At 71.7% G+C, this 113,486-nt stretch carries 104 protein-coding genes, 1 tRNA gene and 2 pseudogenes (2 of these 107 cut by a window edge); 44 read left to right on the forward strand and 63 right to left on the reverse strand.

Translation table 11 applies throughout. The features are described 5' to 3' along the window. Window positions 1-49 carry the 3' end of an ABC transporter permease gene (locus IOD16_RS27525; RefSeq protein ID WP_123746281.1) on the forward strand. Its footprint begins 878 nt before the window's first position, so the window shows 49 of its 927 coding nt (coding positions 879-927); its start codon lies beyond the left edge, outside the window; it ends in the stop codon at window positions 47-49. A 55-nt stretch (window positions 50-104) separates the two neighbouring features. Here the strand turns inward: IOD16_RS27525 and IOD16_RS27530 are convergent, their stop codons facing one another. Together IOD16_RS27530 and IOD16_RS27535 are read right to left on the reverse strand one after the other, a co-directional pair. Next, the gene (locus tag IOD16_RS27530; protein ID WP_201436689.1) at window positions 105-374 is read right to left on the reverse strand and encodes a hypothetical protein; all 270 of its coding nucleotides are present in this window, start codon (window positions 372-374) and stop codon (window positions 105-107) included. An 80-nt stretch (window positions 375-454) separates the two neighbouring features. Then, window positions 455-808 carry an MmcQ/YjbR family DNA-binding protein gene (locus tag IOD16_RS27535; protein WP_201436690.1) on the reverse strand — a complete coding sequence of 118 codons (354 nt, stop codon included), beginning with the start codon at window positions 806-808 and terminating at the stop codon, window positions 455-457. A 34-nt stretch (window positions 809-842) separates the two neighbouring features. Between IOD16_RS27535 and IOD16_RS27540 the strand changes: the two genes are divergently transcribed. Further along, window positions 843-1,232: a hypothetical protein gene (locus IOD16_RS27540; protein ID WP_201436691.1), complete on the forward strand. Its 390-nt coding sequence runs from the start codon at window positions 843-845 to the stop codon at window positions 1,230-1,232. A gap of 1,045 nt (window positions 1,233-2,277) precedes the next feature. On the opposite strand, the gene uvrB is transcribed toward IOD16_RS27540, so the two are convergent. Continuing rightward, window positions 2,278-4,437 carry an excinuclease ABC subunit UvrB gene (uvrB, locus tag IOD16_RS27545; RefSeq protein ID WP_170185267.1) on the reverse strand — a complete coding sequence of 720 codons (2,160 nt, stop codon included), beginning with the start codon at window positions 4,435-4,437 and terminating at the stop codon, window positions 2,278-2,280. Window positions 4,438-4,499: 62 nt separating this feature from the next. Beyond that, the gene (locus tag IOD16_RS27550; RefSeq protein ID WP_201436692.1) at window positions 4,500-5,789 is read right to left on the reverse strand and encodes a DUF5685 family protein; all 1,290 of its coding nucleotides are present in this window, start codon (window positions 5,787-5,789) and stop codon (window positions 4,500-4,502) included. A gap of 108 nt (window positions 5,790-5,897) precedes the next feature. Between IOD16_RS27550 and IOD16_RS27555 the strand changes: the two genes are divergently transcribed. Together IOD16_RS27555 and IOD16_RS27560 are read left to right on the forward strand one after the other, a co-directional pair. Continuing rightward, entirely contained in the window at window positions 5,898-6,410 is a 513-nt protein-coding gene (locus tag IOD16_RS27555; protein WP_123746276.1) for a DUF402 domain-containing protein, read from the forward strand. A 135-nt stretch (window positions 6,411-6,545) separates the two neighbouring features. Further along, entirely contained in the window at window positions 6,546-7,064 is a 519-nt protein-coding gene (locus IOD16_RS27560; RefSeq protein WP_123746275.1) for a DUF402 domain-containing protein, read from the forward strand. Here the strand turns inward: IOD16_RS27560 and coaE are convergent. The 3 genes from coaE to rpsA all read right to left on the reverse strand — a co-directional run bounded on the left by coaE (window position 7,040) and on the right by rpsA (window position 10,490). Beyond that, on the reverse strand, window positions 7,040-8,215 hold the full coding sequence (gene coaE / locus IOD16_RS27565; protein ID WP_201436693.1) for a dephospho-CoA kinase: 1,176 nt from the start codon (window positions 8,213-8,215) through the stop codon (window positions 7,040-7,042). The two genes, IOD16_RS27560 and coaE, sit on opposite strands and share 25 nt — an antisense overlap. 28 nt (window positions 8,216-8,243) lie before the next feature. Continuing rightward, window positions 8,244-8,852, reverse strand: coding sequence for a hypothetical protein (locus IOD16_RS27570; RefSeq protein ID WP_236594421.1), 609 nt, complete (start codon window positions 8,850-8,852; stop codon window positions 8,244-8,246). Between the two features lie 141 nt (window positions 8,853-8,993). After that, window positions 8,994-10,490, reverse strand: coding sequence for a 30S ribosomal protein S1 (rpsA, locus tag IOD16_RS27575; RefSeq protein ID WP_033442914.1), 1,497 nt, complete (start codon window positions 10,488-10,490; stop codon window positions 8,994-8,996). Between the two features lie 190 nt (window positions 10,491-10,680). Here rpsA and IOD16_RS27580 point away from each other — a divergent pair, with 190 nt between their 5' ends. From IOD16_RS27580 to IOD16_RS27600, 5 genes are all read left to right on the forward strand, one after another. Beyond that, window positions 10,681-11,511, forward strand: a complete 831-nt coding sequence (locus tag IOD16_RS27580) for a class I SAM-dependent methyltransferase (protein ID WP_123746272.1) — start codon at window positions 10,681-10,683, stop codon at window positions 11,509-11,511. Between the two features lie 10 nt (window positions 11,512-11,521). Beyond that, window positions 11,522-12,445 (forward strand): GNAT family N-acetyltransferase, encoded by a 924-nt coding sequence (locus IOD16_RS27585; RefSeq protein WP_123746271.1) that lies wholly within the window; start codon window positions 11,522-11,524, stop codon window positions 12,443-12,445. A gap of 84 nt (window positions 12,446-12,529) precedes the next feature. Continuing rightward, a complete protein-coding gene (locus IOD16_RS27590) occupies window positions 12,530-13,168 on the forward strand; it encodes a hypothetical protein (protein WP_201436694.1) in 639 nt (212 codons plus the stop codon). Continuing rightward, window positions 13,165-15,060, forward strand: a complete 1,896-nt coding sequence (locus IOD16_RS27595; protein ID WP_201436695.1) for a YhgE/Pip domain-containing protein — start codon at window positions 13,165-13,167, stop codon at window positions 15,058-15,060. The genes IOD16_RS27590 and IOD16_RS27595 overlap by 4 nt, the downstream gene beginning before the upstream one ends. Then, entirely contained in the window at window positions 15,057-15,650 is a 594-nt protein-coding gene (locus tag IOD16_RS27600) for a TetR/AcrR family transcriptional regulator (RefSeq protein ID WP_123746268.1), read from the forward strand. The genes IOD16_RS27595 and IOD16_RS27600 overlap by 4 nt, the downstream gene beginning before the upstream one ends. Here the strand turns inward: IOD16_RS27600 and IOD16_RS27605 are convergent. The 4 genes from IOD16_RS27605 to IOD16_RS27620 all read right to left on the reverse strand — a co-directional run bounded on the left by IOD16_RS27605 (window position 15,647) and on the right by IOD16_RS27620 (window position 18,790). Next, window positions 15,647-16,231, reverse strand: coding sequence for a hypothetical protein (locus IOD16_RS27605; protein ID WP_201436697.1), 585 nt, complete (start codon window positions 16,229-16,231; stop codon window positions 15,647-15,649). The genes IOD16_RS27600 and IOD16_RS27605 overlap by 4 nt on opposite strands. After that, a complete protein-coding gene (locus tag IOD16_RS27610; protein WP_201436698.1) occupies window positions 16,228-16,824 on the reverse strand; it encodes an AAA family ATPase in 597 nt (198 codons plus the stop codon). Before IOD16_RS27610 ends, IOD16_RS27605 begins: the two co-directional genes overlap by 4 nt. Before the next feature lie 9 nt (window positions 16,825-16,833). Beyond that, the gene (locus tag IOD16_RS27615) at window positions 16,834-18,126 is read right to left on the reverse strand and encodes a Gfo/Idh/MocA family protein (RefSeq protein ID WP_201436700.1); all 1,293 of its coding nucleotides are present in this window, start codon (window positions 18,124-18,126) and stop codon (window positions 16,834-16,836) included. 70 nt (window positions 18,127-18,196) lie between these two features. Further along, entirely contained in the window at window positions 18,197-18,790 is a 594-nt protein-coding gene (locus IOD16_RS27620) for a TetR/AcrR family transcriptional regulator (RefSeq protein WP_201436701.1), read from the reverse strand. Window positions 18,791-18,857: 67 nt separating this feature from the next. On the opposite strand from IOD16_RS27620, the gene IOD16_RS27625 reads away from it, so the two are divergent. Continuing rightward, the gene (locus IOD16_RS27625; RefSeq protein WP_201436703.1) at window positions 18,858-19,295 is read left to right on the forward strand and encodes a DUF1453 domain-containing protein; all 438 of its coding nucleotides are present in this window, start codon (window positions 18,858-18,860) and stop codon (window positions 19,293-19,295) included. Here IOD16_RS27625 and IOD16_RS27630 read toward each other — a convergent pair. Next, complete coding sequence (locus IOD16_RS27630) at window positions 19,292-20,593, reverse strand: hypothetical protein (protein WP_236594422.1); 1,302 nt, start codon at window positions 20,591-20,593, stop codon at window positions 19,292-19,294. The genes IOD16_RS27625 and IOD16_RS27630 overlap by 4 nt on opposite strands. Before the next feature lie 14 nt (window positions 20,594-20,607). Then, the gene (locus IOD16_RS27635; protein ID WP_201436705.1) at window positions 20,608-21,111 is read right to left on the reverse strand and encodes a GNAT family N-acetyltransferase; all 504 of its coding nucleotides are present in this window, start codon (window positions 21,109-21,111) and stop codon (window positions 20,608-20,610) included. Between the two features lie 77 nt (window positions 21,112-21,188). Here IOD16_RS27635 and IOD16_RS27640 point away from each other — a divergent pair, with 77 nt between their 5' ends. Continuing rightward, complete coding sequence (locus tag IOD16_RS27640) at window positions 21,189-21,644, forward strand: winged helix-turn-helix transcriptional regulator (RefSeq protein ID WP_123748439.1); 456 nt, start codon at window positions 21,189-21,191, stop codon at window positions 21,642-21,644. Here the strand turns inward: IOD16_RS27640 and IOD16_RS27645 are convergent. Then, window positions 21,633-22,082: a hypothetical protein gene (locus tag IOD16_RS27645; protein ID WP_201436706.1), complete on the reverse strand. Its 450-nt coding sequence runs from the start codon at window positions 22,080-22,082 to the stop codon at window positions 21,633-21,635. The two genes, IOD16_RS27640 and IOD16_RS27645, sit on opposite strands and share 12 nt — an antisense overlap. Window positions 22,083-22,197: 115 nt before the next feature. Continuing rightward, entirely contained in the window at window positions 22,198-24,873 is a 2,676-nt protein-coding gene (gene polA / locus IOD16_RS27650) for a DNA polymerase I (protein WP_201436707.1), read from the reverse strand. 51 nt (window positions 24,874-24,924) lie between these two features. Between polA and IOD16_RS27655 the strand changes: the two genes are divergently transcribed. Continuing rightward, on the forward strand, window positions 24,925-25,362 hold the full coding sequence (locus IOD16_RS27655; RefSeq protein WP_201436708.1) for a hotdog fold thioesterase: 438 nt from the start codon (window positions 24,925-24,927) through the stop codon (window positions 25,360-25,362). Window positions 25,363-25,423: 61 nt separating this feature from the next. Next, window positions 25,424-25,978, forward strand: coding sequence for a DUF4352 domain-containing protein (locus tag IOD16_RS27660; protein ID WP_236594423.1), 555 nt, complete (start codon window positions 25,424-25,426; stop codon window positions 25,976-25,978). 26 nt (window positions 25,979-26,004) lie between these two features. Here the strand turns inward: IOD16_RS27660 and IOD16_RS27665 are convergent, their stop codons facing one another. The 7 genes from IOD16_RS27665 to IOD16_RS27695 form a co-directional block, all read right to left on the reverse strand. Beyond that, the gene (locus IOD16_RS27665; RefSeq protein ID WP_123746259.1) at window positions 26,005-26,709 is read right to left on the reverse strand and encodes an ABC transporter ATP-binding protein; all 705 of its coding nucleotides are present in this window, start codon (window positions 26,707-26,709) and stop codon (window positions 26,005-26,007) included. Beyond that, window positions 26,699-27,439, reverse strand: coding sequence for an ABC transporter ATP-binding protein (locus IOD16_RS27670; protein WP_123748436.1), 741 nt, complete (start codon window positions 27,437-27,439; stop codon window positions 26,699-26,701). The genes IOD16_RS27665 and IOD16_RS27670 overlap by 11 nt, the downstream gene beginning before the upstream one ends. 32 nt (window positions 27,440-27,471) lie before the next feature. Beyond that, window positions 27,472-28,635, reverse strand: a complete 1,164-nt coding sequence (locus tag IOD16_RS27675; RefSeq protein ID WP_201436709.1) for a branched-chain amino acid ABC transporter permease — start codon at window positions 28,633-28,635, stop codon at window positions 27,472-27,474. Next, window positions 28,632-29,594, reverse strand: coding sequence for a branched-chain amino acid ABC transporter permease (locus tag IOD16_RS27680; protein WP_123746257.1), 963 nt, complete (start codon window positions 29,592-29,594; stop codon window positions 28,632-28,634). The genes IOD16_RS27675 and IOD16_RS27680 overlap by 4 nt, the downstream gene beginning before the upstream one ends. Window positions 29,595-29,718: 124 nt before the next feature. Then, complete coding sequence (locus tag IOD16_RS27685) at window positions 29,719-30,894, reverse strand: branched-chain amino acid ABC transporter substrate-binding protein (RefSeq protein ID WP_236594425.1); 1,176 nt, start codon at window positions 30,892-30,894, stop codon at window positions 29,719-29,721. Between the two features lie 276 nt (window positions 30,895-31,170). Further along, the gene (locus tag IOD16_RS27690; RefSeq protein ID WP_201436711.1) at window positions 31,171-31,776 is read right to left on the reverse strand and encodes an ANTAR domain-containing response regulator; all 606 of its coding nucleotides are present in this window, start codon (window positions 31,774-31,776) and stop codon (window positions 31,171-31,173) included. A 241-nt stretch (window positions 31,777-32,017) separates the two neighbouring features. Beyond that, window positions 32,018-32,980 carry a hypothetical protein gene (locus IOD16_RS27695; RefSeq protein ID WP_123746255.1) on the reverse strand — a complete coding sequence of 321 codons (963 nt, stop codon included), beginning with the start codon at window positions 32,978-32,980 and terminating at the stop codon, window positions 32,018-32,020. 221 nt (window positions 32,981-33,201) lie between these two features. Here IOD16_RS27695 and IOD16_RS27700 point away from each other — a divergent pair, with 221 nt between their 5' ends. From IOD16_RS27700 to IOD16_RS27715, 4 genes are all read left to right on the forward strand, one after another. Continuing rightward, a complete protein-coding gene (locus IOD16_RS27700; protein ID WP_123746254.1) occupies window positions 33,202-34,785 on the forward strand; it encodes a thiamine pyrophosphate-binding protein in 1,584 nt (527 codons plus the stop codon). A gap of 10 nt (window positions 34,786-34,795) precedes the next feature. Beyond that, window positions 34,796-35,305: a DinB family protein gene (locus IOD16_RS27705; RefSeq protein WP_201436712.1), complete on the forward strand. Its 510-nt coding sequence runs from the start codon at window positions 34,796-34,798 to the stop codon at window positions 35,303-35,305. Window positions 35,306-35,369: 64 nt separating this feature from the next. Further along, the gene (locus tag IOD16_RS27710; RefSeq protein ID WP_170185264.1) at window positions 35,370-35,543 is read left to right on the forward strand and encodes a hypothetical protein; all 174 of its coding nucleotides are present in this window, start codon (window positions 35,370-35,372) and stop codon (window positions 35,541-35,543) included. A gap of 6 nt (window positions 35,544-35,549) precedes the next feature. Next, on the forward strand, window positions 35,550-36,740 hold the full coding sequence (locus tag IOD16_RS27715) for a CaiB/BaiF CoA transferase family protein (RefSeq protein WP_201436713.1): 1,191 nt from the start codon (window positions 35,550-35,552) through the stop codon (window positions 36,738-36,740). Here IOD16_RS27715 and IOD16_RS27720 read toward each other — a convergent pair. Both IOD16_RS27720 and IOD16_RS27725 read right to left on the reverse strand, forming a co-directional pair. Further along, on the reverse strand, window positions 36,659-37,453 hold the full coding sequence (locus tag IOD16_RS27720; protein ID WP_201436714.1) for an SDR family NAD(P)-dependent oxidoreductase: 795 nt from the start codon (window positions 37,451-37,453) through the stop codon (window positions 36,659-36,661). The two genes, IOD16_RS27715 and IOD16_RS27720, sit on opposite strands and share 82 nt — an antisense overlap. A 129-nt stretch (window positions 37,454-37,582) precedes the next feature. Further along, the gene (locus IOD16_RS27725; protein ID WP_201436715.1) at window positions 37,583-38,773 is read right to left on the reverse strand and encodes a cytochrome P450; all 1,191 of its coding nucleotides are present in this window, start codon (window positions 38,771-38,773) and stop codon (window positions 37,583-37,585) included. Window positions 38,774-38,993: 220 nt separating this feature from the next. On the opposite strand from IOD16_RS27725, the gene IOD16_RS27730 reads away from it, so the two are divergent. After that, on the forward strand, window positions 38,994-39,815 hold the full coding sequence (locus IOD16_RS27730) for a S1 family peptidase (protein ID WP_201436716.1): 822 nt from the start codon (window positions 38,994-38,996) through the stop codon (window positions 39,813-39,815). Here the strand turns inward: IOD16_RS27730 and IOD16_RS27735 are convergent. Continuing rightward, window positions 39,812-41,092: a PI-PLC domain-containing protein gene (locus tag IOD16_RS27735; protein WP_201436717.1), complete on the reverse strand. Its 1,281-nt coding sequence runs from the start codon at window positions 41,090-41,092 to the stop codon at window positions 39,812-39,814. The two genes, IOD16_RS27730 and IOD16_RS27735, sit on opposite strands and share 4 nt — an antisense overlap. A gap of 90 nt (window positions 41,093-41,182) precedes the next feature. Between IOD16_RS27735 and IOD16_RS27740 the strand changes: the two genes are divergently transcribed. Beyond that, on the forward strand, window positions 41,183-41,602 hold the full coding sequence (locus tag IOD16_RS27740; RefSeq protein WP_123746248.1) for a CoA-binding protein: 420 nt from the start codon (window positions 41,183-41,185) through the stop codon (window positions 41,600-41,602). On the opposite strand, the gene IOD16_RS27745 is transcribed toward IOD16_RS27740, so the two are convergent. Next, window positions 41,603-42,835 (reverse strand): MFS transporter, encoded by a 1,233-nt coding sequence (locus tag IOD16_RS27745; protein WP_201436718.1) that lies wholly within the window; start codon window positions 42,833-42,835, stop codon window positions 41,603-41,605. It lies immediately after the preceding gene. A gap of 198 nt (window positions 42,836-43,033) precedes the next feature. Here IOD16_RS27745 and IOD16_RS27750 point away from each other — a divergent pair, with 198 nt between their 5' ends. Next, a complete protein-coding gene (locus IOD16_RS27750; protein WP_201436719.1) occupies window positions 43,034-44,032 on the forward strand; it encodes an IS481 family transposase in 999 nt (332 codons plus the stop codon). Here IOD16_RS27750 and IOD16_RS27755 read toward each other — a convergent pair. Then, the gene (locus IOD16_RS27755) at window positions 44,029-44,412 is read right to left on the reverse strand and encodes a RidA family protein (RefSeq protein ID WP_201436720.1); all 384 of its coding nucleotides are present in this window, start codon (window positions 44,410-44,412) and stop codon (window positions 44,029-44,031) included. The two genes, IOD16_RS27750 and IOD16_RS27755, sit on opposite strands and share 4 nt — an antisense overlap. Window positions 44,413-44,503: 91 nt before the next feature. Here IOD16_RS27755 and IOD16_RS27760 point away from each other — a divergent pair, with 91 nt between their 5' ends. Continuing rightward, entirely contained in the window at window positions 44,504-45,304 is an 801-nt protein-coding gene (locus tag IOD16_RS27760) for an alpha/beta fold hydrolase (RefSeq protein ID WP_201436721.1), read from the forward strand. 124 nt (window positions 45,305-45,428) lie between these two features. Next, the gene (locus IOD16_RS41110; RefSeq protein ID WP_201436722.1) at window positions 45,429-47,429 is read left to right on the forward strand and encodes an NACHT domain-containing protein; all 2,001 of its coding nucleotides are present in this window, start codon (window positions 45,429-45,431) and stop codon (window positions 47,427-47,429) included. Here IOD16_RS41110 and IOD16_RS27770 read toward each other — a convergent pair. Genes IOD16_RS27770 through IOD16_RS27785 form a run of 4 tightly spaced genes read right to left on the reverse strand, consistent with a single transcriptional unit; the run spans window position 47,398 to window position 52,196 of the window. Continuing rightward, complete coding sequence (locus IOD16_RS27770; protein WP_201436723.1) at window positions 47,398-47,877, reverse strand: hypothetical protein; 480 nt, start codon at window positions 47,875-47,877, stop codon at window positions 47,398-47,400. The genes IOD16_RS41110 and IOD16_RS27770 overlap by 32 nt on opposite strands. Window positions 47,878-47,937: 60 nt before the next feature. Next, a complete protein-coding gene (locus IOD16_RS27775) occupies window positions 47,938-48,735 on the reverse strand; it encodes a pentapeptide repeat-containing protein (protein ID WP_201436724.1) in 798 nt (265 codons plus the stop codon). Then, window positions 48,732-50,540: a DNA helicase RecQ gene (gene recQ / locus IOD16_RS27780; RefSeq protein ID WP_201436725.1), complete on the reverse strand. Its 1,809-nt coding sequence runs from the start codon at window positions 50,538-50,540 to the stop codon at window positions 48,732-48,734. Before recQ ends, IOD16_RS27775 begins: the two co-directional genes overlap by 4 nt. 9 nt (window positions 50,541-50,549) lie before the next feature. Beyond that, on the reverse strand, window positions 50,550-52,196 hold the full coding sequence (locus IOD16_RS27785; protein ID WP_201436726.1) for a hypothetical protein: 1,647 nt from the start codon (window positions 52,194-52,196) through the stop codon (window positions 50,550-50,552). Window positions 52,197-52,292: 96 nt separating this feature from the next. Here IOD16_RS27785 and IOD16_RS27790 point away from each other — a divergent pair, with 96 nt between their 5' ends. The 3 genes from IOD16_RS27790 (at window position 52,293) to IOD16_RS27800 (ending at window position 55,841) form a co-directional block, all read left to right on the forward strand. Next, entirely contained in the window at window positions 52,293-53,831 is a 1,539-nt protein-coding gene (locus IOD16_RS27790) for an ATP-binding protein (protein ID WP_328809363.1), read from the forward strand. Window positions 53,832-53,894: 63 nt separating this feature from the next. After that, window positions 53,895-54,836 carry an AraC family transcriptional regulator gene (locus tag IOD16_RS27795; protein WP_236594427.1) on the forward strand — a complete coding sequence of 314 codons (942 nt, stop codon included), beginning with the start codon at window positions 53,895-53,897 and terminating at the stop codon, window positions 54,834-54,836. Window positions 54,837-54,974: 138 nt separating this feature from the next. Continuing rightward, entirely contained in the window at window positions 54,975-55,841 is an 867-nt protein-coding gene (locus IOD16_RS27800) for a dioxygenase family protein (protein WP_201436727.1), read from the forward strand. Window positions 55,842-55,982: 141 nt separating this feature from the next. Here the strand turns inward: IOD16_RS27800 and IOD16_RS27805 are convergent, their stop codons facing one another. Beyond that, the gene (locus IOD16_RS27805; protein ID WP_170185263.1) at window positions 55,983-56,135 is read right to left on the reverse strand and encodes a hypothetical protein; all 153 of its coding nucleotides are present in this window, start codon (window positions 56,133-56,135) and stop codon (window positions 55,983-55,985) included. 540 nt (window positions 56,136-56,675) lie between these two features. On the opposite strand from IOD16_RS27805, the gene IOD16_RS27810 reads away from it, so the two are divergent. Next, on the forward strand, window positions 56,676-56,852 hold the full coding sequence (locus IOD16_RS27810; RefSeq protein ID WP_236594428.1) for an RGCVC family protein: 177 nt from the start codon (window positions 56,676-56,678) through the stop codon (window positions 56,850-56,852). 1 nt (window position 56,853) lies between these two features. Here IOD16_RS27810 and IOD16_RS27815 read toward each other — a convergent pair whose 3' ends face one another. From IOD16_RS27815 to IOD16_RS27835, 5 genes are all read right to left on the reverse strand, one after another. Next, complete coding sequence (locus tag IOD16_RS27815; protein ID WP_236594429.1) at window positions 56,854-57,333, reverse strand: YbaB/EbfC family nucleoid-associated protein; 480 nt, start codon at window positions 57,331-57,333, stop codon at window positions 56,854-56,856. Next, complete coding sequence (locus tag IOD16_RS27820) at window positions 57,330-57,815, reverse strand: hypothetical protein (protein ID WP_201436728.1); 486 nt, start codon at window positions 57,813-57,815, stop codon at window positions 57,330-57,332. The genes IOD16_RS27815 and IOD16_RS27820 overlap by 4 nt, the downstream gene beginning before the upstream one ends. Window positions 57,816-57,838: 23 nt before the next feature. Then, complete coding sequence (locus IOD16_RS27825; RefSeq protein WP_201436729.1) at window positions 57,839-59,200, reverse strand: putative T7SS-secreted protein; 1,362 nt, start codon at window positions 59,198-59,200, stop codon at window positions 57,839-57,841. Then, a complete protein-coding gene (locus tag IOD16_RS27830) occupies window positions 59,200-59,499 on the reverse strand; it encodes a WXG100 family type VII secretion target (protein WP_123746232.1) in 300 nt (99 codons plus the stop codon). The genes IOD16_RS27825 and IOD16_RS27830 overlap by 1 nt, the downstream gene beginning before the upstream one ends. A gap of 120 nt (window positions 59,500-59,619) precedes the next feature. Next, a complete protein-coding gene (locus tag IOD16_RS27835; RefSeq protein WP_201436730.1) occupies window positions 59,620-60,114 on the reverse strand; it encodes an RrF2 family transcriptional regulator in 495 nt (164 codons plus the stop codon). Between the two features lie 81 nt (window positions 60,115-60,195). Between IOD16_RS27835 and IOD16_RS27840 the strand changes: the two genes are divergently transcribed. Continuing rightward, a complete protein-coding gene (locus tag IOD16_RS27840; protein WP_201436731.1) occupies window positions 60,196-60,939 on the forward strand; it encodes an SDR family oxidoreductase in 744 nt (247 codons plus the stop codon). 46 nt (window positions 60,940-60,985) lie between these two features. Here the strand turns inward: IOD16_RS27840 and IOD16_RS27845 are convergent, their stop codons facing one another. After that, complete coding sequence (locus IOD16_RS27845; protein ID WP_201436732.1) at window positions 60,986-63,148, reverse strand: MMPL family transporter; 2,163 nt, start codon at window positions 63,146-63,148, stop codon at window positions 60,986-60,988. A gap of 5 nt (window positions 63,149-63,153) precedes the next feature. After that, window positions 63,154-63,726 carry a TetR/AcrR family transcriptional regulator gene (locus IOD16_RS27850; RefSeq protein WP_123746228.1) on the reverse strand — a complete coding sequence of 191 codons (573 nt, stop codon included), beginning with the start codon at window positions 63,724-63,726 and terminating at the stop codon, window positions 63,154-63,156. A 240-nt stretch (window positions 63,727-63,966) separates the two neighbouring features. Here IOD16_RS27850 and IOD16_RS27855 point away from each other — a divergent pair, with 240 nt between their 5' ends. After that, entirely contained in the window at window positions 63,967-64,284 is a 318-nt protein-coding gene (locus IOD16_RS27855) for an SHOCT domain-containing protein (RefSeq protein ID WP_236595230.1), read from the forward strand. Window positions 64,285-64,291: 7 nt separating this feature from the next. Here the strand turns inward: IOD16_RS27855 and IOD16_RS27860 are convergent, their stop codons facing one another. The 5 genes from IOD16_RS27860 to IOD16_RS27880 form a co-directional block, all read right to left on the reverse strand. Beyond that, complete coding sequence (locus tag IOD16_RS27860; RefSeq protein ID WP_236594430.1) at window positions 64,292-64,849, reverse strand: hypothetical protein; 558 nt, start codon at window positions 64,847-64,849, stop codon at window positions 64,292-64,294. A gap of 93 nt (window positions 64,850-64,942) precedes the next feature. Further along, the gene (locus IOD16_RS27865; RefSeq protein WP_201436734.1) at window positions 64,943-66,166 is read right to left on the reverse strand and encodes a vWA domain-containing protein; all 1,224 of its coding nucleotides are present in this window, start codon (window positions 66,164-66,166) and stop codon (window positions 64,943-64,945) included. Then, window positions 66,163-67,395: an AAA family ATPase gene (locus IOD16_RS41115; RefSeq protein ID WP_201436735.1), complete on the reverse strand. Its 1,233-nt coding sequence runs from the start codon at window positions 67,393-67,395 to the stop codon at window positions 66,163-66,165. The genes IOD16_RS27865 and IOD16_RS41115 overlap by 4 nt, the downstream gene beginning before the upstream one ends. Window positions 67,396-67,474: 79 nt before the next feature. Further along, window positions 67,475-68,854: a hypothetical protein gene (locus IOD16_RS27875; protein WP_201436736.1), complete on the reverse strand. Its 1,380-nt coding sequence runs from the start codon at window positions 68,852-68,854 to the stop codon at window positions 67,475-67,477. Between the two features lie 462 nt (window positions 68,855-69,316). Then, window positions 69,317-70,765 (reverse strand): RICIN domain-containing protein, encoded by a 1,449-nt coding sequence (locus IOD16_RS27880; protein WP_236594431.1) that lies wholly within the window; start codon window positions 70,763-70,765, stop codon window positions 69,317-69,319. 635 nt (window positions 70,766-71,400) lie between these two features. Between IOD16_RS27880 and IOD16_RS27885 the strand changes: the two are divergent. After that, window positions 71,401-71,902, forward strand: a pseudogene (locus IOD16_RS27885) (helix-turn-helix domain-containing protein); the annotation flags it as partial. Between the two features lie 1,919 nt (window positions 71,903-73,821). Here IOD16_RS27885 and IOD16_RS27890 read toward each other — a convergent pair. The 4 genes from IOD16_RS27890 to IOD16_RS27905 all read right to left on the reverse strand — a co-directional run bounded on the left by IOD16_RS27890 (window position 73,822) and on the right by IOD16_RS27905 (window position 77,769). Beyond that, entirely contained in the window at window positions 73,822-75,639 is a 1,818-nt protein-coding gene (locus IOD16_RS27890) for a DEAD/DEAH box helicase (protein WP_201436738.1), read from the reverse strand. 941 nt (window positions 75,640-76,580) lie between these two features. Beyond that, window positions 76,581-76,784, reverse strand: a complete 204-nt coding sequence (locus IOD16_RS27895; protein WP_201436739.1) for a hypothetical protein — start codon at window positions 76,782-76,784, stop codon at window positions 76,581-76,583. Then, the gene (locus tag IOD16_RS41575) at window positions 76,781-77,044 is read right to left on the reverse strand and encodes a WhiB family transcriptional regulator (protein ID WP_201436740.1); all 264 of its coding nucleotides are present in this window, start codon (window positions 77,042-77,044) and stop codon (window positions 76,781-76,783) included. Before IOD16_RS41575 ends, IOD16_RS27895 begins: the two co-directional genes overlap by 4 nt. Continuing rightward, window positions 77,041-77,769 carry a hypothetical protein gene (locus IOD16_RS27905; protein WP_201436741.1) on the reverse strand — a complete coding sequence of 243 codons (729 nt, stop codon included), beginning with the start codon at window positions 77,767-77,769 and terminating at the stop codon, window positions 77,041-77,043. Before IOD16_RS27905 ends, IOD16_RS41575 begins: the two co-directional genes overlap by 4 nt. Window positions 77,770-77,910: 141 nt before the next feature. On the opposite strand from IOD16_RS27905, the gene IOD16_RS27910 reads away from it, so the two are divergent. The 5 genes and pseudogenes from IOD16_RS27910 to IOD16_RS27935 all read left to right on the forward strand — a co-directional run bounded on the left by IOD16_RS27910 (window position 77,911) and on the right by IOD16_RS27935 (window position 87,680). Further along, window positions 77,911-79,443 (forward strand): DUF2397 domain-containing protein, encoded by a 1,533-nt coding sequence (locus IOD16_RS27910; protein WP_201436742.1) that lies wholly within the window; start codon window positions 77,911-77,913, stop codon window positions 79,441-79,443. Then, window positions 79,440-80,585, forward strand: coding sequence for a TIGR02678 family protein (locus IOD16_RS27915; protein WP_201436743.1), 1,146 nt, complete (start codon window positions 79,440-79,442; stop codon window positions 80,583-80,585). Before IOD16_RS27910 ends, IOD16_RS27915 begins: the two co-directional genes overlap by 4 nt. A 41-nt stretch (window positions 80,586-80,626) precedes the next feature. Continuing rightward, the gene (locus tag IOD16_RS27920) at window positions 80,627-84,790 is read left to right on the forward strand and encodes a TIGR02680 family protein (protein WP_268957745.1); all 4,164 of its coding nucleotides are present in this window, start codon (window positions 80,627-80,629) and stop codon (window positions 84,788-84,790) included. Continuing rightward, window positions 84,787-86,034 (forward strand): DUF2399 domain-containing protein, encoded by a 1,248-nt coding sequence (locus IOD16_RS27925; RefSeq protein ID WP_201436745.1) that lies wholly within the window; start codon window positions 84,787-84,789, stop codon window positions 86,032-86,034. The genes IOD16_RS27920 and IOD16_RS27925 overlap by 4 nt, the downstream gene beginning before the upstream one ends. A gap of 207 nt (window positions 86,035-86,241) precedes the next feature. Next, window positions 86,242-87,680: pseudogene (locus tag IOD16_RS27935) on the forward strand (IS3 family transposase). 28 nt (window positions 87,681-87,708) lie between these two features. Here IOD16_RS27935 and IOD16_RS27940 read toward each other — a convergent pair. Beyond that, a complete protein-coding gene (locus tag IOD16_RS27940; protein WP_201436748.1) occupies window positions 87,709-88,602 on the reverse strand; it encodes an IS630 family transposase in 894 nt (297 codons plus the stop codon). Between the two features lie 104 nt (window positions 88,603-88,706). Further along, window positions 88,707-89,471, reverse strand: coding sequence for a hypothetical protein (locus IOD16_RS27945; RefSeq protein ID WP_201436749.1), 765 nt, complete (start codon window positions 89,469-89,471; stop codon window positions 88,707-88,709). A 213-nt stretch (window positions 89,472-89,684) separates the two neighbouring features. Between IOD16_RS27945 and IOD16_RS27950 the strand changes: the two genes are divergently transcribed. Then, window positions 89,685-90,521: a hypothetical protein gene (locus IOD16_RS27950; RefSeq protein ID WP_201436750.1), complete on the forward strand. Its 837-nt coding sequence runs from the start codon at window positions 89,685-89,687 to the stop codon at window positions 90,519-90,521. Here the strand turns inward: IOD16_RS27950 and IOD16_RS27955 are convergent. The 6 genes from IOD16_RS27955 to IOD16_RS27980 all read right to left on the reverse strand — a co-directional run bounded on the left by IOD16_RS27955 (window position 90,448) and on the right by IOD16_RS27980 (window position 96,414). Continuing rightward, window positions 90,448-91,677 carry a hypothetical protein gene (locus tag IOD16_RS27955; RefSeq protein WP_201436751.1) on the reverse strand — a complete coding sequence of 410 codons (1,230 nt, stop codon included), beginning with the start codon at window positions 91,675-91,677 and terminating at the stop codon, window positions 90,448-90,450. The two genes, IOD16_RS27950 and IOD16_RS27955, sit on opposite strands and share 74 nt — an antisense overlap. A gap of 156 nt (window positions 91,678-91,833) precedes the next feature. Beyond that, window positions 91,834-92,657, reverse strand: a protein-coding gene (locus IOD16_RS27960) for an IS5 family transposase (RefSeq protein WP_201441605.1) whose coding sequence is annotated in 2 segments (ribosomal slippage) — window positions 91,834-92,303 and window positions 92,303-92,657 — 825 coding nt in all. Because the reading frame shifts where the segments join, the coding sequence is not laid out codon by codon here. A gap of 304 nt (window positions 92,658-92,961) precedes the next feature. Next, complete coding sequence (locus tag IOD16_RS27965; RefSeq protein WP_201436752.1) at window positions 92,962-93,441, reverse strand: ASCH domain-containing protein; 480 nt, start codon at window positions 93,439-93,441, stop codon at window positions 92,962-92,964. A 68-nt stretch (window positions 93,442-93,509) separates the two neighbouring features. Beyond that, complete coding sequence (locus tag IOD16_RS27970) at window positions 93,510-95,570, reverse strand: GNAT family N-acetyltransferase (protein WP_201436753.1); 2,061 nt, start codon at window positions 95,568-95,570, stop codon at window positions 93,510-93,512. A gap of 415 nt (window positions 95,571-95,985) precedes the next feature. Further along, a tRNA-Leu gene (locus IOD16_RS27975) sits at window positions 95,986-96,062 on the reverse strand. 70 nt (window positions 96,063-96,132) lie between these two features. Then, window positions 96,133-96,414 carry a metal-sensitive transcriptional regulator gene (locus IOD16_RS27980; RefSeq protein ID WP_123746224.1) on the reverse strand — a complete coding sequence of 94 codons (282 nt, stop codon included), beginning with the start codon at window positions 96,412-96,414 and terminating at the stop codon, window positions 96,133-96,135. Between the two features lie 274 nt (window positions 96,415-96,688). Here IOD16_RS27980 and IOD16_RS27985 point away from each other — a divergent pair, with 274 nt between their 5' ends. After that, a complete protein-coding gene (locus IOD16_RS27985) occupies window positions 96,689-97,030 on the forward strand; it encodes a histone-like nucleoid-structuring protein Lsr2 (RefSeq protein WP_015104119.1) in 342 nt (113 codons plus the stop codon). Window positions 97,031-97,085: 55 nt separating this feature from the next. Here the strand turns inward: IOD16_RS27985 and pabB are convergent, their stop codons facing one another. From pabB to IOD16_RS28000, 3 genes are all read right to left on the reverse strand, one after another. Next, complete coding sequence (gene pabB, locus IOD16_RS27990) at window positions 97,086-99,164, reverse strand: aminodeoxychorismate synthase component I (RefSeq protein WP_201436754.1); 2,079 nt, start codon at window positions 99,162-99,164, stop codon at window positions 97,086-97,088. A gap of 125 nt (window positions 99,165-99,289) precedes the next feature. Further along, on the reverse strand, window positions 99,290-100,255 hold the full coding sequence (locus IOD16_RS27995; RefSeq protein WP_201436755.1) for a hypothetical protein: 966 nt from the start codon (window positions 100,253-100,255) through the stop codon (window positions 99,290-99,292). Beyond that, window positions 100,252-100,755, reverse strand: a complete 504-nt coding sequence (locus IOD16_RS28000) for a SigE family RNA polymerase sigma factor (protein WP_201436756.1) — start codon at window positions 100,753-100,755, stop codon at window positions 100,252-100,254. The genes IOD16_RS27995 and IOD16_RS28000 overlap by 4 nt, the downstream gene beginning before the upstream one ends. A 114-nt stretch (window positions 100,756-100,869) precedes the next feature. Between IOD16_RS28000 and IOD16_RS28005 the strand changes: the two genes are divergently transcribed. The 4 genes from IOD16_RS28005 (at window position 100,870) to IOD16_RS28020 (ending at window position 104,677) form a co-directional block, all read left to right on the forward strand. Beyond that, complete coding sequence (locus IOD16_RS28005; protein ID WP_236594432.1) at window positions 100,870-102,087, forward strand: metallophosphoesterase; 1,218 nt, start codon at window positions 100,870-100,872, stop codon at window positions 102,085-102,087. Window positions 102,088-102,185: 98 nt separating this feature from the next. Next, window positions 102,186-103,370: a type III PLP-dependent enzyme gene (locus tag IOD16_RS28010; protein WP_201436757.1), complete on the forward strand. Its 1,185-nt coding sequence runs from the start codon at window positions 102,186-102,188 to the stop codon at window positions 103,368-103,370. Window positions 103,371-103,424: 54 nt separating this feature from the next. Continuing rightward, window positions 103,425-103,838 carry an adenosylmethionine decarboxylase gene (gene speD / locus IOD16_RS28015; RefSeq protein ID WP_123746219.1) on the forward strand — a complete coding sequence of 138 codons (414 nt, stop codon included), beginning with the start codon at window positions 103,425-103,427 and terminating at the stop codon, window positions 103,836-103,838. Then, window positions 103,835-104,677 (forward strand): spermidine synthase, encoded by an 843-nt coding sequence (locus tag IOD16_RS28020; RefSeq protein WP_201436758.1) that lies wholly within the window; start codon window positions 103,835-103,837, stop codon window positions 104,675-104,677. Before speD ends, IOD16_RS28020 begins: the two co-directional genes overlap by 4 nt. Window positions 104,678-104,852: 175 nt before the next feature. Here the strand turns inward: IOD16_RS28020 and IOD16_RS28025 are convergent, their stop codons facing one another. Next, window positions 104,853-106,913, reverse strand: a complete 2,061-nt coding sequence (locus IOD16_RS28025) for a S9 family peptidase (protein ID WP_201436759.1) — start codon at window positions 106,911-106,913, stop codon at window positions 104,853-104,855. A 157-nt stretch (window positions 106,914-107,070) separates the two neighbouring features. On the opposite strand from IOD16_RS28025, the gene IOD16_RS28030 reads away from it, so the two are divergent. The 4 genes from IOD16_RS28030 (at window position 107,071) to IOD16_RS28045 (ending at window position 111,081) form a co-directional block, all read left to right on the forward strand. Next, a complete protein-coding gene (locus IOD16_RS28030; protein WP_201436760.1) occupies window positions 107,071-108,543 on the forward strand; it encodes an RICIN domain-containing protein in 1,473 nt (490 codons plus the stop codon). Between the two features lie 92 nt (window positions 108,544-108,635). Next, entirely contained in the window at window positions 108,636-109,286 is a 651-nt protein-coding gene (locus tag IOD16_RS28035) for a hypothetical protein (RefSeq protein WP_123746216.1), read from the forward strand. Window positions 109,287-109,519: 233 nt separating this feature from the next. Next, window positions 109,520-109,927, forward strand: a complete 408-nt coding sequence (locus tag IOD16_RS28040) for a YciI family protein (protein ID WP_201436761.1) — start codon at window positions 109,520-109,522, stop codon at window positions 109,925-109,927. A gap of 8 nt (window positions 109,928-109,935) precedes the next feature. After that, window positions 109,936-111,081: an RNA polymerase sigma factor gene (locus IOD16_RS28045; RefSeq protein WP_201436762.1), complete on the forward strand. Its 1,146-nt coding sequence runs from the start codon at window positions 109,936-109,938 to the stop codon at window positions 111,079-111,081. 12 nt (window positions 111,082-111,093) lie between these two features. Here the strand turns inward: IOD16_RS28045 and IOD16_RS28050 are convergent, their stop codons facing one another. The 3 genes from IOD16_RS28050 to gcvT all read right to left on the reverse strand — a co-directional run. Further along, window positions 111,094-111,699, reverse strand: a complete 606-nt coding sequence (locus IOD16_RS28050) for a malonic semialdehyde reductase (RefSeq protein ID WP_201436763.1) — start codon at window positions 111,697-111,699, stop codon at window positions 111,094-111,096. 79 nt (window positions 111,700-111,778) lie between these two features. Next, window positions 111,779-113,044, reverse strand: a complete 1,266-nt coding sequence (gene glyA / locus IOD16_RS28055) for a serine hydroxymethyltransferase (protein ID WP_123746212.1) — start codon at window positions 113,042-113,044, stop codon at window positions 111,779-111,781. A 14-nt stretch (window positions 113,045-113,058) separates the two neighbouring features. Then, on the reverse strand, window positions 113,059-113,486 hold the 3' end of the coding sequence (gcvT, locus tag IOD16_RS28060) for a glycine cleavage system aminomethyltransferase GcvT (protein WP_201441607.1). 715 nt of this gene lie beyond the right edge of the window; the window shows 428 of its 1,143 coding nt (coding positions 716-1,143); its start codon lies off the right edge, out of view; the stop codon is at window positions 113,059-113,061.

A 113,486-nucleotide genomic window follows, 5' to 3' on the forward strand; every position in this document is an offset into this window, starting at 1 on the left:
CACCCTCCTGGCGGCGCGGAAGTTCGCGCGCAAGGACATCACCAGCTGAGGTCGGGGTCGTGGTTGACGGCGCACCGGGGACTTCCCCGGTGCGCCGTCGCTCGTCACGGCAGGGAAGCCAGGCGGCAGGCCTCGTCGACGACCGCCTGCGGTGTCACGTTCGCCCACACCAGGATCGACTCGCACGTCTCCACGTTGCCGTCCTCGCCGAACCCGCACGCGCTGTCGACGATCACCCCGCCGTGACCTTGCAGGAGCAGGTAGAAGTGGCAGTCCGCGGCGTCGGCGGACGCCGCCGGCGCGCCGGTGACCGCGGCGGCCGCGCCGAGGCCGAGGACGAGGGCCGCGCACCGGAGGACCCGACGAAGTCGCATGGTCCCAGTCTCGGGGTGCTGGAGGTCCACCGCACGGGACCGCTCGGAGTCCTCGGCCCCGCCGTCCGGCGGACCCGCGCCTAGGAGGGCGCCGGTCGCTTCGACTTGGGCAGCTTGGCCACGATGACGTCGTAGGACTGGTCGAGCAGGTCCCGCAGCTCGTCCTCGGGCACCGCCCCGTCGATCCGGACGCGGTTCCACCCGTGGCGCCCGATGTAGGCGCTGGTCGTGATGTCGTCGGGGTAGCGCTCCCGCCACTGCCCCGCTTCCTCCGCCGTGGCGCCCGACTTCACGCCGACCGTGCCGCCGTCGAGCCCGATGAACGCGAAGATCTTGCCGCCGACCTTGCAGCACAGCTCGCCGTCGCCGAACGGGTAGGTCTCCTCGGCTCCGGGCTTGGCCAGGCAGTGCTCGATCACGTCGTCCAACGTCATGACGTCACGTTAACCCGGCATTTAAGGTGGTCACGTGACTGTCTACACGGACGAGGAGAGCCGGACCCTGCGCACGGCCGTCTTCGGCGCGATGGTGCTGGTGTCCACGGCCGAGCCCGGCGCGCTGGACGAGGAGAGCCACGCGGGCATCCGCGCGATGTCCACCTTCCCGCCGCTGCTGCGCCAGGTGCTGGGCGCGGCGCCGCCGGAGCTGCCCGACGGCTCCACGGCCGACGTGGAAGCCGGCGTGCTGGCGGCGTTGCGGCGCTCGGTCGGGATCGTGGCGGCGCGGACACCGGAAGCGGCAAGTACCTTCCCGGCCGCGGTGCTCGCGGTGTGCGAAGAGGTCGCTTCCGCGGACGGCCGGGTGGGAGCGGCCGAGAGCGCCGTGGTCGGCAAGGTGCGGGCCGCGCTGGCAGGTTGACGATCTGTCCACCCCGGGCCGGGTGTGCCCCCGGCGGATGGGCAGGCCGGGAACGGCCAGAAATGCGGTTGGCCAAGGCACCCGATAAGCGGGGAGAACGGTCGAGGGCACGACGGTCGAGGCAAGCGCAAAGCCGCGCTGAAAGATCGGCGACCCCAAGGCCGCGCCCACGGGCCTGCGGAGCGGACACCGAGCTCGGGCGGGCTCACCGGACAGGCTCAGACGGCCGTGGACGCGCGGTCGGCAAAGCCGACGCGTGATGACAGGCCGTGAAGCCAAGGCCGCGCCCACTGGACGGCAGAGTGACACCGGGCTCGGGCGCGCCCCGGCGGACAGGCACAGGCGGCCGACCGCCAGGGGCCGAAAGAATCCCGCAAGCAGGCAGAACGGTTGAGAGCGCGGCGGGTGGAAGGGCCGGGCCGCTGACCGGCCGATGAAGCCAAGGCCGCGCGCACAGGGCGCACGGCGAACACCGGGCTCGGGCGCGCCCCGACAGAAAGGCGCAGAGGGCCGAGGACGCGGCAGGGAGGTTCCGGCCGCCGTCACGGCCGACCGCTGGAGGCCAGAGGCGCGCCGATAAGCAGGGGGAACGGTCGAGGACGCGGTGGGCGGAAGGGCCGGGCCGCGCTGACCGGTCGGTGAAGCTGAGGCCGTGCAGGCGCAGGGCGGACACCGGAGTCGGGCGCGCCCCGGCGGACAGGTGCAGACGGCTGAGGATGCGGCAGGGGGGTTCCGCAGCGGTCACGGGCGACCGCTGGAGGCCGGAGGCGTGCCGATGAGCAGGCAGAACGGGTGGGGGCGCGGCGGGCGGCGAGGGCCGATGCGCGACGGCAGGTCGGTGAAGTCCAAGGCCGTGTGCGCAGGGGCGCAGGACGGATGCCGGGTCCGGGTGTGACCTGGAGGGCAGGTGCAGGCGGCCGGGAGAGTGGCGAGGGCAGGGGCGGACGTTCGGGTGGTGGTCGGGAAGGTCCGGGGCGGCCGGGGTGGGGCGGGGTGCTCGGGATGACGGGGACCGCCGGGGTGGGTGGCCCCGGCGGCCGGTTGGTCACTTGACGCCGGCGGCGTCCATGCCGCGCAGTTCCTTCTTCAGGTCCTGGATCTCGTCACGCAGGCGGGCGGCCAGTTCGAACTGCAGCTCGCGGGCCGCGTTCATCATCTGGTCGGTCAGCTGCTGCACCAGGTCGGCCAGTTCCGAGCGGGCCATGGTGCCGGTGTCGCGGTCGGTCAGGACGCCGGAGCCGGCGCGGCCGTTGGCGCCCGGGTCGCCGGTCGGCTTCTTGCCGCGCGAAGTGTTGCGGCCGGAGCCGCCGGGAGCGATGGCGTCCTCCGCCTCGGCGTACACCTGCTCCAGGATGTCGGTGATCTTCTTCCGCAGCGGCTGCGGGTCGAGGCCGCGTTCCTCGTTGTAGGCGACCTGCTTGGCCCGCCTGCGGTTGGTCTCCTCGATCGCGTGCCGCATCGAGTCGGTGATCCGGTCCGCGTACATGTGGACCTCGCCGGACACGTTGCGGGCCGCGCGGCCGATGGTCTGGATCAGGCTGGTGCCCGAGCGGAGGAAGCCTTCCTTGTCCGCGTCGAGGATCGCGACCAGCGACACCTCGGGCAGGTCGAGGCCCTCGCGCAGCAGGTTGATGCCGATCAGCACGTCGTACTCGCCCAGGCGCAGCTGCCGCAGCAGCTCGACCCGGCGCAGCGTGTCGACCTCCGAGTGCAGGTACCGCACGCGGATGCCCAGCTCCAGCAGGTAGTCGGTCAGGTCCTCGGCCATCTTCTTGGTCAGCGTGGTGACCAGGACCCGCTCGTCGCGCTCGGCCCGCACCCGGATCTCGTGCACCAGGTCGTCGATCTGGCCCTCGGTCGGCTTGACCACGACCTCCGGGTCGACCAGGCCGGTCGGGCGGATGACCTGCTCGACGAACTCGCCGCCGGTCTGGCCCATCTCGTACGGGCCGGGCGTGGCCGACAGGTACACCGTCTGACCGATCCGGTCGGCGAACTCCTCCCAGGTCAACGGGCGGTTGTCCATCGCGCTCGGCAGGCGGAAACCGTGCTCGACCAGGTTGCGCTTGCGCGAGGCGTCGCCCTCGTACATGCCGCCGATCTGCGGCACGGTCACGTGCGACTCGTCGATGACCAGCAGGAAGTCGTCCGGGAAGTAGTCGATGAGGGTCGCGGGCGCGGTGCCGGGGCCGCGGTCGTCGATGTGGCGCGAGTAGTTCTCGATGCCGTTGCAGAAGCCGACCTGGCGCATCATCTCGATGTCGTAGGCGGTGCGCATGCGCAGCCGCTGCGCCTCCAGCAGCTTGCCCTGCCGCTCCAGCGTGGCCAGCCGCTCGGCCAGCTCCAGCTCGATGTTGCGGATCGCCTTCTCCATGCGCTCCGGGCCCGCCACGTAGTGGGTGGCCGGGAAGATGCGCAGCTCCTCGACCTCCTTGACCACGTCGCCGGTCAGGGGGTGCAGGTAGTACAGCTTGTCGATCTCGTCGCCGAAGAACTCGACCCGCAGCGCCAGCTCCTCGTACGCCGGGATGATCTCCACCGTGTCGCCGCGCACGCGGAACGTGCCGCGGTTGAACGCGATGTCGTTGCGCGTGTACTGGATGTCGACCAGGGCGCGCAGCAGCAGGTCGCGCTCGACCTCCGCGCCGACCTCCAGCTTGATCGACCGGTCCAGGTACGACTGGGGCGTGCCGAGGCCGTAGATGCACGACACGGACGCGACCACGATCACGTCCCGCCGGGTGAGCAGGCTCATCGTGGCCGAGTGGCGCAGCCGTTCGACGTCCTCGTTGACCGACGAGTCCTTCTCGATGTAGGTGTCGGTCTGCGGGATGTACGCCTCGGGCTGGTAGTAGTCGTAGTAGCTGACGAAGTACTCCACCGCGTTGTCCGGGAAGTACCCCTTCAGCTCGTTCGCCAGCTGCGCGGCCAGCGTCTTGTTCGGCGCCATCACCAGCGTGGGCCGCTGCACCTTCTCCACCAGCCACGCCGTGGTGGCCGACTTGCCCGTGCCGGTCGCGCCGAGCAGGACGACGTCCTTCTCACCGGCCCGCACCCGCCGCTCGAGGTCCGCGATCGCCGCGGGCTGGTCGCCCGCGGGCTGGTAGTCGCTGACCACGCGGAACTGCCCGTCGGTGCGGGGGATGTCCCCGACGGGGCGGTGCGACGAGTGCGCCTTGACCGGGATCTCGGTTGGGAAAGCCACGGGTACGACGGTACGCCGGGGGTACGACAATTTCCGATCCGGCCCAGGTCAGCGGCCCTTGATCAGCAGTTGCAGTCGCACCCGCCGCAGTCGCAGCCCGGACCGCAGTCGCAGTTGCACCAGCCCTCGCGGGGCTTGCCGCTGAACGGCCCGGGGTACGGGTCGCGGCAGCAGTACTGGCACGTGCCGCACTGGTACAGCACGGCGAGGCACCCCAGGAGCACCCCGCGGGTCACCGGCGGCGTCTTCAGCTTGGGCCAGCACCACAGCCCGCTGCCGGGGCGCGGGGGCTCGCCGCCGCGCTTGCCCTTCTTGCCGCCGCGCGGCGGCTCCGGCGGACCGCCGCGGCCGGGGGCGGAGGGCGGCGGCACGTGACCCGGCGGTGGCGCGCTGCCGTGGTGCGGGCCGGGCTGCCCCTGGGGACGACCGGCCTGCGCGGGCGGCGGGTACATGCCCGGCGCGGGCTGCCGACCGGGCGGCGGTGACGGGGTGTGCCCGTGCGAGTGGGGGTCGCCGAACGCCCGCCGGATCGACTCCCGCACCTCGTGCACCAGCAGCACGTGCACCAGCCGGTCGTCGGCGAACTCGACCTCCTTCATCGCGAGCTCGATGCCCAGCGCCGCGTCGTCGCACAGCCGCCGCGCCTCCTCCGGGGTCGTGCCGGTGGCGACCAGCGGGTTCCAGGCGCCGGACGCCCGGTCCTCCCCCAGGTCCTCCACCGCGTCCAGCAGGTGCGCCAACCTGCCGAACAGCCGCCCGACCTCCCGCAACGCCGCCGCGTTGCCCGGCCGCCCGGCCAGCACCGCGGTCTGCGCCACGGCCTCGCCCGCCGCCGTCTCGGTCGGCTCCGTCACGGTCAGCACCGACGACCCCGGCGCCGCCGAGGCCTCCACCGAGGACTGCCGCCGCACGGCGTCCACCAGGACCGCCGTGTCGAACCCCAGGTCCAGGCCCGTCTCCGAGGCCTGCGCCGCCCACCGCCGCGCCACCTGCCTGCCGACACCGCGCATCGGGGCCCGCGCGAACACGCCGTCGCGGTCGTCCACGTGGTCGCCGACCTTCGCCGAGGCCAGCACCAGGGACACCGAGGCGGCCAGGCGCGCGCCCGTGCCCACGGCGACGTCAGCCGACTGCATGCCCCTCAGGGCGCACGGCCCGGCGGAGCGCCGCGACCGCCCGGCCTGCGCCTCCACCAGGGCGGAGATGACCAGGCCGTCGTAGTTGGTGACCACGCGGGCGAGGTGGCCGTGGTCGTCGCGCAGCGCCAGGCACAGCCCGCACAGGTGCGCCAGCCACGACTCGCGCAGCTCGGGGCCCAGGCGGTTGCGACAGGGGCGGATGATGCCGAACATGGCGGGAAGAGTAAGGGATCATCATACTTTTGGGTGACAGAAAGGAGCGTTCCGCCGGTATCGGTGCTTAAGGTCGGCGCCGTGACGTCCAGTGCCGCCGGGACCCGCATGCACATCCACCCGCCGAAGATCGAGTACTTCGACCTCGACGCCAAGAGCAACACCGACCCCAAGGGCCACCTGCGCGGCGTCGAGGAGTACCGGCTGACCGGGCACGGCCTCTACATGTCCCGCCCGGTCCCCGGCCACCCCCACCTGTCGCACTTCGAGTCGTGGCTGCTGCCCGCGCACGGCCTGCGCGTGACCCGGCAGTCCTGGCACCCCGGCCACGAGCGCGACTACGACCTCTACGTGGACGTGGTCGAGATCAGCTCCAGCGGCTCGGTGTGGAAGACCGTCGACCTGTACCTCGACCTGGTCGTGCGCACGGGCCGCAGCGTGACCGTGCTGGACACCGACGAGCTGCTCACGGCGCTGGACCACGGGCTCATCCAGGCCGACCGGGCGCAGTGGGCGCTGGAGACGACCTACCGCGCGGTGGCCGGCATCGCCGCGCACGACCACGACGCGGTGCGGTGGCTGGCGGCTCAGGGAACGATCACCACCTGGCGTCGGCGGTAATACAGACCGTCACACTCGCTGGTCAACCGCCATCCGTGTCCGTCACCCGATAGAGACCGCTTCCACCACAGACCGTGATATAACGAATCAAACCCGATAGTTACCAAGGACACATCTGCGTCTACGTTGGGTCGCGTGGGAGCGGTCATCACACCTCAGCTCGTCGACGTGGTCGACACCGTCAGCGCAGTTCGCAGCTACTCCAGCGGCATGTCGCGGCACCTGTCCACGTGTCGGGTGGAGCCGTGGGGCCTGCGGCTGGAGTGCCCGACACCGGAGGACCCGTTCTCCGATTCGGAGGTCACCTGGTTGATGCCCGCGCTCGGGCTGCGGCTGACGCACCACCGGCCCCGGTCCCGACACGCGCGCAGCGGCCCGAGCGTGCTCAGCGCGGTCCGCGTGCAGCGCGACGGCCGGGCGTGGCGCACCACCGACCTGCTCCTCGGCCTGGCCGTGCCCGGCGGCACGACCGCGCGGATCGTGCACTGCGAGGAGTTCGCCGCCGCCGTCGCCGGCCGCGTCCTCGGCCCCCTCGACGCCGACCAGGCGCTGCGCACCGTGCACCGCACCCTGGAGGAAGTCAGCCTCCACCGGCACGACCTCGGCTCGTGGCTGACCCACCGGGGCATCTACGACGTCTGGCCGTCCCTGTAGAACGCGTCCACCCGCGCGGTCGCGGCGGCCATCCACGGCTCCTTCGACTCGCCGTAGGCGAAACCGTCCGCGTCACCCCGGTGCTTCTCCGCCAGCTCCAGCTTCAACGCCGCGTACTCGTCCCGCGCCGCCGCGTCGGCCCGCAGCCAGTCGCGGAACCGCAGCGCCCAGTTCCACGCCGGGCCGCCCTCCACCCGCACGTGCAGGTTGACCCGCCGTCCCGGGTCCGCGCCCGCGTGCAGCCGCTTGTGCCAGTCCTCCGGCGCGTCGCCCTCGTACTTCACGCTGTCCTCGCTTGCGCCGAGGCTCGGGAAGCCCGCCTGCGCCAGCGCCTCCTCCAGCTCCGCGGCCTCCGCCAACGACGTCACGCCGAGCTGGAAGTCCAGCACGTCCTTCGCCGCGAGACCGGGCACGGACGTGGAGCCGATGTGCTCGACCACGCGGCCACCCGCGGCGAGCCGGATGCGCGCCGCGATCCGCGCCGCCTGCACCGGCCAGGTCTCGTCGTAGGGCACCACGATCGGCGCGCCCGAGGCGTAGCGGCGCAGCCGGATGTTCGACTCGTACCGCACCAGCCGGTCCGCCCACAGCGCGTCGACCCGCGCCAGCACCAGGTCGGGTGTGCCGGAGTTGTCCAGCCACACGTCCGCCACGGCCCGGCGGCGCTCGTCGTCGGCCTGCGCGGCGATGCGCCGCCGCGCGTCCTCCTCGGCCATGCCCCGGTCGCGCAGCCGGACGAGCCGCTGGTCCAGGTCCGCGTGCACGATCACCACCAGGTGGTAGAGCGGCGCCATGTCCTTCTCCACCAGCAGCGGGACGTCGTGCACGACGATCGCGTCCGCGGGCGCGGCGGCGATCAGCTCGCCCGTGCGGGCCGCGATCCTCGGGTGCGTGATGCCGTTGAGCGTGGTCAGGGCCTGCTCGTCGCCGAACACCTTCGCCGCGAGGGCGGGCCGGTCCAGCGCGCCGTCCGCGCCGAGCACGTCCGCGCCGAACGCCTCGACGACCTCGCGCAGCCCGTCGGTGCCGGGTTCGAGGACCTCGCGGGCCAGCCGGTCGGCGTCGATCACCACCGCGCCGTGCTCGGCGAGCCTGCCCGCCACCGTCGACTTGCCCGACCCGATGCCCCCGGAGAGCCCCACGCGCAACATGCCGTCCAGCCTGCCACGTGAAGGATCTTCAGGCCCCTTCGACGGGGGTCATCGACTGCTGCGCCAGGGCGGCGAGGACGCCCGCGACCGCGTCGTCGGGCAGCACGCCGAGCTTCACCCGGGCCACGTACGTGGTCTTGCCCAGCGAACCCAGGACCAACCGCTCGTCCTTGCTGCTGATGAACTGGCCCTTCTTCTTGCCCACATCGACCTCGCGGACGGTCGCGCCGTCCTCGCGCTCGGCGGCCACGCTCTCGGCGACCCGGGTGCCGGCCGCCGCCTCGTCGGCGTACGTGGCCAGGCCGATGATCACGGGCGCGGCGGCGATCGGCTGCTTCTCCGGCACGCCGTAGTAGCAGTCGATCTTCCCGGTGCGGGCGAGCGACGGCTCCGGGATGCCGATGATCGTCTTCAGCTCGCCGGGCAGCTCCCGGCCGAGCTTCTGGTTGAACAGCTCGACCGGGATGACCAGCTCGCAGTCGTCCGGCAGGGGCCGGTCGGTCATCTGCGGGATCCGGCTGAACGACGTGGGCGGCACGATCGTCGGGATCTGCGGCTGCGCCACGGGTTGCGTCTGCACGGCGGCGCAGCCCGCGCTCGCGAGCACCACCATCGCCGCCAACACCGCCGTCCGCATGCCCATAGCATTCTCAATTTAGCGCAAGTCGACGCCGACCCACCCCCGAAAGAGTGAACGACGATCGCCCCCCGCCCGAAGTGGGCGAGGGGCGATCGTGGTCGTTCAGTCAGCCGGCGTCGATCCGCCGACCGGTGCTGCTCAGGCGCCGCCCGACAGCTTCTCGCGGAGCGCGGCCAGCTGCTCGTCGCTGGCCAGGGTGCCACCGGCCTGGGCCGGGGCGCCCGTGCTGGACGAGGTCGCGGCGGCCGGAGCCTCGCCACCGGAGGAGTAGTTCGTCTCCCCGGCGGCCTCTTCCTCGGCCGCGGCGGCCTTGGCCACCTGCTTCATGTGGGCCTCGTAGCGCGTGTGGGCCTCGGCGTACTGCCGCTCCCACTCCTCGCGCTGCTTGTCGAAGCCTTCCTGCCACTCCTGGGTCTCCGGGTCGAAGCCCTCGGGGTAGATGTAGTTCCCCTGGTCGTCGTACTCGGCGGCCATGCCGTACTGGGTCGGGTCGAACTCGGAGTCGACCGTGAAGCCCTCGTTGGCCTGCTTGAGCGACAGCGAGATGCGGCGGCGGTCCAGGTCGATGTCGATGACCTTGACCATGACGTCGTCGCCGACCTGCACGACCTGCTCCGGGATCTCGACGTGGCGCTCGGCCAGCTCCGAGATGTGGACCAGGCCCTCGATGCCCTCGTCCACCCGGACGAACGCGCCGAACGGGACGAGCTTGGTGACCTTGCCCGGCACGATCTGGCCGATCGCGTGGGTGCGGGCGAACTGGCGCCACGGGTCTTCCTGCGTCGCCTTGAGCGACAGCGACACGCGCTCGCGCTCCATGTCGACGTCCAGGACCTCGACCGTGACCTCCTGGCCGACCTCGACGACCTCGGACGGGTGGTCGATGTGCTTCCAGGACAGCTCCGAGACGTGCACGAGGCCGTCTACGCCACCCAGGTCCACGAAGGCGCCGAAGTTGACGATGGAGGACACGACGCCCTTGCGGACCTGGCCCTTCTGCAGCTGGTTGAGGAACTCGCTGCGGACCTCGGACTGGGTCTGCTCCAGCCAGGCGCGGCGGGACAGGACCACGTTGTTGCGGTTCTTGTCCAGCTCGATGATCTTCGCTTCGAGCTCGCGGCCGACGTAGGGCTGCAGGTCGCGGACGCGACGCATCTCCACGAGGGAGGCGGGGAGGAAGCCACGCAGGCCGATGTCCAGGATGAGGCCGCCCTTGACGACCTCGATGACCGTGCCCTTGACGGGCTCGTCCTTCTCCTTGAGGGCCTCGATGGTGCCCCAGGCGCGCTCGTACTGAGCGCGCTTCTTGGAGAGGATCAGCCGACCTTCCTTGTCCTCCTTCTGGAGAACAAGAGCCTCGACCTCGTCACCGACCTTGACGACCTCGTTGGGGTCGACGTCGTGCTTGATCGACAACTCGCGCGAGGGGATGACACCCTCGGTCTTGTAGCCGATGTCGAGCAGGACCTCGTCCCGGTCGACCTTGACGATCGTGCCCTCGACGATATCGCCGTCGTTGAAGTACTTGATCGTCTTGTCGATAGCGGCGAGGAAGTCCTCCTCCGTCCCGATATCGTTGATGGCGACCTGCTTCGGCGCAGCGGCAACCGGGACAGTGGTGGTGTCGGTGGACATTAGGTAGGTGGCTCCGGTACGGATTGGGGTTTGTGGCCTGCGGGTTTCAACGCTACGCGGAGGGCACGCCCCACCACGAAGACCGACTTGCAGTGATCACCGATCGAGGACAGCGCGAACCCACTACGCGGGCGATATCGTACGCGGCCGGGAGCCCGACGGGCAAACCGGCACACTTGAATGGAGCAGTGTGTCCGACCAGCACGCGAGCGCCGAACTGGCGCTCGGCACCACCGGCATCGCCAAGCGGGGCGTGGACGCGGCCGAGTCGCGCGCGGCCAACCGCATGTGGTGGGACGCCGACGCCGACGACTACCACGCCGAGCACGGCGACTTCCTGGGCGCGGCGGACTTCGTGTGGTGCCCCGAGGGTGTCCGCGAGGAAGAGGCCGGTTACCTCGGTGACCTGCGCGGACGCCGGGTGCTGGAGGTCGGCTGCGGCTCCGCGCCGTGCGCCAGGTGGCTGACCGCGCGGGGCGCGCGCGCCGTGGCGTTCGACCTCTCGGCCGGGATGCTGCGGCACGCGGTGGCGGCCAACGCGGCGACCGGCGTGGCCGTGCCGCTGGTGCAGGCCAGCGCCGACCAGCTGCCGTTCGCCTCGGGCAGCTTCGACGCGGCCTGCTCGGCGTTCGGCGCGGTGCCGTTCGTGGCGGACGTGGGCGAGGTCTTCGGCGAGGTCGCGCGGGTGCTGCGGCCGGGCGCGCCGTGGGTGTTCTCCGTGACTCACCCGATCCGGTGGATTTTCCCGGACGACCCGGGACCGGGTGGGCTGACCGTGACCCAGTCGTACTTCGACCGGACGCCGTACGTGGAGGTCGACGACTCGGGCCGGGCGACGTACGTGGAGCACCACCGGACCACCGGGGACTACGTGCGGGCGCTGGTCGGCGCGGGCCTGGAGCTGGTGGACGTGGTGGAGCCGGAGTGGCCCGCCGGGCACACCCGCACGTGGGGGCAGTGGAGCCCGCTGCGCGGCCGGCTGTTCCCGGGCACCGCGATCTTCCGCACCCGAAAGCCGTAACCTGCCTGGCATGACCGTCGGTCAAGGGCTGATGGAGGCGCAGAGCGCGCGCTTCGCGAGCGTCGACCCGCTGCTGCCGCCCGCGGTGGCGCCGCCGGACGGCGACGTCATCACCGCGGCGCTGCCGGACGGCACCCGCGTGGCGGGCGTGCTGCAGCGGCAGGTGCACGACCGGCGGTCGCCGGCCCGGCTCTGGTCGGCCACCGAGGTGTGGGAGCTGACGCCGCTGCTGGGCAACGCGGGCGCGGCGGGCATGGACGCGCTGCTGCGCGCCTGGCGCAAGCGGCTCGACCTGCTCGGACCGGCCGACCGCGACTCGGCGTGCGTGCTGACGTGGCCGAGCCGGGACGCCGAGGCGACCAGGGCGCTGCTGGACCACGGCCTGGTGCCGCTGACCGTGGTCGCGGTGCGGCAGGCCCCTCCCCCGCCGGTGACGGGCACGGCGACGATCCGCCGGGCCACGCGCGCCGACCTGGAGACGGTGCTGGCCTTGGCGCTGGCCGAGCTGCGCTACTCGTCCATGGTGGGCTCGACGGTGCACCGGCCGGACGCGGTGACGCTGAAGCGGCGGACGCTGGCCGAGCGGCTGACCTCGGGCGGACCGGCATGGCTGGCCGAGCGGGACGGCATCGCGGTGGCGCTGGCCGAGTGCGCGGTGGTGACGTCGGAGCCGGGCAACTGGACGGCGACGAGGTTGCCGCACGGCCGCTGGGGCTACGTGAACTGCGTGTCCGTGCTGCCGGCCGCCCGCGGCACGGGGGTGGGCCGCCAGCTGATGGCGCACGCGCACCGCGAGCTGCACCGGCTGGGCACGGTCGGCACCTACCTCTACTACAACCCGCCGAACCCGCTGTCCTCGGTGTTCTGGCCGCGGCAGGGCTATCGTCCACTGTGGACGATGTGGGAGGTCCGCCCCGCCGGGGCGCTGCGCTAGGCGTCACACCGCGCCGGGTTGCGAGGAATCCTCGGCCGGACCACTATTTGAACTGACCGGTCAGTTCAAAAAGGAGGTCCGACGGTGCGCATCCACGCTCGGCGCGTCGGCGTCACCGGGCCGCACGGCCCGCTGCTCAAGCCCACGTCACTGCTGGTGGAGCCGGGTGAGCTGGTGCTGGTGGCCGGTGATCCGGGCGCGGGGCACACCGCGCTGGGCCTGGTGCTGTCCGGTCGGATGCGCCCGAGCACCGGCGAGGTCTCCCCCTCCGCCGACCGGCTCCGCGCCCACGTCGTGCTGGTGGACTCCCCGGACGTGAGCGAGCCCGAGGCGTCGCTGCCCCTGGCCGGCGTGGTCGGCGAGGAGCTGGCCGTGAACGGGGCGCGCAGCGGGCGCAAGGCGGTGGCCGACTGGCTGGTCGAGCGCGGCGCGGACGAGCACCTGGACCAGCGGTTCGAGCAGGTCCCGGCCGCCACCCGCTGCGCGCTGATGCTGGAGCTGGCCGCGGGCCGCCCCGGCGCGACGACCCTGGTGCTGGACAGCCCCGACCGCTACCACGGCGACCCGGGCGGGTGGCTGGAGCTGGCGCGCCGGCACGTGACGCCCGAGCGGTCCGTCGTCGTGCTGTGCACCACCACCAGCGCCACCGTGCTCGACGTGCCCGTCGCGCGCATCGGCGCGGACGACACCGGCGCCGACGACCTCGACGAGGAGTCCCGGTGACCGCCCTGCGGATGGCGTTCAACGAGCTGCGCCGGATCACCTCCGGCAAGCTGCCCAAGCTCGCGGTGCTGGCGTTGACGCTGGTGCCGCTGCTCTACGCGGCGCTGTACCTCTACGCCAACAAGGACCCGTACGCGCACCTCGACCAGGTGCCCGCCGCGCTGGTCGTGGAGGACAAGGGCGCGACCGCGAGCGACGGCACGCGCCTGGACGCGGGCGAAGAGGTGGCCGACGAGCTGGTGGACGGCCACCGGTTCGACTGGCGGCGGGTCGACGCGGCGCAGGCCGAGCGGGGCGTGCGCGACGGGACCTACACGTTCGCGCTGACCCTGCCCGAGGACTTCTCGCAGGCGCTGCTGTCGTCCGGCGACTTCACCCCGCGCCAAGGCGTGATCCTGCTGACCACCAACGACGCGAACAACTACCTCGGGTCCACCATCGCCAACCAGGTCGTGGCCGAGGTGCGCCGGTCGGTGTCGGTGAAGGTCGGCGCGGAAGCCGCGGACAAGCTGCTGCTCGGCTTCTCCACGATCCGGCAGAAGACCGCCGAGGCCGCCGACGGCGCGACCAGGCTCGCGGCCGGCCAGCAGGACGCCTACCGCGGCGCCCAGCAGCTCGCCGACGGGTCGGTCCCGCTGGCCGACGGCGCGGCGCAGGTGTCGGCGGGGCTGACGCGGTTGCGCGACTCGACCGCGGACCTGCCGGTGAAGTCCCAGCAGCTGGCGTCCGGGGCCAAGCAGGTCGCCGACGGCAACGAGACGGTCGCCGCCACCGCCGAGGACTACGCCGCCAAGGCGCAGGACCTGGTCGGCCGGTTGGACGCGGCCAACGGCGAGCTGGCGGTGAAGCTGCGCGCGCTGGGCCTGGCCGAGGCCGACGTGCAGCGGGTGCTGGCCGCGGTGGGCGAGGTGCGCAAGCCTGTGGACGACGCCAACGCCCAGGTGCAGGGCACCGCCGGGCAGCTGCGGACGTTGGCGAACGGCGCGAAGCAGGTCTCCGACGGCGCGGCCCAGCTCGCCGCGAGCACCCCCGAGCTGACCGGCGCCGTCACCCGGCTCGACGACGGCGCGGCCCAGGTGTCGTCCGGCGCGGCGCAGCTCCGGGACGGCGCGGCGCGGCTGCGCGACGGCGAGGCCCAGCTCGTGGACGGGGCCGACCGGTTGCGCGACGGGCTCGACCAGGGCGTCTCGCAGATCCCCAACCCCGACGACCCCACCCGCGAGTCCACCGCCCAGAACATCGGCGACCCGGTGAACGTGCGCGGGGTGAGCCAGACGTCGGCGGGCAGCTACGGCGCGGGCCTGGCGCCGTTCTTCCTCGGGCTGGCCACCTGGATCGGCGCGTTCGTGCTGTTCCTGCTGCTCAAGCCGTTGTCGAGGCGTGGGCTGGCGGCCGGGCAGCCGCCGTTGCGGGTCGCGGTGGGCGGCTGGCTGCCGGGGGCGTTGCTCGGCGCGGCCCAGGTCGTGGTGATGTACGCGGCGGTCACGCTGGTGGTGGGCATCCGGCCGTCGCACCCGTTGGGCGTGCTGGCGTTCCTGCTGCTGGTGTCGGCGACGTTCGTGGCCGTGCTGCACGCGTTGAACGCCCTGTTCGGCGCGGTCGGCAAGTTCATCGGCCTGGTCCTGCTGATCCTGCAGCTGGTCAGCGCGGGCGGCACGTTCCCGTGGCAGACCATCCCCGTGCCGCTGTACCCGCTGCACTACGGGCTGCCCATGGGGTACGCCGTGGACGGGCTGCGGCACCTCATGTACGGCGGGTCGCTGGGCGGGGTCGGCCGGGACGCGCTGATCCTGGTCGGCTACCTGGCCGCGGGCCTTGCCCTGGCGACGCTCGCCGCGTACAAGCAGCGGGTGTGGACTCCCAGCCGCCTCAAACCAGAACTGGTCCTGTGACCGGCCCGCGCCCCGGCCGCACCGCCGCGACCAAGCAGAAGCTGTTCGACGCCGCGCTGCGGCTCGTCGGCGAACGGGGCGCGGCCGGCGTCACGGTGGACGAGATCGCCGCCGAGGCGGGCGTGGCGAAGGGCACCGTCTACTACAACTTCGCCAGCAAGGACGCGCTGGTGGACGCGCTGCTGCGGCACGGGGTCGACCTGCTGGCCGGGCGGCTCAAGGTCGCCGAGGCGGAGGACGACACCGGCGCGGCGATGGAGTCGCTGGTGGACGGGATGCTCGGGTTCTTCGCCGAGTACCCCGCGTTCGGCCAGCTGCTGGTGTCGGAGCTGTGGCGCACGCCCGGCCAGTGGCACGACACGCTGAGCCTGCTGCGCGACGACATCGTGTCGATCGTGCGCGGTCAGATGCAGCGGCTGGCCGACGCGGGCCGGCTGCCCGACGGCGTGCAGGTGGGCACGGCGTCGGCGGCGTTGTTCGGCACCCTGCTGGTGACCGCGCTCGACTGGCAGGTCTTCCAGCCCGAACGCAGCCTCGCCGACGTGCGCGAGTCGGTGTTGTCCCTGGTGCGGGGCCTGCGGCCGGGTTAGTGGCGTGCGGTCCAGGTGTCGATCTCGCCCACCTGGTGCACGGAGGGGGCTTTGCCGTCCAGGGCGCGGTGGACGGCGGCGAGGACGCCGAGGGAGGCTTCTTCGTGGCTGAGCCAGCGGACGCCGCCGCCGTGGCGGGCGAAACCGAGCACGACCTGCTGCGTCGGGTGGCCGTCCAGGGTCGGGTCGGGCACGCCGCGCACGGCGTGGATGGCGCCGCTGTCGTGCACCTCGACCACCGGCGCGTGCGGGGCGAGCAGGGGCGCCACGGCCCGCAGCACCCCGTCCCGGTAGCTCTCGTGCACCCAGGCCACGAGCAGGTCGGCGGGCCGGTCGACCACGGCCCGGACCCGGTCGGCCAGCTCCCCCGGTCTGGCCCAGTCCGCCGCCACGGCGACCCGCGCGCTGCCCGCCTGGGGCACGTGGCCGCGTCCGCGCAGGGCCGCCTTCGCCGCGCCGCCCAGCACGCGCTCGGGCCGGCGGCTGGGCAGCACGACCTGCCACCCCTGCGCCAGCAGCTCGTCCGCGCACCCCTTCAACATCCCGGTGCCACCCAGGACCAACGCCGTCCGCTCGCTCATCGCACCGACTCCTCGCCGCGCTCCGCCGCCCGTCGCAACGGGCCGGACCGCCATTGGTCGACCTCGCGCTGCCCACGCAGCCGCACCACCGCGAGCCGGTCGGCGTGCTCGCCGCGGAGCACCGCCCCGACCCGCTCGCCGGTGCGGGCATGCGACTTCCACGCCCACCGCAGCAGGTGCTCGGGATCGGTGAACACCGTGCGCAGGGGCGGTTCGACGTTGCCGTTCCACAGCTCTTCCCGGCGCAGCCGGCGCACCGCCGTCCGCACCGTCACCCGCCGCATCACCACGTGCCGGGGGTGGTCCAGCCAGACCAGCGTGTCCGCGTGCTCCAGCAGCACCGGCCGCACCAGGCGGTACTGCCACTCGGTGGCCCAGGCCTCGCCCTTGACGAACCGGCGCACGTCGGCCTCGAACTCCGGCCTCGGTGTCCACTGTGGACCGTGGAACAGCGAGTCCATCTCCACATAGGACAACCGGAGGGTGCGGGCGACGAGACTGGCCAGGGTCGATTTCCCGGAGCCGGACGTGCCGGCCACGAGCACCCGGCGCGGCGGGTGCGGCAACTCGTCGGCTGGTCCCAGGAGCGGCACCGGGCCAGGCTACCGCCAACCGACGTCGAGCAACTCCGCCACGCGCACGGCTTCCCCGGTCTCGAAGCTGCGGTTCGCCGCGAACCCGGTCGCCAGCGACAACGCCCCGTCGCGGTGGGTGGCGCGGCGGCCCAGCGGGTCCGGCCGGCCGGGCGGGCCGTATAGGACCTCGGTCATCCGGGCGTCCGCGCCGCCGTGCCCGGCGCCGCCGGACTCCAGCGGGACCTCCTCAGCTCGGCCGAACAGCGGTTGCACGGTCAGCCGCACGCGTCCCTCCTCCGGGTTGGCCTCCTTGCCGTGCACGGCGGGCCGCTGGCCGCTGACCCAGCTGTTCTCCACGACCTCCAGCTCCAGCCGGCCGCGGCTGCCGTTGACCATCAGCCGGTAGCCCTCCCACGGCGAGTAGGCCGTGAGGTGGTAGGTCAGGTTCGCGCCGTTGGCGTAGCGCACCAGCACGGACATGTCGTCCTCAATGGACACGCCGGGCGCGAACGGGTTGCGGTCGCGCCGGTAGCCGTCCTCGTGCTCGGCGTCGAGGTAGAGCCGGCGCAGCCACTCGTCCCGCCCCACGTGCAGCGCGAACGGGTCGTCCTCGGCCTCCGGCGAGCCGTGCACCCGGTCGTAGGGCCGGTGGTGGCCGTGGCGCTTGCCGTTCTCGTCGCCGTAGAAGAACAGCCGGCCGTGCGCGTACACGACCTCCGGCGCCGAGTCGACCCACCAGTTGAGCAGGTCGAAGTGGTGGGTGGCCTTGTGCACCATCAGACCGCCGGACTCGGCCTTGTCGCGGTGCCAGCGGCGGAAGTAGTCGGCGCCGTGGCGCACGTCGAGCAGCCACTCGAAGTGCACGGAGCCGATCTCGCCGACCGCGCCGCCGGACAGCAGCTCGCGGACCTTCTCGTGCACCGGGTTGTACCGGTAGTTGAACGTGACGGTGACCCGGCCGTCGGTCCGCTCGACCGCGTCGAAGACCTTGCCGACGCCCGCCGGGTCGACCGTCATCGGCTTCTCGGTGACGACGTCGCAGCCCGCGTCCAGCGCCTCCACGACGTAGGTGTCGTGGTGGCGGTCGACCGTGCAGACCACGACGACGTCGACCCGCTCGACCTCGACCATCCGCAGGAAGTCCTCGGCGGCGTAGGTCGGCACGGGCCGGTCGAGCCGCGCGTTGTGCACGGCCATGCGGGTGCGGTTGACGTCGCAGAACGCGACCAGCTCCCCCTGCTCCGGGTGCCCGACGATCGCGTCGACGTGCAGCTCGGCGCGGGCGCCGGTGCCCACGACCGCGTAGCGCCTGCGTGCCATGCGCGCCTCCTGGTAAGCGTTTTCCACCACGCTAACCCGCCCGGACCGCACGCCGTCAAGGGCGCGCCCCTCACCCGGCGGTCAGCGACGCCAGGTGCTTGCGCAGCACCGCGAGCATGACCTCCGGCGTGGTGAGGTCGGGGTGGAGCACCCCGTCCAGCGCCAGGCCGTCGAGCAGCGCGGCCAGCCGTTCGGTCTCCACCTCCACGTCCGGCACGCCGTCGCCGACCAGGACCTTGCCGACGATCATGCGCATCCCCTCGTGCATCCGCCGCGCCTCCCGGCGCAGCGTCGGCCGGGTGCGCGCGGCGGTGGCGAAGGCCAGCCAGATCTCCGCCTCGTCGCGCCGGTCGGGGTCCAGGGGCAGCAGCTCCGCGAGCAGGTCCTCGACGGCCTGCCGCCTGCCTTCGCGCGCCCCGGCCGACCGGACCGCCTCGACGTGGACCGTGATCCGGCGCTCGAGCCGGTCGGTGAGCTCCTTGAGGGCGAACCGGAGCAGGTCGTCGTGGTCGGCGAAGTAGTGCCGGACCGAGCCGACGGCGAGGCCGGCCTCGTCGGCGACGTTGCGCAGCGACGCCTGCTCCAGGCCGTGCCGGCGGACCACGCGGAACACGGCCTCGGCCACCTCGCGGCGACGGGCTTCGGGATCGACGACCTTGGGCACGGTTCCTTTTTAGCACATCCGTGCTAGCTTATTTGGCACAGTCATGCCATAAACGAGGGGGAACGTCGTGCCGACTTGGGTGTTGATCGTCGTGGCGGTGGTCGCGGTCGTGGTGAAGAGGTTCCGCGGTGAGCCGGTGAACGTGCGCGACCTCGCCGTGCCGCCGCTGGTGCTGCTGGGCATCGGGGTGTACGGGCTGAGGGAGGTCGAGCTGACCGCCGCCGACTGGGGGTGGCTGGTCGCGGGCGCGGTGGTCGGCCTCGCGCTGGGGGTGGCGCGCGGCGCGACGATCCGGCTGTTCGCGCGCGACGGCGTGCCGTGGCAGCGGTACACGCCGTGGACGCTGCTGGTGTGGGCCGGCTCGGCGGCGGTGAGCCTGGGGCTGGGCCTCGCCGCGTCGGCGGCCGGCGCCCCGGCGGACGCGCGGCCGGTGACGCTGTCGATCGGGATCGGCCTGCTCGGCGAGGCGATCCCGATCGGCTTGCGCCTGCTGAAGGCCGCCTAGCAGGCCGGGAAGAGGCGGCGCGTGCCGCCGGGCGCGGTGCGGGCGGCGGGATCGCTGAAGCGGCAGCCGTAGTCGGGCGCGGCGACCGCGGCCGGGTCGTCCACCACGTCGCCGGCGGGCCGCCGGCCGGTGTCGGCCCAGGTCACCAGGTCGTCCCAGGCCGTGCCGACCTCGGTCGGGCTGAACTCGCAGTGGCCGACCGCGCGGATCGCCCGCTGCACGAGCAGGTGGCCGCGGCCGTTGCGCTCGACGTCGCGCTCGTAGAGCTGCTCCATCGAGAACGGCACGAACAGGTCGCCGAGGTCGTGCAGCGACAGCACCGGCGCGGTCGGGCGGCCGGCGATGCGCGGCACCTCGATCAGCTTCGGCGTGACGCGGGCCCTCACGTCCGTCGGCAGCACGCGCTGGACCTCGCGGTTGACGTCGACCGGCGCGTTCGGCTCGTAGCGGGTGAGGACGTTGGTGGCGAGCCGGCCCGGGTTCGCCGCCAGGTCCTCGCCGGACGAGGTGGCCGCGAGGCGGAACAGGAAGTCCTTCCAGTACGCGACCGCGGGCGCCGCGCCGGGCCGCGGGCCGCCGCTGCGGTCGGCGACGACCGAGGCGAACTGCGCGCCGCGCTCGTTCGGCGTGCCGGTCAGCCCGAGCTCGGCCTCGACGCGCGGCAGGACCGCGGTCAGGTAGTCGGCCGGCGCGGGCCAGGCGTGGACGCCGCTGACGGCCTGCGCGACCAGGGTGAAGTCGAGGATGAAGTCGAACAGCTCCTGGTCGCCGAGCACGCCGCACAGCGGCAGCGCGGCCTCGTAGAAACCGGGGAACTGCTCCAGCGACCGGCCGATGACGTGCCCGCCCATGGAGACGCCCGCGATGAACGTCTCGCGGGGCTCGCCGACCAGCTCGCGGAAGTGCCCGGCCAGGGCGCGCGTGCTCAGGACGCCGGCCTTCACGTCGTAGTCGTTGGCGTAGTAGCTGGACGAGGCCCAGGCGAAGCCCTGGTCGAGCAGCTTCTGGCGCAGCCCGTACTGGGGCGGGTCGACGGTCAGCACGGTGCTCGCGCCCCGGTAGCCGTGCGCCCACATGACCAGGCGGCCGTTCCAGCGCGGCGGCACCTCGACCGCGTAGGCCGCGTGCTCGTGCACGCCTTGCAGCACGCGTGACGGCTCGCCGCCGACCAGCGCGGGGGGCAGCGGCGGGTTGCTGATCGTGTAACCGGGCAGCGGCTGGTCACCGGGCGGCGTCGAGGCCGCGGCCGGTGGCGCCACCAGCACCAGGACGAGCGCCAACCCGGAGATCCGTCGCATGCGGGCCATTCTGCTCACCACCGCAGGCCGGCCACCAGGTCTTCGTGGGTCAACTGGTAGTTCAACGGATAGCCGACCCGGATGACGTCGTCCTCCTCGCGGGTCAGCCGCGCGCCGGGGAACACCCGCGCGACCAGGCGCAGCATCGGCTGGTTCTCCCCCAGCACGTCGCCGTGCAGCTCGACGTAGCTCAGGTCGGCGGCCAACCGGCTCAGGGCGGCCATCAGCTCGGTGCCGACGCCCTTGCGCTGCCAGGGGTCCACCACGGCGAGGGCGATCTCCGCGGTGTCCTCGCCGGTGGCGATCAGGCGGGCGATGCCGACGGGCGCGCGGCGGCACTCCGCGACGACGGCGACCTTGCGACGGCCGTCGAGGTCGGTCAGCCGGCGGCGCATGGACGCGGTGAGGCGGGGCACCGGGGCGTGGAAGCGCAGGTAGCGACTCCGCGGCGACAGGCCGTGGAAGACCGCGTCGACGGCGTGGCCCGCCTCGGCGGCGTGCAGTTCGCGGACCTTCATGGCGGACGCCCCTTGAGTTCGGATTCCGAACCCTAGCTGGATTCGTTTTCCGAACGCAAGGGGTATCGTCAGCGGGCATGGCCCACGTGAAGGTCGCCGACGAGCTGTGCACCCTCTCGCTGCCCGCCGCCCTGCTGGGCGAGCGCTGGACGTTGCTGCTGCTGCGGCAGGCGTTCCTCGGCACGCGGCGGTTCGAGGACTTCCAGACCGAGATGGACATCTCGCGCAGCGTGCTGACCGAGCGGCTCGGCACGCTCGTCGAGGAGGGCATCCTGCGCCGCGAGGCGTACAAGGACGTGCGGACGCGGTACGAGTACCGGCTGACCGAGAAGGGCCTGGAGCTCTACCCGGTGCTGATGGCGCTGCGGAAGTGGGGCGACCGCTGGATGTCCCCGGCCGAGGGCCCGTCGTTCGACGTGCACCACCGCTCGTGCGGCGGCGACATCGGCGTGCACGTGTCGTGCGAGGGGTGCGGCGCGGAGCTGACCGCGCGGGACGTGCGCGTCACGCCGCTGCGCGACTCACGTGCGTGAGGCCAGCACCTGCTCCACGGCCGAGACCACGAAGATCAGCCCCAGCAGCACGGCGAACATGACGAAGTAGACCGTGTGCTCCTGCAGCTCGGCGCGGTCGGCCGCCCACACGTCCATGGCGGTGAACGCGGTGAACCACCCGAGCCAGCCGACCACCGCCGCGGCGAGCCACCGGGTGCTGCGCCGCGCCACGGCCGCCACGGCGACCAGGCCCAGCACCAGCTCCACGACCTTGACCAGCCAGATCACCGGCATCACCCAGTCGGCGCCGAGACCGAGCGTGGCGTCGAGGTACCGGCCGACCTGCTGCTGCCGGTCCTTCCAGCCCAACGGGAGCTCGACGGCGTTCAGCACCCCGAACAGCGCGAGGAACACGCCGATCGGGAGGAACAGCCGCGACCACCGGGCACTGCCGCCCAACACCGGACTGCCGGTCATGGCCACCCCCTTCACCTGGGGGAATGATGACCCGGCAGCGCGGCGGGCGAAGTACGGCTGTCCGTACCTCGCCGTGGGTGACGCACCGACCGCGCTCGGTGCGCGGCGGCGCGGCTCAGTGCGCGGCCGCGTCCCAGGACCGGCCGACGCCGACCGAGACCTCCATCGCCACCGACAGCCGGTAAGCGCCGCCCATCTCGGCGCGGACCAGCGCCTCCACCTGCTCGCGCTCGCCCTCGGCGATCTCCAGCACCAGTTCGTCGTGCACCTGCAGCAGCATCCGCGACCGCAGGCCCGACTCCTCCAGCGCGCGGAACACGCCCAGCATCGCGACCTTGATGATGTCCGCCGCGCTGCCCTGGATCGGCGCGTTCAACGCCATCCGCTCGGCCATCTCCCGGCGCTGCCGGTTGTCGCTGGTCAGGTCGGGCAGGTAGCGCCGGCGGCCGAGGATCGTCTCGGTGTAGCCCTTCTTCCGCGCGTCCTCGACCACCGCGTGCAGGTAGTCGCGCACCCCGCCGAACCGGGCGAAGTACGCCTCCTTCTGCTCCCGCGCCTCGGCCGCCGAGATCCGCAGCTGCTGCGCCAGCCCGTACTCCGACAGCCCGTACGCCAGCCCGTACGACATGGCCTTCACCCGGCGGCGCTGCTCGGCGGTGACCTCCGAGGTCGGCACGGAGAACGCGCGCGACGCGACGAACGTGTGCAGGTCCTCGCCGCTGCGGAACGCCTCGATCAGGCCCGCGTCCTCCGACAGGTGGGCCATGATCCGCATCTCGATCTGGCTGTAGTCCGCGGTCATCAGCTCGGCGTAGCCCGGCCCGACCACGAACGCCTCGCGGATGCGCCGGCCCTCGTCGGTGCGGATCGGGATGTTCTGCAGGTTCGGGTCGGTGGACGACAGCCGGCCGGTGGCCGCGATCGTCTGGTGGAACGTGGTGTGGATGCGGCCGTCGTCGGCCACCGACTTGAGCAGCCCGTCCACGGTCGACTTCAACCGGGTCACGTCCCGGTGCGCGAGCAGGTGCTGCAGGAACGGGTGCTCGGTCGACTCGAACAGGTTCTGCAACGCGTCCGCGTCGGTGGTGTACCCGGTCTTGGTCTTCTTCGTCTTCGGCATGTTCAGCTCGTCGAACAGCACCGTCTGCAGCTGCTTGGGCGAGCCGAGGTTGATCTCCTTGCCGATCACCGAGTACGCGTCCTGCGCGGCCTGCTTCACGCCCGCCGCGAAGTGCGCCTCCAACGCCGCGAGGTGCTCGGTGTCGATCGCGATGCCGACCGCCTCGACGTCGTCGAGCACCACCATCAGCGGCAGCTCGAGGCTCGCCAGCAGCGACTCCTGACCGGTGTTCACCAGCTCCACGTCCAGCGCGTCGGCCAGCTCCGCCACCGCGAACGCCCGCACGATCGCCGCCTGCGCGGTCTTCTGCCGCTCCTCCTCCTCGTCGGCCAGCAGCGACAGCTGCCCGTCGTCGGGCTCCTCGGCCCGCAGCTCGCGCTGGAGGTAGCGCAACGCCAGGTCGTCCAGCGCGAACGACCGCTGGCCCGGCCGCACCAGGTAGGCGGCCAGCGCCGTGTCGCTGCTCACCCCGCGCAGCTTCCAGCCGCGCGCCCGCAGGGCCCGCAGCGGCAGCTTCAGGTCGTGCGCCGCCTTGGCCACCGACTCGTCGGCCAGCCACGCGGCCAGCGCGTTCTCGTCGGCCTCGGTCAGCGACGCGACCTCGAAGTACCCGCCCTCGCCGCCGACCGCGGCCAGCGCCAGGCCCTCCAGGTCGCCGCCCGAGGCGCGGAACGCGATGCCGACCCGGCCCGAGCGCGCGTGCGCGTCGAGCCACGCGGCCACCCCGCCGACCGGCACCGGGCCGCCGCTGACCGTGAAGCCCTCCTCGGCCTCCGGCTCGGCGGTGGGCAGGGTGGAGAACAGCCGGTCCCGCAGCACCCGGAACTCCAGCTCGTCGAACAGCCGGTGCACGGCGTCGCGGTCCCACGGCCTGGCTTCCAGCTCGGCCGGGCCCAGCGGCAGCTCCACGTCCCGCACCAGCTCGGTGAGCTGCCGGTTCAGCATGATGTTGGCCAGGTTCGCCCGCAGCGCGTCGCCGACCTTGCCCGGCACCTCGTCGACGTGGTCGACCAGGCCGTTGAGCGAGCCGAACTGGGTGAGCAGCTTCACGATGGTCTTCGGGCCGACGCCGGGCGTGTTCGGCAGGTTGTCCGACGAGTCGCCGCGCACCGCCGCGTAGTCGGCGTACAGCTCGGGCGGCACGCCCTGCTTCTCCAGCACCAGCTCGGGGGTGTACCGGGCCATCTCGGACACGCCCTTGACCGGGTACAGCACCGTCACCTTGTCCGTGACCAGTTGCAGGGCGTCGCGGTCGCCGGTGCAGATCAGCACCTCGAAGCCCAGCGCCGTGGCCTGCGTGGTGAGCGTGGCGATCAGGTCGTCGGCCTCGTAGCTGGCCTTGGACAGCACCGGCACGTTCAGCGTGCCCAGCACGTCCTCGATGAGGCTGACCTGGCCGCGGAACTCGTCCGGCGTCTCGCTGCGCCCGGCCTTGTACTCCGCGTAGGCCTCGGTGCGGAAGGTCTTGCGCGAGACGTCGAACGCCACCGCGATGTGCGTGGGCTTCTCGTCGCGCAGCAGGTTGATGAGCATCGACGTGAAGCCGTAGACCGCGTTGGTGGTCTGGCCCGTGCCCGTCTGGAAGTTCTCCTTGGGCAGCGCGAAGAAGGCGCGGTAGGCCATGGAGTGACCGTCGACCAGCAGCAGGCGGGAGGCTTCTGAAGTGCTCACGGGCCGAGTCTAGGGTGAGGGTCCGACAGCACCGCACCGACTGGAGCACACGTGACGCCAGCACCCGAGGACGTCCCCGGCGCCGACCTGGCCGCCGCGCCCGAGCAGCTCACCTCGAAGCTGGGCATCGAGATCACCCGATGGGATGCCGACAGGCTGGTCGGGACGATGCCGGTGAAGGGCAACCGCCAGCCGTACGGGCTGCTGCACGGCGGCGCGAACGCGGCGCTGGCGGAGACGCTGGGCTCGGTCGCCGCGGCCATGCACGCGGCGCCGGAGCGGCTGGCCGTGGGGCTGGAGCTGTCCTGCACGCACCACCGGGCGGTCACCGAGGGCGTCGTCACGGGGGTGTGCACGCCGATCCACCGCGGTCGCAGCACCGCCACCTACGAGATCGTGATCACCGACGAGCAGGACCGGCGCGCCTGCACGGCGCGGCTGACGTGCTTCCTGAAGGAAGCCCCGGCGAAAGACCAACCGAAGGTGTGAAGGTGCGGTTCGGTCGTCCGAGGTGTGCAATGCAAGGTGACCCGGTGAGGCGGAGGTGGCCGTGCGGCGTGTGGTGTTGGTGATGGCCGTGGTGCTGGCGGCGGCCGGGTGCGGTGGCACCCCGGTGGTGGCCGGGACCGGGACGACGACGAGTCCGGCGGCGACCTACCCGGTGCCCGCGCAGACGGTGCGGCCGGACGAGAAGCCGCTCAAGATCCCCACCACGGCGGACGGCGACACGGCGTTCACGCTGGTCGGCCTGACCGCGGAGATGCCGACGCTGATCGGCAGCCACGCCGAGTTCCACGCCAAGGGCCAGTTCGTCCGCATCCGGATGAGCGTGATCAACAACGGCCGCAGCAGCGTGTCGTTCGCCGCGCGCCGCCACGTGCTGATCGACGACCGCGACGTCGAGCACACCGTGGACACGCAGGCGATGACGATCAAGCGGCAGCCGGAGACCATCGACCTGGGCGCGAACGTGCGCCTGGAGTACGACGTCTACTACGACCTGCCCACCGACGCGAAGCCGCTGGCCCTGCGCGTGTACGGCGGGCCGACGCTGACCGACCTGAAGGACGAGTCGGGCACCGAGATCCCGCTGGCCCAGCCCTGAGGGCCGGGCCTGCGGGCCCCGGGCTTTCAGTGACCGCCGAGGTACGCCGCGCGCACCTGCGGGTCGTCCAGCAGCTCCGGACCGGGCGCGCTCTTCACGACCCGGCCGGTCTCCAGCACGTACGCGCGGTCGGAGAGCTTCAGCGCCTGCTGCGCGTTCTGCTCGACCAGCAGCACGGTCGTGCCGCGCTTGTTGATCTCCTTGATGATCTCGAAGATCTGCGCGATGAGCATGGGCGCGAGGCCCATCGACGGCTCGTCGAGCAGGAGCACCTTCGGCTTGGTCATCAGCGCCCGGCCGATGGCGATCATCTGCTGCTCGCCGCCGGACATGGTGCCGCCGAACTGGCTCTTGCGCTCGGCCAGCCGCGGGAACAGCTCGTAGACCTCGGCCAGGTCCGCGTCGAGCGCGTCCTTGCGGGTGAAGGCGCCCATCAGCAGGTTCTCCTGCACCGTCATGCCGGGGAACACGCCGCGGCCTTCCGGTGACTGGCCGATGCCCGCGATGACCCGCTTGTGGCCGGGCATCTTCGAGATGTCCTCGCCGTTGAACAGCACCTGGCCGCTGGTCAGCGGGCGCAGCCCGGAGATGGTCTTCAGCGTGGTCGTCTTGCCCGCGCCGTTGGCGCCGATGAGCGAGACGATCTCACCGTCCTCGACCTGCAGGCTGATGCCCTTGATCGCGGCGATCTTGCCGTAGTGGACGTGGATGTCCTTGAGCTCAAGAAGCATCTTCGGACACCCCCAGGTACGCCTCGATGACCTTCGGGTTGTTCTGCACCTCTTGCGGGAGCCCTTCTGCGATCAGCTGGCCGAAGTCCAGCACCGCCACGCGGTCGCTGACGCCCATGACCAGGCTCATGTCGTGCTCGATCAGCAGCACGGTCCGACCGCTGTCGCGGATCTTGCGGATCAGCGCCTGCAACGACTCCTTCTCGGCCGGGTTCATGCCGGCCGCCGGCTCGTCGAGCAGCAGCAGCTTCGGGTCCGTGGCCAGCGCGCGGGCGATCTCCAGCCGCCGCTGGTCGCCGTAGGGCAGGTTCTTCGCGGTCTCGGTCATCCGGCCGGGGATGCCGACGAAGTCGAGCAGCTCCCGGGCCACCTCGCGGCCGCGCTTCTCCTCCTTGCGGTGCCAGGGCAGGCCGAGCGTGGCGCCGACCGCACCGGTCTTGTGGTGCGCGTCCGCGCCGACCATCACGTTCTCCAGCGCCGACATGTTGTGGAACAGCCGGATGTTCTGGAACGTGCGGGCGATGCCCAGCTTGGTGATCTTGAACCGCTTGGTGCCGTCGATCCGGGCGCCGTTGAACAGCACCTGGCCCTCGGTGGGCTGGTAGACGCCGGTGACCACGTTGAACACCGTGGTCTTGCCCGCGCCGTTGGGCCCGATCAGGGCGAAGATCTCGCCCTGGCCGACGCTGATCTTCGCTTCGCGGAGCGCGACCACGCCGCCGAAGCGCATGGTCACGTTGTCCAGCTGAAGGACGGGAGTGCTCACTTGGCCGCCTCCGTCGAGACATCGGTGTCCGGACCCGCGACCTCGGCGCCCATCGCGCCCATGCCGCCGGTGCCCTCGTGCAGTTCGGCCTTGCGCCTGCGGGAGGGCAGCAGGCCCTCCGGCCGCAACGCCATCATCAGCACCAGCACGCCGCCGAACAGCAGGATGCGGTACTCGGCCGGGTCCTTGCCCAGCGCGTGCTTGAGCCATTCGACCTCGCGGAACCGCTCGGGCAGCCAGGCGATGACGAACGCGCCGAGCATGACGCCGGGCAGGTTGCCCGCGCCGCCGAGGACGACCGCGGCGAGGATGGTCGCGGACAGGATGAACGGGAACGTGCCCGGCTCGATGAACACGGCCTTGCCCGCGTAGATGCCGCCGGCCAGACCCCCGATCATGGCGCCGATCGCGAACGCGAGCAGCTTGAACTTGAACGTCGGCACGCCCATCAGCTCGGCCGCGTCCTCGTCCTCCCGGATCGCCGCCCACGCGCGGCCGACGCGGCTCTTCTGCAACCGCACCGAGAAGACGATCACCACCACGATCGCGGCGACCATCAGGTAGTAGTACGGCGCGGGCAGCACGCCGAAGTCCAGGCCGATGGCCGGCATGTCCGTCGGGTGCGGGATGTTCGGGATGCCGCGCGCGCCACCGATCTCGTCGGTGTTGTTCGCGGTGATGCGGATGATCTCACCGAAGCCGAGCGTCACGATCGCCAGGTAGTCGCCGCGCAGCCGCAGCGTCGGCGCGCCGAGGATGACGCCCGAGACCGCCGCCAGGAAGATGCCGAACACCACCGTCGGCCAGTACGACCAGCCGTGCTCGGTGGCGAAGTAGGCCAGCGTGTAGCCGCCGATGGCGAAGAAGGCGACGAAGCCGAGGTCGAGCAGGCCGGCTTGGCCGACGACCACGTTCAGGCCGATCGCCAGCAGCATGTAGGTGCCGATCGGGTAGATCAGCACCGTCGTCCAGTCCGCGCCGGGCGACATGAACGAGCCGATCCACGGCGCGGGCAGGATCAGCGCGAACACGAGCGCGCCGATGTAGACGACGAACCGCTGCCAGGTCTTGGCGCGTTCCCACCAGTCGCGGGCGCCGTCGAACAGGGCGCCGACGCGCCTCAACGGATTCGCGTTGCCAGTCACTCCGTTGCCTTTCATGCGCGGGCCTTCTGCAGGGATTCGCCGAGGATGCCGGTCGGGCGGAACATCAACACGACCACCAGCACGGTGAACGCGATCACGTCCTTCCACTCCGAACCCAGGAAGATCGCGCCCCAGTTCTCGATGAGGCCGAGCACGATACCGCCGAGCAGCGCGCCGCGCAGGTTGCCGATACCGCCGAGCACCGCCGCGGTGAACGCCTTGATACCGAGCACGAAACCGACGTTGAAGACGGTGTTCTCGAACTCCATCAAATACAGCGCGCCCGCGACGCCCGCCATCGCGCCACCGAGCAGGAACGTGACCCGCACGATGTTGTCGATGCTGACGCCCATGAGCACCGCGGCTTCGGGGTCCTGGGCGGTGGCGCGGATGCCGCGACCGATCTTGGTCTTGTTCACCAGGCGGTCCAGCGCGATCATCATGATGACCGCGGCGACCACGACGATGATGTGGTCGGTGCGCACCGCCGCGTTGCCGATGGTGAACACCGTGTCGCGGTCGACGATGCGCGGCGCGGACTGCTGGTTGCGCCCCGCGTTGCCGGTCAGCCAGGGAATGATGACCAGGGCGAACAGTTCCTGGAGGAACAGCGACGCGCCGATCGCGGAGATGAGCGCGGTGAGCCTGGTCGCGCCCTTGCGGCGCAGGGGCCGGTAGGCCACCACCTCCAGCAGCATCGCGGCGCCGCCGGAGATGGCCGCGGACGCCACGATGATCAACAGCATCACGCCGAACAGGGCGATCCCGGTCAGCGGCGACGCGGGCGCGATCGCCGTGATCACCACGAGCGACGTGAACGTGCCGATCATGAAGATCTCGGAGTGCGCGAAGTTGATCAGGCGCAGCACGCCGTAGACCATCGTGTAGCCGAGGGCGATGAGCGCGTAGATGGAGCCGAACACCAGTCCGCCCACCGTGCTGGGCAGGAACTGGTTGAGGAAATCATCAAGCATGACAGGTTGCCTCACGAGACGGGCGGGGAGAGAACTTCGCCATAGTGGTGGGGAGCGGGAGCTGTCGTTCCCACGACACTCCCGCTCCCCAGCGCGCCAGCTTGCTTACCTGATCCGTCCCGGATCAGCCCTCGAGCTTCGCTTCCTCCGCGGCACCCAGCAGCTTCACCTTGCCGTCGACGACCTGGTAGATGAAGATCGCGTTGTTCTCCGGCTCGCCGTTCGCCTTGAACTTGATCGGCTTGGAGACGCCGTCGAAGCTCACGCTCTTCAGGAAGTCGTTGATCTTCTCGCCGGTGGTGTTGCCCGCCTCGACGGCCTTGATGAACGCCGTCGCGGCGTCGTAGCCCTCGGTCGCGTAGATCGCCGGGTCGACGTTGGCGCTCTTCTTGTAGTTGTCGAAGAACGTCTTCAGCGCGCCGGTCACGTCGGGCGTCGGGATGTTGCACGGGCAGGCGAGGACGGCGCCCTCGGCGGCCTCGGTGCCCGCACCGGTGACGAGCTGCTGGTCGAGCGAGCCGTCACCGGAGGCGAACGTGGCCTTGACACCGCCGTCGCGCAGCTGCTTGAGCAGCCGGCCGGCCTGCGCGTAGTAACCGCCGAAGACGATCACGTCGGGGTTCGACGCGGCGACCTTCGTGACCGTGGACGAGTAGTCGGACGCGTCCTTGGAGAACTTGTCCCGCTCGACCGTAACGTTCGACTTCTCGAACGACTGGGCGACGGCGTCGGCCAGGCCGACGCTGTACTCCTGGTCGTCGGACAGGACGAACGCCTTCTTCGGGCTCTTGGCCTTCACCAGGAACTCCGCGATGCCGGGGCCCTGGTCGGCGTCGTTGGCCACGACGCGGTGCCAGTAGGTCCAGCCGTTCTGCGCCAGGCCCGGGTTCGTGGCCGACGGCGAGACGCTGGGGATCTTGCCCTCTTCGAGCTGGCCGCCGATGGCCTTGGACTCGCCGGAGAAGGCCGGGCCGATGAGGGCCACGATCTTGTCCTGCGTGATGGCCTTCGTGATCAGCGAGGTGGCCTGGTCGGCCTTGCCCTGGCTGTCGTACTGCACCAGCTCGATCTTGATCTTGGGGTTCTTGGCGTTGTACTCCTCGACCGCCATCACCGCACCGTTCCGGGGCGGGATCACGATCGCGGCGTTCTCGCCGGTGAGGTCACCCATGAACCCGATCTTGACCGAGGTGACGTCGCCACCCGCTTCGCCACCGCCGCCGCCTCCGGCACAAGCCGCGAGCACCAGCGACGAAGCCGCCGCCAGCGCCAGAACTCGGCCGAGTCGTGCTCCTGACACCGGAATACCTCCCATGACACCAACCATCCCGCCGGTAGGCGGAGCCCTCACACGAGGGCTTGGGTTAGGGAGGGAACGTAGCTTCAGTTGAGTTCGCTGAACAGGTGGTCTTACTGCTCTGTGTCCACATCGTGACGGTAGTCACCGGAAAATGCTCCGGAGTTAACAACCTCAAATCCAGCTCAAATCGCCGCAGGTCACAAGGTCAATGCGTGCAGTAACCGAGAATGACCGGCGGGGTGTCCGATACTCGAACGGGTATCACTCGGGGGATAGTCACCCGAAGTTTTCGATGACGGCTTCGGCCACGGCCTTCATGGTGGTGCGCCGATCCATCGCGGTCCGCTGCACCCAGCGGAATGCCTCGGGCTCCGACAGACCCTGCTTGGTCATCAGCAAACCCTTGGCGCGCTCGACCACCTTGCGCGTCTCCAGCCGCTCGGAGAGCCCGGCGACCTCGTTCTCCAGGGCCTGCAGCTCCGCGAACCGGCTCATCGCCAGCTCGATCGCGGGCACCAGGTCGCGCTTGGCGAACGGCTTGACCAGGTAGGCCATGGCGCCCGCGTCACGGGCGCGCTCCACCAGGTCCCGCTGGCTGAACGCGGTGAGGATGACGACCGGCGCGATGCGCTTGCCGGCGATCACCGACGCGGCCTCGATGCCGTCCACCTTGGGCATCTTCACGTCCATGATGACCAGGTCGGGCCGCAGCTCGGTGGCCAGCGTGACCGCCTCGTCGCCGTCGGCGGCCTGCCCGGCCACCTCGTACCCCTCTTCGCGCAGCATCTCGACCAGGTCGAGGCGGATGAGGGCTTCGTCCTCGGCCACGAGCACGCGCCGGGGCGCGACCTCGGGCTGGGCCTCGGCAGCCTGTTGGGTCACCGGGGTCCTCCTGACACTCTGACGGCGGCTCGACGCGGTCGCGTCGGACGAAACCGCAGTCTACCGGCGTGCGCCGCCCGGTCCGCGCGGTTATGCCGTGATCACGGCCACCGGTGACGACTTCGTCGGTTCGGACGCCCCCGCTCGACCGGACGCGGGGGCGGGAACGCCGCCGCCGCTCGACCGAACGCCGGGGTGGCCACCTCCCCGGACGGTGTCACCCGTCCGGGGAGGTGTCCGCTCACCTGACCGCCTGCGGCGGCTCCCACCAGCCCGTGACGCCCTCCGGCCACTCCATCGCGGCCAGCGCCTCCTCGTGCGCGGGGTCCGGGCCGTCGACCTCGCGCAGGAACAGGTCGTACCAGCCGGTGGAGATGCCGAGGCCGCCGCCGGCGCTGGGCGCCTCCACCGCGTCGGGCAGGCCGAACACCGGGTGCAGCAGCCGGTCCGCCACCGTCGGCACGCCCAGGCTCGCGGGCCACTCGACCCACCACCGGTCGCCCTGCGCCAGCGCGCGCACCCACGGCGCCGCGCCGAACAGGTGGTAGCGGCGCAGCACGGCGCTGCCCACGCCCGTCGGGTACGGCGTCCCGGCCAGGTGGTCCCGCTCGACCGGGGCGAGCGGGCCGTCGATGAACGTGCCGCCCAGGTTGCGGCCCTTGAGCAGGGTGCGCACGTACTTCAGGCCGTCGGCCCAGGCCCGCTCGTCCACGCCCGCGAGGTGCACCGCCGCGTCGAGCCCGACCAGCCGCAGCTCCACCGACCGCGGGTGGTGCACGACGCGCAGGCCGGCGACGCCCGCCACCCACGACTCGTCGTGGCGCGGCAGCAGCTCGTACAGCAGCGGCCCGAGGGCGTGCTCGGTGAGGTGCACGCGCAGGTGCTCCCCCGGCTCCACCGCGCGGAACGCGTGCGCCGGGCGCAGCATGCTCGCGGGCGGGCGCAGTTGCAGGTGCGCGCCCGCGTCCAGACCCGCTTGCAGCACCACGCACTCCAGCGCGCGCTGGTCGTCGTCCTCGGCGTCGGGCAGGAACAGGCCGCGCACGTCGGCCTGGCCGCGCAGCGCGTCGACCACGCGTTCGCGGCGGTCGTCGGGCAGGTCGTGCAGCACCGCCTTCACCGCGGGCACGGCCTGGGTGAGGTTCTCGCCGGTGTAGCTCCGGCGTAGGTCGACCAGCTGCTCGGTCAACGACGATCGCGCCATGGCAGTCCTCGCTCCCGCCGCCCGGCTCGGCGTGACAAGGACGCGACACGCGTCGGTCAACGGTCTTCGGTGGTACTCCATGAGCAGGGGTGCCCCCACCCCGCGGCGGATCTGCCACCCGTTGCCGGGGAGTGGCTCCAGCCTCACGTCTGCTCACGCACGCCGCCTCCGACGATAGCGCAACGTTGCCCGCGAGGCGTCGCGTCCCTAGCGTCTGGCGCATGGTGAGCGGGGCGGAGCGGTTGCTGGGTGTGCTGGCCGCGCACGGCGTCGAGGTCGTGTTCGGGCTGCCCGGCGTGCACAACCTGCCCGTGTGGGAGGCGTTGCGGACCTCGGGCATCCGGCTGGTCGGCGTCCGGCACGAGCAGACGGCGGTGTACGCGGCCGACGGCTACGCCCGCGCCACCGGCCGGCTCGGCGTCGCGCTGGTGACCACCGGGCCGGGTGCGGCGAACTGCCTGGGCGCGACCGGCGAGGCGTACGCGTCCGGGTCGCCGGTGCTGGTGATCGCCACCGACATCCCGTCGACGCTGCGCCGTCCCGGCGAGTACCGGGGCACCCTGCACGAGACGCGCGACCAGCGGGCGATGTTCCTGCCGGTGGTGAAGGGCGGGTGGACGCTGCGCGACGCCGAGTCGATCGGCGTCTACGCCGACAGCGCCGCGTTGCTGGCCGCCACCGCGCCGCAGGGACCGGTGTACCTGGGTGTGCCGACCGACTTCCTCACCGCGGACGCCGGCGTGTGGAACCGCATCCCGACCCGCGAGCCGTCGGTGCCGGACGTCACGGCCGGGGTGGAGCTGGTGGCCGCCGCCGAGCGCCCGCTGATCTGGGCCGGCGGCGGGGCCGCGCGGTCGGGCGCGGGCGCGGCGCTGGGCGCGCTGGCCTCGCGCATCGGCGCGCCGATCGTCACCACGTACGGCGCGCGCGGGCTGGTCGACCACCCGCACGTGGTGCACGGGCCGGTGCACCTGCCGGAGGTCGGGGCGCTGTGGGACGAGGCCGACCTGGTCATCGGGGTGGGCAGCGACTTCGACGGGATGATGACGCAGAACTGGCGGCAGCCCGCCCCGCCCCGGCTGCTCAACGTGAACGTGGAGGCGATCCGCAACTACCGGCCCGACGTGACGTTGCGCGGCGACGCGCGGATGGTGGTGTCGGCGCTGGTCGACGCCGTGCCCGAACGCCCGGACGGCGGGCTCGCCGGCCGGGTGGCCGAGCTGAACGACCTGGTGCGCAAGGCGGTCGAGGCGGACGAGCCGCGCGCGGCGCCGTTGCTGGAGGCGCTGGAGGGGCACCGGGTGGTGGCCGACATGTGCGTGGCCGGGTACTGGGTCGGCGGGTTCGGCCGGTTCACCGCGGCGCGCGGGCTGGCGTACCCGGTGGGGTGGGGCACGCTCGGCTTCGGCTTCCCGGCCTCGCTGGGCGCGGCGGTGACCGGGCGGGTGGTGGCGGTGTGCGGCGACGGCGGGTTCCTGTTCGCGGTCGGCGACCTGGCCACCGCCGCGCAGGAGCAGCTGCCGGTCACGGTGGTGCTGGTGGACGACGGCGGGTACGGGATGCTGCGGCACGACCAGGTGCGGCACGGGCACGAGCCGTTCGGGGTGGACCTGCGGTCGCCGGACTTCGTGGCGCTGGCCCGGAGCTTCGGCGTGGAGGCGTCCGCTGTGGACGGTTTCGGCGACGGTTTCCGGTCCCGCCTGGCCGACTACGCGGCGCGGTCGGGGCCGAACGTGCTGGTGGTGCGCTCGGCGGCGTTGAAGCCGCCGGTCACCACGTCGCCGCGGTGGTACCGCACGAGCTAGGGTGTCGAACATGAGTTCGAACGAACGCGTGTGGCCCGCGCCGGACGCCCACGACGAGCTGGGGCTGCTGACCGGGTTCCTGACCTTCCTGCGACTGACCGCCGTGTCGAAGGTCGAGGGCCTGAGCCGGGAAGACGCCTCGGCGACGCCGATCCCGACGTCACCGGTGGTCAGCGCGCTGGGCGTGCTGCGGCACCTGACGGCGGTGGAGCGGTGGTGGCTGTCGATCGAGGCGGGCGGCGTCGAGCTGCCGTCGTTGTGGGGCGCGGACGCGGACGCGTCGTGGCTGCTGCACGACGGCGACACGGTGGAGTCGGTGATCGCCGAGTACCGCGCCGAGTGGGCGCGGTCGGACCACGCGCTCGCGGACCTCGGGCCGGGCGACCGCACCAGGGGCGACCACGACGGCAAGGGCCGCACCGTGCGCTGGGTCCTCGCCCACCTGGTGCAGGAGACCGGTCGGCACGTCGGCCACCTGGACTTCCTCCGCGAGCTCGCGGACGGGCAGAAGGGCGAGTAGCCCGCCGGGGTGTTCCGGCCGATCGACCCTTGGCACGCGGCCCCGGGCGGGCGACGCTGGGCGCATGACGACCCGCGCCCGCACCGACCCGGCCGACGCCGAGGCGGTTCCTCCGGGCCCCGCGGTCGGCGAGGTGCTGCCGGACCCGGCGCCGGGTCGCGCGCCGGTGGTGGACGTGTCCGTGCCGGACGCCTCGCGGTTCGCCGCGGTGCTCCGGCCCGAGCTGACCGTCGAGTGAGGTGACGTGGGCGCGCTGGACGGTGTGGTCGTCGCGGACTTCGGGCGGGTGCTGGCCGCGCCCTACGCGACGATGATGTTGGCCGACCTCGGCGCCGAGGTGGTCAAGGTGGAGCACCCGCGTGGCGACGAGACGCGGGCGTGGGGCCCGCCGCACGCCCGCGGCGAGGCCACGTACTTCCTGTCGGTGAACCGGAACAAGCGGTCCCGGGTGCTCGACCTGGCGACGGCGGAGGGCCGGGCCGCGGCACGGGAGCTGGCGCTGGGCGCGGACGTGCTGGTGGAGAACTTCCGGCCGGGCACGATGCGGAGGTTCGGGCTCGACTACGAGACCTTGTCGAAGGAGCACGCCCGGCTGGTCTACTGCTCGGTGACGGGGTTCGGCTCGGGTCGCGGCGCGGACCTGCCGGGCTACGACCTGCTGGTCCAGGCGGTCGGCGGGCTGATGAGCGTGACCGGCGCGGCCGAGCCGACCAAGGTCGGGGTCGCGCTGGTGGACGTGCTGACCGGGATGCACGCGGCGGTCGGCGTCCTGGCCGCGCTGCGGCACCGCGACGCGACCGGCGAGGGCCAGGCGGTGGGGGTCGACCTGCTGTCCGTGCTGCTGTCGAGCATGGTCAACCAGAGCGCGGGGTACACCCTCGCGGGCGCCGTGCCCGGCCTGCTGGGCAACCGGCACCCGTCGATCGCGCCCTACGAGGTGTTCCCGACCGCAGACCGGCCGGTGGTGCCGGCCGTCGGCAACGACCGCCAGTTCGCCCGGCTGCGCGAGGCGCCGGGGCTGCCGGCGGACGAGCGGTTCGCCACGGACGAGCTGCGGGTCGCGCACGTGGACGCGTTGGCCGAGTCGCTGACCGGGCGGTTGCGGACGCGGCCGGCGGCCCACTGGTTCGCGCTGCTCACCCCGCTCGGTGTGCCGTGCGGGCCGGTGAACGACCTGGCCGGCGCGTTCGAGCCGGCCGAGTCGCTCGGCCTGCGGCCCACCGCGGACGTCGACGGGCCGGCGCTGGTCTCGAACCCGATCCGGATGTCCGCCACGCCGCCGACCTACCGGCTGCCGCCACCGGCGCTCGGCGGCGCCACCGGGTCCGGCTGGCGCCGGGCGGCGCGGCGGCCTCAGAGGACGGAGCGCACGACACCGCCCTCGGCGCGGACGGCCGCGCCGTTGGTGACGCTCGCGAGCGGGCTCGCCAGGTAGGCGATCAGGTTCGCCACCTCGTCCGGTGTGGCGAAGCGCTGGAGCAGCGACGTCGGCCTGGTGTGCCGGAAGAACTGCTCCTGCAGCTCCTCGCGGGTCAGCCCGGTGTGCGCCACGCCGGCGTCCAGCATCGCGCCGACGCCCTCGGTGAGGGTGGGGCCGGGCAGCACCGTGTTCACCGTGACGTTCGTGCCCTTGGTCAGCTCGGCCAGGCCGCGGGCCAGGGCCAGGGTCGCCGTCTTCGTCACCGAGTAGTGCAGCATCTCCACGGCCATGTCGACCGCGGCGTCGCTGCCGACGAACACGACGCGGCCGTCGTCGCGGGCGAGCATCCCCGCCAGGTAGTGGCGGGACAGGCGGACACCGCTCATCACGTTGGTGTCGAAGTAGCGGGTCCACTCCGAGTCGGGGATGTCGGCGAACGGCCTGGGGCCGAACACCGACACGTTGTTCACCAGCACGTCCACCTCCGGCACGGCCGCGGTGACGGCGGCGGCGCCCTCCGCGGTGCCGACGTCGCCCGGCGCGGCGGTGATCCCGGCGCCCGGCACCTCGGCGGCCAGCCGCCGCGCGGCTTCGGCGACCCGGGGCGCGCCCCGCCCGTTCAGCACGACCGCGGCGCCCTCGCGGGCCAGCGCGACCGCCGTGGCGTACCCGATGCCCGCCGTCGAACCCGTGACCAAGGCGGTCTTGCCCGTCAACCGGAGGTCCACGCTCGTCCCACTCCCCTGCTCGACCCGCTCACCGCGAACGAGGCACGGTAGCGGCACAGCGGCTCCGCGGTCCGCGACGCGACTTCGGCGCCGACCCCGGTGCCGACCCCCGGTGCCGGCCGGAAGACCTCACCAGGCGACCGGCATCGAGCGCGGTCCGCGCACCAGCGTCCGGGTCTTCCACACCACCTCGCCCGCGAGGTGCAGGCCCGGCAGGTCGCGCAGCAGCGCGTGGAGCGCTTCGCGCAGCTCCAGCCGGGCCAGCGGCGCGCCCAGGCAGTGGTGCGCGCCGTGCCCGAACGCCAGGTGCCGGTCCGCGGCGCGGTCCAGCCGCAGCTCTTCGGGACCGTCGAACCGCAGCCGGTCGCGGTTGGCCGCGTTGAGCGCGCACAGCACCGGTTCGCCCGCCCGCACCAGCGTGCCGCCGACCTCCACGTCCTCGGTGGCGTAGCGGGAGAAGGCCGCGCTCGCGCCCACGGGCACGTACCGGAGCAGCTCCTCCACGGCGCCGGGCACCAGCCCGGGATCGGCGACCAGCCGCCGCCACCGGTCGGGTTCCGCCAGCAGGACGTAGGCGAAGTTGGCGATCTGACTGGCGGTCGTCTCGTGGCCCGCGACCAGCAGGCCGAGGGACAGGTCGACCAGCTCGGCCTCGGTGAGCCGGTCGTGCGCGTCGCGCGCCTGCACCAACGCGGTCACCAGGTCGTCGGCGGGGTGGGCGCGGCGCCGCGCGACGAGGTCCGCGAAGTACCCGCGCAGCTCGCCCCGGTCGCGGTCGAAGTCCGCGGTGTCGAGCCCGCTGGTGGACAGCAGCCCGTCGGTCCACCGGCGGAACCGCGGCCGGTCGGCGACCGGCACGCCCAGCAGCTCGCAGATCACCGCGACCGGGATCGACAGCGCGTAGTGCTCCACCAGGTCGACGGGCGGTCCGACGAGCTCCAGCCCGCGGATGAGCGCGGTGGCCAGGTCGGCGACGCGCGGGCGCAGCCGCTCGACGCGGCGCGTCGTGAACGCCTTGGCCACCAGGGTGCGCAACCGCGTGTGGTCCGGCGGGTCGAGGGCGAGGATGCCGCCGGTGAGCCTGCCCGGGGACAACCGCGGCTCGTCGTGCTCCACGGCCCGCGCGCGGGAGAAGCGCCGGTCGCCCAGCACCAGGCGCACGTCGTCGTACCGGGTGGCCAGCCAGGACTCCTCGCCGAACGGCATCCGGACGCGGATCAGGCCGTCGGCGTCGCGGGCCCGCGCGTACGCCGGGTCGAGCCCGAGCCCGTCGCCGGTGTGGAAGGGGTACGCGATCGGATCGGTGTGCGTGGAGGCCACGCGGGAACCCCCTGCCGGCTCGCCCCATCGCCGATGAAGTCGTCCTCCACGCTACGGTCGCCCGTCGGGGGCGTCAAAGACACGTGTTCGGTGTGCCGGCTCATACCGCGATGTCCTTGCACCGCAAGGCGGAGCGCACTGGAGGACCGGTCGACCACGCCCCGCACCATCGGGTGAACGAGCGTGCGACGCGCGGCGGCGGCTGATTGGATCAACGCCCATGCGCCACCTGGTAGCGGTGCTCGCCGCGCTCGTGCTGTCCGTGTCCGCCGCGCCCGCGTCCGCCGCCCCGTCCGCTCCCGCGCGCGTCGAGTTGGACTTCACCGGCACCGTGTCGATGAGGGGCTGCTCGGGCGCGGTCGTCCGGCCGCCCGCCCACCAGCCGTCGGACCCGGCGCTGGTGATGACGAACGGGCACTGCGTGCGGTTCCTGGAGGCCGAGGAGGTCGTGGTCGACCTGCCGGCGGACCGGGAGTTCACGCTGCTCGACAGCACCGGCGAGGCCTCCCTCGGCGACCTGCGCGCGGCGACCCTGGTCTACGCCACGATGTCCCGCACCGACGTCGCGCTGTACCGGCTCACGGCCACCTACGGCGACGTCGAGGCGATGGGCGGCCGGGCGCTGGAGCTGTCGGCGGAGCACCCCGCCGCCGGCATCGCGGTCGGCGTGGTGTCCGGCTACTGGCGGCACGTCTACTCGTGCCACGTGGACGGGTACGCCTACCGGCTGCGGGAAGGCCGGTACACCTGGCACGACTCGATGCGCTACACCGCCGACTGCCGCACGAGGGGCGGCACGTCCGGCTCGCCCGTGGTCGACGTGGCCACCGGCAAGGTGGTGGCGGTCAACAACACCGGCAACGAGGACGGCGAGCGGTGCACGGACAACAACCCGTGCGAGGTCGACGCCGCCGGCGAGGTGACCGTGCGCCAGGGCATCGGGTACGCGCAGCAGACCTTCCAGATCGTGCCGTGCCTGACCGGGGGCGGTCGGGTGGACCTGGCCGCCCCCGGCTGCGGGCTGCCGCGACCGGCGGCCTAGGGCTCGAACCGCTCGCCGGACAGGCCCCCGACCGCGGCCATCGGGTTGCCCAGGTGGTAGTGGTCCACGGCCAGGTAGGTCGGGGTCTTGCGGGCGGCGGGCTCGCAGAACCGGCGGGCCCGGTCGGCGAGCTTGCCGTTGTCGGTGGTCGCGGTCCCGGTGAACGGGACGTCCCGGAAGTGGTTCATCACGAACAGCGGCCGGAAGCCCGGCTCGGTGCGGGTGAGCGGCGTGCTCCAGCGGCTGTGGCAGGACCAGTCCGACGTGCCCAGGCCCGAGCCCATCGACCAGTGGTTCTCCACCGTCCACTCCGACTGGTACATCACGCCGAAGGTGTCGCGTTGCGGCGAGTCGCCCGAGCGGCCGTGGTCGGTGAAGATCATCAGCCGCTTGCCGGTGGCGCGCAGGGCGTCGAGGGTCGGCCAGCCGTTCGCCCGCACGCCCGCCTGGTCCGGGCGGAACAGGACGTCCGCCAAGCCGTCGACGCGGGCGAGCTCGGCGCGCAGCACCTCGGCGGAGACGTAGTCCTCCAGGAAGATCGTGACGAACTCGGCCGGGTTGCCGCGCAGGAAGTCCACGATCCGCCGCACGTCCACCCGCAGCGCCACCGGCCGGCTGACCAGCGTGCAGCTGTTGTGGCACAGGATCGCGCCGTCCGGGGTCTGGTGGACGTCGAGCTGGAACCCGCGCACCCCGTCCCGGAGCTGCTGTTCGATGCCGCGGGCCTGGTTGGGCGCGAGGTTGACGAACGGCGGGGCGAACCCGCCGTCCACCCCGTTGGCGTAGGCGTTGTGCGCGGTGAGGAACGTGACCTGGTCCAGTCGGCGCTCGCCCTCCGGCGGGACCGGCGACCGCCGGGGTGACACCGGGGTGAGGTACCAGAGGTCGGCGCCGGCGCCGATCCGCACCTGGTCCGTGCCGACGGCGACCAGGTAGCGGTCGGCGCCGGGCACCTTGAGCCGGTGGCGTTCGCCGTCGGGCAGCACGTCCCACTGCGCGTCGGCGCTGTCGCAGGGCGACATCACGGCCTGGTCGCCCTGCCGGCCCAGGCACTGGGAGCCCTCGCGCAGCGTGCGACCGGCGAGGGTCCACTGCTGGCGGTCCTCGTCGCCCTTGGGCCGCCGTTGGAGCACCGACGTGCCCGAGGCGCCGGCGTTCAGACCGGTGGTGGCGCTCTGCACGTAGTAGACGCCGTCGGCGGGTGCGGCCTGGGCGGTGAGCGGCGCCGCCAGGGCGGCGACGAGCGTGACGACCAGGGCTGATCGGGTGGCGCGCATCAAGAAGTCCTCTCGAAGGCTCCGCGGCGGCGGTCAGCTCACAGCGTAAACGCGAAACCTGTTCACGTCAGCCCGTCCTAGGCTGGTGGCATGACCGAACCGTGGGGTGACCCCGACAAGATCCGCCGAGTCCTGGCCGACGGGGAGACGTGGGCCGTGGTGGGGCTGGCCGACCACCCGCACCGCGCCGCGTACGGCGTGGCGAAGTTCCTCCAGCAGCGCGGCAAGCGGGTCGTGCCCGTGCACCCGGACGCGCCGACCGTGCACGGCGAGCAGGGTTACGCGACGCTGGCCGACATCCCGTTCCCGGTCGACGTGGTCGACGTGTTCCGCCGGTCCGAGGCGGCGGGCGCGTTCGCCGACGAGGCGGTGGCGATCGGCGCGAAAGCGGTGTGGTTCCAGCTCGACGTGGTCGACGAGGCGGCCTACGAGCGGGCCACCGCCGCCGGGCTCGACGTGGTGATGGACCGCTGCCCCGCCATCGAGTGGTCCGAGCACGGGCCGCGCTGATCACCGCCGGGCCGCCGGGAACCCGTGCGCGCGGGCGGCGACGACCACGGCCAGGGCGGGCACGAGGAGCACCAGCGCGCTCCACGGCAGCGAGCCCGCGCCGAACCGGTCGAGCAGCAGGCCGCCCGCGACGCCCCCGCCCGCCATGGCCGCGTTCCACAACGTGACCAGGAGGGCCTGCGCGGCGTCCGCGGCCTCGCCGCCCGCGTCGCCGGCCGCCGTCGTCAACAGCGTCGGCACGCCGCCGAACCCCAGGCCCCACAACGCCACCGCGACGTAGACCAGGGGCGTGACGGCCAGGTCGGCGGCCAGCGCGGTGACCGCCACCGCGAACAGCACGGCGGCGGCGATCATCAGCGCGCGCAGCCGGCGGTCGATGTGCGCGCCGACGACCCAGATGCCCGCCACCGACGCCACGCCGAACACGAGCAGCACCGCGTCGACCCGGTCGGCCAGGCCGAGCCGCGCCAGGTACGCGGCGACGTAGGTGTAGAGGATCGTGTGCGCGAGCACGACCACGAGCGTCACGGCCAGGACCGGCGCCACACCGGGCAGGGCGAGCGTCCGCGCGACCGGGACGCGACCGCCGCGCGGCTGACCGGGCCGGTCCGGCACCACCGCCACCACCCAGGCGATCAACGCCACGGCCAGCGCCGTCATCGCCCAGAACGCGGCCCGCCAGCCGAGCGCGCCGCCGAGGAACGTGCCGGCGGGCACGCCGAGCGACAACGCGACCGGGATGCCGGCCATGACCAGCGCGGTGGCCTTGCCCCGCAGGTGCTCCGGCGCGACCCGGCGGGCGTACCCGGCCAGCAGCGCCCACACCACGCCCGCGGCCACGCCGGCGACGAACCGGGCGGCCAGCGCGACCGGGAAGGCCGTGGCCACGGCGGTGGCGGTGTTGCCGACCGCGAACCCCGCCACCCCGGCCAGCAGCAAGCGCTTGCGCGGCCAGGTCGAGGTGGCGGCGGACAGCGGGATCGCCGCGGCCACCGTGCCGATCGCGTAGACGGTGACCAGCTGGCCGGTCGCGGACTCGCTCACGCCGAGGCCCGCGCTCATGCCGCGCAGCACGCCGGCGGGCAGCGCCTCGGTCAGGACGGTGGTGAACGCGGCCGTCGCCAACGCGAGCAAGGGCCGCAGCGGCAGCTTCCCGGCCGCGGTCGGGGCCGGGGTGGACGGCGTGGCGCCGGTGGTGGGCGCGGTGTCGGTTCGGGCGGCGGTGAATCGCATACCGCATGGTCGAACCTGACACCGGTGTCACTTTCAATCGACGGCGGGCGTGAGCCGGGACACAAGCCCGGCGGGCTAGCTGTTCTGTCCGGGGAGGTTGTGAACGGTCCGACACGTAGTCGGATGATGTTGGAATGAGGGAGGGCCTCCGGGTTCGGTGTGGATTGCGACGTCTACACCTGACCGACGGAGGCCCTCGTGACCCACGCTAACGCACCGCTGACTCCGGCGGGCAGGCTGCGCCTGGCCCGGTGTGTCGTGGAGGACCGGTGGCCGTTGCGGCGGGCCGCGGAGCGGTTCCAGGTGTCGGTGTCCACCGCGAAACGCTGGACGGACCGCTACCGCGACCAGGGTGGTGCGGGCATGGTCGACCGGTCCTCGCGTCCGCGTACGAGTCCGCGCCGCACTCCGACCCGGACCGAGCGGCGGATCGTCAAGGTGCGGGTGCTGCGCCGGTGGGGCCCGGCCCGGATCGCCTCACATCTGGGCCTGGTGTGCTCGACGGTGCACCGGGTGCTGGTCCGCTACCGGTTGGCGCGGCTGTCACACCTGGACCGGGCCACCGGTCGCGCGGTGCGGCGCTACGAACACGCCGCGCCCGGCGACCTGGTCCACGTGGACATCAAGAAGCTCGGCAACATCCCCGACGGCGGCGGCCACAGGGTGCACGGCCGGCACGCGGGTCGGCGCAACAGCTCCGCACATCGCGATCCCGACCGGCCCCGCACGACCCACCGCCATCCCAACCTGGGCTACTCCTACCTGCACAACGCCGTGGACGACCACAGCAGGCTCGCCTACACCGAGATCCTGCCCGACGAGACCAAGGGCACCGCGACCGCGTTCTGGACCAGGGCACAGGCGTTCTTCGCCGCCCACGGCATCACGGTCAAGCGGGTGCTGACCGACAACGGGTCCTGCTACCGCTCACGCCTGTGGCACGACACCCTCACCGGTGCCGGGATCACGCACAAACGCACCCGCCCCTACCGGCCCCAGACCAACGGCAAGGTCGAACGCTTCAACCGCACCCTGCTCGACGAATGGGCCTACGCCCAGCCCTACGCCTCGGAGGCCGAACGACGAGCGGCGCTGCCGCGATGGCTGCACACCTACAATCACCACCGCGGCCACACCGCACTCGCAGGCCAGCCACCCGCCAGCCGCGTCCCCAACCTCACGGGGCAGTACAGCTAGCGGGCCTGCCGATGCGCGGTGACCTCGATCTCGATGCGCATCCTGGGGTCGGCCAGGCCGCACTCCAGCATCGTCGCGGCCGGCCGGACCTCCCCGAACGCCGCGCGCAGCACCGGCCAGCACGGCTCGAAGTCCCCGGCGTCGGGCAGGTAGTACGTCACCCGCACCACGTCGGCGAACCCGCTGCCCGCCTCGGCCAGCGCCGCGCCGATGTTGGCCAGGCACTGCTCGGCCTGCGCCACCACGTCGTCGGAGATGGTCATGGCGGTGTAGTCGAAGCCGGTGGTGCCGGAGACGTGCACCCACTCGCCGTCGACCACCGCCCGCGCGTACCCGATCTGCTCTTCGAACGTGGAACCGGACAGGATCACTCGCCTCATGGGGGCAACCTACGTCCCGCCCGACGCGACCTCGAAGCCGTTTCCGCACGGCGATGGCGGTCGGGCGGAGCCGATCAGTAACCTGCGGGCCATGCCGGTCGTCGCGCTCAACGGGATCAACCTCAGCTACCAGGTGCAGGGCGAGGGCGACCTCGTCGTCATGGTGATGGGCACCGGCAGCCCGGGCCGGGTGTGGCACGCGCACCAGGTGCCCGCGCTGCGCGAAGCCGGGTTCCGGGTGGCGACCGTCGACAACCGGGGCATCCCGCCGACGGATGAGTGCGCGGCCGGGATGAAGATCGACGACCTGGTCGGCGACGTGGCGGCGTTGATCGAGTCGCTCGGCGGCCGGGCGCACGTGGTCGGCACGTCCATGGGCGCGCGGGTGACGCAGGAGCTGGCGCTGGCCCGGCCGGACCTGGTGGCCAAGGCCGTGATGCTGGCGACCGCGGGCCGCAACGACCCCGTGCAGTCGGCGTTGTCGCACGGCGAACGCGCGCTGCACGACCAGGGGATCACGTTGCCCCCGCGCTACTTCGCGGCGGTGGACGCGGTGCTGAACCTGTCGCCCGCGACGCTGCGCGACCCGGTCGTCGCGCGGGACTGGCTGGACGTCTTCGAGTTCACCGGGTCGGCGGTGGGCAAGGGCGTGCGGGCGCAGATGGACATGAACGACTTCGACGACCGGCTCGACGCCTACCGCGCCATCACCGTGCCGTGCCTGGTGGTGGGCTTCGCCGACGACCGGGTGCTGCCCGCCCACCTCGCCCGCGAGGTGGCCGAGGCCATCCCGGGCGCCCGGTACGAGGAGGTGGCCGACGCGGGCCACTTCGGGTTCCTCGAACAGCCCGCCGCGGTCAACCGGCTCCTGGTGGACTTCCTCACGGGGTGACCCCGGTCCGCCCAGTCGACGTTGTGCGGGCCGGGCACCGACGGTGACCGGCCGACCACGTTAACTCGCCTACCCCCGCGTCGCGAACGCCGTTACCGTCGATCGCGACCTGGCGGGAGGGCACATGGACGCGCGACGGTTCGGCCGCACCGCCCGTCTCGTCGCGCTGGCCGCGGTCGGCGGGGTGACGTGCCTCGTGCTCGTCCCCGTCGCGATCAACGCCGTCACCGGCGGGTCGGCGCTGCCGGTGCTCGGTCCGCACGCGCGCTGGCTGTGGCCGGCGCTGGTCGTGCTGTCCGCGCTCACCGCGTGCCTGGCGGCCTGGGACCGGTTGAGCGCGTTGCTCGTGCGACGGCGTCCCGCGCACCCCGCCAACCGCCGGGCGGCGTTGGACCGGGTGGAGCGGTTCGTGCGGGCGCGGGTGGACGGCTCGCTGGCCGAGCAGCTGCGGCTCAAGCTCGGCGTCGTGCCCAGGGTCGGGCCGCGCCTGCCGACGCGCGTGCGGCACCCGGTGGTCGTGACCGGCGAGGCGGGCGCGGGCAAGACGACGTTGCTGCTGGAGCTGGCCGAGGCGCTGCTGGCGCGGGCCGCGCTGGACCCGGTCCGGCCGATCCCGGTGGTGGTGGACCTCGGCGGGTGGCGGCGGGACGACGACTTCGGCGCGTGGCTGCTGCGCGTGCTCGCCGACCGGTACCGGATCGCGCCCCGGGTCGGGCGGGCGTGGCTGCGGGAGCACAACCTCGTGCTGCTGTTCGACGGGCTGGACGGGCTGGCGCCCGCCGACCGGGTCGAGTGCCTGGCCTGGATCACCGCGCTGAACGTGCCGCAGGTCGTGCTGTGCACCGGGAGCGAGGAGCACGAGCACCTGCCGCGGTTCGACGTCGTGCGGGTGGAACCGCTGTCGCGTCCCGTGGTGCAGGAGCTGATCGCCGCGTGCGGACCGCGCCTGGACGGCCTGCGCGACGAGCTGGAGAAGAACCCGGACCTGTGGGACGAGCTGCGCACGCCGCTCGCGTTCGGCCTGCTGGCGTTGGCCTACCGGGCCGGGCGGGCGGAGTTCCGGGGCGTGCTGGACACCTACGTGGTGGAGTCGGCGGCCCGGGGTGCGGCGCGGCCGGAGCGGACGGTGCGCGCGTTGCGGTTCCTGGCCCGCATCGCCCGGCGCAAGCGCGACCTGCTGGCCCGGTCCCGGCTGCCCGCGCGGCACGTGTGGCTGGACTTCGTCGGCCCGGAAGCGGTGTGGCGGTTGTTCCGGCGGGCCGCGCCGGGCGCGTTGGCGGGCGCGGCGACGGCGTTGTGCTTCGTGGTGGGCGTGCGGCTCGGCCTGGTGCCGGCCGCGGTCGTCGCCGCGGCCACGGTCCTGCTGCCGCGCAGCGCGTTCCGGGTGACGCGCGGTGATCCGCGCCGGGGGAACGTCTGGGCGGCAACGGGTTTCGTCGCCGGCGCGGCGGTGACCGGCGGCGTGGCGCTCCTCGGCGGGGTGCTCGGTGCGCAGGTCGCGCGGTGGCCGGCGGCGGCCGGGTACGGGACGGTCGTCGTGGTCGCGCTGCTCCTCGCCTACGGCAACACGCGTGACCGGTACTGGGCGGTGGCGTGCGCGCTCGTGCCCGCCGGCGTGATGGTGGTGACGGGGCCGTCGGCGGAGCTGCTGGCCGGGTTGGGCATCGGGCTCGGCGCGGGCGCGGTGGCGGGCGCGTTCGTCGGCGGCCTGCGCGAGGTGTGGTCCGGGGTGCGGGTCCGGTCGCCCGGCGGGCTGCGCTGGCTGCCCGCGGCGGGCGCGGCCGGGGCCGGCCTGGCGGCGCTCGTGGGCGCCGACGCCGGCCTGTCCGCGACGGGCGCGGTCACCGGCCTGCTGGTCGGGCTGGTCGTCACGCCGATCGCGGACCGGCCGTTCCACCCGGTCGCCGAACTGCTCGCCCGGCCGCTCGCGCTCGACGAGTTCCCGTTGCGCCGCAAGGCGATCCTGCAGTCCGCGCGGGACCGGGTGCTGCTGGTGGACGAACACCGGTTCCCGCACGACCTGGTCCGCGACCACCTCGCCGAGTGCGACCCGGCCGAGCTGGCCGCGACCGTCGAGCGCAGGCGCGCCGAGCTCAGCCCCAGCGGGTCCGGCCCCACGGCTTGAACACCGACAGCGCGGTGTTGACCGCGTAGAGCACCGACGACACGCACGCCGCCGCCAGCACGTCGCCGCCCGCCGTGCCGACGACGCCGTCCGCCGCCTCGTGCAGGCCCGAGCGCAGCGAGAACGTCGTGGCGACCACGGCGACGACGGTCAGCACGAACTTCACCAGCACCCACCGGTGCTTCACCAGGCCCCACCTCGTGCCCAGCGACAGCACCACGCCGGTGACCAGCGCGCTCAACGCCAGCGGCAGCACGACGAGGTCGCCGAGCAGTTCCATCGCCTGGTAGAGCTGCGGCGCGTCGAACGCCGCGACCGCGAGCACGAGCATCCCGATCGTCACGCCGAGCCAGCCGACGGACGAGACGACGTGCAGCAGCAGCCAGGTCTTGCGCACCTTCGGGGTCAGACCTTTCCCGGCCCGGGCGGTCGTCGCGGCGGTTCCCATGGCGCACAGCGTGGCGCGCCGCGCGCCGTCACCGCGTCGGCCCGGTGGCGGCTCCCCCGCCTACGCCTGCCGACGTACCCAGTGCGCCGGGCGGGTCACGGACTTCGGCAGCTTCGTCGCCCCGTCGCCCCCGGCGGCGTCCACCTGGGCCTGGGTGAGGAAGAAACCGCCGGTCAGGTTCGCGCCGGACAGGTCGGCGCCGCGCAGGTCCGCGCCGATGAAGTCGACCAGCCGCAGGTCCGCGTTGGTCAGCTTGGCGCCGATGAGGTACGCGCCGCGCAGGGTGGACGCGCGGAGGTCGGCGCCCGTCAGGTCCTTGCCGATCAGGTCCGCGCCCCGGCGGTTCCTGCCCTTGCCCCTGGTCAGCTCGCTGGCGCGCAGCAGCAGGGCGTTCGCGCGCTCCCAGTGCGGTCCGACGTCGAGTCGGAGCAGCTCTTCGGGCGTGCCGGTGGTGAAGCCCTCGATGGTCTTCTTCAGCTCGCGCGCGGCGGGGTGCAGCGCGCGGGCCGGTTCCAGCTCCAGCGCCTCGGTCAGGTACCAGAGCAGTTCGTGCAGCTGCCGCATGACCGGGAACACGTCGAACATGGTCTGCGCCGACGCCGGGTCGTCACGCCAGCTCGTGCCGCCGAACGTCACCTGCGCCACCTGCTGGCCCGCGCCGAAGCAGTCGTACACCGTGCAGCCGGTGAACCCCGTGGACCGCAGCTGGGTGTGGATGCCGCAGCGGAAGTCGTCGCGCAGGTTCGGGCACGGCGTGCGGGCGGGCTTGTCGATCGCGAAGTCGACCGACTTGGCGAACGCCGGCACCACGCAGCACAGGGCGAAGCAGCGCGTGCAGTCGGCGCGGAGGTCGTTCATGCGCTCAACGTGTCCAGGACCTGTTGGCCGTACTTGGCGAGCTTGTTCTCGCCGACGCCGCTGATCGCGCTCAGCTCGTCCAACGTGGCCGGGGTGGACGAGGCGATCTGCCGCAGCGTGGCGTCGTTGAAGATGATGTACGGCGGGACGCCCTGCTCCCTCGCCTGCGTCGTCCGCCACGCGCGCAGCTTCTCGAACACCGGCGTCGCCTCGGCCGACAGCTCCACCTGCGCGGCCGCTCCCTTGGCCGCCTTGGCGGTCTTGACCTTCGGCGCGCGCTCGGCCTCGCGCCGCATCGGCACCTTGCGGCCCTGGAAGAGCACCTCGTCACCGGCGGGCGTGACGACGAGCGTGGAGTACTCGCCCTCGACCGCGACCAGGCCCTGCGCCAGCAGTTGGCGGACCACGCCGCGCCAGCCGCTCTCGTTCAGCTCCGTGCCGATGCCGAAGACCTTCAGCTGGTCGTGGTCGTGCTGGATGACCTTCGCGGTCTTGCGGCCGAGCAGGATGTCGATCGTCTGGCCCGCGCCGAACTTCTGCCGCCGTTCGTTGCGCAGGCGCACCACGGTGGACAGCACCTTCTGCGCGGCCACCGTGCCGTCCCAGGTCTCCGGCGGCGCGAGGCAGGTGTCGCAGTTGCCGCACGGCGCGGCGGACTGGCCGAAGTACTCCAGCAGCCGCACGCGGCGGCACTCGACCGTCTCGCACAGCGCGAGCATCGCGTCGAGGTGGGCCATGAGCTTGCGGCGGTGCTGCTGGTCGCCCTCGGAGTCGTCGATCATCTTGCGCTGCTGGACCACGTCCTGCAGGCCGTAGGCCAGCCACGCGGTGGACGGCAGCCCGTCGCGGCCCGCGCGGCCCGTCTCCTGGTAGTAGCCCTCGACGGACTTCGGCAGGTCCAGGTGGGCGACGAACCGGACGTCCGGCTTGTCGATGCCCATGCCGAACGCGATGGTGGCGACCATCACCAGGCCGTCCTCGCGCAGGAAGCGGGACTGGTTGCGCGCGCGGGTGCCCGCGTCGAGGCCCGCGTGGTAGGGCAGCGCCGCGATGCCGTTCTGGGTGAGGAACTCGGCGGTCTTCTCCACCGAGTTGCGCGAGAGGCAGTAGACGATGCCCGCGTCGCCGGCGTGCTCGGTGCGCAGCAGCTCCAGCAGCTGCTTCTTCGGCTCGTTCTTGGGCACGATCCGGTACTGGATGTTCGGGCGGTCGAAGCTGGCGACGAAGTGCTTCGCGGCGCCGAGGTTGAGGCGTTCGGCGATCTCGGCGTGCGTGGCCCGCGTGGCGGTCGCCGTGAGCGCGATGCGCGGCACCTCCGGCCACCGCTCGTGCAGGTGCGACAGCGCCAGGTACTCGGGCCGGAAGTCGTGGCCCCACTGGGAGACGCAGTGCGCCTCGTCGATGGCGAACAGGGCGATCCTGCCGCGCTCCAGCAGGCGGGTGGTCTGCTCGGTGCGCAGGCGCTCGGGGGCGAGGTAGAGCAGGTCCAGCTCGCCCGCCAGGAACTCGGCCTCGACCAGCGCCCGCTCGTCGGGGAACTGGGTCGAGTTGAGGAACCCGGCGCGCACGCCCAGGTCGCGCAGCGCGTCCACCTGGTCCTGCATCAACGCGATGAGCGGCGACACCACCACCCCGGTGCCCTCGCGCACCAGGGAGGGGATCTGGTAGCACAACGACTTGCCGCCGCCGGTGGGCATGAGCACCAACGCGTCCCCGCCGGAGACGACGTGGTCGACGATGTCCTGCTGCTCCCCGCGGAAGGACTCGTACCCGAAGACCCTTCGCAGCACCTCTTGCGAAGCCATCGCGCGATCCTAACGGACCCCTCCGACACCCCGTCCGCTCCGACCCCTGAACACGTTCCGGCGATGCCACCGGAAGTACCCCGCCGACCGCTCGTGGAAGACCTCCGCGACCCGGCCGCGCAGGTGGTCGAGGTGCGGGTCGAGGCCGCCGGCGGAGGCGACCAGCACCGCGCCGTCCTCGCCCACCGAGACGTACCCCACCTCGAAGAGCCGGTCGCAGCCGAACGAGCACGCGAGCATCGCGACGTTGCGCAGGTCGTTGCGCTCGTGGTCGTCGCACACCGACCGGCGCTTGATGTGCGCCGCGACCAGCAGCCCGACCGGGAACACCCGCCCGCACAGCGCGCACGGAGCCTCGGCCGCGTCCCCGACCAGCACCTTCCGCAGCTCGCCCTGCTCCTTGCGGTACTTCGCGACCACCCGGCCGTCCAGCTCGGCGAAGTGCTTGTCGCGCCCGTCCCGGCCCGACCGCCCGCCACGCGGCACGACCTGCCCGGCCCGGACGTCGACGTCGGGCACCGTCGCGACCACGGCGGCCACGGCCTCGTCCGGCCCGACGGGCACGGCCCCGCCCTCCGCGAGCCGGTCGAGCGCGGCCTGGACCTCGTCCACCGCGATCTCGACCTGCCCGTCGGCGCCGGTCGCCGACGCGGTCGACGTGCCGACCGCGACCACCTCCACGGTCTGCCCGGAGGCGGTCGTCAGCTCGGCGCCGATGAGCCCCCGCAGCACGTCGAGCGCCTGCGGCGGCCCGGCGACCGGCAGACCCACCCGCCGCCACAGCGCCCGGTGGTCGGCCCCGGCGAGGTAGGTGACCCGCAGCACCTCGGCCGCCTGCGCCCGCACCACCGGGTCGGCCAGCAGCTCGGCCGCCTGCTCGGTGAACCCGGCCAGGGCCGACCCGTCCGCCGCCGTGGGCTCCTCCGCCAACCCGTGGGTCTCCCACACGGCGGCGGCGGAGCGGAGCTGCCAGAACGGGCCCTGAGCCGCCGCGGCCTGCCCGAAGTCGCGCAGCAACGCGGTGACCTCTGGCTGGAACGCGGCCCACCGGAACAGCCGGTCGTGCCCCGCCGCCAGTTGGCCGATGGCCCACGTCAGCGCCAAGGGCCCGGCGGGCGCGACCTCACCGTCCTGCCGGTGCGGGGCCAGGTCCTCCAGCGCGGCGAACAGGTCGGGCGCGCGGAACCGCTCGTCGAGCCGCGGCCGGGGCCACGCGATGTCGTGCGCCAACCGCCGGTCGTCCCCAGCCCGGTACCCCGGCACGTCGACCCGCAACCTGAGCCGCTTGCTGTTGTTGCCCGCCTTCGGCGCCCCCGGCCGCTGCCCGATGCGCCCCTGACCGCTGGTGAGCCGCCGGCGCAGGGCGGAGACGTCGACCCCCCGGCCCAGCCACACCGGCTCCGCGATGAGCCTGCGCTCGTCCTCGGCCAGGTCGCGGACCTGGCGCGAGTCGACCAGCGCGTCGAGCAGCACCGCGTCGACCGCCGCCAACCTGCCCAGCAGCACCTCCAACCCGGGCCGGTAGTCGGCGTTGCGCACCCCACCGCCGGCCATCCGCCCACCGGCGCTCTCCAACAACACCGCCAGGTGCTCCCCGTCCGGCTGCACGGAGAACTCGGCGTTCAACTCGTCACCGGCGTCGTCGACCACTCGCACCACCCCACCGTGCCAGACCCGGTGAGGTGAATTCCGGGAGACCGGGACATCGGGTCAACTACGCGACACGGCGGCTCGGATGGGTGAGGATGGCCGGTGGGGGTGGTTGTGGTGGGGGAGTTCACCGGGGACGAGGCCAGGGCGCTGGCGAGCAGTTTGCGGCGGTTGATGCAGCTCACGGCGAACCTCGTCGAGCAGGACGGGGAGGCGGCGCCGTTGATCGCGAGGTTGCGGGAGCACCTCGGGTGCGAGTTGGCGCAGGTGCTGTCGGTCGCCACGAGGTTCGAGGCCTGGGAGCACGTCAACCTCCAGCGGGGTGTGGACGCCTACCTCGCGGAGCGCACGCCGGACGCCCAGTGGTTCGGGGTCGGAGGGCAGCACCGCGGCCACGAGGACATCATGGGCATGCTGCTGGCCGCACGGCACTCGGTCGGGTACGGGCTCGGGTCGGCCGACTACGCGACGGCGGCGGTGGGGCCCGAGGACAGCGTCGAGGTCGTGCAGCTCGGCCTGGTGCCGACGACCGCGCCCGACGGCACGCCCGTGCTGGTCGGCATCCGCGGGTCCAACGACTTCGGGCCGCCGGCTTGCCGGTTGGAGGTGCTCGCGGCCGACCGGGCGGCGGCGCGGGCGGTCGGCGGGGAGATCGAGCGGTTGATGCGGGAGCACGACGTGTTCCGGCGGCAGGTGCTGGCGTTCGGGGTGAGCGAGCACCGGGGCAACGAGCTGCTGACCTTCCTCCCCCGGCCGGCGCTGGACGCGGACGACGTGGTGCTGCCGGACGGTGTGCTGGACTCGATCGAGGAGCACGTCGTCGGCATCGCCGAGCACTCCGAGCGGCTGCTCGCGGCGGGCCGGCACCTCAAGCGCGGCCTGCTGCTGCACGGGCCGCCCGGCACGGGCAAGACGCGCACCGTCCGCTACCTGATGAGCCGGTTGTCCGGCTGCACGGTCATCCTCCTGACCGGCCAGGCGATGCGGCTGATCGGGCAGGCGGCGGCGCTGGCGCGGCGGTTGCAGCCGTCGATGGTCGTGGTGGAGGACGTCGACCTGGTGGCCATGGACCGCGGTTACGCGGCCGGGCCCACGAACCCGCTGCTGTTCACGCTGCTCGACGCGATGGACGGGGTCGGCGCGGACGCGGACGTCACGTTCGTGCTCACCACGAACCGGGCCGACGAGCTGGAACGCGCGCTGGCCGACCGGCCGGGACGCGTCGACCTGGCCGTCGAGGTGCCGCGGCCGGACGCCGCCGGACGCCGCCGGCTCATCGAGCTGTACGGGCGCGGCGTCGACCTGCGGGCCGACCTGGACCCGGTGGTCGAGGCGACGGAGGGTGTCACGGCGTCGTTCATCAAGGAGCTGCTGCGGCGGGCCGTGCTGGGCGCGGTGCGGGCGGACGGCGGAGGCGGCGGCGTGCCGGTGGTGGGCGACGAGCTCGCCGACGTGGCGCGGGCCATGGCCGACGAGCGCGCCTCCCTCACCGGCATCCTGCTCGGCGGTGCGGAGAGCACAGCGAGCACGGCGAGCACGGCGGGCACGGCAGGCACGGCGGGCATGACCGGACCCGGTCCGGCGCGACCGGGCCTGGCGCCGCCGCAGGGGTTCGCGGTGAGGGCCACCAAGCGGTACTGAGAGCCGAACCCACGAGTCGGAAAGTGCCGTTCCCCCGCGCGCCCGGTCGTGCCATGGTGGTCGGTGCCAGAATTGGTCTGGACCTTCACCGGAGAGGGGCTCGGGACGATGCGCGGCACCACCGTGTTGCCGGGAACGCCCAGCCGGACGCCGCGCGACGGCGAGCTGCCCATGCACCGGCTCGAGGTGCCGGCGCCCGACGCGCCGCCGTTCGCGGTCGGCACGTTCGACACCATCGGGCCGATGTCACGCGCGTCGTTCCCGCACCGGCACACGTTCCACGAGATCGTGCACGTCACCGGCGGCACCGGCACGCACGTGGTCGACCTCGCCCGCTGGGAGCTGCGCCCGCCGCACCTGTGCGTGATCGCGCCCGGCCAGGTGCACCACTGGGACGGCGCGCGCGACCTGCAGGGCTCGGTGCTGCTGTTCACCGACGACTTCCTGCTCGACCACCCCGCCGACCGCGAGCTGCTGCGCCGGTTGAGCGAACGGCCCTGGTTGACGCTGGACGAGCCGACGCACGCCCGGATCGGCGGGCTGATCGCCGAGCTGCACGAGGAGTACCGGCGCGGCGAGGCGGGCGTGGAGACCGTGCTGCGGGCGTTGCTGCACGTGCTCGTCGTGCGCGCAGCCAGGCTGACCGCGACACCGGCCGCACCGCCGCCCGCCCGGTCCGGCGCGGTGGCGGAGGAGTTCGTGCGGCTGGCCGGTCGCACGGATCATCGGCTGTGGTCCGTGCGGGCGTACGCGGAGCGGATCGGCGTCACCCCCGGATACCTCACCGAGGCGGTGAAGGCGGCGACCGGGCGGACGCCGTCGCAGCTGGTCCGCCAGGCGCGCACGCAGGAGGCGCAACGGCTGCTGGCCAAGACGGAGCTGACCGTGCGGCAGGTGGCGAACCGGGTCGGCTTCGACGACGCCGCCTACTTCTGCCGCTTCTTCCGCCGGGAGACGGGCGCGAGCCCCGGCGCGTTCCGCCGCGCGGCCGGCCGTTCACAGTGAGCGGGACGGGCAACGGAGACCGCGAGGATCACCACGAACGACGGCGTCAGTCCATCGTCCGCGGGTGATCCGCGTCCGTAGGTTCGGTGCGTCCCCGAATCCGACGCCCCACCAGGAGCCGGCCCAAAGGAGAAGGACATGGACGCACCCACGGACGGCGACCGAGGCACGACCGGTGACGGGCCAGGCCCGCGCCACCTCAGCCGCAAGACGGTGCTGCGCGCCGCGGTGGCCGCCGGCGTCGCGCTGCCGGTGGCGATGATGGGCGTGCCCGCCCTGGCCCGCACGATCGGCGCGAAGGGCGAGCCGCTGGAGCTGACGCCGGCGTGCGACGACGGCGACGACCCGACACCGCCGCAGACCGAGGGCCCGTACTTCAAGCCGAACTCGCCGCGCCGCACGTCGCTGGTCGACGCGGGCACGCCCGGCACCAGGCTCACCGTCACCGGCTACGTGTTCGGGTTGGCGTGCCTGCCGCTGGGCAACGTGCTGATGGACTTCTGGCAGGCCGACGTCAACGGCGTGTACGACAACACCGGCTACCGCTTCCGCGGCCACCAGTTCACCAACCCGGACGGCACGTTCACGCTGAGCACGATCGTGCCCGGCCTCTACCCCGGTCGGACCAGGCACATCCACGTGAAGCTGCAGGCGCCCGGCCGGCCGGTGCTCACCACCCAGCTGTACTTCCCGGGCGAGCCGCGCAACAACACCGACAGCATCTTCGACCCGCGGCTGCTGATGGAGGTGCGCGACGTCGGCGGCGGCCGGGAGGCGAAGTTCGACTTCGTGCTGAACGTGCCGCAGAGCTCCACCACGCGGCCGACCTCGACCACGAGCACGACGCCGTCGTCACCGGGTGGCGGCACGTGGGCGGCGGGCACGAACTACGCGCTCGGCGCGAAGGTCACCCACAACGGCGTCGGGTACGTGTGCCTGCAGGGGCACCTGGCCCAGCCGGGCTGGGAACCGCCGAACGTGCCCGCGCTGTGGCGCGCGGAGTGACCGCGGCGTGATGCGCGCGACGGGACTCCCCGGTGCTCGGGTGGCACCGGGGAGTCCCGTCGCGCGCGAAGTCCTGCCGGGCTCGCGCCCGGGTCCACCCGGTGCGCGGCCCTCGGGGCCGTCACGGGTGGGGCGCCTGGGTCAGGCGGTGCCGCCGGTGCTCTGCGGCGGCACGTCGGCCGGCTCGCGGAACAGGTCGGTGTAGGCCCGCTGCTCGTCGCGGCGGGGGCCGCTCGTGTCCTCGGGCCGGTCCGTGTCCGGGTGGCTGAACAGGTCGTGGTACGTGGATGACATGTGTTTCCGACTTTCTCCGCGTCCGGTGCGTGCTCACGGTCGGCGATGCCGGTCCGGAGATCCCCGCACGGCGCGAGGGTGTTCGGGGTTCAGAAGATAAGGAACGCCCCGATGGGCTCTACGGTACACGTCGTGGTGCCGTGACCGCCACAGCGTTATGGTGGGCGTGTCGGGCACGACCCGCGGGAGGGCGTCGGGCCCGGGCCGGACCCCGCCGACGCCGCCGTCCCCGGCCAGCCGACGGTCTGTCCACAATGCACTGCCACGCGCCCGCGCGACGGACTGTCCACTTCGGACAGTAGCGGCGTTCCCCTACCCCGAACGGGTGATCGGCGCGCACAGCCGGCGGGCGCGTCGCCCGCGCTCGACCCGGGCGCACCGCCCGACGTGCCGCGCCGGCGGCCAGAGCCGGCTCGACGTGTACCTTCGGGGGTAGGCGGGAACCGTTCGAGCATCAGTCACACGAGTTGCCGGTGTCCCCACCCATCTCGCACCGCCCGGAGATCGACGTGCTCCGCGGGTGCGGACAGGACAGATCCGATGAACCAGGTCATGCCGACCATCGAGTCGACCGACGCCACCGGGACCACCGCCGCCGAGAACCCCCGGTGCGCCGCGTGCCCGCACCCGTGGGCGACCCACGACCGGATCGCGATGCGGTTCTGCACCGCGACCACCAGCGGGGGTCACCACCGGGGTTGCGTCTGCGGCTCCTGAGTCACCAGGCGTCGCGGCTGCGGTAGGCGGGCGCCGGCTCCTCGTCCTCCACCGGCGCGACCCGCCGGATCACGCGGGGCGGCACGGCGGCGGGGACCTCCTGCGGCGGCTCGTCGCCGAACACCAGCCGGTCCTCGGCGAGCACCCGGTCCAGCAGCGTCGTGTCGCCCAGCGCGGCGCGGACCACCTCGGCCTGCTTGCGGGCCGCGTCCGCGCGGGCCAGCGCGATCACGCGCAGCGTGGCGGACGACAGCGCCGCCGGGTCCGTCGTGCGCACGGCCGGGCCGAACGCGATCGACTTGACCGCGCCGTCCGCGCCCGCGACCGCGGTCACCACGCCGTCGCCGGACGTCGCCGTGCCGACCACGTCCCGCAGCCCCTCGACCATGCGTCGGAACGACTCCGCGCGCAGCCGGTTGTCGGCCGCGGCCGTGTCGATGGCCTCGATGCGCCGCAGCAGGATGTCGGCGGGTTCCGTCACCGGGATGCCCCTTCGTCCGGTCGGATGGTCTTCAGGAACGCCTGGAAGTCGTCGACCAGGTCCTCGAACTGCGCCGGCGTCGCGCTGAGCACGATCTCCAGCACCGCGCGCCTGCGCTCGTCGCGCACGTCCGCCATGGCCAGGAACACCTGCAGCTGCACCAGCTCCACCGGACGTCCGCCGACGGGCGCGGTCAGCCGCAGCACCTGCGTGTAGGCGGACTCCAGCTCGTTGCGCCGCCCCACCTCCACCGCGCCGACGTCGCGCCGCAGCCGGGCCGCGGCCTGCTCGGCGAGGTGCGCCAGCGTCGCGTCGTCGGCCCGCACCTCGCCGCTGATGGTGATGTTCGCGGTGAAGCCCGCGGCGGAAGCGGGGTGCAGCGCGACGAACGCCGCCTGCGGCGCGCCGACCTCGTCGGGCGGCGCCGAGAGCCACCCGTCGGGCAGCGAGAACTCGATCGGCGCCGGAAGGGTGGTGGCCATGCCTGGTGTCCTCCTGGGGTAGCTCATCGGCCGAACAGGCGACCGATCGCGCGGCCGGCGTGCTCCACGCCGCGGCCCACGTCCTCGGCGATCTCGCCCACGTCGTCCGCGACGTCGACCACCGTCTCCACGACCTCGACCGGGTCGACGCTGACGTCGAAGCCGACCTTGCCACCCACGCCGAACGCGAGCCCCACCGACCCGCCGACGTGGAACTTGCCGTCCTCGCCCATGCCGAACTGGCCGCTCGCGTGCCCGCCGACGCCGGCCCACGCCTCGCCGTTCACGCCCGCGCCGATGCCCGCGACCTCGGCGCCCGCCTCGCCGGACACCTTCGCGCCCGCGAACGCCTCCGCGTCGCCCTTCGCGCCGAGCACCCCGATCGAGCCCTTGACCTCGCCGCCGACGCCGATCGTGCCCTCGGCGCTGCCCGAGACGCTCGCGTGCTGCCCGAGCTTCACCTCGCCGTCGGCGTACCCGCCGGCCAGGTAGGCCCCGGCGTGCGCGCCGACCGACACGCCGGCGTAGCTCGCGGTGGCGGTGTACCCGGCGTCCGCGCCGAGCACCGAGCCGCCGATCCGGCCCTTGCCGGACAGCGGGCCGGCGTCGAAGTCGCCGTCCTTCTCGCCGTGCGCGACGTCGACGTGCCCGTCGTCGCCCCACTCGCGCTCGTGCAGGTCGATGCCGATCTTCTCGGCGATCTCGCCGAGCGCGTCGGTGAGCAGGCGCTTGGACTCGCTGCCGGACTTGCTCTCGTACGAGCGCCCGTCCACGCCGTACTGCCAGCCGCCGGTGTCCTCGCCCTCCTCGTCGGTCTCGCGGTGCGCCGCGCCGTAGGTCTCCTTGCCGAACGACTTCTTGTAGCCGCCCTCGCCGTCGGACTCCCAGCCGAGCGCCTTCGCGACCACGTCGCCGATGCCGGACAGGCCCTTGCGGGCGTCGTCGAGCACCTTCTGGGCCTGGGCCGTCCCCGCCTGGCCGGGGTCCTGGAACGGGGCGGTCGGCGCGCCGGAGAGCGCCATCGCGGCGTGCTCGGCGGCGGCCAGCCTGGTCGCCGCCCGCGCCGCCAGGTACAGCTCGACGGCGCGCTGCGCCTCGCGCTGGCTCTCGACCAGGGCGTCGCCGTAGTCGGCCAGCAGCTGCCCGCCGCCGCCGAGGTCCGCGCCGGCCCGCAGCCACCGGGGTGGTTCGGCCCGCAACGCCGACCGGAACGCGCCGCTCGCGCCGCCGCTCCAGCCGCCGGGGTCGATCCGGCCGAGCTCCTCGCCGACCGCCACGACCACCCGCAAGGTCCCCACGAGCTGCCGCAGGTCGCCGCTGATCAGCTCGGCCTCACCGGGGACGAGCGCCTTGGGGTCGTTCGTCTCGCCGAGTCGGGCCGCCATCAGGACACCGGCCCGTGCGGGTCGAGCCGGCCGAAGATGTCCGCGCGTGCGCTGTCGACGTCCACATAGGACGATGCCGCCGCGCGCAGCCCGACGGCGTGCTCGTCGGCCTGCTGCCGCAGCCGTTCCACGGAGGCGCGCATCTCCTCGATGAACAGCTCCCACGCGCCGGCCACCCCGTCGTGCCCGTACTCGCCGCTCGGACCGCACCAGGCAATGCCCGCGGTCCTGTCGCCGACGTCGCCGATCTGCCCGGCCGCCCGCCGCAACTCCTCGGGCGCCGCACCGAACCCACTCATGTCCGTCCCACCAGTCCACTCGACACCACGCCGTCAGACGGCGCGGGAGCGTCGGCCGTTCCCGCGACTACACGTATATCGGCAGGAGCAGCGGTCGCGCAGACGTTCGGCCGAATCGGGTCAGGGAGTCCGCCGCAGCGCGGCGACCGTCGCCGCCATGAGCGACCGGGTGCGGGCGACGGCCGTCGGCGGCAGCGACTCGACGACGTCGGCCAACGACTCCGCGTCGAGCGCGCGCCGCCACGCGTCGTGCGCGCCGGCCATCTTCGCGGCGAGCACGCACGTGTCGCGGCAGTCCTCGGCGGGCAACGCGCCCCGCCCCCGCTGCCGGATCTCCTGGCACTCGTACGGCGAGGAGGCGCCGTCGACGGCCTCCACCACGTGCAGCAGCGTGATCTCCGAGGCGGGTCGGGCGAGCCGGAAGCCGCCGCGCGGGCCGGTCGTCGCGGTCAGCACACCCGCCTTGACCAGGCCCTGCAACTGCTTGGCGAGGTAGGGCGCGGGCAGGTCGTAGTAGGCCGCGAGCTGGGCCGCGGACGCGGTGGCGCCCGGTTCGAGCTGCGCCAGGGTCGTGGCGCAGTGCAGGACCCACTCCGTGCTCACAGGCAGCTTCACCCGGCCAGTCTATCCAAGACATTGCGGATCTGTTTAGTCCGAGATAGGTTCGGGGCACAGCACCGAAGCGGAAGGATCGTCATGCGGATCGCAGTCGCCGGCGCGACCGGCAACATCGGCTCCCTCACCGTCGCCACCCTCGAACGCGCCGGGCACGAGGTCGTGCGCGTCAGCCGGTCGCACGGCGTGGACCTGTCGACCGGGGACGGGCTCGACGCGGCGCTGACCGGCGTCGACGCGGTGGTGGACGCGGTCAACGTGCCCTCGGCGGACCGGGCCGGGACCGTGCGCCTGTTCGCCACGATGACCGCGAACCTGCTGGCGGCCGAGGCGCGGGCCGGCGTCCGGCACCACGTGCTGCTGTCGATCGTCGGCATCGCGGACATCGAGGGCAACGTGCACTACGCGGGCAAGCGCGAGCAGGAACGGCTGGTCGCCGCGAGCCCCGTGCCGTGGACGATCGTGCCGGCCACGCAGTTCCACGACTTCGCCGAGATGGTCGCGGGCTGGGCCGAGCGGGACGGCGCCGCCACGATCGCGCCGCTGCTCGTGCAGCCGATCGCGCCGCAGGACGTGGCCGACGTCCTCGCCGAGGTCGCCGTCGGCGAGCCGCAGGGGCGCTACCCGGACGTCGCCGGCCCCGAGACGCAGGACCTGGTGGACATGGCGCGGCGCACGCACCTGGCGCGTGGCCGGGACGTGCGCCTGGTGCCGACGTGGTCGGGCGTGTTCGGCCCGGAGATGGCCGGGAACGCGCTGCTGCCGGGCGAGCGCGTCCGCATCGCCCCGACCACGTTCGACGAGTGGCTCGCGAAGTCGGTGTGACCCCGGGCGGGTCCGGCGCCGGCGTGCGACGCCGGACCCGTCGCGGTCAGCGGCCCGCGTCGACCAGTTCCCCGCGGTCCTCTTCCAGCGCGGCGCCCTCCACGTCGAGGGTCGGCAGGCGGCGCAGCCACTTCGGCAGCCACCAGGCCTTCTCACCCAGCAGGGCCAGCGCGGCGGGCACCAGGACCATCCGGACCACGAACGCGTCGAACAGGATGCCGATGGCCAGGGCGAACGCGATGGACTTCATCGGGCCCTCGCCCGCCGGCACGAAGCCCGCGAACACCGAGAACATGATCAGCGCGGCGGCCACGACCACGGGCGCGGCCTGGCGGAAGCCGGTGTGGATCGCGGCGAGCGGCGGCTTGCCGTGGTGGTGCGCCTCGTGCATCCGGGACACCAGGAAGATCTGGTAGTCCATCGCCAGGCCGAACAGGATGCCGACCATCAGGATCGGGGTGAGGCTGAGCAGCGGACCGGTGCCGTCGAGGTTGACCGCGTCGGCCAGCCAGCCCCACTGGAACACCGCGACCGTCGCGCCGAGCGAGGCGCCGATGGTGAGCAGGAAGCCCAGCACACCCACCAGCGGCACCAGGATCGACCGGAACACGAGCACCAGCAGCACCAGCGCGAGGCCCACGACCAGCGCCAGGTAGATCGGCATGGCCTCGTCCAGGGCGACGGCCACGTCCACGCTCACCGCGGTGGCGCCGGTGACGTAGGTGGTCGCGCCGTCCACGTCGGCCAGCCGTTCGCGCAGGTCGGTGACCAGCTGCTCGGTGGCCTGCGTGGCCGGGCCGGACCGCGGGATCACGGTGAGCATCGCGGCCGTGCCGTCGGCGTTGGGCACCGGCGGCGTGACCAGCGCGATGTCGCCCGCGCCCTGGATCGTCCCGACGGTGGAGGCCGCCGTGGCGGCGGCGTCGTCGCCTTCGAACAGCACGACCAGCGGACCGTTGAAGCCCTCGCCGAAGCCGTCGGCGAGCAGCCGTTCCGCGCGGGCCTGGCTCGAGTCGGCGGGCGGGGCCGCGACCAGGGTCGTCTCCATCGACAGCACGGGCACGGCGATCGCGCCCAGGCCCAGGACGGCCAGCAGCAGCGCCACGACCCGGTTGCGGGTGACCGCGCCGATCCAGCCGCCGAAGAAGCCGCCTTCGCGGGGCTCGGCGCCGACGACGTCGCCGGCGGGTGCGTCGCGCTCCTTGCGCGGCAGCACGCGGCGGCCGAGGTAGCCGAGCACGGCGGGCACCAGGGTGACCGCGACGAGGACCGCGACCACGATGGTCAACGCGGCGGCGACGCCCATCTGGGTCAGGAACGGGATGCCGACCACGGCCAGGCCCGCCAGCGCGATGACCACGGTCAGGCCGGCGGTCACGACGGCGGAGCCCGCGGTGCCGACGGCCGTGCCGATCGCGTCGCCCACGTCCCGGCCCCGGCGCAGCTCCTGCCGGTAGCGGTTGATGATGAACAGGGCGTAGTCGATGCCGACCGCCAGGCCGAGCATCGCGGCCAGGATCGGGGTGGTGGACTGCAGGTCCATGAAGCCGGTGGCGATGGTGACGCCCAGCGCGCCGATGCCGACGCCGACGGAGGCGGTCAGCAGGTTCATGCCCGCCAGCACGAGCGAGCCGTAGGTGACGGCCAGCACCAGCAGCGCGATGACCACGCCGATGACCTCGGCGGGACCGCCGACGTGCGGCGGCGCCTGCGTCGCCTCGCCGGTGGCCTCCACGGTCAACCCGCTCACGTGCCGCGTGGCGTCGAAGAGGGCGGTGCGCTGCGCCTCGGTGACCTCGCCGACCGCGGCCTCGTAGGTGACCGTGCTGTAGGCGACGTCCTGGTCCGCGTTCACGGTGGGCGCACGCGGGTCGAGCGGGTTGGTCGCGGACGTCACGCCGGGCAGCGTGGACAGCTCCTGCACGAGCCCGGCGAGCTTCGCGGCGTTCTCGGGCGAGGTGACCTGCTGCCCGTCCGGCGCCTGCACGACCACCCGCGCGGTCGCGCCGCCGCCCGCGCCGAACTCGTCGGAGATCTTGTCCAGGGCGGTGGTCGACTCCTGGCCGGGGATGGAGAAGGAGCCGGAGGTCGGACCGGACAGGGTGACCGCGCCGAACGCCGTGCCGCCGAGCACGAGCAGCCACAGCAGGACGACGACCAGGCGGCGCCGGTGCGCGCCGAAGCCGAGTCGGTAGAGCAGACGTGCCATGGGAGTCAGGCCTCCGGGTGGGATGGGTCGCGGTGCCCGAGCGCGTCGAGGCAGGTGGCGATGATGTGCGGCCGCCAGGCGGTCTTCTCGCCCGTGTGGTTGGCGGCCAGGCTGAGCACGGCCAGCGCGCTGAGCACGCCGATCGCCCGGACCAGCCGTTCGGTGTCGGCGGTGTCCGGTTCGACGCCGAACACCGCGAGCACGTGCTGGGACAGGGCGTCCAGGCGGTGCGCGTCCAGGTCTTCGGCGCCGAGGCGGCTGATCGCGCGGGTCTCCAGCGCGACCAGACCGGGGCGGTCCAGGGCGAAGTCGACCAGCAGCTCCACGGCCCGCCGGTCGCGCGCCGGGCCCGGGGGCACCCGCCCGACCTGCTCGAACAGCTCGCGGCTGTGCGTGCGGCCGACGTCACGCGCGGCCTCGAACAGCGCTTCCTTGCTCGGGTAGTGGTGCAGCAGGCCCGCCTTCGACAACCCGACCGCGTCGGCCAGGTCCTTCAGCGACGTGTGGTCGAACCCGTGCTGGGCGAACAGCCCGGCCACGCGGTCGAGCAACTGGTCCTCGGTCAGCGCGCGTGCCATACCTCCACGGTACGCAGCGACCTACCGATCCGGTCGGTAAGCCGACCGATCCGGTAGGTGGGTTCCGTCACGTCCGCGCACCGACGTCGTGGCGCCGGATGCGGCAGGTGATGTCCGCTCGGCGATCGTGGACCCGGCGCACCTGGTGCCCGAACCCCCGATCTCGTCGATCGGCCTCCCCGATCCGTTGGGGGAACCTAAAATGCACGCACACCGGGGGCAGAGGGGGCAGCCGTGAGCATGGCCGACGAGTTGGGGAAGCTCCAGCAGTTGCACGGGTCGGGCGCCTTGTCCGACGCCGAGTTCGCCGCGGCGAAGCGGCGCGTCCTGGAGCAGGCGCCACCACCGCCCGCGCCACCGGTGATGAAGTCCCGGGACCAGTCGATCGGCCGCGCCGCCAACCGCTACGTCAGCTTCCAGGTGGTGGCCGGTGTCGTCGGGCTGATCGTGTTCCTGATCCTGCTGTTCGCCTTCTTCATCCCGACCATGAGCAGCGTCCAGGACCGGATCCCCCCGCAGCCCCCCGGCTTCCACGAGCCGCGGATCACCTTCCCCTGACCCGTCGTCACGGCGCGGCGGGCCGGTCGGGCGGTGGTTCGAGGGATTTCCACGTCAGCTCGGGCAGCGGGCCGCTGGTGATGTCGAGGTCCGCGCGGGCGGCGGCGTAGAACTCGTTGCGCAGCCGCATGGCGCTCCGGTAGGCGTCGGTGAACGAGGACGGGTCGGGGTCGTCCCCGCGCACGACGTGCTCCAGCCGCCACACCTGCTCGCTCCACGCCCGTGCGGCGGAGATCGTGGCCGGCTCGCCGAGGAGCAGGACGGTCTCCCACCGCGAGGCCCGTTCCGTCTCCGCCTCCGCGAGGTCCGCGAACGCTGAGTCGAGGTCGACGGGCTGCCCCGTGGCCAGCAGCCCCCTGGTCTCCGCGATCCGGCGGCACAGCCGGACCATGCGCTTGACCGCGTTGGCGTACTCGGAATACGCGAGGAGGCGCTTGTCGTCCCACCGGGCCGACTGCGCTCGTCGCCAACGGGTCCGCTCGGTGGTGGAGGTGACGACGAACGTCGCCGCCGAGCCGAGCAGGACACCCACGATGGTCAACACCTGCGCGACGATCGGGTTCACCTGTCACAGCCTGCCGGCTGCCCGGCCGGACCGGGACGCCGAACCTGCGGCCCGTCCCCGACGCGGCCGCACGCCGGGCCGGGCGTGCGCCGATCAGCCGATGGTGACCACCCGGGCCCACGCGGGTGGCGCGTCCGGCACGTAGTCGGGGTCGTCCTCCCCCGACCGGGCCGGGCGGGCGAACAGGCCCACGACGGTCCGGCAGGCGGGACGCGCGTCGGGCCACGGCGTCTGCCCGTCGGTCAGGGCGACGACCACGTCGGGGCGGGGGTTGCCGCGCAGCGCCTCGGCGAAGCCGGATCGCAGGTCCGTGCCGCCGCCGCCCACGAGCGGGATCCCTTCGGCACGGCACAGCGGATGGGTGACGTGGGCGGCGGCGTCGCACGACAGCACCGAGACCAGGTCGCGTCGACCTCCCACCGCGTGGGCGATCGCGGCGATCTCGACGATCGCGCCGCCCAGCTCGTCGTCGCTCACCGACGCGGAGGTGTCGACGACTACGCGCACCCGGGGCGGCCGGCGGCGCAGGCTCGGCAGGACGACCCCGGGCAGGCCCGCCGACCGGCGCGAAGGCCTGCCGTAGGTGTAGTCCTCACCCACCCCCGGGCCGGACACCGCCGACCGGACCGCCGCTCCCAGGAGCTCGCGCCACGGCTGCGGCGGGTGGAAGGCCTCCCGCGCCCACCGCTGCCAGCCCCGCGGCGCGTCGCCCGGGCGGGCCTCGAGGCCCTGTGCCACCCGGAACCGGACGGCGTCCCGCTCCTGCGCGCTGAGCCCGTGCGCGCCGCCCGGCCCCGGGTCCCACTCCCGCTCCAGCCCGTCGGCGCCGCTGCCGCAGTCCAGCCAGCCGAACGCGTCGGTGTGCGGCCCGAGCCGGAACTGGCGCAGGTACTCCTCCACCAGCTGCCCCTCGGGCAACCTGAGCGCGGCCGGCCGGACCGCGCCCGCGGGCCGGGGCAGCCCGTCGCCGAACACGTCGTCGTTGATCTCGCAGTCGGCGGCGATGTTCATCCGCAACCGCTCCCCCGGCCCACTCGACCCGTGCTCCGCGGCGAAGCGGTCGCCGCGCCCGTGGTGGTCGCGCAGCAGGTGGGACACCTCGTGCACCCAGACCCCGGCCAGCTCCTCCAACGGCGTGCGGGCCACGAACGCCGGCGAGACGTAGCAGCGCCAGTGCCGGTCCACCGCCATCGTCGGCACCCGCCGCGACTCCACCACGTGCAACGCGAACAACGCCGTCGCCAGGTAGGGCCGGCAGCGCACCGCTTGCAGCCGGGCGGCGAAGAGCTTCTCCTCGTCCAGGCCCGTCCGGGTCATCGGCGCACCCCCGCGCCGACCGCCGACCGGTCCGCCCGGTCCGCCCGCTTCGACAGCGACACCACCCCGGCCAGCCGCTCGATCGCCGCGGGCACCTCCCAGTCGTCACGGCGCAGCGCGGCGAGCGTGGCAGCCGGCACGACCACCAGGTCCGGCGCCCCGGTGTCCAGCGCCAGCGCCAACAACGACCACGCCGCGTCCCACCGGGACCGCTCGGGCCGCCTGCGCACCGCTTCCACCACGCCGTCGAGCACCGTCTGGCGCAGGTCGCCGCGCTCGGGCAGGACCGCCGCCGACGGGTCCGCGAGCAGCTCCTCGGGGTCCGGCAGGTCCATCCGGTCCAGGCTCGCCGCCGGCTCCAGGCCGGGCCCGTCCCCCACGGTGGCCCGCACCAGCGTCGACAGCACCTCCCGGGACGCGCCCGCCGCGGTGGCGAAGGCGATCAGGCGCAGGGCCATCTCCCAGGTGCGGGGGGACGGCCACGGCCCGCCGCGGCCCGCGTCGCTCTTCGGGAGCTGGTGCACGAGCCCGGGACGGGCGGCCAGCAGCCGGCACACCGCCCGGTGGGCGTACGCCACGGCGTCGGTCAGCCGTCCGGGGGCCAACCGCGGCAACGCCGCCGTCGGCCAAGTCCCGCCCAGCCCCCGCACGACGACCTCGTGGTCGTAGGACCACCGCAGGTGGACGAACCGGTTGGCCAGCGGCGGGCTCAGCTCCCAGCCGTCGGCGGCGGAGGAACGCGGGTTGGCGGCGGCCACGATCCGGACGCCCGGCGGTAGCCGCAGCGCGCCGATCCGGCGTTCGAGCACGACGCGCAGCAACGCGGCCTGCACGGCGGGCGGCGCGGTGGACAGCTCGTCGAGGAACAGGAGCCCGCGACCGGCTCGGACCAGGCGCACGGCCCAGTCGGGCGGGGCCATCGGAACGCCCTGCACGGCGGGGTCGTCGCCGAGCACCGGCAGGCCGGAGAAGTCGGAGGGCTCGTGCACGCTGGCGATCACCGTCGTCAGCGGCAGGTCGAGGGCGTCGGCGAGCTGGTTCAGAGCCGCGGTCTTGCCGATCCCCGGCTCGCCCCACAGCAGCACGGGCAGGTCGGCGGAGACGGCCAGGGTCAGCGCTTCCAACCGGGTGTCGGTCCGCGGCTCGGTGGTCGTGTCGCGGAGCAGGGCGAGCAGGGCGTCGGCGGCGTCCAGCGGTCGGACGTCCGCCGGGTCGGCAGGAATGTGCACAGGAACAGGCAAGTTCGATCACCTTCGGGGTCGGTTCGGTGGCCGTGGGTCGGCCAAGGGAGCAAGCGAGGTGCAGACGTCAGCGGGGGATCACGTGGCGCGGGTGGGACCTGAGATCACGGCGGCGGCTGTCCCGGCCGGCCGGAACCGGGCCGGAGCCCGCGAGTCCCGCCCGGAACAACCCGTGCGCCACCCGGCGCCGCACCGCCGCCTCCAGCTCGTCGCGCAACGCCCCGCCGCGCAGCAGCGCGTCCGGTCCGAGCAGACCTTCGACCACGGTGAGGGCGCCGGCGGTGTCGCCGTGGTCCAGCCGGGCGCGAACGTCCACAAGGGACTCCGGCCGCCGGTGCACGTCGTCGATCGCCCGCAGGCACGGCAGCGGAGGGCCGCCCAACGCGACCAGCAGCTCCTCGCGGCGGAGCTCGTCGGGGTCGTGGTCCAGCGGGACGAGCACACCGTCCACCACGCCGATGCGGTGCGTGGTGCCGCGGCACCGGACGAGCCGTGTGCTCCCGGCGCGGTCCGGACTTCGTGGCACGCCGGTCGGCCGGTGGCCCGGCAGGAGCGCCGACGCCACGAGCGGGTGCAGCCGGTCGGCGTCGACCAACCCGGCGCGGAGCAGCTCCAGGTCGGGCAGGACCCGGGTCGCGGCGTCAGGCAGGACCGGCGACGCGCGGCCACGACCGCCAGGAGGAGCCGCCGTGATCCGCGGTGTGGCCGACCCGGCCCCGCCCGGGTGCAGCAGCACCCGGCTCCGGGCGCCGAGGCGCACGGTGACGACGCCGTCCGGGCATCCTTCCGCGCGCAGCAGCAACGCCGCTTCCGCCGGCCATCGGTCCACGGCGAAGCCGCGCCACCGCGGCACCGCGCCGTCCGGGAGCCCGGCCACCGCCGGACCACCGGGCCGCGGCCCGATCCCGGACCGCTCCCCCAGCTCACCGGCCCGGCGCACGTCCCAGAGGTGGCGGTGCAGGTCGAGCCGGAACCGCCGGTCGGGTCGGGGGTGGGGGTGCGGTTCCGCGCCGGCCCTCGGGCCGGCCGGGTCCCACAGCGCGAGGCTGATCCGCTGGCCGGCCTCCGCCCAAGCCGGCGGCGTGCGCGCCACGAGGTGCACCGCGCCGCCGCCGTCGACCGTCGGGGGATATCGGGCCAGGGACACGGTGAGACCCGGCCTCAGCAGGCCGTCCGGGGCGATCCTCGGGAAGTGCCGGCGGAGCAGGTCCGGAGCCAGCCGGCGCAGATCGGCGCGGACCCGGCTCGCGAGCTCCCGGCCGTGCGCACGGCCCACGGCTCGCAGGTCCAGGTCCACGTCGACGCGCGCGGCGGCGCAGGCGCCGGCCCAGTCGCCCACCTCTCGGCGGGCGGTCGCCGGCTCGATCATCGACGGCGGCACGCCGAACTCGCGCACGCGCGCCCAGAAAAGGAGGCGGGAATCCTCGTTCGCGGTCAAGGGGTGCATCAGCACTCACCTTGCGCGAAGAGAACCCCCATTCCGCTCAGGTAGGTGACCATCGCGGCGAGGGTGCCAGGACCACTCCGCCGTGGGACCGACTTCCGCGGGCGCGGTCACATCTTCCCGCCGGCTCGCGTCATACCGACGACGACCAGGTGCCACCCGCGGTCGTCGGACCGGACCCGAAGGGAGAGCAGGATGCCGACGAACCGAGCTGGTGCTGCTCGTCGTCCTCGACCTACCGCGGCCCGCCACGGCGCCGTCGAAGGGTTGCCGCGCGGGGCGAACCCCGGCGTGCGGCTCACCGTCGACACCCCGGCGGCGAGGTCGACGAGATCACGGTCGTCACCGACCTCGTCAAGCCCGCGTCGACGAACCTGGCTGCTCCACGGTGATCGTCGAACGCCCCGCCACCTCGGCGGCGGGGCGTTCGACGGTCAGCGGACCATCAGCAGGCTCAGCAGGCCGTCAGACGGCCGTGCGCGACCACTGCTGGTTGGTGCCGGTGTTGCAGGTGTACTGCTTGAGGACCACGCCGTCGGCGGTGGAGGCGGCGGGCACGTCGACGCACTTGCCGCTGTGCCGTGCCTTGAGCTGGAAGTAGCTGCCGTTGGCGACCAGCTGGAACTGCTGGTTGGTGCCGGTGCCGCAGGTGTACTGGACGATCTCGGCCCCGTCGGCGGTCGAGGCGCCGACCACGTCGAGGCACTTGCCGCTGTGCCGGCTGACGATGCGCCAGTAGCCGCTGCCCGCGTCCTGGAACTGCCACTGCTGCCAGGCGTTCCCGCCGTAGGTGTACTGGCCGACGCGCACGCTGTTGTCGGCGGTCGCCTGCGGGAGGCCCATGGTCTTGCCGCTGTGGCGGACGTCGATCCGGTAGTCGGTCACCGGCGGGGTCGTGACGCTGTCGCCCCAGGCGTAGCGGAGCCGGTCGGCCCCGGAGGCGTTGCGGACGGTCAGGTCGAGGTTGGTGCCGCTGCCGCTCAGCGAGTACATCGAGTACCAGTCGTAACCGATGGTGCCGGGCTTGCCGCCGAGCGCGGGCCAGTACGTGCCGCCCATCCGGTTGTCCCGCATGACCTGCGCGATGGCGCGGATGTAGCGCACGAAGTTGTCGGAGCTGTTCGCGTCGGCGTAGTTCAGGCCGGTGGACATGGGCGCGCCGAACTCCGTGGCGACCGCACGGGAGGCGCAGTTGCCCAGCCGCGTCTGGATGTGGCTGCGGAACTGGTCGTAGGTCATGGCGCCGTAGAAGAACGCGTAGTGGTGGAAGGACAACAACGTCGAGTTGAAACGGCTGTCGTTGCACACGTCCCGCAAATCCTGGCTGAACCCGGTGCCGCCGATGAGCACTCGACCCGGCACGGCGGAGGTGTGGTAGCTCAACCAGTTCGCGGCGACGTTGCGCCAGTCCGCCGAGGAGTAGCCGTGCGGCTCGTTCATCGGCTCGAAGTACACGTTGCCGTTGGCACCGTAGGTGTTGGTCACGCTGGACCACATCGTGTTCCACGCCGCCAGGTTCGTGATCCGACCGCCCGAGGCCGCCCCGTCCTCCCAATAGGCCAGGATCACCTTGAACCCGCGCTCGGTGGCCGCGTCGATCGCGCCGCGGTAGGCGTTCCACCACGTCGTGTTGGCCACCGTGTGCGTGTTGATCGGCAACCGCACGGTGTTCACGCCCAGCGTCGCGGCCATGTCGTCGTACAGCGCGTTGGCCTTCGCCCGCACCGTCGCGTTGCTGTCGGACTGGCTCAGGCCCTGCACCACGAGCGTGCCGGTGCTGAAGTTGTCACCCAGCACCGCCCAGTTCATACCGCGGAACTGACTGGTGGCCGCACCGGCCGACGGCGCGGTGACCACCAGCCCGACCGCCGCGGTCAACGCGGTCACCGCGAGGGCGATCAGGGACCTCCGCATTGAGGTCGCGATCAGTGTCATGGAACGTCCAATCCCTAGGTCGGGGTTCTGCGTCGAACCACCCGGCACGGCTCGCAGGTCCGACTGCCGGGCCGGTCGTGCGGGCGATCCGGCGGGCAGGCGTCCTGCACGGGTCTTGGGAAGTCGAGGAGTTCCCGAACACGCAGACCACCCCGAGAACGGGCCAATCGTGCGCGTTCGGTATTGTTTGATTCTGTTGCCTGAGAGTGTCCCGACCTCTCTATGCCGTGTCAAGAGGCCATCTCACCCACGGCAATCGAACATTCACCGCCAAATCGGCAACATTCACTTAAAAATCGCTCAACATCGATCACACCCCCAGGAGCGCCGCTCGCACCCCCGACGAAGCCGATCAACCTCACACCCTCAGTCCACAAAGGACCACCAGACACCATCCCACCAGCATCGAAAATCCCCACCCGACGCGGCAACGGCCACCACCTCGACCCACACGTCGGCGTCACCCCGGCACCCGACCCCACCGTGCCCTACTGCCACCACCACTGAACCCTTCCCAGCCTGGTGGCGTGAACCGCGGTTCGTAGTGGAGACACGGCGAAGCTCCTGGCAGACGACTTCTCGACCAAGAGCGAGGCCATCGCCAGGAGCTTCGAGTGCTTATCCACCCATCCGCGATCGACCTGTCCAGTTCGCACCTTCAGCTCCTCGCCCACCAACTGGCCGCGCACCGTCGTCGGATCGGCACCAGGTGGCGCAAGCTCGACCCCGGCCGCCAGGCCCTGCTGGGGCCGGCGCATCTGCGCTGCGGCGACACCTACCCGTCTCGCCGCCGGATTCGGCATCGGCCTGGCCACCGTCTGCCGCTACATCCACGAAACCGTCCGACTCCTGGCCACCCTCGCCCCGAACCTGGCCGAAGCCGTGAAGTCGCCTCGCGCAAGGCCTACGCCATCCTCGACGGCACCCTGCCACCCATCGACCGCATCGCAGCCGACCGCCCGGACGCCTGCCCCGGACCTCGCCCGCACTGCCCGGCTCGACCCACGACCCGACCGCGGCCCGCCCCCCCACGCCCGCATCCGCGCACTGGACGAACGAGCAGTCTCCACCCTCAAGAACTCGCGACTACTCCGCCGACTCCGCTCCTCCACCACCCCATCACCGACCCGACCCGACCCGACCTCGCACTCCACCTCAACGCCGACCTCGGTGATCCCCTAGCCGAGAGCGGGACAGCCCTGCACGAGCTGGACCGTCCCCGAAGTCGCTGCGAGCATCGCCCGGAAGCCGTGGCGCACTGACTGCCACCTCGCCCACCCCGCAATCTTCTTCCCGAGTGCCACTTGCCGGAGAAAGATCATCGCCTTCCGTCCGGCCACGCCGTGGCGACGACCTTCGCCGACCGCTCGACGCCACCTGACGCACTCAAAGGGGGACAGAGTCACTCGCAGCGGGTGACTCTGCCTCTCCTCCGACTTCAGGTTTCCGCGTCAACGCCAGCCGCACGGGAAAGCGGTGCTGAACTGCGAAAATGCTTAATCATGTCATTCGTGGTGAAACGTCATCGTCGCAGGCGCACGAGTGCTGTGTTCCGAGGAGAGTCGAGCGGCCTCGTCACCGGCGACGGTCTCGATCGCCACGACGGTGCCCGGTCCGACGCGACCGGTGTCCCGGCAGGGCCGGCCCTGGATCACCACGACCTTCTCCAGCCGCCAGCAGGACCGGTCCGTGTCCTCCTCGACGTGAGCGGAGAGCAACTCCACCGGGCAGCACGCCGCAGCCTTCGCCCGGCTCCTCAGGTCGCTTCCTCGAACCACAGCGCCAAGGCGCCACCCGGAACGGATACGACCAGAAGTCCGGCCGGACCTGAGAGTGTCCACAGGTGCAGCGAGCACCGAACCCAGCCTCGTCGGCCGGTTTTCGGGCGCAAGACGACCTCGACACCCCTGCCGACACGAAGGCGAAGCCTTCCTCAATCCGCAGGTCGTCGACCCCGCCCGGACAGTCGAAGCTGAACGTCACCGCGTAGTCGACGCGGCCTTGGACGATGGGCAGCCCGGCACGGACAAGCGCCCAGCGTCATCTGTCCGGCCCGAACCTGCGGTAACCGGGGCCATCATGACCGGGCGTACCCAGCCGAGCATGGCCACCTCGACCTCCGGCTGTGGCGGTTTCTGCTTCCGGCGTCGGGCAACCTGTGCCGGACTGGCGTCGATCCGCTCCCAGCGGCTGCGGCATCCGTTGTGCGGCAGAGGATCGGGCGGATCTGACCCGCTGTCGACACCGCCATTGCGACTCGGCGGAGCGCTGCTTGTTCACCCAGGTGTGGAACTCGGCGAGCTCGTCCTCAGCCTCACGGTAGGCCACGTCATCGCGCGGCGGTGACTCTGTCCATGTCACTCAGTGCGATCAAGGCACCGTCATCGACAGAGATCATCAACTCTGCGTGATCTTCGGCCATCCGACCCGATGAGGCCTGGTGCCCCCGGCGGGAGCACCAAAGGATGGGAACAGGCGCGACCAGCGGTTTCACACCGGCAGCCTGGTGGTGGAGTCAAGTTTCGGGCTGTTCACGCCCGAGTAGCACCCGTGGGGGCGGGTTTCGACCCGTCCCCACGTGGGGCGTTGGACGCGAGTTCCAGCGCTGCGCCTGGACCACGACCGCAGCGTGGCTACGTCGTCCGTATTGTATGCATATGCTTTCGCTGCTGCGCGTTCGGTAGTAGAGGCCGAGCCTGTAACCGTCCGTTACGGACTACCGCCTCCTCGCCCGCCTCAAGACTCAACCGTGTCGGCGTATCGGGCTGCTAGCTGCACCCGCCAAGTGGCCTGGTTACGCAACGGCATCGCTCGCGGCCTGGTCCTGGGCAAGCTCGTTCCGCAGCTCCTGTAGCCGAAGCAGAGCTAGGTCGATGAACTTCTCAGCACAAGCGATGCAGTAGTGCTCGTGGCTGCGTCCAGCGGCTATCTTGAGCCGCAAGTCCCCCTTAGAGATCACATGCTTGCTGTTGTGCTGACAGGCGTGCCGCTTGAGGGCTTGGTCCACGGTCATGGACAGGACGAGCGACTTCGGCTTAGCCACCGAACACCTCCCCCTCGACCTCAACCACGATGCTGTCCAGCTGCTCAGTGATCATGTCGATCTCGGCTTGGCTGAACTCGCTGCGCTCCTTCGGGCCGCGCCCAACTGCCGCGTTGGCCTTCTTGTCGACGGCCGCCTTCACGATCACCCAGTTGCTCTGGCCAAGGTGCTTGGTGTCGAGATCGCGGCCTTCGGGATTCATGTCGTGTTCGCGGATGAGCTTGCCCGCCCGCGTCTTGATCGCCTCGTCCAGCCAAGTGCGCGAAGCCTGACGGCGTGCCTGCTTGGTGACTGGAATGGGCTGCAGCTGCTCGATCGCCTGCTTGTAGTCCTCGGGAGTCACCCCGGCCTCTACCAGCAGTTTCAGCGCATCCTTCAGCCGGCTGTCGGACAGCAGCGGCAACTCCTGAAGCGTCACCGTGCCCGGCTCGACGATCCGCACGGCGTCCGGGTCACGGTTGCGCGCCATCTCGTCAGTCGGATCAACCTCACGACTCGGCTGACTGCCTACCGGAACGTCCTCGGTCAGGAGCTTGAACCACTCCTGATCAGCCTCGGCGAAGTCCTTGAAGTCCTCCCATGCCTTCACAGTGTTGGCACCCGCATGAAAGACGACCGAGCCGTAGTTGAGAGGATCTCCCGGAGCCTGCTGCTTGATCACTCGCATGATGCGCCCAACGAACTGCACGAACGGCGACAGGCTGGCAAAGATGCTGAACACCGCGGCGACCGACAGGTACGGGTGATCAAAGCCTTCGCCAAGCATGCGTACCTGCACGATGACGTCCAGGTCGTGGCTCTCCAGCTTGGCCAGGACGGCATCGTTGGCCCTGGAGTCCTCGCGGCTGTGAATGTAGTCAGCGCGCTGGCCGCGTTCGGCATAAGCCTTCACGACCTGCTTGCAGTGCTCCATGTTGAGGGCCGAAGCGATGATCTTGAGCCGATTTTCGCCAGTCGCCTCACGGAGTCGGTGCAACTCGGTGATCGAGGCGTCAACGATGGTGTCCAGCGTTTCCTTGGAGCTGACGATGCTGCGGCGGAAGTCGGCATCCTCCTCGCCCAGGCGGCGCACCTCATCGAGGCTGACCTCGACCTCCTTGCCGTCCTCGCGTCGTACGTAGCGCAGTGACGACGGGTTGAGCACCAGGCCCTTGACGTGCTTCACAAAGCCTTGCTGCACCGCTCGGTAGATCGGGTAGGTGTAGACGATCTCGCCGGACATGAGGCGACCGTCGGAGCGGGTCGGCGTGGCGCTGACGCTCACAATGCGGGCTGCCGGGAACTTGGCGCGCAACACGTCCCAGCTCTCGGCGACGTTGTGATGACCTTCGTCGAAAAGGATGAGGTCGAAGAAGTCTTCCGGCAGGTCAGCGAGCCACTTGTTGTCAGCCCCGCCTCGCTGGAGTTGCTGGATATTGGTCACCACCACATCAGCAGCGTCGAGGTCAGAGCGGTTAGTGGTGGAGCCACGGATCTCGGCTGGCTCGGGGTACTCAGGCCCTGGCAACACCTCGCACTTGCGGTAGAACATGCCTGGATTGGTCGGGTTGAAGTCGCGCAGCAACTGCTTGGCAATGCGCAGCCCCGGCGCGATGACCAGTACACGGCGAGCCTTGAGCGCGAATGGCGCGAGCGTGATGAGCCCTGACTTGCCACACCCCACCGGTAGCACAATGCCCGCTTCGCGATGGTTGCTGATGTCGTCGAAGTGATCAATGATGGCATCATACGCCTCTGTCTGCGGTTCACGCAGGCGGGCATTGCCGTCGATGGTTGGACTGAGGTACCGAAAGGCGGATTCGTCACTCAAGTGAAATTCCCCTTGTCCCAGAACAATAGATATTGAGCGGTTGCTGATGATTTTGTTAAAGGCAGCGCTTTTAACCAAGTCGCCCTAACCGTTTCCCTGCTAGCGCGCCCGCTCAAACCGTCCTTGCTTGTACGCGTACGTCGCGCATCGCACGCCCGGCGTTACAACGGGACAGCAGTACAGCAACCACCCCCTCGGGCACCTGTGTGCGTTCACTTCCCGCCCGTACACCTCCCCAGCAGGTTCCGCCGTCGCAGCCAAGATCGCCTCAGCATCGGTACGGTTCCAGGAGCAGCCTTCGGTGGTGCTGTCGTCGTGGTGGGCGGCGCTGGACATGCTCTTCACGTCGTGGAAAATCGCTGCCCAGCGCTGCTCCTGGGTGCGCCGGACAGCCGGGGGTGTCCGTGACGAAATTGACGAAATTTCGGAGAGGACGACGGCGACGGCCAGCCAGGAGATGTTCTCTAGCACCCCTACGGCAGTTGGCCACGCAGTGTTCCCACTGCTGGCCGCGCAGCTCGGCACACGCCTGGCGAAGCCGGGCAGTGGCCTGAACCAGCAAGGCTGCGTCCTCGGCGGCCTGCGCGGCGGTGAGGCCAGGGTTGGTGAGCGGACCGGACCCCCGGATGAGAACCCCACTTCAGTCCCGGTCTGCTCCAGCAGCTCCTGCCAGCCTGCCTCGGCCCGAACCGCCGCCGGTTCCTCGACCCGACCGAGCGAAAAGCGCAGCTCGTCAGATGCAGAAGCCGCGTCATCCATCGGAGGTCGAGGCATTGTTCGAAGGCCAGTGGCGGCCGGCACTCCCACCTGCCGGTTAGGGATCTCGGCACGTGCCGCGCCCTAGCCGGACCTCGGGGAGGGCACCAAAGGATGGGAACAGTGTTGACCAGCGGTCTCCGAGCGGATGTTTGGTGGTGGAGGCCAGTTTCGACTTGTGACAGTTAGGTGAAGTTCGCATCCGGTGACGCGCTGTTGTCGTTTCGTCGGCACCACAGCAATACGTCGCGGATGACCGCCGCCTGTTGCCAGCCAAGGCGCTCAGCTTCAGCGCCGTCAACGAGGTTGATCTCGAAGATGATGATGTCCGTGGCTTTACGTCGCTGCTGGCGGCGGGTCCGCTGCCAGGAGTCGGGTGTCGTGTTCATGCTGCGATCTGAGCATCGGAGTGTCTCAGTGCTTCGAGGTCGGCTTGGTCCATGCCGCCCCACACGCCGTAGCTCTCGCCATTGGTGAGTGCCGTGATGGCACAGGCGAGGCGGACCGGGCACAGGCGACAGGTCTCTTGGCAGTCCACCGCAGCCCCGCTTCCTGGCTCGGCGTCGATCCAGTCGACTTCTCGGTCTGCGTTTCGGCATGCTGCGTGCACGTGCCACTTCGGTGCACGCGGCACCATGAGCGTGGTCATGCGGCCGGACGGAGAGGGCCGCCGAGTAGGTAGTCGGCGAGGTGTCGGGACGCGGTGGTGAGTTCGGAGGCGACCTGGTAGCGGCTCATGCCGTGTCGCTTGGCCGCGGTCGTCCGGTTGTCGTGGTCGAGGAGGACTTCGGAGACGAGGTCGGCCTGCTGAGGGGTGACGACGCCGGAGAGCATGGCGCCGGCCAGGACGAGGTCCGGGTGGCCGCCTGCTGAACGGAGATCAGCGACATCGGTGAGTTCGGATCGCGTCATCGCCCGTCGCCGCTCGCTGTTGCAGGCTTCATGCCCGCGTCGGAACGCGGCCCAGTAGAGCTGCCCGTACACCTTCCGAGCCCGCGCGTCGGCGACGTCGAGCGCTTCGAGGAAGCCCTCGAGGATCGCGGAGTCCAGGTCGTTGCGGTCGCCGGGGAACCGGGAACCGAGCTTGCCACCGATGTGCTTCAGGCCTGGCATCATCATGGCGGCGGCCACGGTCGTCCACGGCTCCGGCTCCGCGTGTGCCCGTCGGACCAGCTCCTGCCACACGGCGTCTTTGGTCACCCAGCTCGTTTGCCGCTTCAGCAACAGCACGCGTACCTCGTCCAGTGGCAGCACCTCGGCGGGCAGTCCGCATCCCAGTGCCGCGCAGTCGAGGGTGAGCGGCTGCGGTCCGGCGGTCATCGCCAGGAACCGCCGCTCGATCACGTCCAGGTGCGAAGGGGAGAACGAGGTCATCGGAGAGGAGCCTTTCCGGGGGACGGGGACATCTCACTGCCTAACCCGCCCATAGCGCCGTCCGATGGGAAGGATTCACCAGAACGGGTGATGTGTCGCTGTTGTCCTCGGCTCGCCACCCTGTGTTCGTACCCTGGGCGCGTGATCGATCACGACGAGATGCCGGAGACGGAGGCACCCGTTGATCCGTGGTCGGCTCTACTTCCGGGACAGGAACTCGTCCCGGCCTACTTGACCTCGCGGTTCGCGGCGCAGTACCGGGTGATCGTCGAAGTCCTGTTGGCCGAGCAGGACACGAGCCTGACCGGGTTGTCCTTTGACGAGGTGGCCGCCGGGGTTCGCGCTCGCCTGGTCGGGCAGGTGCCGGCCGAGGTGGTCGACCGCCTGCTCGCTCCCGAGGTCTTGCACCTCGACGCGCGGTTGGAGCGGTTGGTGCAGTGGCGGGTTTTGACCCGCTGGCAGGAACCCGCACGCTCTGGGGAGGACTTCCTGCGTCGACGTGACCGATACCAGCTCACCCCGAGAGCAGCCGGTCTGCACGTCTTCTGGTCGTCGGTCGACGACACCGAGGAGGCTGCGGGTGATCTCACGTTGGCGCCGCGTGCCATCCACGAACGGCTGATCGCTTTCGCGGAGTCGATTCGCCAGGCGGTGTACACCGTCGCGGCGACGGAGTTTCAGCAGGTCGGCGCCATGCACCAGGCGATGGCCACGGCTGCTCGCGGGTGGCAGCGCACGTTGGCCCACGCCCTTTCGGGTGGCCCGGACCAAGCCAAGCAGGACTTGTTGTGGCAGACATTGCGTTCCTACATCGGCATGTGGGGTGAGCAGGTCGACGTCCACACACCGCGGATCGCGGAGCTGGCAGTCGAGCTGGACCCGCTGTTGACCCCTGACGTGTGGCGGGCGTGCGTTCGCGCCGCGTTGGACACCGATGCGGACGACGAGGTGGTGGCCGCCCAGGCACGCCGCTGGGAGCACACCTGGGAGGCCCTTGGTTCCTGGTTCGGCGGTGCTGACAGCCAGGCCCGGAGGCTGCGGCGCCAGCTGCGTGACCTGGTCGCTCCGTGGGCGCGCAACATGCACCTCCTGTTGGACACCGGTGGCGCGGTCACCCGCCGGGCTGAACTCCTGGCCCTGGCCGTCGCGGTCGAACGCGCTCCCGACGACGAGAGCGCCTGGCGGATCTGGGACACCGCAGTCGGAGCGTTCTCCGCACGCCACCTGCTGCTGGCGCCGGACTCCGCCGACGACAGCGACTTGAGCTGGACCACCGCACCGCCCGCGCCGGTCACAGCCCGGTTCCGCGAACAAGGCGCTCGCGCCGCGGTCGGCAGGCGGACCAAGATCCCGGACTACTCGACGGGCAAGAGTGCCGCCCGACGGGCCAGGCTCGCCGCACAAGCCGCCCGCAGCGGCGCGGAGGCGACGCTGCGTCAACGTTCCGGAACGCACCTGGCCGACTGGGGCGAGATCACCGACGCCGAACTGAACCTGCTGTTGGAGTTCGTCGGCGTCGTGCGGCGGACGCGGTCGGAGAGCGCGGTGACCGGGGACGGTCGGTGGCGGATCACGCTGCGTCGACCACCGCAGGCGCACGACACCACGAGCCTGCACGCTGACAGTGGCAGCATGACGACCTTGAACTGGTACTTCGAAATGGAGCCCGCGTGAACCGCGAGGCTGCCGACCGGCAACGGGCGTTCACCGCCCTGCTCCGCTCGCCGGTGCTCGACCGGCGCACCCACCCCGAGGTATGGCCGCTGGTACGGGTACACCGCGCGACGTTGGGCGAGTGGTTCGCCCAGCGGCTCGGCTACCGACTGGTGGTGACCGACTCCGCAGCCCGGTTGTTCCGGCTTCCTGTTGACGGTGCCGTCGTCGCGCCCCGACGGTTCAAGCCGCCGACCCGGCGGGTGCTCGTGCTGGCCATCCTGGCCGCGGCTGCGGCCGAGGACGCCGAGGACATCACCACCACCCAGGACCTGTCCGACCGGGTCCGCGTGCTCTCCACGCACGAGGACGTCGAGCTCGCCCACTACGACCCCGACCGGTTCGCCGAGCGCACGCTGTTCGTCAAAGCTGTCCACCTGCTGGTGTCCGTGGGGGCGCTGCGGCCGACCGCTCGTGACGACGAGGATCAGCGCGAGGGGTGGGCGCACCGCCGTGACGCGATCGGCGGCGCCTACGAAGTCCGCCGCGAGTTGCTGCTGCGCCTGGTCGACCCTGCCTCGTTGCGCGCCGCGCTCACCGGAGGACGCGATGCGGGAGCGCCTCACGAGGCAGCGGCGCGGATCGGCTTGATGCGCAAGCTGGTCGAACTGCCCGTAGTCCTGCACGAGGACCTCACCGACGCAGAGCGGTTCTACCTGACCGGTCAGCGCCACCGCGTCCTGACCTGGTGCGCGGAGATGACCGGCTGGGTGGTCGAGCAACGCACGGAAGGGATGGCGCTCATCGCCGCCGATGAGGCGGACACGGACCTGCCGTTCCCGAGGCTGCGTGCCGCCGACTTCGCCGCCTTGATGGTTCTTGACGAGCTGGTGCGGACGTACGGTGCAGGTTCGGTCGTCACAGCCGACGAGCTGGGTGCAGCGGCCACTGCGGTCCGGGAGCGGCACTCCAAGGCGATGACCAATGACTTGCGCGTAGGCAACGCCGTGGAATCCACGGCACGAGATCTGCTGGGTGCGCTGGACCTGTTGCGTCCGACCGGAGCACCGGACAGATGGCGATTGACCGCCGCAGCGGCCCGCTACCGTGACCCGCGGGTGGTGGCCGTGAACGCGAGGCTTGACGAGGAGGATGAAGGTTGACCCGACCGGGACCTGACCGCGAGCGGTGGCTGGCGGCAGCGATGACGGGTGGCCTCCCGGAGCCGGGTCTCCACCGCTGGCAGCCCTTGCGCGTGGGCATCATCAACCTGTGGGAGTACGACCAGGCGGAGTTCTGGTTCGCCGACGGCCGTCTGGTGCTGCGCGGCGGCAACGGAGCAGGCAAGACGAAAGTGCTCGAACTGACGACCTTGATGCTGCTGCGCGGGGAGATCGGCGCCTCCGTGCTCGATCCGTTCGGATCCCAGCACCGCACGATGCGCTTCAACTTGTTGCCCACGGGTGAGGATGATGACCCCCGTCCGCCTTCGGACGCCGGTCTGGGTTATGCCTGGGCCGAGTTCGGCAGGCTCGACGACGACGGCACGGCGCGGTTCTTCGTCTGCGGGCTCGGTGTCAGCGCCCGTCGCGGCAGCGGCACCTCCGCGGTGACCACGTGGCACCTGGTCACCCACCTGCGTCCCGGACGCGACCTGAAGCTGTCCACGGCCGACCGGCCGCTCGACCAGAAAGAGCTCAAGAAGGTCCCCGGCGTCACGGTGCCCGACAGCGCCGCGCGATACCGCGCCAGGGTGGCCTCCGAGCTGTTCGGACTGGGCTCCGACGCCTACGACAACCTGACCGAGCTGCTCAAGCAACTGCGCAAGCCCAAGCTGGGGGAACGGCTCAACCCCACCAGCCTGGCAGAGACGCTGCGTGCCGCCCTGCCACCGCTCGCGACCGCGGAAATCACCCAGCTCGCCGACGGGTGGGACAACCTGGAGAAGCTGCGAACGGCCGTGGAGCAAACCCGCACTGCGGCCGTGCGGCTGGCGGGGTTCGTGCGCACCGGTTGGGCCCCCTGGGCGCGCACCGTCGTGCGCCACCGCGCCGACGCGCTGACCGCGGCGACCACTGAGCTGGACCGCACCACCAAAGACCGCCGAGCTGCGGAAACCGCGTTGACCACCGCCCGAGGTGAAGCCGACGAGCTGGACAAGCACATCAGCCGGGCGCGAACGCACCGGAGTGACCTCGGCACGGAGTTGCGCGAGTTGCTGGACAGCCAGGCATTCCAGGATGCCGTGAGCGCGGCGAGCCGCGTCGAAGGGCTTCGTGACCAGCTCGGTGCCCTGACCGGGCAACTCGTGGGAGTCGAAGAACGCCATGCTGGGGCGGCTGAGGACGTGGCGGAAGTCGCCGAGTCGGAGGTGAACGCGGCCTCCGCCGCCGAGCAGGCCGAACTGGATGTGGTTCGGGCGTCCGAACGCGTCCAGGCCGCCGGGCGCCCCGCCGGACTGCACCAGTCGGCTGCTCGGCACCTGCCCGCTCGTGACGTGCCCGCGTTGCGCGCCGACCTCTCGGTCCGCCGGGAGCGCTTCAACCGGTTGCAGCGACTGCGTGCGGAGTTCGACCGGACCGAGTCGAACACGGCGCGCTCGGCCGACCTGCTGGCCGACCGGGAGTCAGACCTCAACGAGGCCGCCGAACAGCGAGAACTGGCGCGTGACGGCGTCGAGACCGCAGTGGACACCCTGCGCAGGCAGCTCCGGGAGTGGAACACGAGCGTCGTCCTCGCCAAGGCTGACGAGCGAACCGTCGAGTCCTGGTGTGATCTGGTGGCCGAGCTGACCGCCGTGGACCCGGCGGGCGCTCCGGCCGAACAACGCGGTATCTCCCCCGCAGCGGCGGTCGCCCGGCACGTCGAGGGGGTTCGCGACACGCTGAGATCGCGTCGCGCGGCACTGGTCCACGAGCACGGTGCGCTCGTGGTGGAACACGAGCAGGTCACAGCCGAACTGGACGGGGTGCTCGACCGAACAGAGCGCCCGCCAACCCCTCCGGGCTCGTGGCGCCGTCGCGATCGGCCGGAGCCCGACAGCGGGCTGGGCGCGCCGTTCTGGCGGTGTGTCCAGCCCGTCGGTGAGTTGTCGATGGACAAGGTCGACCTGCTGGAGGCGACCCTGGCCGCCGCAGGAGTGCTCGACGCCTGGCTGAGCGCCGACGGCAAGCTCATCACCGTGGAAGACGGGGAACAAGCGGACACGGTGGTGCGCGCGGGGGGAACCCGAGTTGACGGGAACCTGACGCAGATCTTGGAACCCACTCCGGTCGGCGGTGTCACGCAGACCGCCATCCACGCCGTGCTCACCTCGATCGGCTGGCACGACTCCCGCCCCGACGGCGATGCGGCTGGCACCTGGTTGGCGGCGGACGGCACGTGGCGGTGCGCCGCCCTGTCCGGACGCGCCGACGTCGCCCGACCCGCCTCCTACCTGGGGGCCACCGCCCGCGAGTCCGCAAGGCAGCGGGAAATCGACCGGCTGCGGACCCGACTGGCAGCACTCGAGGAATCGACCAGCACGATCGAAGCCAGGATCGGAGAACTCGACGACGACCTGCGCCGCCTCGCCGAGGAGTCAGGGAGGCTTCCGGGGGAGCGCGTGGTCACCGACGCCGTCACCACCATGCGGGAGAGGGAACGGCAAGCAGCCGACAGCGAACGCAAGGCGGTCTCGGCCAGGAACACCCACCGTGCGAACGAATCCGCCAGGGACACCGCCTGGGCGGACTTCTCCGCGTATGCGGGCGAGCACGCCTTCCCGCTGGACGATCTGGCACTCCACGACGTGGCTTTGCGGGACTACCACCAGGCCGTGGACGAAATGGCCCGACGAAAGGAACTGCTCGACCTGCGCACAGCGACTCTCACACGCGTGCGAGGCGACCTGGCCGGCGCTCAGCGCAGGCTCGCCGGCGTCGATGCCGAACTGCACGACCTGCGTGGGCGGAAGCGGAAAGCGGAGGTCCGCCTGCGCACCGCGGAAGAGGCACTCACCAGCGATGTCCACGCGCAGTTGAACCGCCGCGCCGAGCTTGACCGCCTGGTGGAGCAGGTCGACCGCGAACTCGAGGAACTCGGGAAAAGGCTCGCGGGCGCGCTGGTCACGGTCACCCGAGCCGAAGAAACACTCGACCGGCACGAAGAACGCCGCCAGAGTGCGGAACGCAGGCGGGATGCCGCGCTGTCGGTGTGGTGGGAGGTGTACGACGCGGGCCTCGCGCAGCCCCTCGGGCTTGAGGAACCGGAACGCCGAAGCGTGGAGTCCGCGCGCGAGTCGACCCGCGCCGCACGCCGGGAATTACCGGACCCAGGTGACGAGGACCGCGCCTGGCGGCTCTGCTACAGCAAGCTCGAAGCACTGCGACAGGACCTGCTGCCCGATCGCGACGCCCGGGTGCAGGAGCCGGACCAGGACGGCGCGATCCAGCGCGTGGTCGTCCTGGCCGACAGCTCCGCCGGCTGGCAGGCGCCCCCGACCGCCGCAGACCTGCTCGCCGACCAGGTACGCGCGCAGGAGAACGCGTTCGACTCCGAACAGCAACGAGTGCTGACCACCCTGCTCGGCTCCACGTTCATCGAGCACCTCAAGGACCGGCTGGACTACACCGCCCGGACCTTCACCGACATCAACAAGCAGTTGACCAGCCATCCGACCCGGCACGGCAACGCCGTGCAGCTGAAGTGGGAACCCGACCCCACCGACCCGGACGCGGGCACCGTCGTGGACGCGCTGACCCAGGGCTACCAGCAACTCTCACCCGCACGCCAGGAGACGGTGCGCTCCTTCCTCGCACGCAAGATCGACACTGCCAGGGCGGACGCGGCTGCCGGGGGCTCCGCCGACTGGCGGGAGCAACTGTCCACCGCACTGGACTACCGCGGCTGGCTGAAGATCTCGCTGCAGTACCGTCCTGGTTCGACCAGCCGCTGGGTGCCGTTCGACGCCGCCAAGCACGGCGCCAAGTCCGGCGGTGAGAAGGTCGTGCTGCTGTCCCAGCCGCTGTTCGCAGCCGCGGTGGTCGCCTATAACGCGGCCGATGGGCACGCTCCGCGGTGCGTGTGGCTGGACGAGGCGATGACCGGCGTGGACGACGAGATCAAGGCGTCGTTCATGGGCCTGACGGTGAGCTTCGACCTGGACGTGATGCTGACCGCCCACGACGAGTGGTGCAAGTACCCGACCGTCCCGGCGGTGGCCGTGTACGACCTGGCCAGGCACAAAGGACTGCCCGGAGTCGACGCAGTTCCGTACCTGTGGTGCGGCGGCGAGTGGACCACGGTCGCACTGCCGATCTCCGACGTGCGCGCGGACGAGGCGCTGCTGGCGGCGGACGGCCTGTTCGCCGAGGTGGACGCAGAATGACGACCACGATCCCGCCTGGCATCAAGGACTGGGCACGCCTTGCGGGTCCCGCAGCCGTGCTCGACGCCGTTCACACCCGGGCCAGACGCGGGCACCGCACCGAAACGGGAACTCTCACCGGCGTCGCTCTGACCGCGGAGCAACGTCGGGAAGTCGCGCTGCTGCTCGGCACCCGGTGGGAACTGTCTGGCAAACCCGTCCGCCTCCAAGACCTCGCGGAGAAGCTGACCGAACACCACCTGACCGTGCGCCGACTCGTCGAAGCACTGCACGGCGAACAGATCGAACCCGACAAGGCTCACCGCAGCCGAGCCCAAGCCGAGGCCGCCGCTGAGCGCGAGCGCGCGGCCACGCACCTGATCGAGTCGGGTGTAGCCGCACACGCGGTGGAACGGTGGCTGGCCGACACCGGCTTGCCTCGGCCGGGCTCGGGTGAGCTCCAGACCCTGGCTGAGCAGGTGGCGACCGTCGTCACCGGACTGCGCACCACGAGCAGTGGGACAAGGCTCGCCCAACTTGCCGCTGACACCCTGCATGACGCCCACGCGCTCGATGCCGATCGGCAACTGGGGCGCGGAGTGGCCCGCCTCCTGGCGATCGAGCACGACCTACCCCGACCACAACGAGCCGGTCGAGCCTGGCGCGCGGCGTGGGCCGCTGCGGGGGTGATGTGCGACGGCGTGTCCTCCCGCGTGCTGGCGTTGAACCTCCCACTGACCGGTGAGTCCCCGGCCGCGAGGCTGTGCGCCGCCGCTCCCGGCGAGCCCGTCTGGCTGACGCTTCGTTCGCTCACGGGCGCCTGGACCGCTTCCGCGAGCGATGTCTTCGTGTGCGAGAACCCCACGATCGCGGAAGCTGCCGCCGATGCGCTCGGCCTGACCTGCCCACCACTGGTGTGCACCGACGGGATCGCCTCCGGCGCTGCCCTCGACCTCCTCGCCGTTCTCGCTACCGCCGGCTGCACGATCCACGCGCGGGCGGACTTCGATCCGGCCGGATTCACCGTCGCCGACCAAGTGCTCTCTGTGGCGTCCGGTGCGCTGTCGTGGCGTTTCAACGCGCGAACTTATGCCGCGGAGTGCGGCCTGAGCGGTCACCACGACGCCCCCGACGATCTTGCGGCTGCTGTCGCCGGGCTACGGGTGGTCTATGACCTCGCACGTTCTCCGGTGCACGAGGAGCGGCTGCTCGCCCTACTGCTGTCAGACCTCGCGCCCGGAGCAGGCCCTGCGGACAGATATTGAGCCGAAAGTGTTCGGTTGCCTACATGATGGTGTAGCGGACGTGGGGGGCCCGGAAGTATCCGCGGACGATGTGCGGCTGGCGTTGGCGGCGGCGCAGGAACCGTCGGGTTTCGTGGGCGAGGCGGTCCCCTCTTGGTCAGACTGGTGCGAGACACCTCGTGTGATCGAGGTTCGTGATCAAGGGCGGGATCGGAGATTCTTGTGCTCGTGTCCACCCCATCCGACAAGCAGTCCCGGCGTTCCTCCGGCGCGACACCCACCGATCCGGCCGCGCGTCCGTCCCGGCGGACGTTCACCACCGAGTACAAGCTCGCTTTGGTCGCGGAGTACGAGAATGCCCCGAACGGGGAGAAGGGCGCGATCCTGCGCCGCGAGGGCCTGTACTCCTCGCACGTCATCGAGTGGACCCGGGCTCGAGACGCGGGCCGGTTGGGCGGTGCGGCGGCGGAATCGACGGCCTCGGCGACACCGGCGCGCAGGTCGGCCGAGCAGGTCGAGCTGGAGAAGCTGCGCCGGCAGAACGAGAAGTTGGCCTCCGACCTGGTCAGGACCCGGATGGCGCTGGACATCATGGGAAAAGCTCACGCGCTCTTGCGGGAACTCTCCGTGAGCACGGACGAGGGCAGGCCGCCCAGGACGTGACGGCGGCCGCGTTCGCCGAGCTGCGCGCCGCCGACGTCCCGGTAACCACGTCGTGCGCGCTGACCGGCAGGTCCCGGGCCACGCACTACCGCCACGCCGGGATGACGGGCCCGCCGTCCGGCCCCCGGCCGCGACGTCGTCCGCCGCCGCACGCCCTGGACGCAGCCGAACGCACCGAGGTGTTGGAGGTGTTGACCAGCCCTGTCTACCGGGACCTGGCGATCCCGCAGGTGTGGGCACGCGAGTTGGACGAGGGCCGTTACCGGTGCTCGATCTCCACGATGTACCGGATCGCCCGCGCCGCCGGGCAGGTCCGCGAACGCCGCCGCACCGCCACCCACCCGCCCCGGACACGCCCGGAACTGCTCGCCCGTGGTCCGAGCCAGGTGTGGTCGTGGGACATCACCGCGTTGAAAGGGCCGGTGAAAGGCATCTGGTACCGCTGTTACGTCGTGCTGGACATCTTCTCCCGGTACGTCACCGGGTGGCTGGTCGCCGCCGCGGAGGACGCGGTCGTGGCCAGGGACTTCCTCGCCGACGCCGTCGCCCGCAACGGCACCGCGCCACACACGGTCCACGCCGACCGCGGCGGCGCCATGGTCTCCAAACCGGTCTCCGCGCTCCTGGTCGACCTCGGCGTGCTCCGCTCGCATTCCCGTCCCCGCGTCTCGAACGACAACCCCTATTCCGAAGCCCAGTTCAAGACGATGAAGTACGTGCCCGACTTCCCCGAACGGTTCGGCTCCCTGGCCGACGCCCGCGCGTTCTGCGAGGAGTTCTTCCTCGCCTACAACCACGAACACCGTCACTCCGGCATCGGCATGCACACCCCCGCGTCCGTCCACTTCGGAACCGCAGAACAGATCCGCGACCAACGCCAGGCCACTCTCGACCGCGCCCACACCCGACACCCACAACGCTTCGCACACCGACCCCGACCACCCCGACTGCCCGAGACAGCCTGGATCAACCAGCCTGTCGAGCAACCGCAACCGACCCCGTAAACACAACCTGTCTCATCTGAATTGACAACTACCGGTCGACGTTGTGGGCGCGTGAGGCGTTGATGTTGCGTTTGAGGTCGGCGTTGAGCAGCTCGTCGGGGTTGAGCTCGGGGCTGTAGCCGGGCATCAGGTGCAGCTCGACCCGGTCGGCGTTGGCCTGCAGCCAGGCGCGGACGGCCTTGCTTCGATGGACCGGGTGCCGGTCGGCGATGACGTGCACCTTCCGGCCCGCCTGGCGGGCGACGCGGTCGAGGAACGCGGTGAACACCGGTGCGGTGAACCGCTCGGTGAACACCGTGAACCACAACGCGCCGCGTGAGGCGACCGCGGACATCACGTTGACCCGCAGTCGCTTCCCGGTCACCCGCACGATCGGCGTGCGACCCTTCGGCGCCCAGGACCGGCCGGGCGGCGCGGCATCCGAGCGCAGCCCGCACTGGTCGACCCACGCGATCGCCGCACCCTCGGCCTTCGCCCTGCTCTCGATCGCCGGATACTCCTCGTCCAGCCACATGCGCACCGCGGCGGGCTGCTGCTCGTAGGCCCGCCGGGCCGGGCGTTGCGGGGTGAACCCGTGTCGGCGCAGCCACAGTCCGACGCCCTGCTCGGTCATGTCGACTCCGACCACCAGCCGGATCAGCTCGACGACCGCCTGGCGGGTCCACAGCGGGCCGCCGATCAGCAGCTCCTCGGGGGTGTAGTCGGCCATCGCCGCGAACAGCGTGCCCCGGTCCTCCGCACTGATCAGTTCGGCGGGGCCGGGCCGTCCGCTGCGGGTCGCCAGACCGTCGCGACCGTCCCGCCGGTAGGCCCGCCACCAGGTGCCCACCGAACGTTCGGAGACCCCGAACACCTCCGCCGCCTGCCGATAGCCCTCGACCTTCCCGGCCTCCAACGCGGCCACCACCCGCAACCGCAGCACCTCACGCTCCGCAGGCGACAACCGATGCGCACCCTCGACCTCGATCACGAGCGATCAACCTACAGAAAGAAGATCACTTTCGACTCAATAAGACGGCGACCTGGTCACTCGGTCGACACTCCTTGCCGAGCGGGCCGACCTCCACTCGTGTCCAGGTCGGCAAGCTGCTCTTCCAACACGTTGACGCGTTCGCGAGCTTTGCCGGCCCTCTTCCTCAAGCGCTCCTCTTCGACGCGGGCACTGGTCAACGAATCTTGCAGATTGCGCTTCTCGGCTACGAGTCGTGCGCCGTCTGACGGAAGTTTGACTGAGGAGATAATCCCACGTACCTGCTGACAGTCGGGACAATGCGTGACGCTTCTGTACCAGGACGTGTTCGAGCGGTGCTGAATCGCCTCGACGACGTGATCACATGTCAACGTCAGTTGCCAGGTGTCGAGCTCCGAAGGGTCCGGCTTGCTGCTGCTGAAGATCTCCCGGATGGCCGCGACCTGCTCCTCGCTCAGAGGAGGCGGTGGGCAGCAGTATCCGCAATGCTGCGCCCTCGACCCCTGCAGGGTCCAGCGGTGACTCCGACAATCCGGGTGACGTAGTTTGAAGTCGGCTTCCGCGAGGTCGTACTGCTCACGTTGTTCCGCGTCCAACTTGAGCAACGGCGGCCAACTACCCAGGCGATCTGCCACGGGTAGGCCGCATCCGCGACAATCTGCTCCAGCGTTTATCTCCGCGTGAGTCAGGTACATCCCATTCGCTACCCATCCGCGCTGCCTTTCCTCTCGTCGGTTTTCGTCCTGCTCGGCCTCCAACGCCGCCTTGCGACGTCGGTTCAGCGCGCGCTGCGCCTTCTCTCCCTCTGCCAACTTCGCCACTGCATCCCCTCTAGAGCTCCCGGGCCGAGCGCATGACGATCACTCCGCAGTCCCCAGGGATCGTACTCAAGGCATAGATCTTCATCCCACGAGCCGGACCTCTCGACCACCGAACCCGAAAAATGCGGACTCATCCATCCGTACGTCGCCGCTCTTAAGAGCGGCTGTCGTGGCGGCTGGACTTCGGCATCGGGTCGTGGCTCAATGTCGACCATGCAGATCGGCGAGCACTGGGTGTTCCGCGACCGTCCGAAGGCATTGGGTGAGCCAGCTCACCGCGTGGAAGTGGTCAGGCTCGAAGGGCCACGGCGTCAGGGCGACGTGCACGTGCGCTTTATGGCCGGTGAGGAAGCCGGACTCCAGGAGTGGGTGGCGCGCGGGCAGCTGGTCGCCCTATGGGACGACGTGGAGCCGTTCCTGCACGACGACCGGCGTCGACTCGCAGTAGTCGAAGAGTCTGTCGACGTGAGAGGTACATCCGAGTTCGACGCGGCGCGCTTCGTGTTCGACTTCGTACGCCCCAAGAACGTGTTGCGCCTGCACACGACGAAGGCGGATGCCGGTGTGGCGGAGATCTTCGATCTCGCGAAAATCGCGACGTTGCTTGGTATCGAGCCAGATGAGCTGACCGCCCAACCGCTCTGCTTCGTCGACCGCAACGGTGTCCTCGTCTCCCCGTGGTCAGCGACCCGAACCATGGCACGCCGGATAGCCGACAAGCTCGGTGAGGAAGTCCTGGGCAAGGCCCTCGACCAGGAGCGGCGTCTGCGGGACCGCTATGACGGCGAGCCGTCGTGGCGGCGTGACGACAAGGAGTTGCGGCAGTTCGAACGTGTGGCGAACGTGCTGCGCGAGTGGTGCACCGGCGAGGTCGTCGAGCGTTTCGACGAACTGCGTGCACTTCGAGAGGAGGTGGTCCGACTGGGCGAACTCGTTCAACGAGCTGTCGCCGAACTGCGCCAGCGGAAGGCGCACGCTATGGCTGCCACCATCGAGCGCGACCTCGGAGTCCTGGATGCCACGTCTGGTGCCGGTACGCGTCGGCGTTGACTTGCGGCGTTGGAGCGGCGTGCGGCCCGCGGTACTCCTTTTCCGGACGGTGTGGGCTCCATTCGCCCAAGTACGGTCGCAGTTCGTCCGGTGTGGGGGTACGGTCGAACTCGTCCGCGGTGAGTCCCTTGGGGTCACGCACCGGGTCGATGCTGTCAGCCATGGACCGCCCCCAATCGATCCACGACGACAGCGCGTCACGACTATCGGGTAACGCCTCGGTGCGCTCCCGAAGCGCGTCGCAAAAGGCACGGACCTGGTCCGCCATCAGCCAGGAATCCAAGGCGTGGCTAAAGATTTCCGCGCGGCGCTCCTCTGTCGCGCGGACGCGGGCCTGAGCCATCGCCTGCTCCCATAGCGCGAGCTTCTCCGCTGCCTCCCGTCTTTGCTGGGCGTCGAACTCCTCCAACGCCCGTCTGCGTTCGCGGTCGGCCTCCTCCTCGGCGGCCACACGATGCTCGATCTCGTCGACGACTTGGTCGAGCATGTTCTCGAGGCGAGCCCGGCCCTTATCGCTCCACGTACTACGCCGTGCGTGGTGTGACTCCACGAGCTCCAGCCGGAGGCGACCTGAAGGAACCGACTCGCGCACCAAGGGCTGACGTTGCCACGAGTAGCGCTTGTGGCTGGCCGTCCCTTGCTGAGATGTATGTGCAACCTCCTCGTACTCCTCTTTGACGGCGACGGTGAATTTCCGTGCGCCCACCTGGATGAAAAGTTCCTTGTGCTTGCGCTTCTTGGACATCGCCAACGTGTAGCCGCGCCGCCCCGCAGCCCGCGATAATCCTTCGACAAGTCCGAGCGCGCGAGGCATCGCTGACTCGGAGACCGCCATCACATCTGGGTGGGCCCGCAACATCCTGGTCAGCTCGGGCGTTGCCGCTACCTGATCGCGAACGCCGAGCCTGATCCGATTCCACTCGGTCTCCTCCGGATTTGCCGCGTCGACGAGCTGGATGATCAGGTCCCCACCGTTGCGGCCCGTATGCCGGAGAAGAAACCCTTCCGGCACGAGCCCGCGCTGCTTCAGTGCGTGGATGGCGCGACGGTACGCCGCGCGCGATGTCTCGTCCGGATTCTCGATCCGCAGAGTCCCGGCGTCCTTCAGTTGTTGAATAAGCCTCGTGGCATCGGGAAAGTTGGATGCGTCTGGCATGGCGGTCGAACTCCCCACCTGTGAAGCAGGATAACGCCCGTGTCGCAGGTAGGAGTCTCCTGCCTCGGTGATCCGTGCGGTCCAAGCCCCGTTCTCCCGAGGAGTCGTGACCAGCCCACGTGCGCGAAGCGCGTAGACGGTCGCGGCTAAGAACTCCTAACGCAATGAGTGGTGGCGTTGGAGGCGTCGCCAGCAGATGATCGAGCAGGCGATGCTGAGGAAGGCCTCGTGGATGTCGTCGCGGATCTCCCAGCGGACGCGCAGGCGGCGGAACCAGTGCAGCAGCGCGAGGGTCTGTTCGACCACCCAGCGGTGGACGCCCAGACCCGAGCCGTGTTCGACGCCGCGGCGGGCGATGACCGGCCGGATGCCCTGGGCGCGGAGTTGGCGGCGGTACTTGTCGTGGTCGTAGGCCCGGTCGGCGAACAACCGGCCGGGCCTACGCCGCGGCCGTCCCACCCGTCCACGCACGGGCGGGACGGCGTGGACCAGCGGCATCAACTGGGTGACGTCGTTACGGTTCGCGCCGGTCAACGTCACCGCCAAGGGCACGCCGCCGCCGTCGGTGATCACGTGGTGCTTGGAGCCCGCCCGGGCACGGTCGACCGGGCTCGGCCCGGTTTTGGGCCGCCCTTCACCGCCCTGATCGACGAGGAGTCCACCACCGCCCGAGACCAGTCCAACGCCCCCGCGGCCTGCAACCTCGCCAACAGCAGCTCGTGCAGCCGGGACCACACCCCTGCGGCGTTCCAGTCCCGCAACCGCCGCCAACACGTCATGCCCGACCCGTAGCCCAGCTCCTGGGGCAGGAACTCCCACTGGATGCCCGTGTAGAGCACGAACAGGATGCCGCACAACGCCTTGCGATCGTCCAACCGCCTACGACCGGGATACCGGAACCGCCGCTCGACCTTCGGCAACAGCGGTTCGATCAACTCCCACAGCTCGTCCTCGACCTCCCAAGGCCGACGCCGGGCCACACCAACCTCCCACCGGACCAACACCACATCCGACAAGATCACAGCATACCCAAGATCATTCTGTTAGGAGTTCTAAATCAGGCGTGTGGGAGCCGATTTGCCCGTCACCCGCCGCCACTTGGCGGAGAACGGACACCTGACGCTCGTTCAGTTTCGCGCGCCGCTGCACATCGCAAGCACACACCCTTGCGGGCACACTGGGCAAGCCGACTCACCGGCTGCTCCTTGCGTTACCGCCCCGGAGGCGCAACTCGGCCGTCCCGGCCGCGGAACGAGAGCGTGTGGAGGCTCGCGTGTGTTCGCCTCAGCCCGCGCCAGCGCTGGCTACGACGAGCTCTGTGAGGGGAGAGGGGTCGGTAGGGGCGATGTACCGGTAGCTCTGGGGCGGCTGGAATGCGGCGTGTGATCGCAACCAGCTGAGCGTCAAAGGTTCCGGCAGCGCCCGAGGAGCGGCAATGGCGAGTGCGGTGGCGTGTTCGGCACCGGTGAAGTAGTCGGCGAATTCCGCCTGGGACAGGCCCAGCCTGCCGCGATAGCGGCGCCAGATGGCCACTGGGCTGGCGGTGTCCCTGTCTGCCAGGGTCGCCACGCCCACCACGGCCATGACGGGGGAGCTGGCGTAGAGGACGAGAAGCGTGCCGGATGGTGCGGATACGCGGGTCCGTCGCAGTTCGATGGTCTTCGTGCCGTCGAGGATCGCCTGGGCGAATCTGGGGCGAAGCGACAGCAGCAGTGGGCGTGGGGCGGGCAGGTGCTCGCCTTCGGGTGCTGGTGTCGCGATCATGGCTCGGACCTTATCTGCGAGCGCGGACGAACACACGTTCGACGCGATGCGTTCTAATGTGACCGGGGTTACGCAGTGCCGGTCTGGTATAGGGCGGCGAACAGTTCCGACTTGACGGGTTGAGGTCCGTAGAACGCCTTCGGCCCGCCGTGCTGCTCTCTGAGCTGGTTGTACGTACTGGTGGAGATCGGCCTGTCGAACAGTTCGGTGTCGGAGAACCGCACGGCTTGCATGGTCGGTCTGCCGTTGGCGAGCTTCTCCAGAAGCGGCAGGTCGAGCACGCCGTAGTGCTTGAGAGCTGCGTGCAGCCGTACCGGCGTATCGACGTCGATGGCGTCCAGGAAGGACGTGCCGATGATCTCCGCCGAGGTGTGGCGCCCTTGGCTGACTCGCCACAGGACCCTGGCGGGCGCGGTCAACCTGGCGTCATCGGCCCGGTAGTAGACCTGTTCACGCCCAAGGGACAGTTCGATGGGGCGGGTCGTGAGCTGGATCGGGTAGCCGAGCAGGTCGCCGCTCCACCTGACCTGAATGGGGATGACGTAGTGCGGTAGCGCGCTGTCGGTGAGTTTGGCCGGCCAGAGTGACCGCTCGATCTCGGCGGCCGTGTGAGGGGGAAGACCAGGGCGCAGCAGCGGCCCCGGCCCCACGTTGACGAGGTGACGTGCCTCGTTGGCGGCGTGGCCGATGTCGTGGCTGCTCCCGCACATCGGAACGACCCATGCGTACCGGTGGTCACCGTGGTGGTGGAACGGGTCGGACGCCATCGCGCGGCCGAGGACGCCGCCCACGTGCCGGTCGGAGACGTCGATTACACGTGCGCCGTGCTCCCGCGCGTCGCGGCGTAACAACCAGAGGAGCTGGCGGGCGATCGTGTCGGACAACTGGTGTCCAGCCGTCCGCAACAGCGGTACCCGTAAGACCTGATCGTCGAGGTACGCGGCGTAGCAGGCGATCGCGGGCTCGTCGCCCGTGCGGATCAGCCAGCGCGGCACCTCCTCCCGCGCGAGTCTGCGCAGCAGGTCGCGCAGTTCGCCGCGGGTCTCACCCGAAGTCCTGCCCAGGAACTCCAATAGGCGGGGCTCGTCATCCGCGCCGGCTCGCACCTGGTCGTAGGCACTGCCTTGAAGCCGTGCGGGCTGGTAGGCCCACGCCCGCGCGACCTCGTCCAAGTGGGTGACAAGGTGATCCGGATCGAGGACGTGGAAGGAAGCCAGGGCGGGCACCGTCCGCTGCAGGCTCTCGAACCGCCTTCGTAGCCCGTCGTCCCAGGTCAACAGGACACCAACGCCGGAGGCGGCCGCCTCCGCGATCTGCCACAGGTCTCCCTCGTCCTGGGGCGACAGCGCCCGTCCGGCACCGGCCGACGCTCGGACCAGTTGCGCGAACACCTTCTCGGCTTCACCGGCAGCCCCAGTCCGCCGTGTGTAGTGGTTCGCGGCCTGCTCGATGGGAGTCCGTTGGTCCAAGGGGCGGTGCGCCAACTCCCGGTCGACACCGTTGGTCACGACCAGGCGAAGACGACCTTCCAAGTGATCGGCGACCAGTACCTGGGACCGCTGCGCGCCGGGCATGTCCGCCCGTGTGTGTAGGTCCATGAGGATGTTCAGGTCGAGAGCCGCCTCCAGCAGATCCGGCTCGTCTGCCAGCAGCACGGGTTGAGTGAGGAAGCTGAACAGGTCCTCATGGCCGTGATCCAGCCACCACACCGTCATCGGGCTGCGGTCCTTGCCGCGGCCGATGGCGGGACCGCGGGCGTGGAAACCCAACGCCTCCCACATGCGGTTGAGCCCGTAGTCGTCCCGGCACTTGGCTCGTATACCCAACCGTGACGAATGCCTGGACCGGATCTCGGCCACCAACGCGCTGGCCACACCCGAACCTCGTGCCTCGGAGGCCACGCACAGGTGCGACAGCATGACCTGGTTGTTGCGAGGCAGCCGGAACAGGGCGTAGCCCACGGGCCGGCCGTCGATCTTCGCGGCCATCAGGCTGCCTCGGTACGCGGCCTCCCGGAACGCGCCCGCCGGCATCATCCCCAGGGTTCGGCTGTACCGCTTGCCTAACTTGATGATCTCATCGACCACCGGATCACCCGGCCGTACCTCGTCAACCTCGAGCGTGCCCATAGAGCGGGCACTTTACTGGTCATCCTGCCGGGACCGAGGTGGTAACCGACGCCGACCCACCCCGTCGCCTGTCGTATGCGTGTCGGCCCTGGTCACGATGCTCAACGCCGTCGCCGAGTCGCGCTCCTGCGGTCGCCGGTCGAAGTTTCCGCATGCGAGACAGGCTTCTCGCCCAGGCACCGGCAGCCGTCGAGCTGCAGCTGGCGGGCCGCAGACTCCGCCCATGCCGCCGAGTGAGTGCTGAAGCTCGACGCCTGCTCAGAAGCTCAAGCGGAGTTGCACGACTGGGCCAGCGAAGGCCGTATCCCCGTAGGAGACCAACGGGAACAGCAGTGACCGGGGATGGGCGTTTTCCGCCCCTCAAGTCAGCCTCGCGGAGGGAACAGGGATGACCTGCGGTAATGCTTGATCACTTTGGTGCCCCCGGTGCGACTCGAACGCACACTGGACGGATTTTGAGTCCGCTGCCTCTGCCGATTGGGCTACGGGGGCCAGCGGGAGCACTGTACTCGATCAGGTCGCCCGGCCGCCGTTCGGGTCGGTGGCGGCCGGGCGGGGGTGGTCAGGAGCGGACCAGGCGGCTGATCGCGGCGGAGGCTTCGGCGATCTTCGCGTCGGCCACCTCGCCGCCCTCGGCCACGGCCTGGGCCACGCAGTGCTTCAGGTGCTCGTCGAGCAGCCCCAGGGAGACCGCCTGCAACGCCTTCGTCGCGGCGGAGATCTGGGTCAGCACGTCGATGCAGTACTCGTCGTTCTCGACCATCCGCTGGAGGCCGCGGACCTGCCCCTCGATGCGGCGCAATCGCTTGAGGTACGCGTCCTTGTCCGCCGTGTAACCGAGCATCGCTCCCGACCTTCCCTACCCTGGGCGGGTATCCGTGTCCAGGATAGGCCACTCGACCGGGTGTGACCGGCACCACGGGGTGACGCGGAGGGGGCCGCACATTTCGGCACGGTGCGGTTTGTGTCGCGAAATGACCCGTCCGGGGGCATCGGACACATTTTCCCGGCGAAAGGTTAGGCGATATTCCTCTCGTGCACTATGGTGTCGACCTAAGCGTGTGGCGCAGTAACAAGTCGAGGGCAGCACGCGCTATGCGAGCACACACGGAGGAACAGTGGCACAGCAGACCGTCGTCCAACTCATCGACGACCTCGACGGCAGCGAAGCCGCCGAGACCGTGACCTTCGCGCTGGACGGTGTGGAGTACTCCATCGACCTCTCCAAGGACAATGCGGACAAGCTCCGCGAGTCCCTGGCCGACTTCGTCGCCAAGGCGCGCCGCGCAGGTGGCCGCAAGCAGCGCAAGGGCACCGGCAAGAGCACGGTAAAGGCTGGTGACAAGGCGCAGGCCCAGGCCATTCGAGACTGGGCCCGCGCGCAGGGCCACCAGATCTCCGACCGGGGCCGCATTCCCCAGGGCCTGGTCGTGCAGTTCCAGGAAGCCCACGCTTCCTGACTGGCGCCGTTTTCCCCTGCGGTGGACTACCTCTGCCGCAGGGGAGAACAGCAGGTCAGGGCAGGGTGGAACGCCCTGGGAACGCCACGCCCGCCAGCCTGAGCAGGGCGGTCGCCTTGACCGCGGTCTCCTCGAATTCCTCCTCGGGGTCGGACAGCGCGATGACCGCGCCGCCGACCCCGAAACTCACCTTGTCGCGGTCCACCACCAGCGTCCTGATGACGATGCTGAAGTCGGCCGTTCCGGAGAGTGAGAAGTATCCGAGCGCCCCGGAGTAGACACCCCTGGGCCCGGCTTCCAGCCCGTCGATGATCTGCATTGTCCGGATCTTGGGCGCTCCTGTCATGGACCCGCCGGGGAACGCCGCCCTAACCACCCGTGCGGCCGAACTACCGGAACGCAGACGGGCCCGAACGGTGCTGACGAGCTGGTGCACTGTCGCGTAGGTCTCCACCTCGAAGATCCTGGGCACCTCGACGCTGCCGACTTCCGCGCAATGGCCCAGATCATTGCGGACCAAGTCCACGATCATGAGGTTCTCGGCGCGGTCCTTCGCGCTGGCAGCCAAGGCCGTGCGCAAAGCCCGGTCCTCGGCGGCGGTCGCCCCGCGGGGGCGCGTCCCCTTGATTGGCTCGGATTCGACGACACCCTGTCGGTCGACCCGGATGAACCGCTCGGGTGAAGTGCTGAGCACGGAGAGCGCACCGAAACGGAGCAACGCCCCGAACGGCGCCGGGCTTTCCGCCCGCAGGAACCGGTAGGCGTCCCACGGGTCGAGCGGCCCGCGCCACGTCACCGTGTTCGTCAAACACACCTCGTAGGTCTCGCCGGCGGTGATGGCCTCCTGGCAAGCCGCCACCAGCTTCAAGTACTGCGAACGGCCGTGTCGCGGCTGCACGGAGCGGGCCCGGGCCGGGCGGGGCGCGGGCGTCGGGGGCGCGCTGAATTGGCGCAGGAAATCGGCCGTTCGGCCCAACCAGCCGTCCTCGTCGGACAACGCCAACAGGTAGACGCACCGGGAATCGTGGTCGAAAACCAGCGCCCGGTCGGCGAACACGAATGCCGCGTCGGGTTGCTCCGAACGGTGCGCCGCCGTGCCGCCGCATTCCGCCTTCAGCTCGTACCCGAGGTAGCCCACCCAGCCGAGCGCGAACTCGAACGGCACGTCCGGCGGGGCCACCCGCCACGCCGCCAGGTCGGCCTCCAGCCAGTCGAAGAACGGCCCGGGTCGGGTCACCCCGTCGACCGTCACCTCGCCGGTCCACACGTCGTACGTCGCCACGCGCGCCAGCGGCCCGGACGCGTCGCCCATCACGGAGAACCGGCCCCGGTCCCCGGTGAGGCTGCTGTCCAGCCAGAACGCGTCGTGGGACGCCCCGTACAGCGCCGCGTGGACGTCCTCCGGCGACGGGTGCACGTCGACCCGCCGCACCAACACCTCACGGACCGCCTCAGGCGCCGATTCAGGTGCGGAAGGGTCCGGCTGAACCGACGGAGCCGACGGAGCCGACGAGGCCGGCACCGCCGGAGGAGCCACCGGCAGCACGGGCAGCACGGCGGCGCGCTCGGTCAGGTCGCGGAAGTTGGCCAGCAGCTGGTGGCCGTGCGACGTGCACACCGACTCGGGGTGGAACTGCACGCCCCAGGCGGGCCGCGACCGGTGCCGCACGCCCATCAGCACGTCGTCGGACGGCGCCCAGGCGATCGGTTCCAACGACGGCGGCAGGTCCGACACGGCCAACGAGTGGTAGCGCACCACGGGCAGCGGCGACGGCAGGCCGGCGAACACGTCCACCCCGGTGTGCCGCACGTGGTCCACCACGCCGTGCCGGGGCGTGACCAAGCCCACGGACGCGCCGTGCGCGAGGCACAGCCCCTGGTGACCGAGGCAGACGCCCAGGAGGGGGATGTCGGCGTGCTCGACCACCGCGCGGCACAGGCCGAAGTCGGCCGCGCGCTCCGGCCGGCCCGGTCCGGGCGAGATCACCACGTTGTCGAAGCGCCGCAGGTCGGACAGCCGGAACCGCGGGTCGTCGTGGGTGATGACGACCGGTTCGCGCCCGTTCACCTGAGCCAGGTACTGGAAGAGGTTGAACGTGAACGAGTCGTGGTTGTCGATGAGCAGCGTCCGCATGGCAAACAGCACGGTACCTGCACAGACACCCGGTAGGAGGCCCCCGGAGCAGGGAGCCGGAGGACCGCGGACGCCGAAGAGGCCGGGCGCGCGCGGCGCCCGGCCTCCCCGTCCCCGGTGGTGGCTCAGTCCAGGTGGAACTTGGGGTCCGCGGCCAGCGCCGCGAGCTGCGTCCCGGTCAACGCCGGCCGCGACAGCGCCGGGTGACCCGACTCCAGGAACTCGCTCGAGTACCCGACGGTCACCAGCGTGCCGTCCGGGTGCCGGTAGAACGCCGCGGAGTCCATCGTGTTGCTGTCGGCGTCCGGGGTGGCCCCGGTGACGAGGGCGACCTGCTTGCCGCCGACGTCGACCAGCGCACAGGCGCCGCCCTCGACCGGGTACGCGTACCTGGTCGCCGCCGCGCACCCGACGAGGTCGCCGAGCCGGGTGTTGCCCCTGGTCTCGACCCGGATGAACAGCTCGCCGACACCCGCCTCACCGGTGATCACTACCGGTGTGCGCGCGTCGTAGTTCCAGACCTCCAGGTCGCCCGCGTACTCGGCGAACTGCGCCTGGCGCCAGGTCATGGGCCCGTAGTCGGCGAAGCCGATCCGGGTCCGGTCCTCGGCCCTCACGCCGGGCGGCAGCGACGAGGCCAGGTCGTTGAGCAGCCGGACGCCCTTGTCGGCGCGCGGCCCGCTCGTGGCGGTCCGGTCGCTCTGCCCGTTCGGCCACGGGGTGCTCGTGTCGGACAACGGACGTCCGCTGGGCGGCAGCACGGTCGCCGACGGTCCCCCCGTCGGCAGCACGGTCGCCGACGGCCTTTCCGACGGTGGCCGGTCGGTCGGGGTGACCCTCGGCGCGGACTCCGACGGCTGCCCGCCCGCCACCTGGATGCCGGGACCGCCGCCGGTCAGGGTCGGCACCATCACGGCGCCGACCGCGATCGCCACCACCGCGAGACCCGCGACCGCGCCGCCCCAGGTGGCCTGTCGACGGCGCTGCGCGCGTCGGCCGCGGTCCAGCGCGGCCTCCGGGCTCATGGGCGGCGGCGGGCTGCTCGCCACCATCACTTCCTGCAACGCGCTCTTCAGCTCGTGCTCGTTCATCGCACCTTTTCTCCCTGCTGGGGGGTGATCAGGCCGCGCAGCGTCTGCAGCCCCCGCGCGGCCTGGCTCTTCACCGTTCCTTCGGAGCAGTCCAACGCCCTGGCGGTCTCCTCGACCGACAGGTCTTCCCAGTACCGCAGCACGAGCACGGCGCGTTGCCTCGGCGGCACCTTCGCCAGTGCCGCCAGCAGCACCAGCCGGTCCTCCGACGAGCCGCGCGTGACGCCCGCCACGTCGGCGGTCGTCTCGCTCACGCGTTCCTTGCGGAACCAGCCCCGGCGCAGTTCGGACACGAACGTCCGGACGAGGGTCTGCCGGGTGTAGGCGTCGAGTGCCTCGTGCCGGTTGATCCGCCGCCACGCCACGTAGAGCTTGGCGAAAGTGGTTTGGACCAAGTCCTCCGCACGGTGCCAGTCGCCGCACAGCAGGTACGCCGTGCCGCGCATGGCCTCGGACCGCGCCGCGAAGTACTCCGCGAACGCCGCGTCCCGATCACTCATCTGTCCTCCCCCGTACTGCGGTACGCGGTAATCACGCCCGCGGGCGGCCAGGGGGTTGCATGCCCGTCGCGGGATTCGTGGAAACTGGACGCACCACCACCGGGAGGCCCCGCCTTGTTCTTCTTCGTGCTGTTCGCGGTCGTGATGGGCGCGGCCCACTACTACATCTGGAAGCGCGCCGTGCGGGCCACGACGCGGCCCGGGCGTGGCCGCCGGATCGGCACCTGGGTCGTGCTGTTCCTCTACCTGCTGGTGATGTCGGCGTTGGCGGTGAGCAGGCTCGGCGAGTCGGGGTTCGTCGCCGCCGTGGCGTGGCCGGGGTTCATCTGGCTGGCGGGCGCGTTCTACTTCTCGTTGGTCCTGGGCGTGCTGGAGATCCCCCGGCTGGTGCTGAACCGCGCGGCGCGCGCGCACGAGGCGCCGGTGCCGGTCGGCGCGCCCACCGCCGAGGTGGAGCAGCCCGGGGCGGCGCTCGAAGGGCAGCCGGCGGACCCGGGCCGGCGGTTGTTCATCGCGCGGTCGCTGGCCGTCGCGGGCGGCGTGGCCACGGCGGGCGTCGTCGGCTTCGGCACCACGCAGGCGCTGGGCGACCCGGTGGTCAAGCGGGTGCCGGTGACGCTGGGGAAGCTCGACCAGCGGCTGTCCGGCTACCGGATCGCGGTGGTGAGCGACATCCACCTCGGGCCGCTGCTCGGCCGCGGGCACACCGAGCGGATCGTGCGGATGATCAACGAGCAGCGGGTGGACCTGGTCGCCATCGTGGGCGACCTGGTCGACGGCACGGTGGCCGCGCTGGGCGAGGCGGCGGCTCCGCTGGGCGACCTGGTGAGCACGCACGGCAGCTTCTTCGTCACCGGCAACCACGAGTACTACTCGGGCGTGGAGCCGTGGGTGGCGGAGCTGGAGCGGCTCGGGGTGAACCCGCTGCGCAACGAGCGGCTGCGGATCGAGCGGGCCGGCGCGTCGTTCGACCTGGCGGGGGTCAACGACGTCACCGGCGAGACGTTCGAGGACGGCCCCGACTACGCCCGCGCCCTGGACGGCCGCGACACGTCCACGCCGGTCGTGCTGATGGCGCACCAGCCGGTGGCGGTCCGCGAGTCCGCCAAGCACGGCGTGGACCTGCAGTTGTCCGGTCACACGCACGGCGGGCAGATGTGGCCGTTCCACCTCGCGGTGGGCTTGCAGCAGCCGGTGCGCAGCGGTCTGGAGACCGTCGACGGCACCCAGGTCTACACCAGCAACGGGGCCGGGTTCTGGGGTCCGCCGGTGCGCGTCGGCGCGGCGCCGGACATCTCCGTCGTGGAGTTGCGTCACAAGTTCGCCGGCTGATAGCGCATTTTCCGCCGCCAGCACCTAGAGTGGACCGCCGTGCCCGAACACGGTCGGACCGTGCCTGATCACGGTCGCGAAGGGGGACCCCTAGCGAGATGACGACGAGCTTTGCCGACGAACGGCTCCACGAGGCAATGGCTCGTATTCGTCGTTTCCTGGACCACGACCGGCCCGAGACTCCCTGCCTGGTCATCGACCTGCCGACGGTGCGGGACCGGTTCGCCGCGATCCGCGCCGCGCTGCCGCGGGTGGGGATCTTCTACGCGGTCAAGGCGAACCCGACGCCCGACGTGGTCGGGCTGCTGGCCGCCGAGGGTTCGAGCTTCGACGTCGCGAGCCCCGCCGAGATCGACCTGTGCCTGGCCCGCGGCGCGGCGCCGGAGGCCGTCTCCTACAGCAACCCGATCAAGAAGGCGCGGGACATCGCGTACGCCCACGGGCGCGGTGTGCGACTCTTCGTGTCCGACAGCGAACAGGACGTGCGCGCCCTGGCCGAGCACGCGCCCGGCGCGTCCGTGCTGCTGCGGATCCTGGTCGACAGCAACGGTTCCACCTACCCGTTCGGCAAGAAGTTCGGCTGTTCGCCGGAGATGGCGACGGATCTGCTGCGGTTGGCCGCCGAACTCGGACTCGTTCCGCTCGGGGTGGCCTTCCACGCCGGGTCCCAGCAGCTCGACCCGAACGGCTGGGACGGCGCGATCGCCGACGCGGCCGTGATCATCGGGAAGCTGCGCGCCGAGGGGCTGTCGCCGACCACGGTCAACCTGGGCGGTGGGCTGCCCGCGGGCTACCTGGCGCAGCCGCCGCCGCTGGCCGAGTACGCCGCGGCCATCACCGCGTCGATCACCCGCCACTTCGGCGACTTCACGCCCGAGGTGATGATCGAGCCTGGACGCGCTATCGTGGCGGAGTCCGGGGTGATCCGCTCAGAAGTGGTGCTGGTGTCCCGGAAGTCCTATTCGGACGAACGGCGCTGGGTGTTCCTCGACATCGGCCGCTACGGCGGCCTCGCGGAGACCGAGGGCGAGGCCATCGCGTACCCGATGGCGACCAGCCGCGACGGCGTGCCGCAGGTCGACGTGCCGGTCGGTCCGGTCGTGCTGGCCGGGCCCACGTGCGACGCGGACGACGTGCTGTACCAAAACACGTGCTACGAGCTGCCGCTGGAACTGCGCGCGGGCGACCACGTCGACCTGCTCGGCGCGGGCGCCTACACGGCCAGCTACTCGTCGGTGGCGTTCAACGGCTTCCCGCCGCTGGCCACCCACTGCGTGCGATGAGCACGCCCCCGCCTGTCCGCTGATGTGCCCTCCTGAAGATGTTTGGAGTGATTGATGTCCGAACTCCCGTGCGAATCCGAGCCGGTTGGCTTGTTCGCAGGACAGCACGTGCTCGCCGAGCTTGAAGGCGTGAGCCCCGAACTGCTCGACGACGAGCGGTTCCTGCGCCACGCGCTCGGTGAGGCGCTCACCCAGGCTGACGCCACGGTGTTGGAGGTGGTCTCCAAGCAGTTCGAGCCGCAAGGGGTCACCGTGCTGGCCCTGTTGTCGGAGTCGCACGCGTCCATCCACACGTACCCCGAGGTCGGGGCCGTGTTCGTGGACGTGTTCACCTGCGGCACGCGCGCCAAGCCCGCGCTCGCGGTGCAGTTGCTGGCCGAAGCGCTGGGAGCTGCGTCGGCACGGACGGACATGATCAGCCGGGGCCACCGCGTCCCCGCGCTCGTCGGTGAGGAGAAGGCGTCTTGATCCGCGAACCGCTCGCGGCCGGCATGACCAGGCACTGGGACGTCGACGAGGTCGTGGTCGACACCCGGACCGAGTTCCAGCACCTGGTGATCGCCCGCACGTCCCAGGGGTTGTCGCTGTTCTGCGACGACGACCGGCAGAGCACCGAGTTCAGCCAGCTGACCTACCACGAGGCGCTGATGGTCCCGGCGCTGCTGCTCGCCGACCGCGTGGACCGGGTGCTGGTCATCGGGTCGTCGGAGGGCGTGGTGTGCCAGATGGCGGTGGCCGCCGGCGCCTCGGTGGTCGACCACATCGACATCGACGCGCAGGCCGTGCGGCTGTGCGCCGAGCACCTCCCCTACGGCTACACGCTGGACGAGCTCGCGTTGGCGGAGAAGGGCGAAGGCCCGATCCACGTCCGGTACATCGACGGCTACGAGCACATCCGGACCACGTCGGAGCGCTACGACATCGTCCTGGTGGACCTGCCGGACGAGCGCGAGGAGGAGGCGCAGCACAACCGCTTGTACGGCGCCGAGTTCCTGGCGATGTGCAAGGCGCTGCTCACGCCCGGCGGCGTGGTCGTGTCGCAGGCGGGCTGCCAGACGATGTGGCGCAACACGACGCTGATCCGCATGTGGGAGCGGTTCAACGAGGTGTTCGACACGGTCGCGTACTACGGCTCGGACGAGCACGAGTGGGCGTACCTGTTCGGGCGCGCCGACGAGGTGGCCGACCCGACCGCGCTGATGGTCGAGCGGCTGCCCGGGTGCGGCTACCAGCCGGAGACGATCGACGACCTGGCGCTGGTGGGCAACTCGATCCCGCCGTACCTGGTCCGCCACTCGCTGGCCTGACGCGAGAGTCGTACCTCCACGTCGCGTGAGTCCTGCGTTCACGACGCGAGAGTCCTACGTTCACGAGCCCTGAGTTCACCAGTCGACCGACCACCCGGTATGCCGAATGTCGAACTCAGGTGCTCCGAACGTAGGACTCTCGCGCGTTCAGCGTTGGACTCTCGCGTTGTGGGGGTCAGGACAGGGCGCGGTGGAGGAAGTCGACCTGGAGCAGCAGCAGGTTCTCGGCCACCTGTTCCTGCGGGGTCATGTGGGTCACGCCGGACAGCGGCAGCACGGTGTGCGGGCGGCCCGCGGCCAGCAGCGCCGAGGACAGGCGCAGGGTGTGCGCGGCCACCACGTTGTCGTCCGCCAGGCCGTGCACGATCATCAGCGGGCGCTCCAGCTTCGGCGCGTCGGCGATGAGCGAGTTGGCGTCGTACACCTCGGGCCGCTGCGCCGGGTCGCCGAGGTAGCGCTCGGTGTAGTGGGTGTCGTAGAGCCGCCAGTCGGTGACCGGCGCGCCCGCGATGCCCGCGTGGAACACGTCCGGGCGGCGCAGCACGGCCAGCGCCGCCAGGTAGCCGCCGTAGGACCAGCCCCGGATGCCGACCCTGGTCAGGTCGAGATCGGCCTCGGCGGCCGCGACCGCATGCAGCGCGTCCACCTGGTCCTCCAGGGTGGCCCCGGCGAAGTCGAACGCGATCTCCCGCTCCCACGCCGGACCGCGACCGGGCGTGCCGCGGCCGTCGACGACGAGGACCGCGAAACCCTGGTCCGCCAGCCACTGCGAGGCCAGGTAGGCGTTGCGCGCCGACACGACGCGCTGCGCGTGCGGACCGCCGTACGGGTCGAGCAGCACCGGCAGCTTCGTGCCCGGCACGTGGCCGCGGGGGAACAGCAGCGCCGCCCGCAGGTCCCGCTCGCCGACGGTCAGCAGCCGCACGTCCGGCGTCAGCACGGGGGTCTCGGCGAAGGTGCCGATCTCGCCGCCGGTCGACACGGTGACCTTCGACCCGAAGTGGTCCATCGACGAGCGGGACAGCACCAGCACGCCGCCCGCGCGCGTCGCGCCGTGCACACCGTCCTCAGTGGACAGTCGGGTGACCTCGCCGTCGCCGACCAGGAAGACGTGCGTCTGCGTCGGGTCGTCGGTGGAGGCGGTGACCAGCACGCCGTCCGCGGCCACGTCGAGCACCGCGCGGACCTGGAAGCCGTCCGGCGTCCGCGGCCGGTCGCCCACGACGAGCCGGTTCGCGTCGCCGATCGGCAGCACGCGCAGCAGTTCGCCGTCCGGCGTCCAGCGCGGCGCGCCCGGCACGATCTCCAGCCAGTGCGGGTCGGTGTCGTCGGCGACCACCTCGGTGGCGCCGGTCTCCACGTCGACCGCCAGCACCAGGACGCGGCGCTGGTCGCGTGACTGGACCTGCACCAGCGGCTTGCCGTGCGAGGTCCACGACACCGAGTTGACGTACGGGAACGCCTCGCGGTCCCACGTCACGTCGGTGCGGCCCGCCCCGAAGACCGCCAGCTCCACCACGGCGTTGGCCTCGCCGGCGGCCGGGTAGGCGATCTCGGCGGCGGGCGTGCCCGGGTTGGCCGGGTCGGCGATGTGCCAGCGCGGCACGGGCGCGTTGTCCGCCCTGGCCGCCAGCACGCGCTCGCCGTCCGGGGAGAACCAGTAGCCCCGGTAGCGGCCCATCTCCTCGGCCGCGATGAACTCCGCCAGGCCCCACGTGACGTCCGGACCGCCCGGCGACGCGACCACGCGGTCCGCGCCGGTCTCCAGGTCCACCACGTGCAGCGCGCCGGCGGCCACGTAGCCGACCTTGCGGCCGGTCGGGTCCAGGCGCGGGTCGATCGCCGCGCCGGCCACCGGCAGCTCGCGGACGGCGGCGGTGGCGAGCTCGATCACGAACAGCCTGCCGGACAACGCGAACACGGCTTGGCGCGCCTCGCCGTCGGTGGCGTAGCCGACGATGCCGGCCGCCGACTCACGGGTGCGCTCGCGGCGGGCCCGTTCCTCCGGGGACAGGTCCTCGGGGTCGGTCAGCAGGACGCCGGGGTCGGCCAGCAGCGTCTCGGACCGGGTCGCGGTGTCGAACGCCCACAGGCCGTTCGCCCGGCTCGTGGCCGTGGCGGTGCGGAGGAAGTACACCTTCGCGCCGTCCGGCGCGGCGGTGAACGTCCGGGGTGCGCCGAGGGTGAACCGCTGGGTGCGCGCGTGCTGGCGCGGGAAGGAGATCTCGTTGCCCACCCGGACACCCTATGTCCCCGGTGCGGGCCCAGGGGGGCGGGTGAAAGGGAAGCATCGGGCGCTGTTCCGGCCGGCGGCCCTCCCTACCCGCCTTTATGGTGACGTCGTGGAGTCGGACAATGGGCGGGCACAACACCGGACCATAATCGTCGTCGACGTGGAAAAGTTCACCCACGGCAGCCGCACAAATGCGGACCAACTGGTGGTCCGGGCCGTTCTCTACCGATCGCTGCGCCGGGCGTTCGGCGAATCCGGCATTCCCTGGGACTCGTGCCACCGGGAGGACCGCGGCGACGGCGTCTTCGTCCTGGTGCCGCCGGAGGTGCCGAAGACCCTGGTGGTGGAGCGGCTGCCGGGCGCTTTGGCGCGGGCGCTGGCCGAGCACGGCGAGGTCGCCGGGCGGGCCGGGGAACGGGTGCGGGCACGCATGGCGGTGCACGCGGGCGAGGTGCACCCGGACCGGCACGGCTTCACCTCCGCGTCGATCAACCTGGCGTTCCGCCTGGTCGACGCGCCGCAGCTCAAGAGCGCCCTGGCGCGGTCGCCCGGTGTGCTGGCGCTCGTGCTGTCGTCGTGGTGCTACGACGAGGTGGCGTGGCACAGCCGGGTGGTCGACCCGCGCACGTTCCGGCGGGTCGACGTGGTGGTGAAGGACACCGCCGCCACCGCGTGGATCGCCCGGCCGGACCACCCCTACCCGCCCGCACGGGCCGGGAGGCCGGCGTGGCGCGGACGCGCGGCGGTGGTGCTCGCCTCGCTGATCGCGTTGTCGACGACGGCGGCGGCGGACCGCCCCGGCGCGCGGGGCGACGCGGTCACCGGCCTCGGCGACGCATTTCCCGGTGACCGGGAATTCCTCGCCCACGTGGTCAACCTGGCGACCGGGAAATGCCTCGCCAGGAACGGCGCCTACACCCACCCGGACGATTCGGAGAAAGACGGCGAGGACATCTACCAATGGGAGTGCGCCGACTCGCACAACCCCGGCCACTTCGTGGTCCTGGCGCCGGTGGCGGGAGGCGACTGGGAGATCCGCAGCAGCGTGCGGGCGGACCTGTGCCTGGCGGCCGACGACGAGCCGGAGACCGACCAGCACTTCCGCGCCTGCCGCCCGGGTGACGACCGCCAGCGGTGGGGGGTGCGGCGGATCCGCGGGCGGGCGCCGGACGCGGTGGTGGTCGAGAACCGGGGCGCGGGCGGGTGCCTCGCCCACCAAGGCGGCCGGCCGGACGTGCACATCCAGGTGTTCCGGCGCGACTGCCGCCCGTTCGGGCAGGACGAGGTCGGCTGGTCGATCCGGCCGTACGCGATGCCGGGGCGCCGGTCGTGCGGCGAGCCGTGGCGCGGTCCGGTGCGCAACAACGGGACCGGGCGGCGCCTGGCGGACGGGACCGGGACGGCGTCGACGGCTCCCGCCGTGTCGATCGTCGCGGTCGGCGAGTCCGCGCACGGCTGCCGGGTGTCGATCTCCGGCACGCCCGGCACGTGGGTCCTCGAGTCGCTGACCGGCGAGGACTGGGTCCGGGTGCACGCCGCGCGCGATCTCAGCGCGTGCCTGGCCGCGGTGGACGGCGGGGTGGCGGCTCGGCGGTGCGACGGGAGCCGGTCGCAGCAGTGGGAGCTGGGGTAGGTCCGACCCCTGTCTTCGGCGGCGGCTGAACCGCGTCGGCCGGGGGGCCGTAGTCGTCGGTGGAGCGATTGACGGACCGAGGAGGAGTGAGTGTGATCCGACGAAACCGCATCGCCATCGCCGTCGCGGGTGGCCTGGCCGCCGTGCTCGCGCTGGTCGTGTGGACTTCCAGCGCCACCGGCCTGCAGGGCCGGACGGTCGCGCAGACCGAGCAGGTCGGCGCCGCGGCCCAGGGCGACTACGGCGACGTTCAGGAGCCCCTGGCCCCTCCGACCAGCGAGGAGGCGGCGCCCGTCGAGGAGCCCGCCGCCGACGCGCCGGAGGGCCAGGCCGCGCCCGCGCCGTCCGGCCCGCAGGTCACGCTGGTCGGCAAGAGCGTGCCCAAGATGGGCGAGGTCGTGCAGGACGGCGACGGCCGCACGCTGTACCGGTTCGACAAGGACACGCCGGACCCGGCGAAGTCCAACTGCGAGGGTCAGTGCGCCGTGACGTGGCCTCCCGTGCTGTCCGACGGCACGCCGCAGCTCCAGGGCGTCGACCCGGCGCTCGTGTCGACCGTGAAGCGGGCCGACGGGACCGAGCAGGTGACGCTCGACGGCTGGCCGCTCTACACGTACGCGAAGGACGAGGCGCCGGGCCAGTGGAAGGGCCAGGGCGTGGGCGGCACGTGGTTCGTGGTGCGGCCCGACGGCAAGCGCAACGTCGAGTGCCTGCCGCCGGGGGTGACGCCACCCGCCGCCTAGTCCACTGTGTCCGGTCCCCTGTGCCCGGTCCCCTGCGCCACGCCCTGATCCCCCGGCCCGGGGTTGGCCGGGGGATCAGGGCGTCCCGCAGCGGGTGCCGCCGATGCCGCTGACCAGGCGCGATGGAAGAAGTCGGAAAACTTCCGCGGAGGATGTCGAGAACCGGTGACCGGCTCCGTCCCAGGGGTGTGAGCGACCAGAATGGGGTCGCACCGGCACCGAGGAGAACCACGATGGCCAAGTACCTGCTGCTCAAGCACTACCGCGGCGCCCCGTCGGCGGTCAACGACGTCCCCATGGACCAGTGGACCCCGCAGGAGATCACCGACCACGTGCGGTACATGAGCGACTTCGCGGCCAGGCTGGAGGAGACCGGCGAGTACGTCGACGGCCAGGCGCTCGCACCCGAGGGGACGTTCGTCCGGTACGACGGCGAGGGCCGCCCGCCGGTCACCGACGGTCCGTTCGCCGAGACCAAGGACCTCATCGCCGGGTGGATGGTGATCGACGTCGACAGCTACGAGCGGGCCGTCGAGCTGGCCGGCGAGCTGTCGGCCGCCCCCGGCGCCGGCGGCAGGCCGATCCACGAGTGGCTCGAGCTGCGCCCGTTCCTGTCCGCGCACCAGGCCACCGCGGAGTGACGTCCGGAATGGACGCGCTCCTGCTCCGGAGCCTCACGCCGGGCGTGCTCGGTGTCCTCGTCCGCCGCGGAGCCGACTTCGCGGCGGCCGAGGACGCCGTGCAGGACGCGCTGGTGGAGGCGGTCCGCGCCTGGCCGGACGACCCGCCCCGGGACCCGAAGGGCTGGCTCGTCACGGTGGCGTGGCGCCGGTTCCTCGACGCGAGCCGCGCGGACGCCGCCCGGCGCCGGCGCGAGGACGTCCTCGACGAGGAACCGGCGCCGGGGCCGGTGTCCACGGTGGACGACACGCTCCAGCTCTACTTCCTGTGCGCCCACCCGTCCCTGACGCCGTCGTCGGCGGTCGCGCTCACGCTGCGCGCCGTCGGCGGGCTGACCACCCGCCAGATCGCCCGGGCGTACCTGGTGCCGGAGGCGACCATGGCGCAGCGGATCAGCCGGGCCAAGCGCACCGTCGCGGGCGTGCGGTTCGACCAGCCCGGCGACATCGCCACCGTGCTGCGGGTCCTGTACCTGGTCTTCAACGAGGGCTACTCGGGCGACGTCGACCTGGCCGTCGAGGCCATCCGGCTCACCCGGCAGCTCGCGGCGGCGATCGACCACCCGGAGGTGGCGGGGTTGCTCGCCCTCATGCTGCTGCACCACGCCCGGCGCGCGGCCCGGACCGCGCCGGACGGCAGCCTGGTGCCGCTCGCCGAGCAGGACCGCGGCCGGTGGGACACCGGGGCGATCGCCGAGGGCGTCGCGATCCTCCAGGCGGCGCTGTCCCGCGACCGGCTGGGCGAGTTCCAGGCGCAGGCCGCCATCGCGGCGCTGCACGCCGACGCGCGGACCGCCGAGGAGACCGACTGGGTGCAGATCGTCGAGTGGTACGACGAGCTGGCCGGCCTGACCGACAGCCCCGTCGTCCGGCTCAACCGCGCGGTCGCCGTGGGCGAGGCCGACGGGCCGCGCGCCGGGTTGGCGGCGCTCGCGGCCCTGGACGACTCGCTGCCCAGGTACACCGCGGTGGCGGCGTACCTGCGCGAACGCGACGGCGACCTCGACACGGCGGCCCGGCTGTACGCCGAGGCGGCCCGCCGGGCGACCAACCTCGCCGAAGTCGCCCACCTGACCCGTCAGGCGGCCCGGCTCAACGGCCGCCGGTCCCGCTGACGGGCGAAGGGCTCAGACGATGCGGACGGCGTCGGCGAAGTCCAGGCGCGGGTTGCGCGGGTGGGTGCCGGTGTGGTCCGGGTGTCCGATGTTGACGATCACCAGGGGCAGCTGCCCGGTGTCGGCGAAGAACTCGCCGCGCACGCCTTCCGCGTCGAAGCCGCTCATCGGTCCCGCGGCCAGCCCGGCCGCGCGGACGCCGACGATGAAGTAGCCGACCTGGAGCAGCGCGCTGGTCTTGGCCGCCTCGGTGCGCGCCGCGTCGTCCGCGAACGCCGCCTTCGCGCCCGGGAAGTGCGGGAACGTGGTGGCCAGGTGCTCGTGGAAGTCGGTGTCGGCGGCCAGGATCGCGGTCACCGGCGCGGCGACGGTCTTGGCCCGGTTGCCCTCGGCCATGTGCGGCGCGAGGCGCGCCTTGGCGTCCTCGCCGCGGACGAACAGCACGCGCAGCGGCTGGCTGTTCATCGCCGTCGGACCCCACTTCACGAGGTCGTAGACGGCGCGGAGCTGCTCGTCGGTCACCGGCTCGTCGGTGAACGCGTTCGCCGTGCGGGCCTCGCGGAACAGCAGGTCCTGTGCGTCGCGCGGCAGTGCCAGCGCGTCGAGGGTCGCGGTCATGGTGCCTCTTTCGGTTGTCCCGTACGCGGGTTGCGCACGGGACAACCTCCAGTATTGGCGAGCTATTTCGTGTCGTCGTTCACAGGGTCGGGTACAGCGGGTGCTTCGCGGCCAGCACCTCGACCCGCGACCGCAGCTCCGCCAGGTCCGGCGAGGACCCCAGCGCCGCCGCGATCACGTCCGACACCTCGGCGAAGTCGGCCGCGCCGAACCCGCGCGTGGCCAGCGCCGGCGTGCCGATGCGCAGGCCGGAGGTCACCATCGGCGGGCGCGGGTCGTTCGGCACCGCGTTGCGGTTGACCGTGATGCCCACCTCGTGCAGCCGGTCCTCGGCCTGCTTGCCGTCCAGTTCGGACCCCACCAGGTCCACCAGCACGAGGTGCACGTCCGTGCCGCCGGTGAGCACCTTCACACCCGCCGCCGCCGCGTCGGGCTGGGACAGCCGCTCGGCGAGGATCTTCGCGCCCTCGACCGTGCGCCGCTGGCGGTCGGCGAACTCGGGCGACGCGGCGTGCTTGAACGCCACCGCCTTGCCCGCGATCACGTGCTCCAGCGGGCCGCCCTGCTGGCCGGGGAACACCGCCGAGTTGATCTTCTTCGCCAGGTCGGCCTCGTTGGTCAGGATCACGCCGCCGCGGGGGCCGCCGAGGGTCTTGTGCGTGGTCGTGGTCACCACGTGCGCGTGCGGCACGGGGCTCGGGTGCAGGCCCGCCGCCACCAGGCCGGCGAAGTGCGCCATGTCGACCATCAGGTACGCGCCCACCGAGTCGGCGATCCGGCGGAACTCGGCGAAGTCCAACTGGCGCGGGTACGCCGACCAGCCGGCCACGATCAGCTTCGGCTTGTGCTCGGTCGCCAGCCGCTCCACCTCGGCCATGTCGACCCGGCCGTCGGAGTCCGACACGTGGTAGGGCACCACGTGGTAGAGCTTGCCGGAGAAGTTGATCCGCATGCCGTGGGTGAGGTGGCCGCCGTGCGCGAGGTCGAGGCCCAGGATCGTGTCCCCCGGCTGGAGCAGGGCGAACATCGCGCACGCGTTGGCCTGCGCGCCCGAGTGCGGCTGCACGTTCGCGAAGCCCGCGCCGAACAGCGCCTTGACCCGCTCGATCGCCAGCCGCTCGATCACGTCGACGTTCTCGCAGCCGCCGTAGTAGCGGCGGCCCGGGTAGCCCTCGGCGTACTTGTTCGTCAGCACCGACCCCTGCGCCTGGAGCACCGACACCGGCGTGAAGTTCTCCGAGGCGATCATCTCCAGCGTGCTCTGCTGCCGGTGCAGCTCGGCGGCGACGGCGTCCGCGACCTCCGGGTCGAACTCCGCGAGGGAGGTGTTGAAGTGCTCGGACATGTGTGGGGTCTCCCTTACGAGGTGCGCTTGTAGAAGGGCAGTGCGACGACTTCGACCGGCTCGTGCCTGCCGCGGACGTCCACCGAGAGCCGCGTGCCCGGCTCGGTGTTGCCGACGGTGACGTACGCCATCGCCACCGAGTAGCCCAGGGTCGGCGACAACGCGCCGCTGGTCACCTCGCCGATCCGGGCGCCGGAGGCGTCCAGCACCGGGTAGCCGTGCCGCGGCGCGCGGCGCGAGGCGGTCTTCAGGCCGACCAGCACCTGCTCGGCGCCCCGCTCGGCGACGGCGGCCAGCGCCTCGCGGCCGACGAAGTCACCCGGCTTGTCCAGCTTCACCACCCGGCCCAGGTTCGCCTGGAACGGCGTGCGGTCGCGGCCCAGCTCGTTGCCGTACAGCGGCATGCCCGCCTCCAGCCGCAGCGTGTCGCGGCAGCCGAGGC

This window comes from Saccharothrix sp. 6-C (assembly GCF_016695385.1).
GTDB classification, from domain to species: domain Bacteria; phylum Actinomycetota; class Actinomycetes; order Mycobacteriales; family Pseudonocardiaceae; genus Actinosynnema; species Actinosynnema texasense.

What these genes read in the sequence shown, in the direction of transcription:
- IOD16_RS27830 (WP_123746232.1), bottom strand. Translation starts at nt 59,499, where the DNA reads ATGAGTGGGTTCGGTGCGGCGCCCGAGGAGTTGCGGCGGGCGGCCGGG.
- IOD16_RS27875 (WP_201436736.1), bottom strand. Translation starts at nt 68,854, where the DNA reads ATGCACCCCTTGACCGCGAACGAGGATTCCCGCCTCCTTTTCTGGGCG.
- IOD16_RS27670 (WP_123748436.1), bottom strand. Translation starts at nt 27,439, where the DNA reads ATGCGCTTCGGCGGCGTGGTCGCGCTCCGCGAAGCGAAGATCAGCGTC.
- IOD16_RS27880 (WP_236594431.1), bottom strand. Translation starts at nt 70,765, where the DNA reads ATGCGGAGGTCCCTGATCGCCCTCGCGGTGACCGCGTTGACCGCGGCG.
- IOD16_RS27700 (WP_123746254.1), top strand. Translation starts at nt 33,202, where the DNA reads ATGGTGAGCGGGGCGGAGCGGTTGCTGGGTGTGCTGGCCGCGCACGGC.
- IOD16_RS27710 (WP_170185264.1), top strand. Translation starts at nt 35,370, where the DNA reads ATGACGACCCGCGCCCGCACCGACCCGGCCGACGCCGAGGCGGTTCCT.
- IOD16_RS27905 (WP_201436741.1), bottom strand. Translation starts at nt 77,769, where the DNA reads ATGACCTCGTTCTCCCCTTCGCACCTGGACGTGATCGAGCGGCGGTTC.
- IOD16_RS28040 (WP_201436761.1), top strand. Translation starts at nt 109,520, where the DNA reads ATGGCCAAGTACCTGCTGCTCAAGCACTACCGCGGCGCCCCGTCGGCG.
- coaE (WP_201436693.1), bottom strand. Translation starts at nt 8,215, where the DNA reads ATGTTGCGCGTGGGGCTCTCCGGGGGCATCGGGTCGGGCAAGTCGACG.
- IOD16_RS27845 (WP_201436732.1), bottom strand. Translation starts at nt 63,148, where the DNA reads ATGGCACGTCTGCTCTACCGACTCGGCTTCGGCGCGCACCGGCGCCGC.
- IOD16_RS41575 (WP_201436740.1), bottom strand. Translation starts at nt 77,044, where the DNA reads ATGACCACGCTCATGGTGCCGCGTGCACCGAAGTGGCACGTGCACGCA.
- IOD16_RS27705 (WP_201436712.1), top strand. Translation starts at nt 34,796, where the DNA reads ATGAGTTCGAACGAACGCGTGTGGCCCGCGCCGGACGCCCACGACGAG.
- IOD16_RS27820 (WP_201436728.1), bottom strand. Translation starts at nt 57,815, where the DNA reads ATGGCCACCACCCTTCCGGCGCCGATCGAGTTCTCGCTGCCCGACGGG.
- IOD16_RS28045 (WP_201436762.1), top strand. Translation starts at nt 109,936, where the DNA reads ATGGACGCGCTCCTGCTCCGGAGCCTCACGCCGGGCGTGCTCGGTGTC.
- IOD16_RS28010 (WP_201436757.1), top strand. Translation starts at nt 102,186, where the DNA reads ATGACGACGAGCTTTGCCGACGAACGGCTCCACGAGGCAATGGCTCGT.
- IOD16_RS27550 (WP_201436692.1), bottom strand. Translation starts at nt 5,789, where the DNA reads ATGTTCGGCATCATCCGCCCCTGTCGCAACCGCCTGGGCCCCGAGCTG.
- speD (WP_123746219.1), top strand. Translation starts at nt 103,425, where the DNA reads ATGTCCGAACTCCCGTGCGAATCCGAGCCGGTTGGCTTGTTCGCAGGA.
- IOD16_RS28050 (WP_201436763.1), bottom strand. Translation starts at nt 111,699, where the DNA reads ATGACCGCGACCCTCGACGCGCTGGCACTGCCGCGCGACGCACAGGAC.
- IOD16_RS27680 (WP_123746257.1), bottom strand. Translation starts at nt 29,594, where the DNA reads ATGCTTGATGATTTCCTCAACCAGTTCCTGCCCAGCACGGTGGGCGGA.
- IOD16_RS27730 (WP_201436716.1), top strand. Translation starts at nt 38,994, where the DNA reads ATGCGCCACCTGGTAGCGGTGCTCGCCGCGCTCGTGCTGTCCGTGTCC.
- IOD16_RS27810 (WP_236594428.1), top strand. Translation starts at nt 56,676, where the DNA reads ATGAACCAGGTCATGCCGACCATCGAGTCGACCGACGCCACCGGGACC.
- IOD16_RS27530 (WP_201436689.1), bottom strand. Translation starts at nt 374, where the DNA reads ATGCGACTTCGTCGGGTCCTCCGGTGCGCGGCCCTCGTCCTCGGCCTC.
- IOD16_RS27675 (WP_201436709.1), bottom strand. Translation starts at nt 28,635, where the DNA reads ATGAAAGGCAACGGAGTGACTGGCAACGCGAATCCGTTGAGGCGCGTC.
- IOD16_RS27535 (WP_201436690.1), bottom strand. Translation starts at nt 808, where the DNA reads ATGACGTTGGACGACGTGATCGAGCACTGCCTGGCCAAGCCCGGAGCC.
- IOD16_RS27995 (WP_201436755.1), bottom strand. Translation starts at nt 100,255, where the DNA reads ATGAACGAGCACGAGCTGAAGAGCGCGTTGCAGGAAGTGATGGTGGCG.
- IOD16_RS27980 (WP_123746224.1), bottom strand. Translation starts at nt 96,414, where the DNA reads ATGCTCGGTTACACGGCGGACAAGGACGCGTACCTCAAGCGATTGCGC.
- IOD16_RS27740 (WP_123746248.1), top strand. Translation starts at nt 41,183, where the DNA reads ATGACCGAACCGTGGGGTGACCCCGACAAGATCCGCCGAGTCCTGGCC.
- IOD16_RS27760 (WP_201436721.1), top strand. Translation starts at nt 44,504, where the DNA reads ATGCCGGTCGTCGCGCTCAACGGGATCAACCTCAGCTACCAGGTGCAG.
- IOD16_RS27570 (WP_236594421.1), bottom strand. Translation starts at nt 8,852, where the DNA reads ATGCGGACGGCGGTGTTGGCGGCGATGGTGGTGCTCGCGAGCGCGGGC.
- IOD16_RS27615 (WP_201436700.1), bottom strand. Translation starts at nt 18,126, where the DNA reads ATGGCACGCAGGCGCTACGCGGTCGTGGGCACCGGCGCCCGCGCCGAG.
- IOD16_RS27775 (WP_201436724.1), bottom strand. Translation starts at nt 48,735, where the DNA reads ATGAACGACCTCCGCGCCGACTGCACGCGCTGCTTCGCCCTGTGCTGC.
- IOD16_RS28000 (WP_201436756.1), bottom strand. Translation starts at nt 100,755, where the DNA reads ATGAGTGATCGGGACGCGGCGTTCGCGGAGTACTTCGCGGCGCGGTCC.
- rpsA (WP_033442914.1), bottom strand. Translation starts at nt 10,490, where the DNA reads ATGTCCACCGACACCACCACTGTCCCGGTTGCCGCTGCGCCGAAGCAG.
- IOD16_RS41110 (WP_201436722.1), top strand. Translation starts at nt 45,429, where the DNA reads ATGGACGCGCGACGGTTCGGCCGCACCGCCCGTCTCGTCGCGCTGGCC.
- IOD16_RS27755 (WP_201436720.1), bottom strand. Translation starts at nt 44,412, where the DNA reads ATGAGGCGAGTGATCCTGTCCGGTTCCACGTTCGAAGAGCAGATCGGG.
- IOD16_RS27920 (WP_268957745.1), top strand. Translation starts at nt 80,627, where the DNA reads ATGACGGGTGGCCTCCCGGAGCCGGGTCTCCACCGCTGGCAGCCCTTG.
- IOD16_RS27865 (WP_201436734.1), bottom strand. Translation starts at nt 66,166, where the DNA reads ATGACCCGGACGGGCCTGGACGAGGAGAAGCTCTTCGCCGCCCGGCTG.
- IOD16_RS27745 (WP_201436718.1), bottom strand. Translation starts at nt 42,835, where the DNA reads ATGCGATTCACCGCCGCCCGAACCGACACCGCGCCCACCACCGGCGCC.
- IOD16_RS27895 (WP_201436739.1), bottom strand. Translation starts at nt 76,784, where the DNA reads ATGAACACGACACCCGACTCCTGGCAGCGGACCCGCCGCCAGCAGCGA.
- IOD16_RS27645 (WP_201436706.1), bottom strand. Translation starts at nt 22,082, where the DNA reads ATGACCGGCAGTCCGGTGTTGGGCGGCAGTGCCCGGTGGTCGCGGCTG.
- IOD16_RS27735 (WP_201436717.1), bottom strand. Translation starts at nt 41,092, where the DNA reads ATGCGCGCCACCCGATCAGCCCTGGTCGTCACGCTCGTCGCCGCCCTG.
- IOD16_RS27605 (WP_201436697.1), bottom strand. Translation starts at nt 16,231, where the DNA reads ATGAGCGAGCGGACGGCGTTGGTCCTGGGTGGCACCGGGATGTTGAAG.
- IOD16_RS27635 (WP_201436705.1), bottom strand. Translation starts at nt 21,111, where the DNA reads ATGAAGGTCCGCGAACTGCACGCCGCCGAGGCGGGCCACGCCGTCGAC.
- IOD16_RS27630 (WP_236594422.1), bottom strand. Translation starts at nt 20,593, where the DNA reads ATGCGACGGATCTCCGGGTTGGCGCTCGTCCTGGTGCTGGTGGCGCCA.
- glyA (WP_123746212.1), bottom strand. Translation starts at nt 113,044, where the DNA reads ATGTCCGAGCACTTCAACACCTCCCTCGCGGAGTTCGACCCGGAGGTC.
- IOD16_RS27770 (WP_201436723.1), bottom strand. Translation starts at nt 47,877, where the DNA reads ATGGGAACCGCCGCGACGACCGCCCGGGCCGGGAAAGGTCTGACCCCG.
- IOD16_RS27585 (WP_123746271.1), top strand. Translation starts at nt 11,522, where the DNA reads ATGACCGTCGGTCAAGGGCTGATGGAGGCGCAGAGCGCGCGCTTCGCG.
- IOD16_RS27970 (WP_201436753.1), bottom strand. Translation starts at nt 95,570, where the DNA reads ATGGGCACGCTCGAGGTTGACGAGGTACGGCCGGGTGATCCGGTGGTC.
- IOD16_RS27800 (WP_201436727.1), top strand. Translation starts at nt 54,975, where the DNA reads ATGGACGCACCCACGGACGGCGACCGAGGCACGACCGGTGACGGGCCA.
- IOD16_RS27850 (WP_123746228.1), bottom strand. Translation starts at nt 63,726, where the DNA reads ATGGCACGCGCGCTGACCGAGGACCAGTTGCTCGACCGCGTGGCCGGG.
- IOD16_RS27695 (WP_123746255.1), bottom strand. Translation starts at nt 32,980, where the DNA reads ATGGCGCGATCGTCGTTGACCGAGCAGCTGGTCGACCTACGCCGGAGC.
- IOD16_RS27555 (WP_123746276.1), top strand. Translation starts at nt 5,898, where the DNA reads ATGCACATCCACCCGCCGAAGATCGAGTACTTCGACCTCGACGCCAAG.
- IOD16_RS27855 (WP_236595230.1), top strand. Translation starts at nt 63,967, where the DNA reads ATGGCCGACGAGTTGGGGAAGCTCCAGCAGTTGCACGGGTCGGGCGCC.
- IOD16_RS27665 (WP_123746259.1), bottom strand. Translation starts at nt 26,709, where the DNA reads ATGCTTCTTGAGCTCAAGGACATCCACGTCCACTACGGCAAGATCGCC.
- IOD16_RS27925 (WP_201436745.1), top strand. Translation starts at nt 84,787, where the DNA reads ATGACGACCACGATCCCGCCTGGCATCAAGGACTGGGCACGCCTTGCG.
- IOD16_RS27955 (WP_201436751.1), bottom strand. Translation starts at nt 91,677, where the DNA reads ATGCCAGACGCATCCAACTTTCCCGATGCCACGAGGCTTATTCAACAA.
- IOD16_RS27640 (WP_123748439.1), top strand. Translation starts at nt 21,189, where the DNA reads ATGGCCCACGTGAAGGTCGCCGACGAGCTGTGCACCCTCTCGCTGCCC.
- IOD16_RS27805 (WP_170185263.1), bottom strand. Translation starts at nt 56,135, where the DNA reads ATGTCATCCACGTACCACGACCTGTTCAGCCACCCGGACACGGACCGG.
- IOD16_RS27825 (WP_201436729.1), bottom strand. Translation starts at nt 59,200, where the DNA reads ATGGCGGCCCGACTCGGCGAGACGAACGACCCCAAGGCGCTCGTCCCC.
- pabB (WP_201436754.1), bottom strand. Translation starts at nt 99,164, where the DNA reads ATGCGGACGCTGCTCATCGACAACCACGACTCGTTCACGTTCAACCTC.
- IOD16_RS27950 (WP_201436750.1), top strand. Translation starts at nt 89,685, where the DNA reads ATGCAGATCGGCGAGCACTGGGTGTTCCGCGACCGTCCGAAGGCATTG.
- recQ (WP_201436725.1), bottom strand. Translation starts at nt 50,540, where the DNA reads ATGGCTTCGCAAGAGGTGCTGCGAAGGGTCTTCGGGTACGAGTCCTTC.
- IOD16_RS27840 (WP_201436731.1), top strand. Translation starts at nt 60,196, where the DNA reads ATGCGGATCGCAGTCGCCGGCGCGACCGGCAACATCGGCTCCCTCACC.
- IOD16_RS27965 (WP_201436752.1), bottom strand. Translation starts at nt 93,441, where the DNA reads ATGATCGCGACACCAGCACCCGAAGGCGAGCACCTGCCCGCCCCACGC.